Genomic DNA, 115343 nt, shown 5'->3' with positions numbered 1-115343 from the left:
CTGACCATATTGGGTAAATACTTTTTGCACAAGGCATCACTACCATACTCACCGATCATCCAGCTCGCCATGTTATGGATACTCATATAAGCAGCCACTGCCGTATCACCCCATGCCAGCTCTTCAAACACCATGGCAGAGTCTAAGCGTGGTAGCCCTAAACCATCATATTCTGGATTGGTATATAGCCCCAAAAAGCCAAGCTCGCCTGATTTCTTAATCACATCAATTGGAAAGTGCGAGGTGCGATCCCATTCAGCCGCATTGGGCTTTAGCTCTTTTTGAGCGAATTGCCGAGCGGTTTGGCGAAAGGCAATTTGGTCTTCGGTCAATGAGAAATCCATAGGGTCATCCTTGTGCTTGCATAGCAAATATGGTGGAGAAAAGGTTATAAGCCGTCAGTCTACTGTGGTTTAAACCGTGTTGGTTATACAGTATAGCAGCGCTATAACGACAATCATAAATCATGCTTTGTTAAAAACATACTGAGTAAGATTGTCGCTATGTTGTTGAGATGCTGCAAATATATTGGATTAACGATTACATTGAAATAGTGGTATTGACACCGCGGCTTGCCTCATCATCGAACCAGCGGGCAGTGACCGTTTTGGTTTGAGTATAAAATTGCACCGCTTGCTTACCATAAGGACCGAGATCACCCAGCTTACTAGCACGTGAGCCTGAGAACGAGAACATTGGTAGTGGCACAGGAATTGGCAAGTTAATACCGATTTGACCCACCTGCACATCCTGCTGGAATTTATGCGCAGCCGCTCCTGACTGAGTAAAGATCGCCGTACCATTACCATGTGGATTGGCATTTAGCAGCTCAATCGCTTCATCAAGGTCGGCTGCACGCATGATACACAGAACAGGGCCAAAGATTTCTTGCTGATAAATTTGCATATCAGCGGTAACGTTATCAAAGATAGTCGGCCCCACAAAGTTGCCTTTTTCAAACCCTTCCACCGTGATACCGCGACCATCAAGAAGTAGACTGGCGCCCTCTTCTACCCCCGTACCAATCAGATGCTCAACACGGGCTTTTGCGGCAGGTGAAATGAGCGGACCTAAGTCTTTATCATGCTTACCTGCTGAGACCACTAAGCCTTCTGCTTTGGCTTTGATATCGTCAATCCATTCCCCTGCTGCGCCGACTAACACCACGACTGACAATGCCATACAGCGTTGACCGGCGGCACCAAATGCTGCACCCGCTAGCTGATTGAGTGTTTGCTCTTTATTAGCATCAGGTAGGATAACGCCATGGTTTTTCGCACCCATCATACACTGGGCGCGCTTACCAGATTTACTAGCGCGCTCATAGACATGCTTGCCAACGTTGGTTGAGCCAACAAATGAAACCGCTTTAATATCTGGATGATCACAAATGGCATCAACCGTCGCCTTGCCGCCATGTACGACGTTTAACACACCTTCAGGTACGCCCGCTTCAACGGCAAGCTCAACCAGACGCATAGTCACCATCGGATCTTGTTCAGAAGGCTTTAGAATGAATGTATTACCCGTAGCAATCGCCATTGGGAACATCCATAGTGGAATCATCGCTGGGAAGTTAAACGGGGTGATACCAGCACAGACGCCAAGTGGCTGCCAGATACTATAGGTATCAACGCCTGAGGCGACGTTTTCAACGAAGTCGCCGATTTGCAGATTGGCAATACCTGCGGCATGTTCGACGACTTCTAGACCACGGAACACATCCCCGCGAGCGTCAGCAATGGTTTTACCCTGCTCGGCTGTCAGGATTTCTGCCAGCTCATCCATATGCTCACGAATGAGTGCTTGATACTTTAAAAAGATACGCGCACGCGTGGTGATTGGCGTTTTGCGCCATGTCTGAAAGGCTTTCTGAGCGGCAGCGACGGCTTGATTAATTTCATCGTCAGTGGTTTGCGGAACTTTAGCAATAACTTCTTGGGTGGCGGGATCGGTGATATCAATCCATTCGCTGGTATTAGAATCAACAAATTGACCATTGATGAGCTGTTTAACGTGGTGCATAAGATATCCTTATCTTGTTTGCGAGACTACCCTTTTATGGTGTCCTAGTATTCAAAAAAGAGATAAAAACGATAAGTTTTTATCAATCACACTTAATTTTTAAAATGATTTATTTCGTATCGTTATTGACTATAGCAATAAATCAATTTTAGGGTCAAGTGCTTTATCAAACTTTTATCTAAGAATTTGTGACTCTTTAAATTCTCTAACGTTTAAAAACGAAAAAGCCCATGATTGTACATGAGCTTTTCCCGATATTAAGATGACTGAATTTTTTCAATTAATACGCCATTAGATTAATAGTCTTTCATCGACTGCTTAATCGCATCAATCGCGGTTGGGTTATCAAGCGTTGACATATCACCTGTCTCATTACCTTCTGCTAAAGCACGAATAGCGCGGCGTAAGATTTTGCCAGAGCGCGTTTTGGGTAATGCTTGCGGAAAATAAATCGCGGCTGGACGAGCGATACCGCCAAGGGATTTTACCACGGCACCGATGACTTGCTGCTCAATACGGAAACGGTTTTCGGTCGTCGCCACTTGCTCATGATCTTTTAACACACAAAAAGCGATGGGCAACTCGCCTTTTAATTCGTCCTGAATACCCACGACTGCACATTCTGCCATCTCTGAATGGGTGCTTATCGCCTCTTCAATCTCTTGGGTGCCGATACGGTGGCCGGCGACGTTAATCACATCATCGGTACGTCCTAAGATATAAAAATAACCATCTTCATCCGTCACTGCATAGTCCGAAGTTGAGTATTGCTTGCCATCAAACAGACCAAAATAGCTGCTGATAAAGCGCTCGTCATTACGCCATACGGTGGTGAGACAACCGGGTGGCAGTGGTGCGCGAATGGCGAGCAAGCCCTTTTCGCCAGCTTTACAAAGCTCGCCGGTTTCTTCGTTTATCACGTGGGCATCATAACCATACATGGGATGACCGGGTGAGCCTTGTTTGTGCGGTTTATGATTAAATTTGGGCGTATTACTTAGAATTGGCCAGCCTGACTCTGTCTGCCAATAATGATCTAAAATCGGCACCCCTAAATGCTTGGTCAGCCAATTGGCCGTTGACTCATCAAGTGGCTCACCTGCTAAAAAGAATGACTTAAGGCTTGAGACGTCGTAGCGGGTCATCCACGTTTCATCTTGTTTTTTCAGCATACGCACACCCGTCGGTGCGGTAAATAAAATATTCACTTTATTTGCTTCGACAATCCGCCACCAGATGCCAGGGTTTGGACGATGTGGCAAGCCTTCATACATCACACTAGTCATGCCAGCGAGCAATGGCGCATAAATGGTATAAGAATGCCCAACCGCCCAGCCGATATCAGATATCGCCCAAAAGGTCTCGCCCGCCTTGCCATCGTAGATATAATCTATCGATGTCGTTAGCGCCACTGCATGACCGCCGGTATCACGCTGCACACCTTTTGGCGTACCAGTAGTGCCTGAGGTATAAAGCAAATAAGATGGCGTATTGGACTCTAACCATACTGGCTCAACAATCGCATTGGCTTCACAACTGATACGGCGCTGGGTTGCATAATCGACATCGATAGCTTTTTTCTCAAACGGCAACACACCACGATTGACGACTAGTACATGCTCGGGCTTGACCGTTGCTTGCTCAACGCCTTGATTGACCAAGCTCTTGTAGTTAACGACTTTTCCACCGCGTAAACCTGCATCCACCGTGATGACCATTTTTGCTTCGGCATCATCCATACGAATGGCCAAGTTATGGGCAGCAAAGCCACCAAATACCACCGAATGTACGGCACCAATACGAGCGCAGGCTAGCATGGCATAAGCCGATTCTAAAATCATCGGCATATAAATGATGACGCGATCACCCTTGCCGATACCGTGACGCTGTAGCACATCGGCAAAGTAATTGACTTCTTTATAAAGGTCATTATAAGTCAGGCGACGCTTGGTATAGTCGGTATAAAGCTCAACGTTATTGCCCAAATCTTTAAAGGCATCGACGACGGTAGGAAAGGTTTCGATTAATTCTTGGTTAATCTCAGAGGATAGCCAGATAAAGGCATCTTGCTCGGCGCGCTCTGCAAGATGGCGATCGACACAGTTATAACAAAGGTTGGTCTCACCGCCGACGAACCACTTAGCAAACGGCAGATTGCTGTCTTCAAGGATTTGCTCAGGCTCTTTATGCCAATAAATGCGCTTAGCTTGCTCAGCCCAAAACTGCTCGCGATTATCAATGGAGGACTGATAAATATCTGCAAAGGTTTGCTTGCTATCAAATGACGCTTGAGAATTTTGGCTAGAGGATTGATTGAAGCTTTGATTATTATTGTGATTCATAGCTTGATTGCTGGTTTGAGAGTTAGCTTGCTCGTTCATAATGGCTGTCCTTAGCGTAAACGATGGGTAATGCTGTAAGTTTTTATAAAAAGCAATGTTATAAGAAGCAATGTTGTAAGAAGCAATGTTGTAAGAAGCAATGTTATAAGATATAACTTCATAATATGATGCTTTATAAGATACGCTCTTATTAAATAATATCATAATATAAAACTGGCTATCCCTGCCATAACTGAAAAACCGATACGTTATGTATCGGTTTAAAATGTAGCAGAGCTATTGATAAAGGTCAACTATTAAGCGTGTCAGCTACTTGATATTTTGCTAGCCATAATCGCATTAAAAGTTAACCACTCTAAGCGATTACACCTCTGTTTGATTGGCATACATCTCGCGCATGACTTTTTTGTCATGTTTCCCTACCGAGGTTTTTGGTAGCTCATCAACGAATTTAAACTGACTTGGCACGCCATACTTAGGAATAATACCGCGCTCAACAGCTTGCTCGGCAATCGCTTTGATGTCATCGGCGCTGGTATCTTGGCAAGCAGGTTTGAGCACAATCAAGGCTAGCGGACGCTCTCCCCACTGCTTATCACGCACACCAATCACTGACACGTCAGCCACCGCTGGATGTAACGATAAAATCGTCTCAATCTCTAATGACGATATCCACTCACCGCCTGATTTGATCACGTCTTTTAGACGATCGGTAATTTTAATATAACCATCAGGCTGGATGTAGGCGATATCTTGCGTATGCATATAGCCATTTTCCCACAGCTCTTTACCCGCATCGTCATTCTTCAGATAGCTTTGCGTTAACCAAGGCGCACGCAGCACCAACTCGCCCGTATTGTCTTTACCCATACCGACAGATTCATTGTCAGTATTCCATACTTGAGCGTCTACCATCAGTACCGGCTTACCGGTCATACAACGGCGGGCGATATCTTCTTCTGCAGACATCTCAGGTTCATTGAGGCTAAATTCTGTCAAGCTAATAAGGGGGGCGGTCTCAGACATACCATAGCCAGTATAAACTTCAATACCTTGTGCCAATGCTGCTTTTGCTAAGCCTTCGGTCAGTTTAGAGCCACCGATAATCATTTTTAACCCATTAAAACTGGCATCACGATCTTGCGCTTCTTTGAGTACCATCTGCAAAATCGTTGGTACGCAATGGGTGATACTGACCTTTTCATTGATAATTAAATCCATCAATACATCGGGCGCATAGCGACCTGGATAGACTTGTTTTAGACCAACCATGGTGGCGGTAAACGGGAAACCCCACGCATGAACGTGGAACATCGGCGTCATCGGCATATACACATCACCGTAACTGACGCCTTGTTTGTTGGGCAGCATACCTAGTGTCGCCGCTTCCGTCAGCGTATGTAATACCAATTGACGATGGCTAAAGAACACCCCTTTTGGATCGCCGGTCGTGCCTGAAGTATAGAAGGTGGTGGCAATGGTGTTTTCATCAAAATCTGGGAATTCAAACTCGCTACTAGCGGCATCTAACAGCGCTTCATATTCACCGGTGACGCGATTTTGATTGCCGCCAAAGACGCCTTCATGTGACACCCCATTATCATCAAGCCAAATAATATGCTCAATACTGGAGTTTTCAAACTGATAATCTTTCACCAAGGGCGCAAACTCAGAATTGAGCAGCAATACTTTTGGTTTAGCATGGTTGATGGTATAAAGGATTTTTTCAGGTGACAAGCGGATATTGACGGTTTGCAAGATATATTCTGACATTGGTATGGCAAAGTACGATTCTAAGTAGCGATGACTGTCCCAATCCATGACTGCAATCACATCACCGGCAGCAAGCTTTAAATCTGCTAAAACATTGGCTAAGCGATTGATACGCTGAAACAATTCTTTATAAGTGAAGCGTTTTTTATCGGCATAAACGATTTCTTGCTCTAGCGATACCGTTTTGGCACGATTTAACAGTTGCTTGACGATTAACGGATAATCGTAGGCTGACGGCGCACTATGATAAATATTTGACATAAATTTGACTTCCTTGTGGATGGCGTTACGTATTTTAAAAGCACTTTTGATAGCTATTTTAATAGGTCAGGAAACATATAAAAACTTAGCATTTTTATTGTCTTTTTTACCATTATGAGTGGTATAAACGCGGTTATAAATGATTATGATGCCTATCATCATTCTTGATAGGGTTTATTGATAGTAAGAAAAAACCTAGGCTATGTAAAGCGTGCTTGCGTAAGTAGCATACGATGGCCAGTACGTTGATTGGCATTTAAATACTTGGGTTATTATGTTATGACAAGGCTATATTAAGTGAAAAGATATAGTGCTAAAAATTGCTATATTAAAATGTGCTGCACTAAAAGCCAGTTTATCAAAAGAATTGTTTTCTTAATAATAGGCGCTCAAAAAACGCTATCCGAAAAATCCTCTTAATTCGCGCGAGGATTTGTTTTGACCATCCCAATGCTAGCAACCAATAACGCCAGCACTTGTACAAACAATAATAACCAAACTGTCAGCGACCATTGCCCACGCGCATAAGCGATGCCGCAGAGCCACGCGCCCATCGTGCCGCCTGCGTAATAGCCCATATAATATAAGCCCGACGCCAATGAACGTCCTTTTTTAACATTGACCGCGATATAACTGATGGTGGCAGCTTGGGTAATAAAGACGCCAGTGGACATAACAGCAAGCCCTATCACGACTCCCCAAAGCGGTGTTAGCAATGTTAGCAGCACGCCAAGCATCGAGATAACCATCGCTACTCGAACCGTACGCGCTGAGCCAAATCGGCGTAGCAACGTCGTCGATAATGGGGTGATGATAACCCCGATTAAATACACGGCAAAAATATTGGCAAGCGCACCTGTGCTTAATTCATAAGGTGTATCCGCAAGATGCAAATTAATAAAGGTAAAACAGCCTACCAAAGAAAACAGGACACAAGCACCAAGTAAGCAGGACGTGACGACATAACGGTTGACTAAATGCTCACCAAGCGTCTGCATGGCTGAGCGAAAATTGGGATTGGCAATAAAGTGCCGTGACGATGGTAGCATTTTACCGACCCACAGCGCTCCGACAAGGGTCATACCTGCCATCACATAGTAGCCGGCGCGCCAACCGATAAGCTCATGCAAGTGCCCAAGTAAAAAACGCCCCATAAAGCCGCCAAGCACCGAGCCTGAGACATAAAACGACATCAGCTCAGTGACCGCGCGCCCCTCAAACTCTTCACCGATATAAGCAATCGTCACCACCGTAATACCGGGTACAGACAATCCCTGCATAAACCGCCACATGCCCATCCAACCGATATTGGGACTTTGGGCAATTAACGCAGTAGGTATCGCTAAAAACAAGAGCGCTCCAACGATAAATGATTTGCGCCCCACCGCATCAGAAAGCATGCCCAAAAATGGCGACATGATAGCAATCGCCAATATGGTGGCACCGACAATCATGCCTGCCTGCACCTCAGTTGCGGACATATCTACCATCAATACTGGCAAAATAGCCTGAATAGAATAGACCTGCAAAAAAGCAAACATCCCAATCAAGCCAATCGTCAGCTTCAATACCCATGAAGGCGCATCAAATGGAAGCGGTTGATTGGGTGGCTGAGTGGGTGTTTGAATATGGCGGCGGATAGCGCTGCTATCTTTGCCACTACCATCAACATTGACATTGATGTCGCTATTTATACTGTTATTTATATTATTATTCAAAGTATTACTGACTATATTGGACGCCTTTTTTAGCTGGAAGCTAGACGGCATAGGTGAGAGAAATAAAGCGATAGCATGAAATCGTTATAATAATAAAACTTATGACTGACTATAAAACGATGCATGATTTGTGAGTTTATCACAGCAAATACCAGACTCAGGTTTCGGTGTGTTATTCGCGATGCTATTTATGAATGTTATTTATCATAAAGGATTTTTATTCAAGTGCTGTTAATGACAAATTTTTCAACCCTAAAATGCTAGGCTGATTTTAACACTGTAGAGGTGATTAATGTTTTTGACAGCTAATAGATTACTGTCTACTATTATTTTGCCCTGCTATTTATGATTGATATCACCACTTTAGCACTAGCCTGACAAAGTAATGCATAGAATAAAGTAACGCACAGAATAAACCTTACATACAAAAAGACCTCAAATAATAGACCCTTTATCATGTTAAGCAACGCTATTTATCCAAGATTGATTACCCTAACCGGCATACTGATTATTTCTGTGAATATGGCAGCAGTCGCAGCACAACCAATAGACTCACTTGAAACCCTTTCAATTAAAGAGCAATCAACCATTACCTTACCAACTACCTTAGCAACCAAAATACCTTTAACAGAAGTGCCCGCAACTAAAATACCTTTAACCACGACAACATCAACATCGCCTACCTCAAACTGTATTCCTGACAGTGTCATTACCGCGGCTGAGCTGTCAGCTACGCGCGATAATGGTCCTTTTACGGTGGCAACTAAATCTGTTCCTCGGCAACTAGCCAATGGCTTCGGCGGCGGAACCATTCATTATCCAACCAATGCTGGTGACTGCGGTCTGTTAGGCGGTATCGCGGTGATTCCCGGTTATGTGTCTTATGAAGCCTCTATTAAATGGTGGGGGCCACGTCTGGCATCTTGGGGATTTGTGGTGATTACTATCGATACCAACTCTATTTATGATGACCCCGATAGCCGTGCGACGCAGTTGAGCGCCGCCCTCGATCATATTCTTAGCGATAGTACGGTGGGTGCGCAAATAGATAGCACACGTTTGGGCGCTATCGGCTGGTCAATGGGCGGTGGTGGCGCGCTGCAATTAGCGACCAAGCGCAGTGACATTCGGGTCATTATTCCGCAAACGCCCTATCATGATAAAGACTACGGCAACATGGACACGCCTGCTTTATTTATTACCTGTCAAAATGACCGCATTGCCTCTAATAAAAAGTACAGCAGTCCGTTTTATAATAATGCTGCTGGCGCAAAAATGAAGATTGAGATAAAAAATGGCAGCCACTTTTGTCCAAGCTATCGCTTTAACGAGATATTACTCAGTAAACCAGGTATTGCTTGGATGCATCGCTACATCAATGGTGATACTCGCTTCGATAAATTTTTATGCAACAATGAAAATTATGGCAACAGCCCCCGTATATCGGCTTACGATTATAAAGATTGTGGATAAGCGATGCTCTTAAATCGCCTTGCATTTAATACTTTTTCTGCTTTATCTTTTTCAAACTTACATATTTATAGTGCTGATATCCTTTTGCTTACAGACTTTGCATGCTCAAAAAATCATAATCAAAAACTATGCATAATTCATTGCTATTACTAATAATTAAAAAACTCATAAAATAACGATTAAGGAAAAGTATCAATGACCGATAAAATACATGATTTGGGTGCAGGATTTTGGAATATTCGTGGCACGTTTCGCTTAGGCGGGGTGCTAAATATAGGCACTCAGTGCTCGCTTGTAAAATTAGCCTCAGGTCGCTTTATATTTTTAGACAGCTATGAGCTCACCGGCGACGTACGCGATGAGGTAATGGCCTTAACCAATAATGGGCAAGATGTCGAAGCGGTCCTCAATGTCCACCCCTTTCATACTGTCCACTGCGCACAAATGGCAAAGGATTTCCCGCAAGCAACTTTTTATGGCAGTAGCCGTCATCATAAAAAAATCCCTGCCGTACAATGGGCAGACGATTTGGTCGAAAGTGATGCGGTCGCCAAGCGCTACCCTGAGCTGAAGTTTTCTATGTCAGAAGGTATTCATTATATCTCGCCCAATGAGATGATTCATGCAGGCTCGCTGTTGGTATTCCATCCTGCCAGTAAAAGCTTGCACGTCGATGACACCTTTATGAGTCCACCAACCAAATTACTAGAAGCGGTGCTACCGGAACTGTTATTGCACCCCACCACCAAAAAAGCACTAAAAGATGAGCCTAATGCTGGCCAGCAGTATTGCGACTGGGCGACCAATCTGGCGCACGAATGGCGCGAGGTACGTAACTTCTGTGCCGCGCATTCTTATTTAGTGAAGTTTAAAGAGGGTGAGTTTGAAAAAGCCTTATTAAAAGCCATTGATAAAGCCCGTCCTAAGCTTAAAAATGCTTAAACGCTTAGATTGCTTAGATGCTTTAAAAATTGATAATAAAAAAGGCTGCCCATACTATTACTAGCGGGGCAGCCTTTTTTTGTGGCGATTTTATATATAGTAGAATCACTTTAAAATTGATACAGTGCGACTGGGATGAATTTTTCGAAGCCTCTGGAGTGCAAGGCGCACGGCAAGCAAGGAAAAATTATACCAGTCGCACATAGCTATAACGTAGCGCTTTTATTTTGAACTGACTATATAAAGCTTCTATTTTACAAAGTTAGTTAGGCCATTTCTATAAAACAATAACTCCGCAAGCTCTGCCTCATTACTGATAATATCTGCCAATGTATAACGCTCAAGGACGTTAATAAAAGCGGTCAATGCTTCAAAGAATACCTGTTTTAGCTGACAGACAGGACTAATAATACAACCTGACTTGACCCCCGCACTTGCTTCCTCATCAATCAGCGTCAAAGACAAATCTTTGGCAACCGCATTATCATCATTACCATTAAAAGAGCTATCAGGCTTAGGATTAATTAATAAATCGGTCGAAAAACATTCAACCAAATTAAAATCAGGCTCAATCTGTTTGATTAACACACCCAAATTGATGTCTTTTGGCGCACACGCCAAGCGAATCCCACCGTTTTTACCGCGCACGCTATCTATGTAGCCAAGTTGCCCGAGCTGATGAATAATCTTGGTCAAATGACTTCTAGAAATGTGATAACTGTTGGCAATATCACTGATATTTGCCAATAGGTGCGGTTCAGGCTTGGTCGCCAAATATATTAATGAGCGCAGCGCATAATCACTATAGTTGGTCAGTCGCATTTTTTGCACTCCAATGTTTGTTATAACTATTAACTTTATAATTTGAAATAATGGTATGTTTTAAAATGCTATTTTTTAAGTCGCTTTAGCTTTTAAACTGTTTAACGTTTAAAGGACTTAAATTTTAAATCAATTGCATTTTAACCATTTCAACACCTTATTAGCCAAATAAACCATCTGGTCGCGGGCGTGCCAGTATCGGCAAATAACTGATACAAAACAAGGCAAAACAAGCTATCCAAGCGCTTTGTGCCAGCATAATCCATAATAAGTAATGACTCATATCGATTAATGGCAAAAATACCCGACTGACAAACGCCACTGCCATAAGCGCGAACATCGCATTGACGATTTTGGGTGGCTGATGGATACTGCGCCCCGTATGACCGAGCGACACCCGCGCCATCATCGCCACCGTCATCATGCCAATACCGGAAATCGATAATCCATGTACCGCAATGCTGTGATTATAGCCTAACCATGGCTGCAGTGCGTACAATACGAAGCTCACACACATCCCTAAAAAGGCGATATATAACGACCATAGTAACGGTTTTTGCCAAATACCACGATGATACCAGCCAACTAAGCGTACGATGTTGACCACCGCCACCCCAAGTGCACTGATGGTCAGCAAGTATTTATTGGGATAAAACATATCAGTGATAAAAAAGGCAAAGAAGAACAATAAGCTTGCGATATCCTGCGCTTTATTATTACGTACCGTTACTGCTTCAGTTTCACCTTGAGCATTTGGCACACTTAGACCACGCTCAATAAAGAACGGCACTACGCGGCGACCGATGGTCAATACCAAGCCGATAATCAAATAAAAACCTAAATAAACACCAACCTTGGTCAGATTCATATTGGCGCTGATAATGCCCCAATAGCACAAAGCATTGCCCACTGTTAATAATGCAAGCTTGGCTAAAATCCCCATTTGCTTATATTGCTTAACTTGCAATACTGCACGGAAAATCACAAACGCCATCGTGCCGATGAACAATAAATCAAATACCGCCGCCGCATATAGTAACGCCGCGCTGCTACCAGCAATCGTGATGCCTAAGCCAAATCCTACCCAACCCAAACGCGCCAGCAACCAACAAACAAAAATACCGAGCAGCTTGTAGCCATGCGGCATCATAACGCCCGTCCAAGTCTTAACTGCGGTCAATAAAAATCCCGCCACAATGGCCAGCGCATAACCATAAATCATTTCATGACCATGCCAATACAGCGGATTCAACGTTTGCGCATCGATATCTGTATGGCCGGTAAACACAAATGCCCACAACGCCATGGTTATAATGGCAAATAGTGCCCCTGCGCTAAAAAATATCCGAAAGCTCAAGTTGAGTATGGGATGCGGCGAGCTTGGTGGCTTGCTAGGTAGATTAATTGATTGCATAGCAGACTTCTTATAATAAAAGTTAGAAGGTATGTCTTAAAGATTCATTTTATATGAATGTTAATTATAATGCCACCTAAACTATATGACTGCTATGGTTTATTCAAGTAGTGATTCATTCAAGTAGTGACTCATTAAAGCAGTTATCATATACAGCTATAATTGATATAAAGCGCTAGACTGGATAGTCTTATCTTAGCCCAATCTGTATCTAATAACTGATATTAGATAGCTTATACTCGATAACAGATGTTCGATAACTTACCTTCTATAATTTACAGCCGCATAAAACTCTAAAGTCACACATAGCTTGATATTTGCCCTCACCATTACCATCATAGGTAATGAGCACAGTTAATTTGACTGCATAAATGGTTCACTTTTAGGAGATTGTCATGACAGAAGCGCATGCACCGATTGAAAAACGTAAAATCGTTAATAGATTTTTGACCCTGCTGACCAAAGAACAGCCGCAAATGTATTATGCAACGACATCTGAGATCTCTCGTAGCATCCATACAATGATAAAAGAACATACCAACCGTCTGACAGTAGAAGAGCAAGCATTGGTTCGACATATGACTATCGAAGAGATTGAAGCATTACTAGGCTTTCATTCTAAATAACATTAGAACTATAAAACTTTAGAATCATTGCGTGTAAATAAGAAAAAAAGACCACCATTCAGGCGGTCTTTTTTTATATCGAAATATTTATCTAACTATATCTAAGTACGTTTATCCATAATGCGTTGATTAGCATGCACTGATTAAAACGGATATTGACGCGGTTCGTTTTGCATTGATATCCAATGCGTTCTGGTAAATTCTTCTAGTATCCACTCACCATTAAAGCGACCAATACCTGAGTTTTTCTCACCGCCAAATGGCATGTTGCTTTCATCGTTGACTGAGATATCATTAATATGGGTCATGCCCGCTCTGATACCGCGAGCAAAGCGCAGACCTTTTTGCATATCTGCTGTAAATACCGCACTAGATAGACCATACATGGAGTCATTGGCTATCGATAACGCATCCTCTTCATCTTTGGCACGAATAATCCCGACCAATGGTCCGAACACCTCATTACGTGACAAATCCATCTCACGAGTGACTTCAGTAAAGATATGCGGTGGTACTACCTGACCTTCAATCTCACCACTCAAAATCATTTTTGCACCTTCTTCCTGTGCTTTAGCAATTTTTTCTTTCAGTGACTTGACTTGTTTTTCATTAATGATTGGACCGACTGCCGTATCTTGCTTGTTCGGATCACCGACGTTTAAGGTTTTAACATGAGCTAAGAAGCGCTCAACAAAATCATCATAAATCTCGTCTTCAACGATAATACGGTTGATAGCGAGACAGATTTGACCTTGATGCAGGAACTTACCAAAGGCGGCGGCTTTTACCGCTTGCTCAATATCGGCGTCCTTTAATACCACAAATGGGCTATTACCGCCGAGCTCAAGCGCAACTTGCTTGATGTAGTCGCCACCATTGGCCAATTCGCCAATATGTTTGCCGACTGAGGTTGAACCGGTAAAGGAGACAAAGCTTGGGATATCATGAGTGACGATGGCATCACCAATCTCACTACCAGCACCGACGACGACGTTAAGCAGTCCTTTTGGCAGACCCGCTTCTTCGAATATTTTTGCTAACAATAAACCACCGGTAATCGGTGTATCACTTGCAGGCTTAAGCACGACCGCGTTACCAAGGGCTAATGCAGGCGCGATAGAACGTTGAGTAAGATGTAGCGGAAAGTTCCATGGGCTAATAACGGCTACGACACCGATTGGCTCACGGTAGACGAAATTTTCTTTACCGGGGGTGTTTGAGGCGCGAATTTCACCATGGACACGATTAGGGAAACTGGCCGCTTCAAGGGTAATTGCACGCGCACTACCGAACTCTACCATTGCTTTGATACGCGTACTGCCCGATTCCTTAATGAGCCAATCGACAATTTCGTCTTGACGCTGATCTAAGACATTAACGACGTTATACATTAAACTGGCACGCTCAGCTGGCGTCTTTTGTGCCCATTGTTTTTGTGCCGCATTTGCTGCTTTGTAAGCTTCATCAAGCTGTTCTTTCGTCGCCTGTTTAATCTCGACCAGCGTGTCACCATTATATGGATTGACATCAGTATTGACGCTATCGTCTTTGCCCTGTTGCCATGAGCCTGCTATATACTGCAAATGAAAATCGCTATATACGCTCTGCTGAGTATTCTTAGTATCGGTTGACATAATAATCCTTATTTATTTTATGTTTGTTATTTAAAACGTTTGGTTCATTAAAACGCTTAGTTAATTAAAGCATCGAGCTGCTACATTTGGAATAGGGACACTGCAAAACAGTTATGTGCAATGGTTATGTTGGGAAATGATGGTTTTATGAAACGATAGTGTAAAATAACCATTTGCCGTTAACCATCGATAACAAACGTAACTTGCTAGACGACTGGTCTAATGCTAACATAGTCAGCATAAAAATAAGAATCATTTATCACTAAGTATTGTTGAAAAAACGTAACACTCAAAATTATTATTTTTCTTTCGATTAAAAAAGTACCTTTGAAGCCCTGCTTTATCTCACTTAATTTAACGACATCACCATTTAATGACGTAACCACATAAAGATCTAAGGAGAACATCCTCTTCATGTCCGCTATTACAACCACTGCTCCATCAGATACCAGAGCGCACCTGTTAGCCATCGGCTATCAACTCATTGCGCAAAAAGGTTTTACCGCAGTCGGTATCAAACAAATACTTGACACCGCTGGTGTGCCAAAAGGCTCCTTTTATCATTACTTTGCATCAAAAGAAGCCTTTGGTGAAGCCATCATCGAGCACTATTTTGACAACTATAAAAATCGCCTCGAGGCGATTACTGCTGAAAAAATCAGTGCACAACAAAAGATTTATAACTATTTTCAAAACTGGTATGACACCCAGCAAAAGGGCTGTGACCATGAGAAATGCTTGGTAGTAAAGCTCAGCGCAGAAGTGGCTGATATCTCAGAGACCATGCGTAAAGCCCTGTATGCCGGTTATCAACAAACCATCAACTGGATTGCTGTGCAAATAAAAGCAGGTTGGGCAGATGGTTCTATACCTCACCCTGACAATATCGCCGCCGAAAGTATGGCCAAGCGTTGGTACTTTGCGTGGTTGGGTGCCAGTTTAGTCGCTAAGATCAGTCAAACCGATACGCCATTAGCAGAAGTTTGGCTGATGACCACCTCGCAGCTTGGTCGATAAACGCTGTGTAAATAAAATTAATGCTAATAAAATCAGTACCCTAAAACCGATATCAATAAACTTGATATCGCTACCATCTATCTAGGTTGTTAATGCTGAGCTAGTAGCTACCGCCTTAGCTTATTAACTACTCCCTTAACCCTAGCAACCTAGCCATTAATACCTTCTCGTTAATACCTTCTCATTAATACTCAACTGTTAGCACTAACGTATAACGCTGATTGAGGGTTTTCAATCGCCAATAAGCAATTATCAATAAAATACCGATAACTTTCAGTTATACGATAGTTTTGTAAAATTAATAAAAATAACTAGACGACCGGTCTAATTCATGTACAATGCGCACAGATGGCAATAATCGCTATGACGCATATCCGATATAACAGACGTCATTCATTAGCACTTACATCACAACTTATCTCTTTATCATTAGAAACTAGGAATATTATGAATAACTTTCAATATTACAATCCCGTCCGTATCGTCTTTGGCGAAGGTCAAATCAAACAACTATCAGAGCTCGTGCCAACAGAGGCACGCGTGCTAATCACTTATGGTGGCGGTTCAGCGCAGCGTACTGGTACGTTAGATGAAGTAAAGAATGCGCTAGCAGCAAATGGCAAACGTGAAGTATTTGAGTTTGGTGGTATTGAAGCCAACCCAGAATTCACCACCTTGCTAAAAGCCGCTGATATGGTGAACGAGCATAATATTGATTTCTTACTAGCAGTTGGTGGCGGTTCAGTCATTGATGGCAGTAAATTTATCGCGCTTATCTCTTCATTAACTGAAGATGGCAGCACCGATGGTACAGTTTCTCGCGAAAAAGCATGGGAGGCGCTGACCAGTTATTGCAAAAATATCGATTCAGCCATTGATTTGGGCGCGGTTCTGACCATTCCAGCGACAGGTTCTGAGATGAACTCAGGCGGCGTGATTAACTATAGCGAACGCCAAGCAAAACTACCGTTTGGTAACCCACTTGCCTTCCCTAAATTCTCAATTTTAGACCCTGCTAAAACCTTAACCTTACCTGAGCGCCAAGTAATGAACGGTGTTGCGGATGCTTTTGTCCATGTGATGGAGCAGTACCTTACCTATCCGGTTAATGCGAAAGTTCAAGACACCTTTTCTGAGAGCTTGCTTAAAATTCTGATTGAAGAAGGCGCAGCAGTCAAAGCAGATCCAGAGAATTTAGAAACGCGTAAAAACATCATGTGGACAGCAACCATGGCGTTGAATGGTCTGATTGGTACCGGTGTACCGCAAGATTGGACGACGCATATGATTGGTCATGAACTGACCTCACTGCATGCAATTGACCATGCCCGTACGCTAACGATTGTACTGCCATCAGTATTGCGCGAGCTTAAAGACAGCAAAAAAGACAAACTGCTTCAGTATGCGCGTAACGTTTGGGGTATCAATAATAACGATACCGGTACACAACTAGACGATGACACCATCATCGAAACTGCTATTGTGCATACTGAGAACTTCTTCCGCGAGCTTGGACTGCCAGTGAGCTTAGAAGATGCAGAGTTAGATAAGTCGGCGATTAACCCTATCATCAAGCAACTTGAAGCGCACAAAATGGTGAAACTGGGTGAACATGGCAAAAATGACTTAGCTGTATCACGCCGCATTTTAGAACGCGCCGTTACCAGTAAAGCTTAATCGTCAAAAAACTTATAATTTTTTATTGTCACAACAATCGGTAGCCCTCCACATCGGTATGGCTACTGACTTTAAAATCTTAAAACGAAAATGAATAACTACAACCAATAACTAGAATAAGGAGCTTTAATATGAGCTTTGATAATAATTTTAATGCCCAACAAAACCAAAAACAAAACCGTCAAATCAAACTTGCCAGCCGTCCTAATGGCGCGCCAACCAGCGATAATTTCGAGCTAACTACTAGCGACATTCCTACTCCTAACGACAAGCAAATGCTACTACGCACGGTATATATGTCACTTGACCCGTATATGCGCGGACGTATGAGTGCTTCTAAAAGCTATGCTGACCCATTAGAAGTTGGCGATGTCATGCTAGGTGGCACGGTTGCACAAGTTGTCGAGTCTAATATCGATAAATTCGCCGTTGGTGATTTGGTCGTATCAAACTCAGGTTGGCAGGATTATAGCGTCAGTGATGGCGAAGGCGTGCTAAAACTTGATAAAAATATGTCCAATCCTTCTTATGGTCTTGGTGTCCTCGGTATGCCAGGTTTCACCGGTTATATGGGTTTAACCGATATCGGTAAACCAAAAAAAGGCGAAACCTTAGTCGTCGCAGCAGCAACTGGTCCTGTAGGCGCAACGGTTGGACAAGTCGGTAATCATTTAGGCTTACGTACGGTCGGTGTTGCAGGCGGTGCTGAAAAATGCGCCTATGCGGTCGAAGAACTAGGCTTTGATGTCTGTATTGACCATAAAGCGGACGACTTTGCCGAACAGCTTAAAAACGCTTGCCCAGATGGTATTGATATCTATTATGAAAACGTCGGTGGTAAGGTATTCGATGGCGTATTGCCACTATTAAATGCCCATGCGCGTATTCCAGTGTGCGGCTTGGTGTCGCAATACAACGCCACCGAGCTTCCTGATGGCAAAGACCGCCTAGGTATGTTGATGGGTCATATTCTCAGTCAGCGCCTGACCATCAAAGGCTTTATCATCTTTGAAGAATACGGCGACCATTTCCCAGAATTCTTAAAAACCATGGGCGAATGGGTTGAATCAGGTAAAGTCAAAACCAAAGAGCATATCGTGGATGGCTTAGCACAAGCACCACAAACTTTCTTTGATATGCTAGAGGGTAAAAACTTCGGTAAAACCGTGGTTAAAGTTGCTGACGTTCAGTAGTTCATATCAAGCGACTTATATAAAGGTATAAAGTAGCCAGTTTTAAATAACTTTCAGATAACCACTTAACAACATAATACGTTAAGACAGCTACTGAAAATAATGCTTAAAACATTAATACTGTTAGCAGCCAGTTTTTAGCAAAGATAGCTTTATCATAGTCTTTGCATAGTTATAGTCTTTGCATAGCTTTAGCAAAGCTGGCTGCGACATATCTGAACTTGGTATTAAATTAGTATTAAAACCTAGCAAACAATACAAATAATAAATAAGGACAATTATGAATATTTTAATGGTACTAACCTCACACGATAAATTGGGTGATACAGGCAAAAAAACTGGCTTTTGGCTAGAAGAATTTGCCGCCCCTTACTATGCCTTTTTGGATGCTGGCGTCAATGTTACTCTAGCCTCTCCTGCTGGCGGTCAACCACCTCTTGACCCTAGTAGTGATACACCAGATGCACAAACCAAAGATACCAAACGTTTTAAAGAAGACTCTGAAGCTCAAGAGCGTCTTGCCAATACCAAAAAACTTGCTGAAGTAAAAGCTGAAGACTTTGACTCCGTCTTTTATCCAGGTGGTCATGGTCCATTGTGGGATTTGGCAGTTGATAAAAACTCTATCGAGTTAATTGAAACCTTTGTTAAGCAAGACAAGCCTGTTGCCTTTGTTTGCCACTCTCCTGCCGCGCTTAAAAACGTCAAAATCGATGGCGAGTATTTGGTCAAAGGTAAAAAGGTCACTGGCTTTACCAATACTGAAGAAGAAGGTGTTGGCCTGACTGACGTCGTACCTTTCTTATTGGAAGACGTATTAAAAGCCAATGGCGGTCACTATGAAAAAGGCGCGGATTGGGAATCGTATGTCGTTGAAGACGGCCTATTGATTACCGGTCAAAACCCAGCGTCATCAGAAGAAGCCGCTAAACGTTTACTTGCTAAGCTGCAAGCATAATATAAAAATATCGTAAAAAGGCTAATATCATGATTCGCTTACATCATCTTAATCAATCGCGCTCACTGCGTACGCTATGGCTATTAGAAGAATTGGGGCAACCTTATGAGCTGATTAGCCATCAGCGTGATACCAAAACGCATCTAGCACCAGACAGTCTAAAAGCAATCCATCCCCTCGGTAAGTCTCCGGTTATTGAGATGGATGGCGAGCTTTATGCTGAATCAGGGGCGATTATCGAGATGTTGATTGAGCGTTTTGCCCCCGAGCGCCTGCGCCCTGCTACCGATAGTGCAGAGTATGGTCATTACTTGCAGTGGATTCACTTTGCTGAAAGCTCGCTTATGTTACCGCTACTGCTTGAGCTGTTTACCACTAAGGCAGGCGTTGGCGATAATGAATTCTTGGCGGGTTATATCAGCGCAGAAAAGCACAAAGTACTGAGCTATTTAAATTATGAAGTCAAAGACAAAGCATTTATCATCGGCAACAAATTAAGCGGTGCTGACTTTATGCTGGCATTTGACTTAATCATGCTCGCGCATCGTGGGGCGTTACAAGACTATATGCATATCAAGCAATATGCGCTACAACTGGCGAGTATAGATAGCTATCAGCGTGCGATGCGTTTGGAAGCCAATTACGATGACTCGATTAAGCGTTAAGCCAAATAATTTTTATTGTTTAATATGAAAAAACAGCTCTTTAAGAGCTGTTTTTTTTAGGCCTGATGGAAACTTGAGTTATTTATGAATACTTTAAATACAAAATTTTTGCTCAAGCCAGCTATTCATAAAGACATTATCAGGGTCAAACTCTCGGCGAATCTCTAAAAAGCGATTGAGCTTTGGATACAGATTTTGTAGCTCCACATGGTTCAATTTATTTACTTTACCCCAATGCGGTCGACCCTGCCATTTTTTCATATAATCATATAGCCATTTAAATAACGGCTCACAGTCCATGCCTTTATAGACATGGAATGACAATACCGCGCAATCCTCTCCCTGTGTGGGACTGAGCATACCAGTCTCGCCTTTATGCGTGCGCACTTCGATGGGAAAGTGCGAGCCTTTATTGTCTTTTAATAAAATATGATTGACCTCCGAGATACATTCATCAAAATCAGATAGCTTAATAAAGTACTCAGACTCATTGAACTTGACGCCACGCGGTGTCGGAAACACCTCATAGCTATAACCTTCACGCTTGGTATTAGGGATAGAGTTTGCGGAGATTTCACTCACCTTTTGGGTTAGCGACGGCTTCATACGAGCCAGCTCACACAGCACATAAAAAGCGCCGTTAAGGGTAACAACGCTATCAAAATGGTCTTTAAGCTTTTGCGTACCCGTCATGGCTTTGGGTGCTATCACCGACAGCGTCTTTTGCTGAATTTTATTGGTACCGGGAAATAAAAACCATTCTAAATGACGATGGCTATGCGCCGTTTCATGAAAGCGCGCCAATCCTTCTTCAAAACCTAACACCTCATTGGCTTCTTTAAGCCCGTATAGGTCGACTACTCTAAGGGTTAATTTGGTAAAAATACCAAGCATACCAAGGCTCGCATGCAAGGCATTACCCAACTCATCGGTTTTTGGATCGCCGCGATGATGGGTATGTACTTCTCCTTTGCCATCGACCCACTCCCATGTCACTACTTGATTGGCAATGGAGCCTAAAGTAATTCCTGTGCCATGGGTCGCCGTACTGGCAGCACCAGCGATAGTTTGCGCTTGCACATCGCCCATATTTTCTAACGCTAAACCATGTTCTTTAAGGGCGGCGCCAATTTCATATAAATAGGTGCCAGCATGTAAAGTAGCAAGCTTCGCTTCTTTATCCACCGAGATAAGACCGCGCATATTATGCAAACTGACGGCAATTTCTTCAGGTTTCGCGCAACCACTAAACGAATGCGCCGCACCCGTGACTCTAACACGCTTTTTATTTGCCCGGGCGTTTTTTACAATATCTTGCAGTTCTGCAACCGATGAGGGAGTAAGTTTTTGCTCAGGTGTAGCACGTTCATAACCGACCCAATTTTGCCATTCATTGCTTCCTTGCCACAGCCTTAATGAAAACATTTGCCCTCTCCTCGGTAGGTTGTCATTACTTGGTTTTTGGTTTTTGTATTTATTATTGGACGCGTTCCTTCGCTTCTTGCAAAACCATCTGTTGTAGATTGAGCAGACTGTCGATAACAAATAAGCTCATTAAAATGCTCACACAGCTCGCCTGCCTTTGCATGGCGGCACCAAACCACATCACCGATACTAAGACGAGGTGTGTTGCCATCTTTTTTAGCTTTAGAGATGGCCATCGGCGTTTGTACTTCGCCAAAGCCTTCATCGTTTAATAAGGATAGATATTCGGGATAATGTATCACAGGCGCTTTGTCCGCGCCTGCCGCACCTGAGGCAATAAATCCACCGCTATGACAAGTAATGACATTTTTTTCAGGTTGACGCGTCACGGGCAGCACAAATCCAGCGGCTGGCTGAAACTCATGCATGCTATCCATATAATCGAAATAAGCCGGTTTATAATACGCAGAACCCACGGTTATCTCGCTCACTTCAGGCTGGCTTGAAGTAAAATCCATACTGCCGCTACCGCCGCCGTTGACGAGCTTCAAGGTATAACCTTGTTTATTGAGATATTCAACGATTGAGCAGCGACGTTTACTAACTTGTTTTTGTGAGCGAATTTTTAATAAGCGGATGGCTGGCGACAATAAGGCTTTACCCGGTAAATGCTCAGGCAAACCAGCGATTTGTGCCTCATAACCCATTGCCGCACTGACATTAATATGGCGGCATTTTTTGATATGCTTTAGGAGTTTTTTAACGCCTTTTATGCTCATCAATGCCGAGCGCTTAGTACCAAAATATAGCTTTGGCAGCGGCATCGACATATTGATATCGAGACAAATATTAATAACAACATCATGAATTTTGCCGACTTCATTAAGTACATCAACATGCTCAGGGCGATCAACCATCCAAATCATGGTCGCGCCCTGTTTGGTATAGTCAAACGTTGCCGCGACGCTCGCCATATCAAGAGTTGGATAAGCGCAGAGAATATTATCAAAGCCATTTTCTAACAAATACAGTGACTCATCGGCAGCATAGGACATCAGACCGATAAAGTGAGGAGAATTGTCTTTGATATAGCGCAGAACATCGAGAGAACGAATAGACTTAGTCGCCAAGCGCAATTTAACGGCTTGGGTTTTTTGGTTGACGAGCGCAATATTATGATCAAGCGCGTCCATATCAAGCCACGCACTCGGGGTTTTTGGCGCAATAATGTGGGCAAAATCCATTTTACTTTCCTTGTAACGACGATTAAACACAGCCCTGTGTCTTTTATTATTCTGTCATTATGACTCTATAAAAGAGCATAAATCAGCACCATAGTTTGAACTGAGAGCATAAGACAGTCAAGCACCATATCTATAAAAATAGAACAATTGTTAGGATTATAAGATAAACTATACTTATGAGCGCATAAAAAAGCCCCTCTAAATACCTATAACATTAGGTTTAGAGGGGGTTTTTCTTTATCGTTAAAACAGTACATTATAACCATTGGCTATAAATGCATACGCATTATGGTAATAAGCGTTTGGTTGTCCAGTTCGCTGCGCCGTCTGAGCCAGTCTTATCTAAGCTATATACAATACGGTCATGCATACGATTGGCACGACCTTGCCAAAACTCAATCTCATTAACTGTAATCTCATAGCCACCCCAAAACTCTGGGGTCGGTACCGGACTGTCCGCTGGATAATCAGCCTGCAATTGCTCAAAGGTTTGCTCCATCACAGTGCGATTGACAACTTCACCACTTTGCGGCTGGCTAACCCATGCGCCCACTTGACTGTCGTGCGGACGTTTTTGAAAGTAAGCGGCCGATTTATTAGCATCTATTTTAGCAATACTGCCACTGATACGAATCTGACGCTCAAGCTGATGCCAAAAAAACAACGCTTCAGCATTGGGGTTTTCAGCGATATCTTGACCCTTGGCGCTTTCGTAATTGGTATAAAACACGATACCGGTATCGGTAATCTCACGCAGCAAGACAATACGTACGCTAGGCTTATTGTCCGCCCCGCACGTCGCTAAACTCATCGCATACGGTTCTGGTACTTGCGCTGCTATAGCCTCATTCATCCAAGCGTTTAATAGCTCAAATGGCGATGCAGGCACTGACTGCTGGTCAAGCTGACCTTTCTCATAGGATAGGCGCTGATCGGTAAAATCCATACTCATGCTGGTTTCTCGCTATACTTTTAAATACAAACTATACCCGTAAATACTATCAATCTAGAATTTTTAATCCAAGATTCTAGCCCAAAACTGTTTTTATTTTATCAGCCAAATCATTGGCCATCACATCGCATTCTATCTCATCATCTGACTCAACCATGACTCGAATCATAGGCTCTGTACCTGATTGACGAATAAGCAAGCGACCACGACCTTCTAAAGTGGCGCGGGCTTTATCAAAAGCGTTGACAAGCTCTTCATGTTCAAACGGATCTTGCATTTGCGATAAGCGCACATTGACCAGTTTTTGCGGTAATACTTCAAAACCTTCGGTCAAATCACTAAGCGCTTTACCGCGCGCTTGCATGACTGCGAGTATTTGTAAGCCTGCGATAATGGCATCACCGGTACGGCTTTTATCCAAGCATAAAATATGACCAGATGGCTCACCGCCCAATATCCAACCATTGGCTTCAAGGTCTTGCATTACATAACGATCGCCCACTTTTGCACGGGTAAATTCAATATCAGCGTCTTTTAATGCCAATTCTAAGCCCATGTTACTCATCAATGTCCCAACGACGCCTTTGGCTTTGGTTTGACCTTGGGTAGCAAGCACGTACAAAATACCATCGCCATCGACCAACTCGCCGGCTTCATCGACCATCACGATACGGTCACCATCGCCATCTAAGGCAATACCGACATCGGCTTCATGCTCGAGTACGGCTTTTTGCAAACTTTCAGGATGCGTTGAGCCGCACTTCGCATTGATATTAATACCATCGGGTTTGTTGTTAATCGCAATGACATTGGCGCCAAGCTCGCGCATGACGCGCGGGGCGACACTGTAGCCTGCGCCATTGGCACAGTCGACGACGACGGTTAAATGGTCCAAGTCATATTGATAAGGAAAGCTGCCTTTGCAAAACTCAATATAGCGCCCTTTAGCATCATTAATGCGATTATTTTTACCCAGTTTTGCTGGATCTAAAATAGGCATCAGAGCATCGTTATTGCCCGAGGCAGCCATAATGGCGGTCAATTTATCGTTAATGGCATTTTGCAGCTCATCGGTGAGTTTTTTGCCATCACCTGAAAAGAATTTAATACCGTTATCAAAATAAGGATTGTGCGAGGCTGAAATCACTACGCCAGCATCAGCATTAAAGCTACGCGTCAGATGCGCAATAGCAGGCGTTGGTAGCGGCCCTAGCATATGGACGTCGACACCGGCGGCATTAAAACCCGCTTGCAGCGCCCCTTCAATCACATAACCTGATAGACGCGTGTCTTTACCAATGACCACACTGGGTTTACGAGCAGGATTATTATTATTTTCTATCAGCACCAACCCCGTGACATAACCTAACTTTAAAATAAAATCAGGGGTAATGGGTAACTCACCAAATTTTCCGCGAATACCATCAGTGCCAAAGTAGCTCATTATTATTATTCCTCAATGTTAAAAAGTAAAAACCAGACGTGCGCATAGCCCATAGCCCATAGCCCATAGCCGTAGATACAGATACAGATACAGATACGCTTAATCCAATCTTGTATTTTACAAAAAAAACAGCCAACAATAACAAGGCATTGTTGGCTGTTTGTATCTCAACGTCACGACAACGCTACTAAGCCAGAAATTTGCACTTAGGCAGCGTTAAAAATGCTATTAGTTGACACGGTAGTTAGGCGCTTCTTTGGTAATCTGCACATCATGGACGTGTGATTCTTTCATACCCGCTGAAGTGACTTTGACAAACTGTGGCTTAGTACGCATCTCTTCGATGGTTGCACAGCCGGTATAACCCATTGATGAACGCAGACCACCCATCATCTGATTGACAATGCCAGAAACTGGGCCTTTATAAGGGACACGGCCTTCGATACCCTCTGGTACCAATTTTTCCACACCATCTTTGGCATCTTGGAAATAGCGATCTGACGAGCCGTTTTGACCTGACATCGCACCCAAGCTACCCATACCGCGATAGGCTTTATAATAGCGACCTTGGAACAGCTCAACTTCACCTGGCGCTTCTTCGGTGCCCGCCATCAATGAACCAACCATGATACATGACGCGCCAGCAGCAATGGCTTTTGCCATATCGCCTGAATAGCGAATGCCACCATCAGCAATCAGTGGAATACTGTCTTGTAGCGCGTTTGCTACGCTATCAATCGCAGAGATTTGTGGCATACCAACACCAGCGATAATGCGCGTGGTACAGATAGATCCTGGACCGATACCTACTTTTACCGCATCTGCACCAGCATCACGTAACGCCAAAGCGGCATCACCAGTGGCAATATTACCGCCGATAACTTGAACGTTTGGAAAGTTCTTTTTAATCCAAGAAACTTTATCAATCACGCCTTTTGAATGACCATGCGCCGTATCAACAACGATGATATCGACGTCAGCTGCAATCAAGGCTTCAACACGTGCTTGGGTATCAGCGCCCGTACCAACAGCCGCACCAACGCGCAGACGACCGTGCTCATCTTTACAAGCATTAGGATTGTTTTCTGCTTTGGTAAAATCATTAACCGTAATCAGGCCACGCAAACGAAAATCATCATTAATCACAATGACTTTTTCGATACGGTGCTCATGAAGGAGTTTTTTGATATTCTCATTGCTTTCACCTTCTTTGACGGTGACCAGCTGATCTTTTGGCGTCATGATATGACTGACTGGCAATGACAAATTGGTCTCAAAACGCCAGTCGCGGTGGGTGACGATACCGATTACTTTATCAGTGCCCTTCTCAACCACAGGCACACCTGAGATATTGTTATCTTGGGTCAATCTTAGTAGCTCACCAATCGTCATCTCTGGATGAACTGTGATAGGGTCAACCACCGTACCTGCTTCGAATTTTTTGACACGGCGTACTTGCATGGCCTGCTTATCAATATCCATGCTCTTATGCAAGATACCCAGTCCACCAAGCTGTGCCATGGTAATGGCCATGTCAGACTCAGTGACGGTATCCATCGCAGCAGAAATCATTGGTAAGTTTAGCGTAATATTTTTGGTTAGGCGGGTCGTTAAATCAGCAGCTTTTGGTAGGATTTCAGAATAAGCTGGCAATAATAAAACGTCATCAAAGGTTAAGGCTTCATCGACAATTCGCAACATACAGACCCCTAGTGGTGGTTATTTTGATGGGTGGACAATGCAGTATCAAGTCGATAAACGAATATTTTGTCAAAACCAGCCGGCTAAAATGCAAATGAAGATAAAGCCATCGGATTGTGATAAAACCATGAGGAACAAACACTAAATACCAACATTCGCTCGGCACGTTATCTATTTATCAGCGCTAATAAAACGATTGGGTAAGTAGATTTGCCAATACAGCGCCTCTAAACATCCTAAAGTCTGATTAACGATGCTTAATAACTGAATTATCCCTTAAAAATAACGCCATATTATAACAAATAAGGCAAGCCTTCGCATAACATATTTGTCAGCTTATTTTGCTAGAGACGCAATCCTGACCAATCCTCCCTGCTTATTTATAAAACCACTCTTTAAGAAGCTTAAAATACAATCGAATAGCATTGTTATAGACCAAAATATTAGATTTAAATCTTTAACAAAAAACTTAACCATCACCTGCTTTGACAATCAAACGCTCAGCCGGTAAATACTCTTTTTGTTCGTTATATAAATAGCCTAGCATCTGCTCACGTACTTCACACTCAAGCGTCCATGCATCAATAGGGCTATTAGCCGCTTGGCTACAGCGTAGCTTAATAGTGGTTTCTGATACCGAGACGGTAAACAGCTCAGGCTCAGTTTCACCGTCCCATAGCGCATTGTCTTTTACCAGCTCGATGTATTTTTGTCGAATGGCGTCAATATCAGCGCCATAATCGACATACAAATAAATCACTGAGGTTTGATGCGATTCGGTATGCGACCAGTTTTCGACAATCTCAGTGATAAAATGCCGCATAGGTACTATCAAGCGGCGCTCATCCCACGTTTTTAGTACCGCATAGGTGTAGCCTAAATCCTCAATCGTGCACCATTCACCCTCCATCATCACCGTATCGCCGATACGCACCGGCTGGGTAATGGCGACCTGCATCCCTGCGATGATATTGCCTAAAATGGGCTGGGCGGCAATACCTATCACCGCGCCGGCAATCCCCGCTGAAGTGAGTAAGGTCTTACCCAAACCATCGATATTGGTAAATTCACTCAGCCCTATCCAAATTCCGCCTAAAATCATCACAAAGATAAAAACGCGGCGAAAGATAGACACATAAGTACGACGGCTGCGGCCTTTATCAAACTGCTCTTCGCTTAAATTTTCGATTTGCAAATCTTTATAACGATTGGCAAAGAAATTAATAGCGCGAATGCCAAGCCACATGGCACTAAATACCAAGCCAATCCAAATAATGGGTCGTGTCGATGAGGCTAAGGCATCCAAATAAGGAAAGCCGCCTGATACCAACGTATAAACAGATGAAAAACTGATGGTAAAAGTCAAAGGCACGGTCAGTTTATTGACCAAGTCCTCCACCCCGTTGTGATGAACAGTACCAAGTCGGTTGCCTTCTTTATCCAAAACATACCAATTCAGCAGTTTACCGGCCGCTTTACTTAATAGCCAACCAGCACCCATGGTAAAAGAAAAGAACATGGATAGTGCTATAAATTCCCAAATCGCAATACCAAAGACTTTTAACTTGGTCCAGTCGGGCAAATAACGCTCAAACTTTGCCGGCTGATATTGCTCGTATAGCTTATCGATATTGGCCACCGTCTGCGCAGAAAACACCCAAAAAGGCGCGCTATCATCGAGGCGAACGCGTTCGAGATGTATCGGTATGCGGCGCTCGCGATAGTCGATATAGCCTAATTGAATCGAACGCCTAGGAATGCCTTGAATACTATTCGTGCTACCAAGCGGCGGCTCTATCAAACCATCTGGGCGATCTGGCAGCTTGTCAAATACATAAAGCTTTTTTTCTACCAATAAAAAATCAAGCTGTTTGACTAGATCCATTGCTTGGCTGCTTTGTTGCTTTTTATCAATCAAGTTCATATTGAGCGCATAAGCGGCCAAGTCATACTGCTGCTTTATAACCGCTGATTGAAAGAACTCTAACGTTGCCAGTGGTGTCGATAAATTCGGTGGCTCAGATAAGGGCGGCAAGCCTGCATTGAGAGTACTTAATGCATAATAGCCTTCGTTATAATCACCCGTCAGACCAGAATCGCCTTGTAGCACGCCTGCTTGCTGCACGGTTTTTTTCTCAAGCGGACTAATCATCTCTTCCGCAATAGCAGAGGCGCTAACCCCTTCTCTTTTCAGCTTATCAAGCTGTTGCTCGGCATAATCAACGATGTTTTCTGGCGCAGTATTATCGGTACTAGCGGCATTAGCAGGCAGATAAATAATGCTTAGGATAATAACGGCCATGCTGAGAATAAAATGACGGATACTTAAATGCTTATTAAATCTTTTTCCATTAGCCATAATAATATTCACACTCTCAAGTTTTTTGAAAGCCTCAACTTTTTCATAATTAACAACATCAGCATCACCAATATTACCAGTATTACCAGTATTGCCAGTCTTTAGAATTTGGAGGTTTTGAACAATCAAAGACCAATGAGAGTGTTTCATACGATAAGGCTCTGCTGCATTAAGTATAGGATTAAGCTAATGCACTGGGCAAAAAAAAGCCAGCGCTAAGCTGACTTAATTTATGGGCAAACTGTTAATCAATACAATTGGTTATATAGAGAATATGATTTAAGCGCGGCGCCAAGTCGTACCCGCGCGGCTGTCTTCAAGCTCAATACCAGCATTCTTTAACTGCTCACGTATCTCATCAGCACGGGCGAAGTTTTTATTGGTTTTGGCATCTGCGCGCTCGATGATTAATCCATCAATAGCTGCACCGCTTAAACCGTCAGCTTGCGCCTCACCGATGACCGCTTGTAGAAACTGCTGTACTGGCAACTGCAATATATTTAGCGTCTGCGCCAAGGCTTTAAGCTGCTGCGCCAATTGCCATGCACCCTCTACGTCTTCCGCCTTAAGTGCTTTATTGATATCACGTGCCAACCCAAACAATACACTAATAGCCGTTGAGCTATTAAAATCATCGTTCATGGCTTTGATAAAGTCTTGTCCCGCCGCACTTTCATAAGCAGCTGTTATCAGCTCATCATTGATAACAAGCGCTTGCCCTTTTTGTTGTTCGGCAGCTTTTAACGCTTGATATAGCCTGCTTAGGCTATTATGTGCTTCATTTAAAGCGCTATCGGAGAAGTTTACTTGGCTGCGGTAATGGCTTGATAATAAGAAAAAGCGCAGCGTTTCAGGGTGGAAATGCTTGATGACGTCACGAATGGTGGCAAAGTTACCCAAAGATTTGGACATTTTTTCGCCATCGACATTAATAAAGCCAACGTGCATCCAATTACGCGCGTACTCGCAGCCCGTCGCCGCTTCCGATTGTGCTATCTCATTTTCATGATGTGGAAACTGTAAATCATGACCACCGCCATGAATATCAAAAGTATTGCCAAGGCATTTGGTCGACATCGCTGAACACTCAATATGCCAGCCCGGACGTCCTTGACCCCATGGCGATGCCCATTGTGGCTCACCAGGTTTTGCCGCTTTCCATAGGACAAAGTCAAACGGATTGCGCTTGTCATTTTCGACATCAACGCGCGAGCCCGCTTGCATATCGTCCAAATTGCGCTTGGATAATTTGCCATAATCAGGGAAGCTATCGACCGCATAATAGACATCGCCATTATCGCCAGCGTAAGCGTAATCATTACTGACCAAATTGCCAATCATCTGCTGCATCTCATCGATATGGTCGGTCGCACGCGGCTCGGCATCAGGCGATAAGCAACCAAGTGCCGCAAAGTCTTCGTGCATCGCTGCAATAAAACGCTGGGTTAATGCGCCAATCTCTTCGCCGTTTTCGGCAGCACGGGTGATGATTTTGTCATCAATATCGGTGATATTACGCACATAATTAACGTCATAACCCAATTGTTTCAGCCAGCGTACCGCCATATCAAAGGCAACCATCATCCGCGCATGACCGATATGACAATAATCATAGACCGTCATCCCGCACACATACATGCCGACTTTGCCCGCAACAAGCGGTTTGAATGACTGCTTGCGCCCAGTAAGTGAGTCGTAAATGGCAAGCTGAGACATAGCGTCTGCAAGAGGTGTGGTCATAGTAGAAAAGCCTTTTGATTAAAAGTATAAGAAATAAACGAGCATATTAGTACGGCACATTTAAGTAATAAAAACGCTTATTTATAACAGTATCTAGCGTCATTATTATTTTTGAAAGAGCAGTAATATAAAACTTAACCCATTATCTTAGCGAAAATGCTCGTAAAATACTACAATGAGCTTATAAGTAAGACTCGCAATGATAAAAAACACCGACCGCTAAGGATGCAAACATGGGCAATCGTTTAAGCAAAATATATACACGTACCGGAGATGACGGCACCACCGGCATGGCAGATGGCAGCCGCGTGAGTAAAGCAAACAATCTATTTAGTGTCATGGGTGATGTCGATGAGCTCAACTCACACATAGGTTTAATCCGCGCGCAATTGACGCAAACTTCAACTGACGTAAATAAAGAAGCCGATTTTGCGCAAGCGTTAGTGATTATTCAGCATTTGCTATTTAATATCGGTGGCGAGCTTGCCATGCCAGAATATGAAGGCGTGAGCGCCGTCCATATCGACTGGTTAGAGCAGCAAATTGATGCGATGAATAGCACCTTACCAGCGTTGAAGGATTTTATCTTACCGACAGGCTCAGTGCTTGTCAGTCAACTGCATGTGGCACGTACCGTCTGTCGCCGCGCTGAGCGTCAAGCAGTATTATTGCAACAGCAGCGTCCAGAAGCGATTCGTCCTACGGCAGTCAGCTTTATCAATCGCTTATCTGATTGGCTATTTGTTGCCGCCCGCTTCTGTACGGACCCTGAGCAAGTCTCTGAAGTATTATGGGACAGTCAAGTACTACAGAAATTCGCTGATAATAAATAGCGTAAGCTTAACCATTACATTATTAGCCAAAGACTAAATCTAGCAAGCAAAACGCCCGCAACTTATGATGGTTGCGGGCGTTTTTATTTCAAACTATAGGCTTAAACAGTAACTACTGACATTTTATTAATAAGTGGCATTTTTATCTTCAATAATCACCATGTCGATACTTTCATCTTTAGGTACTGACTTAGGCGTGGCTGGAGTCGCAGGCGCTGACGTACTAGGCGTTGCGGCCGCTTGGTTACTGCTTTGACTGTTCTGACTATTGCTACTCTGACTACTATTGCTTTGACTGCTGCTATCTTGATTACTTTGCTTTACAGTCGGTGGCGTAGCAGGTTGAGTTGGACGCACAGGAGTTACTGGCGTGACTTGTCTTGGCTGACGCGGTTGACTGTCGTTGTTATTTTGCGCAGCTTGACGGCGACGTTCAGCTTGCTGGGCAGCGCGCTGAGCACGCTGCTCTTCTAACGCCGACTGAAAGACTGAGCCTGCCACCACTTCTGATACGACTGTAATCAACGCTGGCTGCCCTGCGATACGCGTACGTACTTGACCACCTTGCGTACCAACGACATAAGTAAAGGCATCATCAACTAGCATATTGTTATTAATACGGATATTGTCATTGGCTAAACGAGACTGTAAGCTTGGCTGATTATTGGCCGCTTGCAGCTGGCTGGCTTGATATAAATCTTCACTTGGCAAGGTCATGCTGACGCTCGCCTGACACGTGGTCATGCCATTGGCATTGGCTGCTTGTAAAACTGCGGCATTTTGGACATCGATGACGATACCATTAGTTTTCTCAGTGACAGCGCCGCCGTTTAGACCAATCTCAGCATCGTTGGCGTAGCTTGCAGCCAGCGTTTGTCCTTGTTGATTGAGCGTATTTTTTAAAGCGGATTTGAGGCGATCTTGTACCATCGGGTCATCACAGCTAACCGCAGTAGCAGCAGCGTTTTCGCTAGCAGTGGTGTTTTCGGTTAGCTCTGCTGTCTCCGTCGTCTCTTCTTTTTCTGAGCGGTCACAGCCAGCCAGCGCCAAACTGCATGCGATGCCAATACCAGCAACCTTATACCATTTGCTCAAACTCTTATTTGCTACGCTCATCTTTACTTTGCTCCAATTTACTGATTCGTACCGCCACTGATGGACATTGTTTAACATTCAAACACTCACACTGAAACCATCACGCTAAAATCGTAACTAACAATTAGCAATCGTAACAATTAACAGTCATCGTGCAAGTTTTGAAAACCACATTATTATACGGTGTTTGAATTAAATGGTCATCAGTGTAGCCTATCGATATACAAATAACGCCTAACATTAGGGCTAAAATCGAGGTTTGGTTGCAAAAACGCAACAAATACCTAGGGAAATAATGGCGTAAGTTATTGGCGCATCTCATATAAGCGATGAATCTGCTATCCGGCAAATATTTTATTAGACCCAGTTTTCTAGAGGCGATATGATGGCGGTAAAATACTTGATAGTTATTGATAATGATAAATTTTAAAAACACGCTTTTATTGGGCCATCGCGGCGCGCGCGGTGAAGCAGTAGAAAATACCGTAGCAGGTTTTAAGCTTGCGCAAAATCTGCAAACGGCGGGCTTAGCCGGTGTGGAATTCGATGTGCAGTTGACTGCGGATGGTCACTTAATGGTCTTTCACGATGACAATTTACAACGTATGTGCGCGCAGCAATCACGTATCGATCAGTTAAGCCTGGCTGAAATTGAGCGCTACACGCAATTAGATGATAAGCAATCTGGCCATAAGATTACGCCGTTAGCGCATATAGCAGCTGCATTAGAAGGATTTAGTTATATCGAGCTTGAGATTAAGACTCATGAGCGCACAGATTATCGCAAGCTAATTAACGCTTTGATGACCGAGCTAATCGATAGTGCGCTTGCCAATCTACCTATCGTGTTGACCAGCTTTGATGTCGAGCTACACGCCAGACTGCAACGCAATAAGCTATTGCAGCATATACCGCGTGGTTTATTGATTCGGACGCCTGAAACCTTGATCACGGCATCTAATACTGCGCTGCAACTTGGCTGTGGGCAACTCGGTATTCACTATCCGCTGCTGAATCAAGCAGTCATTGCCCACTGTCATCGCTATAACTTGCCTATCAGTGCGTGGACAGTCAACGATAGCAACACGATTGAACAATTGATCGCGTGGCAAGTCGATGTCATTATCACTGACTATCCAACCTATTTGCTTACATAACCTATTTGCTCACATCACCTACCTATTCATAGATAGAAGGGGTTATTTATGCTCATGCAACCTTTTGCTACCTATATATAACCCACGCCTCTTTTAATGATTGCCTGTTTTTAATGAACACCTCTTTTAACGACTACCATAGTTTAATACCCTACATATCTACCTTCGTACTTACACTTTCACTAAATTGCTGATAAGTCTTGGGTTATTTACGATAATACATTCCATAACTCATACAAGTTATTGTTATTTAGCAATATTTTTCTAGTGTATAACTGTTCACTTTGTCTTTCTTTTCAGGTAATATGGAGTTTAAAATTAATACCGTTAGGAATATTACATGATTGCTAAAAAAGTAATAGGCTTACCACTTAAGGGCTTACGTTTGGCCATAAAGTCGGGTGATACGCTTATACAGCACGCTGGCACTCAAGCACTACGCGTAAAGACGTGGCTTGATACTAGCAAAAGCAAAACTGACGACGCTGCCGATACGCAGTTTGCGACCACCAGCGGCTATAAAAATGCCAATGCAGCGAGCAACGATGAAGGCATCGATCCTCTGGAGCTAGAATTCCAAAAATCGCCGATTAACTTGGTACCAGCGATTTTCCTTATTACAACGCCTATTGCTGCGGCAGTCATTACGCCATGGTACTTACTGACCCATCAGGTTAGTGCGCCTGTTTGGGGTGTGTTTGGTGCCTTTATGGTCTGGACAGGTATTAGTATTACCGCAGGCTATCATCGCCTACTGTCGCACCGTGCGTATAAAGCCCATCCTTTGGTAAAAAACTTCCTATTGCTAGGCTCAACCCTTGCGGTTCAAGGCTCAGCCTTTGACTGGGTCTCAGGTCACCGTACCCATCACCGTCATGTTGATGATCGCATGGATGACCCTTATTCGGCACAGCGTGGGTTTTTCTTTAGCCACATTGGCTGGATGCTACGTAATTACCCTAGCGGGCGCTTTGATTATAAAAACATTCCTGACTTAACCAAAGATAAAGTGCTGCAGATTCAGCACAAATATTATGGTTTATGGGTATTGGCAACCAACGTTGCGATGGTCGCTGCGGTTGGTTGGTTAATCGGTGATGTTTGGGGTACGTTAATCTTGGCAGGTCTACTGCGCTTGGTATTGACCCATCACTTTACCTTTTTTATTAACTCGCTATGCCATATGTTTGGTACGCGTCCTTATACCGACACCAATAGTGCGCGTGATAACTTCTTCCTTGCTATCTTTACTTGGGGTGAGGGTTATCATAACTATCATCACTTCTTCCAATACGACTATCGTAATGGTGTGAAATGGTGGCAATATGACCCAACTAAATGGTTGATTGTTGGCTTATCTAAACTTGGTTTAACGAGTGAATTGCGTACGGTTGACGACACCACCATCAAGCATGCTGAAGTTCAAATGCAGTTCAAAAAAGCCCAACAGCAGATTGATAATGCCACCGCAAACGGACTTGATATTCCTCATGCGATGAAGAGTTTCCAAGATCGTATTAAGTTTGAATACGATGCCTTTACGCAGACGGTCGAAGAATGGCAAGCGCTAAAAGCCAAAACCATTGAGCTGAAAAAGACTGAATTTGCTGATCGCTTGCATGAAGTTGAAGAAACGCTAAAACAGGATTATGCCAAGGTTGAACAAAAAATACTGGCGCATAATAGCAATCTAAAAAATGCGTTTCGCTCTATCGGTCAAAGCCCAAAAGCCGCTTAAGTATTTATAAAGATTACTGATTTAATTGCTTTATTGTCAGTCTCTATTGTTAGTCTCTCCTGCCCTCTATCTGTAAAGATAGGGGGTTTTTTTATGGTAATGATTTGCGTGCCAATTACTTATGGACTAATTACAAGAGATGGACAGAGTGAAACGCGGCATTATTAAGGCTATGGTATAGTGAGTTCATGAATATCAGCACTCACTATTTGCATCTATATTTATAGAGCGACCAATCGATATCTACCACCTTATTAATCTACTCCCCTATATTGGAACGGCAGCTATGCGCTATCAAAATACTTATGTCAAATTAGACACCCGCCTTTATCATGAGCAGCCACCGACACCGCTCGACAATCCGCGCGCTGGTCATTTTAACACCGAAGTTGCCAAACAATTAGGCTGGCTCGATGACGATGAGCTGATGGCGCGTTGGGTTGAGATATTGGGTGGTCAATACGTGCCAGCTCAGTTTCAGCCGCTATCGATGGCCTATGCTGGTCATCAGTTTGGACAATGGGCGGGACAATTGGGCGATGGCCGTGGTTTACTCATGGCACAAGTACTCGATAATAACGACCAATTGCAAGATTTACATCTAAAGGGCGCTGGTCTAACCCCTTACTCACGGATGGGCGATGGGCGCGCGGTACTGCGTAGTACCATCCGCGAATATTTATGCGGTCATGCGCTGACCCAACTTGGCATCCCCTCGTCCAATGCCTTGGGCTTTGTGGTTTCTGATACCAAAGTGCGCCGCGAACGACTGGAAGCTGGAGCAGCATTGATGCGCGTTGCTGACAGTCACATTCGCTTCGGTCATGTTGAGTGGATTGCCAGCTTTGCACCTGACCTGCTCGGCGAGTTTACCGACTATATGATTGATACTTACTATCCAGAATGCCGTGATAGCGAGACGCCAGTCTTGGCATTTTTACAAGCCGTAGTTGAGCGTACCGCACGTATGATTGCGGACTGGCAGCTGATTGGCTTTGCACATGGGGTGATGAATACCGATAACTTATCGATTACTGGCAGCACCTTAGACTTTGGTCCGTTTGGTTTTATGGAGCGTTTTAATCCTGCTTGGATTAACAATCACTCCGACCATACCGGACGCTATGCTTATCAAAATCAGCCTGCCATTGGGCATTGGAACTTAAATATTTGGCTACCGCACTTTATGCGCCTAGAGGGTGTCACACGCGATACCTTGGCTGATTGCCTAGCGCCGTATGAAGCGACTTTTATGCAGCATTATCAACAAGGGCTGTGCCGTAAGCTGGGATTGCCACACGCCAAAGAGAGCTTAACCCTTGCCTTTGAATGGCTGACATTGCTAGAAGATAACTTACTCGACTATAGCAATAGTTTCCGCGCGCTATTGGGTTTGGTCGCACCAAACGAGCATCCTCATGAACAGCAGCTGCTCACAATAATGACTGCTGAGTTTAATAATGAGGCGCAGCAAGTCTGGCAAGATTGGTCAACACGGTATTTGGCAGCGCTACAGCCGTTATCTAGCGAGGCATCTATTGAGGAGATGCGCAGCAATAATCCGGTTTATGTGTTACGTAATAGTATGGCGCAGCGCGTTATCACGGCGGCGGAACAAGGACAGTTTGATGAGTTAAATCGAGTCTTTGAATTGCTTGCTACCCCTTATAGCGTACAAGACATCGCCACCGAACTTGATACCTTACCACCTGCTCCGCATGCGCCGCAGATGCCGATCAGTTGCTCTTCTTAATAAAATACGAGTAAGCGGCTATTCTGTAATATTTTGAAACATGATGCAATTAGGGTTGATATTTCGCCCTATTATTTGTCATCATCAACCAGCGAAATAATGAATATCATTTTATTATATTGCTCGCACTATTCAGTCGAGCTGACTAGGCAGTTAAATGCCAATAATGCTAGAATAGCTGTTTTTGTACGATTGTTGTTTTTACCCTGATGTCTAGTCGCCAATCATGACCTTTTTAGTATAAAAGCACCCTCATTGTCATCTTTCATGGTTTTGAGGTTTAGACGTTAGTTTTTTATCCCATTTACTTTATTCCAATTATCCCAACCATGGCAATTATTATGAATGACGATATCACTTTGAATACGGATGCTCCTACCACGGAAAAAGAGCAGTTTGAACAAGCTGCCCTACATTACCATGAGTTCCCACGCCCGGGTAAAATCTCAGTAACACCTATCAAGCAATTGGCCAACCAACGTGATCTGGCGCTCGCCTACTCACCAGGGGTTGCGATACCTTGTCTTGAGATTCAAAGAGATCCAGCTTTAGCAGCTAAATATACTGCTCGTAGCAACTTGGTCGGTGTGATTACCAACGGTACTGCGGTACTTGGTTTAGGGAATATTGGTCCATTGGCATCAAAGCCTGTGATGGAAGGTAAAGGGGTTCTATTCAAAAAATTCGCTGGTATTGACGTTTTTGATATTGAAATTGCTCAAAACGATCCAGACAAGTTCATCGAAGCGGTTGCCTCTTTAGAGCCTACTTTTGGTGGTATTAACTTAGAAGACATCAAAGCACCAGAATGTTTCAAAATCGAGCGCGAATTACGTAAACGTATGAACATTCCAGTATTCCACGATGACCAACATGGTACGTCAATCATTGTTGCCGCAGCGATGCTAAACGCTTTGCTCATCACTGGCAAAAAAATTGAAGAAATTAAAGTCGTTTGTTCAGGCGCTGGTGCAGCCGCTATATCTTGTTTGGATATCATTTGTGCGCTTGGTGTTGATAAAAACAACATCTTGGTATCAGACTCACGCGGTATCATCACCACTAGCCGTGAAAACCTTGATGAGACTAAGCAGCGTTATGCCCGTGATACCACCGCCTCTACCATCGAAGAAGTGATGGATGATGTCGATATGTTCTTAGGCTTGTCTATGCCTGGTACATTGACCGAAGACATGGTTCGCCGTATGGCAAAAGACCCTATCGTCTTTGCCCTTGCCAATCCAACGCCTGAGATTATGCCAGAATTGGCCCATGCGGTACGTCCAGACGTCATCATGGCAACAGGTCGCTCAGATTATCCCAACCAAGTAAACAACGCTTTATGCTTCCCTTATATCTTCCGCGGTGCGTTAGACGTTGGGGCAACGACCGTTAATGAAGAGATGAAAATTGCTTGCGTAAAAGCAATCGCCGCCATGGCGCATGTTGAAGCCACGCCAATGAGCAACGTGAAAAACGTTGAAAGCACGCCAAGCTTTGGACGCGAATATTTGATTCCAGGACCTTTGGAGCCGAACTTAATCATCGAAATTGCTTCTGCTGTTGCTAAAGCGGCGATGGATTCTGGGGTTGCGACGCTACCTATCACGGATATGAAAGCCTACCGTCAACGCTTGTCTGAGTTTGTTTATAACTCAGCGTTTGTCATGAAGCCTATCTTTGCCCGCGCGAAAGCTGACCCTAAACGTATTGTTTACTGTGAAGGCGAAGACAGCAACGTCTTGCTAGCGGTACAAGTGGTGGTCGATGAGCAGTTGGCATATCCAATCTTGGTTGGTCGTCCTGCCGTCATCGAAAAGAACATCGAGAAACTTGCACTACGCCTAAAAGATGGTGAAAACATCACGATTATCAATCAAGATGATGATCCACGCTATAAAGACTACTGGCAGGGCTACTACGAGAAAAACAAACGTAATGGCGTCAGCATCGAACTTGCTCGCCGTGATGTTCGTCGTAAGACCTCTTTAATCGGGGCGTTACTGGTTGAAAATGGCGATGCCGATGGTATGATTTGTGGCACATTCAGCTACTATCAGCTCCATCTAAAATACGTCAGCAGAGTCATCGGTAAAAAAGAAGGCGTCAGTGATTTTTATGCGATGAATGCTGTCTTGATGCAAGATCGCAATATTTTTATTGCCGATACTTATATCCATGAAGACCCAACGGCTGAGCAATTGGCTGAAATGACGGTACTGGCAGCTGATCAGTTACGTCGCTTTAGCATCACGCCACGTGTAGCGTTGGTTTCGCATTCAAACTTCGGTACATCAGACCGTGCCAGCGCGGTAAAAATGCGCAAAGTACATCAGCTGCTGACAGAAATGAATGTCGACTTTGACTTCGATGGTGAAATGCAAGGTGATGCGGCACTTGATGAACATATCCGTGCCAATGACTTGCCATCAAGCAACCTAAAAGGCTCAGCAAACTTACTTATCTTGCCAACGCTTGATGCAGCAAACATTGCTTTCAACCTACTAAAAACGGCGACCAGCAGTGCCTCTATCGGTCCTATTTTGCTAGGCGCTAACAAGCCTGTGCATATCCTAACCCCATCAGCAACGGCACGCCGTGTGGTGAATATGACAGCGCTTGCGGTCACTGAAGCTCAAGATTTAGAAAGTGAACAGCAGTAGTCATTTATACAGCGTATAAACGACTTACTAAGACGGTCTTCTGTTAGTTAATTATAGAAGCCGTCTGCTATACTAAAACCAGTTAATACTCCTAAGCGAGTGTTGACTGGTTTTTTTTGGCAAAACGACTTAGTAAATACTGGATAAAAAAAGAGACTATTATGCAAGTGTATCTCGTCGGCGGCGCTGTCCGTGACCAACTGTTAGGTCGTCCTATCAAAGACAAAGATTTTGTCGTCGTCGGCGCGACTGTCGCAGATATGCTGGCGGCAGGTTTCCAACAAGTGGGCGCAGACTTTCCGGTATTTTTGCACCCTGTTAGCCGTGAAGAATATGCCCTAGCACGTACGGAGCGCAAACAAGGTCTGGGCTATCAAGGCTTTAGCGTGCATGCCAGCCCTGATGTCACCTTACGTGAAGACTTGCAACGTCGTGATTTGACTGTCAATGCCATGGCAATCGAAGTCAAGAGTCTTACCGATGACACGCCCATCACTGGTAAAGTCGTTGATTACTACGGTGGATTGCAGGACATTAAAAGCAAAACCCTACGCCATGTCTCAAGCGCTTTTAGCGAAGACCCATTACGAGTACTGCGAACTGCTCGCTTTTATGGACGCTACTATGATTTGGGCTTTGGTATCGCCGATGAAACCTTGCTATTGATGCGTCAATTGGTACGCTCAGGCGAGCTTGCGCATTTAAGTAGTGAACGCATTTGGCAAGAATCGAGCCGTGCCATGATGCAAGTGTCGCCGCAAGTATATTGGCAGCAGCTGTTTGAGATTGGGGCGCTAACAGAGTATTTTACCCCGCTACATCAAGTTTGGAGCCATGCTCAATACGGTCAAATACGAGAGATTGTACAAACCGCATTGTATTTCGCCGGTCAAATGCAATTAAACTTATCGCAGCGCTGGGCATTATTAATGGCCAGTCTCAACACAGATTCATTTGCTCTGAAACCTACAGACTCAAATTCAGATAACATAGAATCAGATAATACAGCATCAAATGACACAGCATCAAATAACATAGCAACTGCGGTTAAAGGCATTAATGAGATTGGAAACAGCGCAAAAGTGCCAAAAGCGCAAACCCAATTTGCCACCTTATTTGTGCAGCAAGCACAAAAGCTTAGCATTATAGACCAACTGCGCGCCGCCGAGAAAATCGATCTTATTCAAGCTTGTAGCGCTCATAAAGCGCCGGACAAACTCTCGCAGCTCTTGGTCACAAGCCATGTTTTAAAACTGGCCATACAGCACCGCCAAATGATGCTGGCATTGGGCAGCTTTCACGCAATCGGCATGGACGACATCGACCAAAGCCTCAAAGGTCCAGCGATTGGCGAAGCATTACGACAACGTAGAATTGAGCATTTACAAGCACAACCTGTCTTGTAAACCAGCGCTTTCAACCAGCAATTTAGATAATAAAAATACCTTTAATATGAACCAAGAATTTAGCTTAAGCCAACCAAAAGATTCTAATACCTCAGCGCCAGTCATGCTAGTAACTGGTGGCGCTAAGCGCATCGGTGCGTCTATTGTTTGTGCCGCCCATGAGCAAGGCTACCGTGTCATTATCCATTGTCATCATAGTGAGCAAGAAGCCAATGCCCTAGCCGATGCGCTGAATAACAGTCGTCCTGATAGCGCGGTCGTCGTTCTTGCAGATTTGGCGGTTGTTAATAATAGCGAGACGCTACAGCAATTTACTCAAAATATCATGCAAGCATTTGGGCAACTCAATATCCTAGTACACAACGCCTCACGCTTTTATCCAAGTCTGCTTGGTCATATCAATCTTGAGCAATGGGATGAGTTATTTTTAACCAACGCCAAAGCGCCTTTATTATTAAGCCAAGCGTTATATCCTTATCTACGGACACAGCAGGGCTGTATTATCAGCCTGCTTGATATCCATGCGCATAACAGACCTTTTAAAAATTATGCCGTCTACAATATGGCAAAGGCGGCGCATCGCATGATGGTACAGTCTCTGGCGCTTGATATGGCACCTGATGTACGCGTCAATGGCGTCGCTCCTGGCGTGAACATCTTACCAGAAGCAGATGGCGACCAAGCGCTTGACCCGCAACAGCAAAAAAACATCATCAACTCTATTCCTATGCAGCGGATAGGCAGACCTTACGAGATTGCGCATAGTGTGCTTTATCTAGCGCACGCCAGTTACGTCACTGGTGAGATAATTACCGTAGATGGCGGTCGCAGCCTGACATTGGCTGGTGGTCATATTTGATAGAAAATGGCATTCCTTAAAAATATCTGTATTAGTTCCTATCTTTTACTTGAAAATCTAGAAAAATCAGGTATCATTGTGCGTCTAACGTTAGGGCCCATAGCTCAGTTGGTTAGAGCAGAGGACTCATAATCCTTTGGTCGTAGGTTCAAGTCCTACTGGGCCCACCAAATAAAAGCTATACCATTAAAGACTTTCAAGAGATTGGAGGTCTTTTTTATTGCCTGCTATTTTCTGTCAGGTAGCAAAAAGTAATAAGATAGTAATCGCTATTGAGATATTTAGAGCAACTACCGAGGAATCCTTGATAGTTGGATTTTAGACATTGAGGTGTAATTTAGACATTGCTAGTCATTCAATAAAAGCGTATTAATTAGAGTATGACCACCGGTACCAAATTTTTGGCAAAAAAAAAGCTGATGGAATTAGATTTGAGCTTACTGTAATCCAATCGTAATATTCATTACTTATAAGGATGATGCTAGCTACAGTACAGTGAAGCCCAACTACTGGGTCTGTCTTTACAGATAAGTAGTCAGCGCCAGCCATCGGTGTGCTGCATAAAAAAACAATGGCAATTAACGCATGGCTCATCTTAAGGTTATAATCCACCATGTGAGTTAATCGAATAACGCACGAGACGCATAGAAATTAGCCGCTATAAGATAATTGATAGCGGCTTTTTCATGTCAAATTTTAGGCATAAAAAAACAGCCCATTCGTTAATGCGAGTGGGCTTTTCTTTATTTCGGGTATTTTGACCACGGCAACTGATAATGCGGACCGTCTTTGAACTTAGACCAATCACCGCCCCATTCAATGCTAACGCCAACGTCTTCTGCTGCTTTTTTCACTGCTGCAGCAAGCGGATAATAATACTTCCAATCCCACGTGACCTTGCCATCTTCATCAAGTGCAAATAGGTCCACAGCATGACCGGTTAAGTGGCGGCTGTTCATGGTCTTGGTGGCGCCTTGCTTAAATAGCTCTTTTTGCCGAGTGATTGAGCGCAAACCTTCGCCGACTGAAAAATCAGAACCGGTTATTTCAATTGCTCGCTTAACGACTTTTACAATATCAGGGTGCAAACCTTTTAACCGGTCAAGTGATTTTGCAGATAACTTAAAGTTACCTGTCGACTCAACGGGCTTGCTTTCATCGCTCACTACGTCTTTATCGCTATGCGCTTTGCAATGTATCGCAGCCTCAGCCATCGCGTAAAATCCAGCATGAGCTTGATTGCCCCAATTACTATCTACCTCACCACCATAAAAGCCGTGTAGCTTCATTGTGGCCTGTAGATTTTTAATAGTGGATTCTTGCATTTATTTAGCTCCAAAAAAAGCCCCTAAAAAGGGGCGGTATTTAATACTGATTGAATTTTTTGCGCTTTGGTCGCAGCGCCTCGATGATATACAAGGTATTAACCGCTAACATACATAGCCTGACCACCATGATTGAGACTGCCTTTAGCGCATCATAGGGATAATCGTGGAAAAGCACGATTGTCCATATCGCCATCCACAAGCACATCTTGCTCACCCTGATTGAGCATTTAGTATCAATCTTGCGAGTAAAGATAGTGACAAGGCATATAATCAAACCAAGAAACGGTATAATGTAGCTAATAACATTAATCATCCGACACCTCTGCTACCTGAGCTTGTGGCGATTCATTATTAATCCTGTCATTGATGCTTGGCACAATGACAAACGATGCAACGATAGTGGTTAGTAAAATAGTCACAAATTTTGAAGTATGCTCAACCGCCAATTCGACCACGGTTTTTGCAAGTTTAATGCTATTACTCACAATTAGATCAACGAGTGCTTCTTGCAAGTCTTGACGATTTAGGATATTGATAGCTACTCGCAAAAGAATTGTGCCGCATAATCCTGATATAAACGCCGCAATCTGCATCAAACCAACGCCCGACGTTGGACTAATAGTCGGTATCACAATAAACGATAGAATAAGACCGACAATAACGGCGGTAAAAAAGTTACTTATCGCACTGCCGTTTGCTTGTATATAATCGATTTTAAGTGCAAAAAATGCACCGACGAAGTTTAGTAACACCATCGACAATAGGAAAACCCAATACGGTAATTGTAGGTTGAGATAAACGTGTGGCACGTTTAATTGTTGGCCAATACTTGCCGCTGCCGCTATCGTTCCTGAGCCTGATAGAGCTAGATTTTTTAGTGTTGCAATCGCCATGTCCTGTTGCATACACCCTCCGCGCCTTGTGTTTGTTTAATTTGCATCACCTTTCCTCAAATTTTGAATATAAAAAAACCACTCAATGAGTGGCTAGTTTTTGACGGCTATAGCAATGAGACACGCCCACCATAGCCGCGCTATTTTAATTTTTAGCATTGTCTCTCCTAAATTTTGGTAATAAAAAAACCACTCATTGAGTGTAGTGGCATAATAAACTTGGACAGCGCATAAGAGGTTTATACTAACCCAAAGAAGGAAAATAGTATGACCACCAAACGCAATCAATATACCCGAGAATTCAAATTAGAAGCCATTAGCTTAGTCACTGATCACAACCGCACCATACCTGACGTGGCCGATTCCTTAGGGATAGGTAAATCCACCTTGCAGAAATGACTGAGTCAGTACCGTCAAGAAATAAATGGCGAAGCACCTAAGGTTGGCAACGCTTTAACGGATGAACAGCGCGAGCTTCAAGAATTGCGCAAACAAGTTAAGCGGCTGACTATGGAACGTGACATTCTAAAAAAGGCTTCCGCTCTGCTAGCCTTGGACAGCCTGAACGGCTATCGCTAATCAGTCAGCTTGCAGAGCAAGACAAACAGGTCAATAAAAGCCTTAATACGCCAAATATTTAACGACTCGAAGCAATCAGCAGGCGCTCGCAGCATTGCCGCCATACTAATGAATGAGCATAACATTAAGCTGTCACGTTATGTGGTAGGTAAGCTTATGGCGCAGATGAGGCTTAAAAGCTGTCAATTGAAGACGCACAAATACAAGCACGCTGACGAGGCACATAAAACACATAAAAATATTTTAAATAGAGACTTTAGCCCATCAGCGCCCAATCAAGTCTGGACGGGTGATGTCACTTATATTCGCATTAAAGGTGGCTGGTGCTATTTAGCTGTCGTTTTAGATTTATATGCTCGGCGTGTGGTGGGATTTGCTGTATCAGATTCGCCTGACAGTATGCTGACAACCAAAGCGCTGCAGATGGCATATGAGACGCGCCTAAAACCAAGTAATGTGCTGTTTCACTCTGATCAGGGAACCCATTACACCAGTAAGAAGTTTGCTGAATCCTTAGCAAGTTGTAATGGTATGACGCAAAGTATGAGCCGTCGCGGAAACTGTTGGGATAATGCCCCAACCGAACGATTCTTTAGAAGCTTTAAAACAGAATGGATGCCAAAAGGTGGTTATGAGAATATCGATGAGGTTAAAAGCGCCATTGCTGATTATATCTGGGGCTATTATCAAACCGTGAGACCGCATACTTTCAACAATTATTTAACACCGCTAGAAAAAGAGAAACGCTACTTTAATAAAAACCTCTTATCAGGTGTCCTAAATTAGTTGACCACTACAGGATAAGCCTATCGTCGGTATTGGACATTCTCAAGGTGCTACCGCCACTGCCATCGCCGCAGCCAAACGTCCAGAGCTGTTCTCAGAGATTTACTTGATAGAGCCTGTGACTTTTACCAAATCGCAAACCCTCATGATGAACGCTGCGCCTGACGACTTAAAGATTGGTCAAGAACCGTTCAAAAGCACGTTAGCCAAGCAGACGAACTGGGAGAGTATTGAGTTATACTACGACTATCTACGGGCGCATCGCGCATTCAAGCGTATCAATGACGATCATCTTTATACTTTTGCAAAAAACAGTCTTGTCCAAAATGAGCAAGAGCAATACACCTTACTGTTCGCCCCTAAGCAAGAGTTGGCAAGCTACTTTGACACTCCTTTTGTCAATGACGCTTTAAAAGAGCTCAATGACTTTGATGTACCCTACACCATTATCATTGGCAAACCTTCCATATTCATTAGCAATGAGGTTCGTAAATTTTGGGAAGATCTCGTCCCTGTTGAACGCATCATTGAGTTATCAGACAATGGACATCTTCTGCCAATGGAAGCACCTGAACAGTGTGCGACTATCATTATAAAAAGGTTCAGCAGTAATACACCCAGTTCTTAATAGCTACAAAGTGAAAAATATGTCTAGTTATAATCAATATATATGAACTACTGAGCCTCTTTAGGCTCAGACTTACTACTGGCATAAATAAAATAAAGTGCAATAGCTAAGCAAGCCAATGCCGCCATTCTACTGATTGAAAGGCTAATCGCCTCGTTACCCAACCAGCCAAAATTATCGATCAGTACACTCATACTCAGCTGACCAAAAATAACCGCTACCGTTGCCACAGCAGTACCAATACGTTGGACCGCAACCACCATAATGACGATATAAGGAACGCCGCATAAAGCACCAAGCAGCTGCCACTTAGGCACATCCATCAAAGTCACAGTATGACTTGGTTCAAAAAAGAAAATAAGCAAAGCGGTCACAACCGCACCCACAGAAAAGGTTAAAAAAGCACTTTTAAACACCCCGACGTTGCCGCCAAGGCGACCATTTAATGCCGCTTGAACACTTAAAGCTGCGCCGCCAATCATCGATAATACAATCATTAAAATAAGCATTATTTTTTACCCCTGTGCCATAAAGATAAGTGCAGCAATAATAAAAAATAAAGCGATAATGCGTTTGCTGTCTATTTTTCGCTCCATAGTTTCGAACAAACCATAATGATCTATGAGTAAACTCTGAAAAACTTGCCCAGCCAATACCCCAATCATCGTCAGCGCAATGCCAATGACAGGCGTGACCACGGTTAATACCACAACATAAACAGGCCCTAAAATACCACCAACCAGCAGTAAAGGCGGCTGTGAGAAAAAGGAAGGGCTGTCTCGCGGACTAAAAAACAACATCAAAAAGAATGTCAGAGCAGCGCCAACGCCAAAAATACTCAACGTTGCCCACAGCTCGCCTACCTCATTTCCTAAAGGTCCAAGTAATCCCGCTTCAACAGATAACCCCATGCCCCCTAAAACAACAATAAGTATTAATAAAATTTGCATGTAATAATCCTCAATGAGCAATGCGGCGTAGTGTACCGCAGCCTATACCCATTAAAAAACGCTATAATATAGAAATAACCTTTGCATAAGTTGCACAAATGAATACAGTGGATAGCATCAACATAAAAACTCTATTATTTTTTATAGAGGTTTTTGACGCTCAGAGTTTTTCTGTAGTGGCGCGAAAAGAAGGTGTGTCAGCTTCTAAAGTGTCTCGTATTATCAAACAGCTAGAAGACTCTTTAGGGCAACAGCTTTTTCATCGCAATACACGTGCCGTCATTCCGACTGAAGCGGGACATGTGTTTATGCGCTATGCAAAATCCATGACTGAAAGCATGAATGCGGCACAACAGGAACTTCAAGACAGGACTTTAGAACCAGGTGGTTTAATCAGAATCAACGCCCCTATTTTTTTTGGACAACGCCATATCGCACCTTGGCTGCCGCAGCTTAGTGCTCAATATCCTAGATTACAGATAGATTTGACGTTAACGGATGACTTTATTGATCCTCATCATTACGCAACAGACGTTATTTTTAGAATCGGTACTTTAAATGACTCAGCCTTTCATGCGCGTATTTTTGGTGAGCAAACCTATCATCTTGCCGCTTCTCCGGCGTATATAAGCACACATGGTAAATTGCAAGTGCCAGCAGATCTGACGCATCATAAATGCCTAGTGTATAAGGGCTCAACAGGACCCAATCGTTGGCTTTTTAAAACAGGAAATGAAGATTGGACGCCATTCTTAGCGCCTGCTTTATTGATGTCTAATAATGCAGAATCTTTATTGGTATCTGCACTCAAAGGAATGGGAATCGTGCTTTTTCCAGATTGGCTTATCGGTGAGTACTTGAAGAGTGGTGAGCTTATTAAGCTATTGCCTAATTATAGTACGGCAGTCAAAACCACACCTCAGCATGTCGCTGCTCTCTATCCTCATACTCGTCACATTTCTCTAAATGTAAGAACGCTAATTGATTATTTTGCCAAGGTTTATGGCACGCCTCTTTATTGGAAGCTCAATTAAAAAGTGATAATTTAAAGGTAATAAGCATCTATGAATTTTATGACAAAAAGGTGAAATACAAAGATGTCATTACACCCATTCAGAAGTATTTCTAATCAGATTATTCAGTGTGGAAAAATCGGGATGTTTTTTGGATTACCAGACTAGATTATAATCTGATTTGGCAAGGCAATAGCTATGCGCGCGTACGTTTGAATAAAATAAACTATCCTGATGACTCAGTGGTAACTGCGACTTCATGGGAATTTAAAATAAACATTTAGACCGCTCCTTAACCTCCCAATCTCTGACTTTAACTCGGCTAAACACGCTTTTAAAGATTCGTATTATTTCAGAAATAATCATCACCATCGCTTATCATTGAAAGAAAAATGTCAATAATCCTATGACAATAGCCCGCTTATGATTATAAATACGTTGACATACAATCAAATTAACGTAATAATAATCTAGATGTTAATGATTATCAGTAACATCCTTATATTTTCAGATGCTATCTATTTGACGGTTATATGAAGTAACCGTTATATGATTTTTTGGCTTGGATGACCCTTTATGGCTGAAACGCTTACTCGTTATGATACCGATAAAACACCATTAGCCATTGCTGATAAAGCCATGTTCATTCATCATCTCAATGAAGAGCATCAAGATGAACTTGCGATGTTTATCAATGCCTTTACCTCTGCCTCAGTCGGCGAGTACGATATAGTATCAATAACAGAACTGTATCCTGACGGTCTTCTGTTAGATGTTATGACGATGAATCGCTATCAAAATAACTCTAATGCGTTAAAAGATAGCAGTTCTACAGATAACAGCCTCGCTGAAAACATTTCTAGTATTAATCATCAATACTTTATCAACTTTTTTGTGCCTATTAGCGACGCTGAGACACTACATGAACAATATATAGCGTTATTGCAGTCATCCGCTACTAAGCTTGGTAAGCGTACAATCAAACTTCAAGAACAATACTTTAGCGTGATTGATAGTTATTATGTCAGTTCTAATATGTATCGACTGATGGTCACAGCACCCGATAGTACGCCACTCAATCATCCCGGGTATGCTTATTTATTTGAGTTAAACTCTGACGTTTTCTCCACCCTAAATGATGAATCAAGTAATAACGATAAGCCTTTACAGCGCTACTACACCCTGCGAAAAGCATGGCAAGATCCAATCAGCTTGTCTGTTCAAGCTTGGATAGATGTTTATATCCATGGCGACACACCAGGTGGCAATTGGGCACGTTCTCTCGCTTGCGGTATGCCAATAAAAACGGTGCGCGACTATCCTGAGAAAACAGAACACCTCAATGAGGGTCAATGCTTATTAATATGTGATGAAACCTCTCTACCTACAGTCGCCAATCTATTAGAGAACTGGCAAAATCCGTTACCACCCCTTGTCATTGCTATTACTGAAGATCCAAAAGACATCAGTTATTTACATACTCTAAACCTTTGGCCGTGCTTAGGTCATGATGAGTGTTTTCTACAAGACAATCTACTTCATATCATTAAGACGCCAACAACCGAAATTCCTGAACAAATCATGAGCTTACTAAATGCAAGATTAATGACATTGCCTCTTAAGATTGGCAAGGTATGGGGTGCGCTTGAAGCGGCGGACATCAAGTCATTAAGAAAACAATTAAAAGCAACCCTTGGTCTATCTCGTCAAGATATGGTCATAAAAGTCTATTGGCGCGCTCAATAACTGCCGTATATTCATAAATAAAATGAAAATCATTTGCATTAACTAGCTACTTTTCTTTAAAATGCCCCATTTACTTTCGACTGCTCACTATGATGCACATCAATAATTTAAGCTTAATACGTCAAAAAAAAGTTTTGCTTCACCCGACTTCTTTTATCATCGAACCAAATAAACTTTATGCCCTCATTGGGCATAATGGTTCCGGTAAATCCAGCCTTATAAAGGCTATGGCAGGAGAGATGACGCCCACGCAAGGTGGTATTGAAATAGAACGTCAAGATTTGCGTAGTTTTTCCGCTAAAAGACTGGCCACGCATCTTGCCTATTTACCGCAAAATCTACCTGATGCGGGTGCTTTTACGGTCTATGAGCTTGTGATGTTGGGCAGATACCCTCATCAAAAATGGCTGCAAAAGCCGACTGCCAACGACCGACAACAAGTAGAAAAAGCCATCGCCCTCACTCAAGTTGACGCCTTTAGAGATCGCCAAGTATCGACGTTGTCAGGTGGTGAGCGTGCGCGCGTCTGGCTGGCGATGTGCCTTGCCCAGCAAACAAAGTATCTTCTATTGGATGAGCCACTAGCAGCGCTGGATGTGGTCTATCAAATAGAAGTGTTAAAACTGATTCGTCAATTGGTCGATGAGCAAGGCTTAGGTGTTGTGATTATCCTGCACGACCTAAATCTAGCAGCAAGGTTTTGTGATGAATTTATCGCCCTAAAACAAGGCAAGCTGTGCCATATGAATGATGTCAAACACACCATGGAAAAGGATGTACTGCGCTCGATATTTGGTGTCGACTTTACCCTACTAACCCATCCTACCACTACTCATAAAGTCGCAGTTATATGAAAGCGCGCACCTTTTCGTTCGGGCTATGTGTGGCATTATGCTCAAGTTTATTGTTAAGCAGTTGCCAGTCGTCTGACGCCACCTCACAAGCGCCACAAGCTCTGTCGCCTAAAAACAGTCAAAAAACGCCTAAAGTCATGACGCCCGATTGGGGTATTGCGGCGACGCTGACTGCCATGGGATACCCACCAGTTGCTATGGGCGATAAACCTTTCTATAGAGAATGGGTCGGTAAGCCTCTTATACCTGATACAACTCTCGACGTAGGAACACGCTATCAGCCCAACCCTGAAATGTTCTCTCAGTTAGATTTGGATTTGGTCATAGACAACGATTTTTATGCGCACCTGCGTCCTATGTACGGCGATTTGCCTATCCACTCTATTGAATTGACCAGTCCTAACAAAATTGCAAAGTGGGAGGACTTTATAGAACCCACGTTAGAATTGGGCCGATCTATCAATAAACCGCAAGCCGCGCAAGATTATTTAGACACCAGTAAGAAACAAATCTTACAAGCGGGACAGACTTTTCATGCGCGTTATCCTCATGTCAAAAAATTGGCTGTCGTGCAATTTGCCGACACCAATAATTTGCGTATGTTTTCGTATAATAGCTTGTTTCAACCTGCTTTAGAGACGATGGGACTACAGCTAGTGGCATTGGCAGATGGCAATCAATGGGGGTTTACGCCCATTATGCTAGGAGACTTAGCGCAGCTTGATGCCGATACTTGCCTTGTGGTCGTTGAACCTCTTAGTGACCTTCTCAAACTTGAATTAGAAGACAGCTTAGTGTGGCAGCGCTTGGGTTATTCCTTTGATCAAGAGCATGCATCTAGCAAAAAAGGCCGTTGTATCACCTTACTGCCTGCGACATGGAACAATAGTGGCGTGGCTTCTATGAATGTTTTAGCCGATCGCTTAACGAATGTCACTTTTGTAGGCAATACCGATTTATGATGAATAAAAATAATTTTTTGTCTGCTAACCGTATTTATATGATAGTCGTTTTCTTAATGCTGCTAGCAGTAGTGAGCAGTTATGCAGTCGTACATCAACTTTGGCACCTGCCTTTTTTAGAATTATTCATACCCTCATTTGAGCTATCGCTTTCGGACATGAGTATCCAGCTACAAATCCTACCGACCATGTTGGTAGCATTAACCGCTGGTGGTCTTTTAGGATTGGTCAGTATTTTATTACAACAGCTGGTAAAAAATACTCTGGCCTCAGACACAACATTGGCAGTCGGTAGCGGTGCAAACATGGCACTACTCATTGTCACGTTATTCCTGCCTAGTTTGGCGTTAGGGGGAAGTTTCTGGGTCGCCTTTGTTGGCGCACTTGGTAGTATGGCGATTGTTTTTCTTCTAGCTGCGCCTAGTCGCATGAATCCTTTGGTATTGGTACTAGGTGGACTGGTGACCAATATTTTATTGGGCGCTATTACTGCTTTATTATTGATTTATTATGCTGAAGAAACCTTAAACGTCATGGTGTGGGCGGCGGGCAGTCTCACGCAGAATAACTGGCAAGTATCTGCCGTATTAAGCACCGCTAGTGTGGTCGCCTTTATTAGCTTAATGCCTTTATTAAAACCATTAGAAATAATGAGCTTAGATGATAGGCAAGCCAAAAGCTTGGGCGTTCCTATCAATCTCATTCGTGGTTTGGTAGTAGGATTGGTGGCAATACTGACCGCCCTTGTCGTCAGTCGCGTGGGGCCTATTGGTTTTATTGGCTTAGGGGCTGCTACACTGGTGAATGTGTTTTCAGTAAGGCGTATTGGTTACCGTTTGCTATTAGGTTATGTATTTGGAGCATTGTTGTTATGGATCACCAGTAATGCTACGACGCTGTTACAACATTATTTAAGCCTAAATATCCCCGCTGATGCAATGACGGCCATTCTTGGTGCGCCATTGGTGATATGGTTAATCGTGAGCCAAAGTCGTCAACATACCGATGAGGTTATTCCGACTTTGGTTTCAGAACGCCGTGACACTCACTTAATGGGTTGGAGTATCGCCTTAATACTGTTGCTCATAGGCGTACTTATCTTTACGGCTACTTCAAATGGCTGGCAGCTTAGTACGCTAGGACATTTAATTGTTGATATTAGATTGCCTCGTACGTTAAGCGCAGCCGCCACTGGCATAATGCTAGCAACTGCTGGCGTGCTGCTACAAACCTTGACACGTAACCCGATGGCCAGCCCTGAAGTACTCGGTATTAGCTCAGGCTCAGCGATAGGAGTGGTACTGGCCTTTGTTTTCCTGCCCAGTTTTGGCTATACAGGTATTATATTATCAGGATTATTGGGTGCTTTTATCGTGCTCAGTTTGATCTTATGGCTTGCCCGTCGTATCAATCCGGCTTATTTATTATTAGTTGGTGTGGCCATTGCCGCATTGATGGGCGGATTATTAAGCCTTGTAAAAATATCTGGCGATCAACGGTTACAAGCGGTTTTAAGCTGGCTATCAGGTTCTACATATCTTGCCAGTCCAGAAACGGCATGGATTTTAGTAGGATTGGCTTTTATACTTTTCCTATTAAGCTTTATGGTCATAAAACCATTAGAGATATTGAGCCTAGGTAGTGGGATCGCCCGTGAGCTTGGGGTATCTTTGAGATTGTATCAAAGCTTGGTACTCATTCTTGTAGCATTACTGAGTACGATATCAACGTTAGCAGTGGGTCCGCTCAGTTTTGTGGGTCTGATGATTCCTCACCTCGCCAGCACATTAGGCGCGGTGAAGCTCAAACGTCAAATTCAATTGTCCGCTATCTTAGGCGCGGGCTTAATGGTCATAGCAGACTGGATTGGACGCTATCTTATATTCCCCTATGAGATACCTGCTGGCACCATCGCTGCCATTATTGGCGGGGCATATTTCCTATATTTGATGCGGCGTATTAAGGCTTAATCCGCCTAGATTGGTAAAAACACTAGCTAACTCTCAAACAATATTATATGACTGAGATTCATTAATACTATCACAAGCACTTTAAGGTTGATGGACAACCCTTTGTAGTCTCACAAATATATTTAGTATTAATGCAGCAATATATTGCAATGAAAATGATTATCATTATAATAAGCATTTAACTTATGCGCTGGAAATATTGATGCAACTGTCTCGCTTATACTCCGCTTTATTTCGCCTTAACCCATCAAATTTGTCTCATCCTCTGTTATTAAAATCCGTATGTTACTCTTGTTTGTCTACCTCAGCCATCATACTGGGTGCAAGCCAAGCAGCATTGGCACAAACGGATTTAATGGTCGACACCCAATCTGATACTCCAAGCGTGGTGCTTGATACGATTGTGGTGACCAGTAGTGCTGACGCGTCAGCGGATGGATTGCCAGATGCTTATGAAGGTGGTCAAGTTGCGACGGGAAGCCGTGTAGGAATTTTAGGCAATCAAGATATTATGGATACGCCATTTTCTACCACATCATATACCAACGAATACATTGCCAACCAACAAGCCCAAAGTGTTGGCGACCTGCTTAAAAAAGACCCCACTGTTCGCGTTGCAAGGGGCTTTGGCAACTTTCAAGAAGCTTACTTTATGCGCGGTTTCATCACCACATCAGATGATACGATGTTTAACGGTCTATACGGTATATTGCCTAGACAGTATATCGCCACCGAACTATTCGAGCGTGTTGAAGTTCAACGCGGCGCATCTGCTATGCTAAACGGTGCAGCACCCAGTGGCGGAAATGCTGGTGGTACGATTAACCTACTACCAAAGCGTGCTAGTAATGCTCCCCTACGCCAATTAACGCTTGGTTATGGTCAAGGTGACCAAGGTAAAATTGCCGTCGACGTGAGTGACCGTTTTGGCACTGAGGACGCTTTTGGCGTGCGCTTTAACGCCGCTTATCAAGATGGCGATAGTGCCATCGATGATGAATCTTCAACATTGGGATTGGCAGCGCTTGGGCTAGATTATAAGGGTGAGCAATACCGATTATCAGCAGATTTAGGCTGGCAGGACAACAAACTCAAAGAGACTCGCCCTAGTGTCAATCTTGGCGGTGTTTCTCGTGTACCAAAAGCGCCAGACGGCTCAAAAAATTGGGCGCAGCCTTGGACCTACTCAGATGAAAAAGATATCTTTGGTACCATCAGAGGTGAATATGATTTTAATGACAATCTCACCGCTTATGGTGCTTACGGCATACGACGTGGTGATGAAGACAATTCTTTATCAGACCTCACAGTAACTAATAATGATGGCAGTGGCACTACCTCTCGATTTGATAATATTCGAGAAGATAAAGTCCAAAGCGCTGAAATTGGTCTGCGTGGTAAATTGCAAACGGGTAAAATTGGTCATGATTGGGTGTTAGCAGCTGATATATACGATCAAGAAGAAAAAGGTGCTTATGCTTTTTATAGCGCACGCCCTACTAACTTATATAATCCCACTAAGTATCGGGATAATACCGGGTCGAATAAGGCAGGTTCTGGCGGCAACTTAGACAATCCAAAACTAACCAATGAAAAGCAACTCCAAAGCTTTGCGCTAGCAGACACCATATCGCTGTTCGATGACAAACTGAAAACCACCTTGGGTGTACGTCATCAGAATATAAAAACCACCAGCTATCATGCCAACACGCAGGCAGAAACGGCTCATTATGATAAGAGTGAGTGGACCCCAAGTATCGGTATTGTCTATCAACCAAACATGGATTGGTCGTTCTACGGTAACTATATCGAAAGCTTAGCGCCAGGAAAAACAGCCCCTCAGACAAATAACAATGCTCCTGTTACCAATGCTGGTCAAGCTTTGGACCCTTACGTGAGCGAACAAACTGAAATTGGCGTGAAGTATGACAACGGGCTTATTGGCAGTAGTTTGGCGATATATCGCACTGATGCCGCACGTGATTATATCGATGCTTCAAACACCTTTATATCTGCTGGTAAAAACCGTCACCAAGGCGTAGAACTGACCGTATTTGGTAGCCCTAGCGAAAATATGCGCCTAAATGCGGGCGTCAGTTATTTAAGTGCCAAACAAAAAGACACCGGTGATGCGGCGCTAGATGGTAATAAAGTCATCGGTCTGCCTACCTTACAAAGCAATGTCAATCTAGAATATGATGTTGCGGCACTCGAAGGACTAACCTTAACAGGTGATATCATTCATACAGGCCCTCGTTATGCCGATAATGCCAATACCTTAAAAGTTGACGGTTATACGACGTTAGATCTTGGTGCTCGCTATAAAACCGTGCTAGCCGGACAAGATGTTACCTTAAAAGGCATGGTAACCAATGTCACGGGCGAAGATTATTGGCAGTCAGTCGGTGGTTATACAGATGCTGGTTATTTAAATGCGGGCGAACCCACTGCGTTAAAAGTTTCAGCGACGTTTGACTTTTAAATTTTAACGCTAAGCTTCGCCAATGAAACGACTATACTGAATAAACTGTCGTTATAGAATCATTATCGGGTTTGAATAAAAGGGATTAGGCGCCACCTACTCCCTTTTGTGCTATCTAAAAATATGCAAAATTCATTTTATTATTGAGTCCTTATGTCCTCTCGCGCTACAGCCTCTCTATATCATATGATCTGGTCGCATTATCGCCTGCCTTTTCTCAAAGTTATCTTATTAAATTTAGTCAATGCGGCGGTCAGTGTGGGTATTATTGCTTATATTAATCACACTTTTATCAGTCAGCCTGTTTTTAATACCTTGTCATGGCAAAGTTTAGGTTATTTTTCAGCGTTAGTCGTTCTCCTATTAGTCACGACTTTTTTATCACAATATGCCCTAACCCGCTTGGGTCATAGATTTGTGTATGAGCTCAGAACCAAGCTGGTAAAACAAATTATCGATACCAACGTTCCGCAGATTGACAAGTTAGGGAACGCCCAACTACTCGCCAGCTTGTCTACCGATATCCAATCGATTACCGTCGCTTTTGTCCGTATGCCAGAGTTGGTTCAGGGGATTATTTTATCTAGCGGAGTCGCCTTATACTTGAGTTGGTTGTCATTGCCATTATTACTGATCATCATGGTTTGGATTGTAATGACGATTTGGATAAGTACCATTTTGGTGAAGCACGTTTATAAGCATTTAACAGAATTAAGGGAGATTAATGATCTTTTGTATCAAGATTATCAATCTATTATCGAAGGGCGAAAAGAGCTTGCACTTAATCAGCACCGCGCGCAAAAGCTGTATACCAATGATTTTTTAAGTCACGCCCAGTCTTATAAAGAGCGCGTTATTAAAGCAGATACCTTCCACTTATCAGCAGTGAATTGGTCGAACATTATGATGTTTGCAGCGATTGGTGTCGTCTTTGCGGTCTCAAACTATCTTAATATTCCCATGAGCGTTGCCACCACTTTTTCTTTAACCATTCTATTTATGCAATCGCCGCTGCTACAAGCCGTTGGCGCTTATCCAACTTTACAAACGGCGCAAGTCGCGTTAGATAAAATACAGACGTTGGCGCTTGCTGATTATCAACCAGCATTTTTAACCAATATAGCAGCAAATGACTGGCAGACCATCTCACTGAACAATGTGAGTTATCGCTATCAAGGTATAAACCACAATACACAAGAAACTGTGACTGAAAATAAGTCGCTTACTGATGACATTTTAAAAAATGTCAATCTCACCTTGAGGCGTGGCGAAGTGGTGTTTTTGATAGGCTCTAATGGTAGCGGTAAGTCTACCCTTGCAAAAATAATTACTGGTATTTTTACACCTACGACAGGCGCTGTAAAAGTAGACAAACAGGTGATTGATTCGGACAATAATAGCCATTATCGGCAGCTATTTTCTGCCATTTTTAGCGATCAACATCTTTTTAAACAATTAATCGGCAGTCAAGACAATGACCCTGATATGTCTTTAGTGACCGAGTGGCTGCATAAATTAAACCTGCAAGATAAAGTGACGGTAACTGACCATCGACTGTCTACCGACAAGCTGTCACAAGGACAACGCAAACGCTTGGCTATGCTGCTCGCTGTCGCCGAACAAAAAGACTTTCTGCTGCTCGATGAATGGGCCGCTGACCAAGACCCTGCTTTTCGCCGAGTATTTTATCAAGCGCTGATTCCTGAATTAAGAGCTATGGGCAAAACGCTGTTTATTATCAGTCATGACGACGGTTATTTTGAGCATGCTGACCGCTTGCTGATGATGAAAGAAGGAAAACTGACGGAGTTAAATGCAGAAGAACGCCAGCGTGCCAGTGCGGACGCCATTGCTATGCTAGAGTAACTGATGATAAGTCATATCACTAAAATATCTGATACCAAAGCATAACCATTGCCAGGTAACACCTATATCAAGCAGGAGAAATTTAAGCATATCGTTTATTTGAATAGCTTCTGTACAAAGTGCGCCCGAGAAATTACCAAAAAATCCAACAACGCAATAGCCATAATCACAATGATTGCTGCTGGGAATATAATAGCCACAACAAGCAATGGAATGGCAAACGGCCACCATATGGAAAAATCTTGTCCACGTGCTGGCGGATTTAGTCCAATGATTTCGTTGGCATTACGAGGACGACGTTGCCACCATATGACATAACCGCACACACAAATTGCAATCACTGATAAGCAAAACAGTCCATTGGCTAACACGCTCCATAATCCCAGCGTTCCCATGTGAATAGCCGCACCCGCTGCCATAAACTTGCCAAAAGCATTGTAATCCTCAAAGCGGATATCAGCCAATATTTTCCCCGAATAGCGGTCGATATGTACTGTACGGTCAGCGGTTGGACTTTTCATATCGTAGCTCATAGAATCTTGGCTAATCGTCCACACTCCTGTCGCGCCTTGTGGTAGATTCAGCTGATAACGCCCCTCAAAGCCAATCTCACGAGCAAACCTATCCACCGTATCAATCATAATGGGAATATTAGGCGCGATACCGTTCTCACCTTTGGTTGACCCTGACAGCGGCATCGGTGTCAGTTCTAGCACCCAAGGTACCTCCTTAGTGCTGCCCGTATTTAATACACGACCATGTGTTGCTGCAGGCGTTGATGCTGCTCCATGAACGTGCAGCGCGGCATTGGCGTTATCCATACCCGCATGATGCTGACCATGGTCAATCGAAAGTGGCATGGGCGCCACGCCCCATTTACCGGCCGGAAACTGACTCCAAGCTTGTATGATTCGCTCGCCCCAAATACCTGCCCAAGCCATGCCTGAAATGCAAAAAAATAACAAGACAATGGATATCCAAGTGCCTAAGGTGGCGTGAATAGTACGGAAAAATGAACGCTTTTTCTTTAGGTTACTATCATCCGGAATCAACATAGCTTTGACAGATTTGCGTTTTTGCCACCACAAGTACCAACCCGTTAAAATCATCAAAATAGTTAATGAAGCGGTGGCTTCTTGAATAAAGTCACCAACCTTCCCTAATAACAAATCGCTATGAATACTATCAAAAGTATTGTACAAGCCCGTATTAGTGGGCGTAGTTTTAACAATATCAGCGGTGTACGGATTCACCGCCACCATATTGTCATGCCCATCTGATATCACTTGAAACAAGGCCACCGTCTCGTTATCACGAGGTGCGATATATTTAATCAGCGTGCTATCTGGTAAGGTTTGAAGGGCGTTTTTTGCTTGATTGGCGATTGGTGCTTGAACCATAGACTGTAGAGGGGTAACGGTTAAACGATCACTATCTCGGCCTGTTGTATTGGACATAAGCAGCATGCCAAGTCCTGTAAACGCTAAAATAATCAAAAAAGGGGCAATAAACATGCCTGCATAAAAATGCCATCTCCATACTGTAAAATAGCGTTGATTGTTAGGGGGTTGACGTGTATCTCTACTCATAAATATGACCTTTAACCATCTTTAGCTGCTCAATTAACGTCATGAACGCATTGATAATAATAATATAAAATAGCTGATTGTTAGATTCGACCCAAAATACTTCCAAGCCAATAACGTGTTTTAAAGATGGCAGCATCATACAAGAAAACTCATCAAAACACTGCGATTTATAGGAAATAATTGGCCTTATATGAGGTGCTTTTTAACTTTTTATAATTTTAATCAGTAATGATTTTTCCTCACTTACACCTTATGTATTCTGTATAAGTGCTGACAATAAATACCTCCAATGCTTCTATAAAACTCTTATTGTAATTTTTTAATGATAACAATAATCATTAGTGTTATCATTATCTCCGTATTTATATACTTATCTTTTAATTTAAAACCGTCAACTACTTCTATCTGAAAGGAAATACGATGCCGTCTCTTTTACGTTGCGAATCTGCCCGAAAAAAACAATTAAAAATGGCAGTCAGGATTGGCTTATTAATGAGTATTAGCCATGCTGCATATGCTGAAGAAACGGCAAATCATATTGAAGATGTCCAAAACGAAGATGAGAATATTACTACTGTTAATCCGACACCAGCGACGACCTTAGATACTATTACTGTTTATGCCGATAGCTACCGTAGTACGGGCACCAAAACCGCATTAGATCCTAACGATGCTCCAATGAGCTATAGCAGAATCAATCAAGAACTATTACAAAAACGTCAAGCAGATAGCGTTAATGCAGCGTTGCGTTATGAGCCCGGCGTGAGTACTGAGAGCCGCGGTACGGTATCTATTTTTGATGAATACAATATTCGCGGTTTTAAGACTTATTCCAATTTTTATGATGGATTGCGCCTCCCCTATGACGGCGCTTGGAACCTGATGCCGCAAGTAGACATTTATGCGACTGAAGCGGTAGAAATCTTAAAAGGACCAGCATCCTCACTTTACGGCTACACGGCTCCAGGTGGCATGGTCAATCAGGTCGCCAAAACACCAAAAAGCACTCAAGCATCTGAAGTGCAGTTACGACTTGGCAATCAAAATCTCAAAGAAATGGCAGTCGATACGACAGGCCCTATTTCAGATACGCTCAATTATCGCTTGGTGGCATTAAAACGTAAAAAAGATGGACAGATGCATACCACAGAAGAAGAGCGCACTTTAATTAATCCGTCACTTGAATGGCGACCGACAGAAGATGTCTCCGTTCTTGCCAATCTTTTTTATCAAGACGATCCAGAGATGGTGCCTTCTACTCCGCTTCCTGCTGTTGGGACAGTCTACAATGCCAGCTATGGCAAGCTAGATAGTGATGCCTACGCAGGTGACGAGTGGAATCATTTTAGCAAAGAAGTAATAATGCCAAGTGTGACTGTCAACTGGGCTATCAATGACAAATTAACCTTTAAGCATATCCTACGCTATACCGATGCCGAAGCAGAGCAACGTAATATCTATAATAGAGGGTTCATTGATGGTAGTGATAAGGTTTTGAAGCGTAGCGCCTACACCACTGATGAGGCGATGACCAACTGGACCACCGACAACCAGTTAGCTTATCAATTCGATACGGCTAATACTTCACATAACTTACTATTCGGTATTGAATATCAAGAAACTGATAGCACAGCGACTTATCGAGATACGCTCGCCAGCGAAGATTTACCTATTGATCTATCTAAACCTAGATTTACTCAAGTTAGTACTGACATGCTACCATTGGATACCTATTATCAGAAAGATGATATTGAACAAAGCCAGCTGGGGTTTTATATACAAGATGAGATGCAGTGGCAAGATTTGACAGTGGTGGCAGGCTTACGTCACGACAACTTTGACAGCACTACCGAGCAAACCGAAGCCTCTAAAGGTGCTGTTTATAGTAACAAAACGATTGATAACAGCGCATCAAAAACCAGTGGTCGCCTTGCTGCCATTTATGACTTTGATAATGGCTTCTCTCCTTATGCCAGCTATTCACAGTCGTTTCAGCCTGTTGTCGGTAGCAACTTCGTTACTAATAAGGCATTTGAGCCAACCACCGCTGACCAGTTAGAAGCTGGTATCAAATATCTGTCCCCAGATCGCGCCACACAAGGAACGTTGGCGGTGTTTGATATCACGCAAAAGAACGTCGTAGTAACAAACCCCGCTAATTCTCAACAGAAAGTTCAAACGGGTGAAATTACCTCTAAAGGCTTCGAGGTTTCAGGTAGCCACATGCTAAGTGATTGGGTAGATATTGCTGCAAGCTACAGCTATACCGATGCTGAGATTACCGAAGATGAATTCAACCCTGACGTGGTCGGCAATACGCCAGCACAAACCGCTAAACATAAAGCGACACTGTGGGCAGACTATTACGCCACAGATAAATTGACCCTCAATGCAGGCGTTCGCTATGAAGACGGCATGCAACTTGATAAGCAAAATTCAGACGAGCTGCCGAGTGTGACATTGGTAGATATTGGTGGCAGCTATCAAATCAATCCGATGCTCGCTGTCGGCGCTAGTATCAATAATTTGTTTGATAAAACCTATGTCGGTACTTGCTACGATAGTAATAACTGCTGGATGGGACCCGAGCGCCAGATGTCCGTCAGTCTAAAGGCCAACTTTTAAACAATATAGAGCTTATCATTACTAGAGAATGTCAATTTTATATACTGGCGTTATCTAAACTTATAACTTAAAAAATGAAACACTTAAATTAAGAAAGGCATTAAAATGGCAAAACCCGCTCCAAGAACATTGAATGTTGTTCGTACCAAATACATCACGCCACATATGTGCCGCGTCACGCTTGGCGGTGCTGGCTTGATTGACTTTCCAACAGATCAAGAAAGCGCTTATATCAAACTCATATTTCCTCAAGGCCATGGGACTCGACCACTAATGCGCACCTATACCATCAGTGGTCAACGTGAGGGTGAAATAGATATTGATTTTGCCTTGCACGACGCTGAAGGGCCTGCTTCAATGTGGGCACGTAACGCCCAAGTGGGTGAGCAAATATTGGTAGGCGGACCAGGACCAAAGAAGCTGATTAATAATGAGGCAGATTGGTTTTTATTGGTTGGTGATATGACAGCGCTACCAGCCATTACCGTCAATCTTGCCCAACTACCTGCTGATGCCTGCGGCTATGCAGTCCTTGAGGTCACCAGTGAAGCGGATAAGCAACTACTCAAAAAACCAGACAACGTTGACATTCACTGGGTGATCAACTCACATCCAAATACCGAAAGCAGCCCATTACTGGAAAGGGTTAAAACGCTTACGTGGCTAGCAGGCCAGCCTGCTGTTTGGGCTGCTTGTGAATTCCATAGTATGCGTGTACTGCGCCATCACTTTAAAACATATTTTTCAATACCAAAAACGCATTTATACATATCCAGCTATTGGAAAGTCGATAGCACAGAAGACCAGCATAAAGTTGAGAAGCAGAAAGATGCAAAAAATCTAGCATAATATGCTATTTATACTCAAAAATTGAAGGTTGTACTAACAACAATTTGTGAGCTATGAGTATTAAGTTTCTGACGTGGTCATCAACTCATTCGCAGGCCAGATTATAATATCCTAGACGACGATTACTTTATTAACACGGGAATATAAATATAAATTTAGCCTCTAAATATTATTAGCAACTCAATTTTAATACTGGTGCAAAAGATTGCCAAAGGTATACATAATATAGTCTTCACAACCTTTTTTGTATTCTGTGCTTTACTCAGGTGAGGTTGTCAAAATTGAGGTCTGAACTAACGACCCTTGAATGGATAGATTGGTTTAAAAAACTTGTTTTCATAGTACAATTGGTTATGTGTTACCTTTTGAATTTGAGAAGCGGTATTATGATAATTTAACCCTGTCGGGCATTGCTGCATGATTTAAATAAACAGTCTCGTATATAGTCGGGGCGGTTCAATAGCGACTATTGCCTGCCGCAAAGTCTGGGCGCAAGAACTACAGGCGCAGTATGGTGTCAGTATTGCGGTTAGTTGTCAGGTCGTCTGTATCAGTAGAACGGCTTACTACTATAAACCTAAGCTACCTGATGACCATGAAATTATTGATGTCTTAAATGAGCTAACCGACAAGCACAACCGTTGGGGTTTTCCAAAGTGTTTTAAGCGCATACGTAAGCTTGGCTATTCATGGAATCACAAGCGGGTTCATCGTGTCTATACAGATTTGAACCTAAACCTAGGCCGTAAGACAAGAAGACGTCTACCAGCACGCAATCCACAGCCATTAAGTGTACCAAATGCATTAGGTCATACGTGGTCAATGGATTTTATGAGTGACAAGCTGCATAACAATATTCGCTTTCGCACTTTTAATGTGATTGATGACTACAACCGTGAGGTATTAGGCATTGATATTGGTACCAGCATCCCATCCTTGAGAGTGATTCGGTATCTCGAACAGTTGGCCCAGTGGCACGGTTATCCTAAGCAAATCCGTGTAGATAATGGCAGTAAGTTCACATCCAGTGTGTGTGCTGATTGGGCAGCGGCTCTAATATCTTTATAGACTACGTCGAGCCTGGCTGTCCTTATCAGAATGCTTATATTGAACGGTTTGATCGCAGTTATCGTAACGAGGTTTTAGATTGCTACCTTTTTAATAATTTGAATGAGGTCAGTCAACTGACTGAGGATTGGATCAAGGTATATAACACTGAAAGACCACATGATTCACTTAATGATATGACACCTGCTGAGTATAGACAGGTGGCTTAATTATTCTATGATAGTGTTGTGTTAAAAATGGGGTATTTACAATAGCATTTGCCAAAGATCATGGCCACGAAATTGCTGCTTTCTATGGTGCAAATGAATCAGGGGCTATCTTGGTGCGACCTAAGCTTGCTTATGCAGCTGATTGAAGATGCTGATAAGGGCGATGTTAACTTAGTTGAGCAGATTAATCGCTGGTCAAAGACTGGCTTATGGGAGGATGCTTTTTTAGCTTTTGAGCAGAAATTGATACGGAATGGGTATTCATAGACGGAAGCTATGTTCGCTGTCATCAGCATGCAAGTGGAGCTAGGCTTGGTGAAGATCGAGCAATTGGACAAGGCTATGACTCAGAGGCTATCAGAGACAAAGCTCGAAGCCACAATATGATACTCGTCGTTCCTAAAAGAAAGAATGCCAAACAGCCTAATCCAGAGTTTGATAGCTATTTGTACAAGTTACGCCACTTAGTAGAGAATATGTTCGCTAGACTTAAGCATTTCCGCAGCATAGCTACTCGCTATGAGAAGTTGGCTCGTAACTTTAAGTCAATGCTTTATTTGGCTTGCACTATCATTCATTGCAAGGTGAATTGAGGACACGCCCTAGTAGGGTGTTAAAAAGTAAGCTAAAAATAATGTAAATAAGAGCTATTTTCGAATGAGATCATAAGATATAGTCACCAAACCCTCTAGAATAGCCTGTACTAGTGTTGAAATAAACCAAGTGTTACAGTAAGGCATTGATAACAAGTATGCAAAGGAAACCAAAATGAAACTCGCAGAAGCCCTACTTATTCGTAGCGATATGCAAAAAAAACTTGCTCAAATTAAAGGACGTATTCGTAGTAATGCTAAAGTTCAAGAAGGCGATACGCCAAATGAAGATCCAAGTCAGCTAATGATTGAGGCCAGTCAAGTCATTACTGAGTTATCTGCTTTGATTGAGCGTATTCACCGTACCAATGCAGTTGCTAAGACGGATAAAGATCAATCAATGCTGACGCTATTGGTTGAACGCGAGGCGTTGGAGATGCGCCACAAACTATTAATTGAAGCAATTGAAGCGACCGACACTGAGGCAGATCGTTATAGTCATCGTGAAATTAAATGGAATATTATGGTCTCAGTAGCTGGCCTACAAAAGCAAGCCGATGACCTGGCGATGAAACTACGCAAAATTAATATTGTCATTCAAGCCAATAACTGGCAAATTAACCTTGTTGAATAAGATTTGTAGACTACTAAATTTATAATTCTCTATTCTTATAGTCATAAATGAATAGAACCACCTATTGGAACCGATTGGGCGAGTGTCAGACCCCTTACCTACACAACAGGGGGTTGAAAACATACTGTAGTGTTTGTCATGCGTTGCGGGTAGACGCTTTTTTTACTACTTATGCCCCGAACACGTCACAGCTCACAAGGTACTACTTAGACCTTACTACCAGATACTGACAGTCGGTTTCAACTTTACGTTTAATGCCTCTTGATACGCCGATTATCAAGAGCGTCATCTACGAGTACTACGCATTTACCCAACTCAATATTCCCTGTTAAACTTATCTGATCCACGATTGACCTTTACTGTCAAATCCGTAGATATTAACTTGCGTGATTATCCTTTTTGATACACCACCCAATATCCTAGTGAGCTTGCCATAGAGGTTAGAAAGTGCCTAATCTACTCAAAATGTAGGCTGTGAGTTCATCGCCGTTATTATAATAAATCAAATTATTGACACCACTAGCATACGAGACCATCCCAGATTCTGTGTAACTGCCATTTAGATTAAATGCTTACTGATACGGTCATCAAACATAATCATAATGCGATTAAGAGCAAACGTCCAGTTACGGATCGGCATCGACCATTTTTTGGATGCCTGCTGGGTTGCTAGATAGACTACCTTGAATGCCGCCTGACCAGACGGGAACACCTTACGCTTATTCACTGCCGTACGAATCACGCTGTTTAGCGACTCAATAGCGTTGGTGGTATAAATCGCTTTTCTGATGTCTTTAGGGTAGTTAAAGAAAACCGTTAAGCTCTCCCAATTACTGCGCCAAGACTTGACCACATGCGGATACTTATCACCCCACTCTTCATCGAAATGCTCGAAATTGGCCTCTGCTATCTCGATGGTGTCCGCACCGTAGATGGCCGTTAAATCAGCCGCTATTGCCTTTTTATCCGTCCACGGTACGGCGGCACAAACTTCATCGAATAGCGAGGCCCACCACATATTAAATCAGGCTTGTCCGCAGCGATGCGGCAAGCCTTTTTTTATGGGGTTTTTAGAACTTTCAGAACATATAGGTAGATGGCGGACCATATAGAAATAGGGGATGTTGTCAATACTGCGGTTTTAATGGTAGTTTTTATTTATAGACAGTAGGTATCCTTACTCTATAATAAAATGAAAGCCAATGCTAATTCTGATTGAATAAGGGGATTTATGAAAATATTGCCGACATCATCCCTAAATGCATTGCTGACAAAAGCAGTAAAGATAGTAGAAACTACTGCGCTTAAACGTACCAATCAGCGCCATGTGCTGCATTATTTCTTAAAGGGATTGGGTAACCTACCAACGCCATTAATTGAGCAAATCAATCATTACCTAAAGGCTTCTACCGCTGAGCAGTACCCTCATGCTGATGCACATATGAGACTTATTATCGGTTTGAACCACAAGCTCAAGCCGCCTACACAAACCACGTAATTAATACAGTTACGGAAAAAATTTGCAACCGAGATGGTCGCAATTCAATCTCCAAGCGTATGGCAGCAAATAAATACTGATAACAACGCTAAAAATAAAAACCATAACAATAAAGAAAACGGCAGTGCGGTGAGCTGGCAAGATAAGGTTATTGCCAACGCTGATGGTGCTGATATGGTTATTCGCTGTTATCAAGCAGAGTCTAGCACCATTCAAAGCCCTGAACGAAATGGCGATAACCCTGAAAAAAACTGTGATAATGTGGTGATGCTGTTTTTTCATGGGGGCGGATTCTGTGTCGGTGATGTCAATACAGATCATGGATTTTGCCATGTCGTTTGTGCACAAACCAGCTGCGCAGTTGTCAGCGTTGACTACCGTCTAGCACCGGAATACCCTGCTCCCACCGCTATTAAAGACTGTCTTGAGACTTATACTTGGTTAACTAAGCATGCTCATACCCTTGGCGCATCGTCATCCCGCATTGTGTTAACGGGTGATAGCTCAGGCGGTGGTCTTGCGGCAGTGGTCGCGCAACAAGTGAGCAACGCCACTGTTGCACCATCCGCTGATAAACAGCAATATATGAATGCGCTTGATCACTTCACAATTGATATTTTTCAGCAATTGCAACATTTACCGCGCCCACTCGCACAACTATTGTTATATCCGATCACAGATATCGGAACCGACTATCCAAGCTGGAAGTTGTATGGTCAAGGCTTAATGTTAACTTATAATGATGTTGAAGTGTTTCATGCGGCTTATTTACAAAATTGCGCCTTAACACAACCGCACGCACTTCTCTCGCCCATGGATGGTGATAACACAAAAATGTGTCCAAGCTATATCGTGGCTGCTGAATTGGATATTTTACATGACGAAGCACTGGTTTATGCCGCGCAGCTACAGGATTATGGTATCAACGTGCAGACTCACACCGTCCTTGGCGCACCCCATGGTTTTACGCATTTAATGAGTGTGCATCAAGGTCTTGGACACAAAACGAATCATGTTATCAGTGAGTTTGCCATTTTTGTAGAGCAGATAATTGGCACAGAAACCAATACCATGAGGTTGGCATAAAACTAATACGAAATAATAAAAAGCTGCCTAAGAAACTAAAAAGCCCTCTACGTTATATAAAATAGCGAAGAGGGCTTTTACAATTTTAATGAATGAATTATTGATAACTATAAAAAAACGCCGTTATGCTTGCTGATCTAACAGCTTTTTTTATGTTAAATTAATTCAGCGGCAACTGGTCAACCGTATTTATCAAATTCTGGCTAACGACCAATCAAGGTTACCTTGGTTAGTCTAAAGCCAGCCAGCCAGCTATCTATCATTTATCTATATACTTTCTAAAAACTAGAAAGAAGTACGGCGATAATTGCGATATTCAGGCAGCCAGAAATTCGCTTTTAAGCGGCGCTGTAGGTTCTCCGCCGTGATAGGTAGTGCCAGCTTATCTTGAACCGCCTGCAGTGCCACTTCATAAGCTATTTTTTCACTGATCTCTTTAATAACTTTAATAGGCGGTAATATGGCACCGGGCGCTTTTTCGTACTCCATTGATATATCTGCAAGCGCTTGGCTTGCTGCCATTAGCATATTATCGCTGATACCTGTCGCTCGCGCTGCTAGAACACCGAGACCGATACCAGGAAATATATAGCTGTTATTACATTGAGAGACCTCAAAAGACTGACCGTTAAAAGTGGTATTAGCAAAAGGGCTACCCGTTGCGATAATGGCGCGACCACGGCTCCAATTCATGACTTCTTGCGGGGTAGCTTCCACACGAGACGTCGGGTTTGAAAGCGGTAGTACAATTGGGTTTTCAGTATTAGCACATAAGGATTCGATTACTTCTTGAGTAAACAGACCTTTTTGTCCGCTAACACCAAATAATACCGTTATTTTTGCTTGTTTAACCACTTGCGCTAAACCGAGCTTCTGACTTTTATCCCAATGTTCAATAGCCGATTGTTTTTGCACAAGTGGTTCTTGGAATTTTTGTAGTTCTGTCATGTTATCAGTGAGCAAGCCATAACGGTCAACCATAAATACTTGGCTGCGCGCCTGCTCCTCCGTTAAGCCTTCGCGCTGCATTTGGCGAATGATATGCTCAGCAATACCGCAACCTGCCGATCCTGCACCTAAAAATGCTATTTTTTGCTGACTTAGTTTCTGACCCTTGTTTAGGCACGCTGCAATCAAGGCACCGACCGAAACCGCAGCAGTCCCTTGAATATCATCATTGAAACAGCATAACTGGTCACGATATCTGTTTAATAACGGGGTGGCGTTTCCCTGTGCAAAATCTTCAAATTGTAATAACACCTCTGGCCAACGACGCTTAACGGCTTGAATAAATAAATCGACAAATTCATTATATTCATCGCCAGAGATGCGTGGATTCCTCCAACCCATGTACATAGGATCGTCAAGTAGCTGTTGGTTATTGGTACCAACATCTAGCAAAATAGGCAAACAATAAGCCGGGCTGATGCCACCACAAGCCGTGTACAAAGCCAATTTACCAATGGGAATGCCCATACCGCCAATACCTTGATCTCCTAGACCCAATATACGTTCGCCGTCAGTAACAACGATCACTTTGACATTTTGTTTGGTGGCATTTTGCAGCATATCATCAATTTTATGGCGCTCAGGATATGAGATAAACAAACCACGTTTACGGCGATAAATTTGCGAGAATTTTTCACACGCTTGACCAACCGTTGGGGTATAGATGAGCGGCATGACTTCCTCTATATGCTGCTCAATCAAATGATGAAATAGGGTTTCATTGGTATCTTGTATGTTGCGCAAGTAAATGTGCTTATCCATGTCACTAGTAAAGGAGCGCAGTTGATGATAAGCCCGCAGAGACTGCTCCTCAATCGTCTCAATGTTGTGAGGTAATAGCCCTGTTAAATTAAAGCTATCACGTTCTTCTGATGAAAAAGCACTGCCTTTATTCAGTAAAGCGGTTTCTAATAGAGCGGGTCCGGCAATGGGAATATATAAGGGACGCTTGTTTGACATAATAAAATCTTCTTATTGACGTATGAGTGAAAACGATGCTAGTGCTGCATTATACATAGCATCAGCCCATACTTAACAATAGATAACAAATCATTTTGGGTGAGCATGGCTCTAAACTTGATTACTTATACATTTGCCTAGATACGATGCGCAGATGAAGTTAGGGGTTAACCCTATCTTTGATCCTAGAAAGGCTGGCGTGGATAATGCAGACTTCTGGATAGGCTACAGTGATGAGCATGGTCATAAATAATGGTCTTACCTATTGTTTTAAACAATAGACTGCGATATAAATTAGCCTATCAGGACTATTTCACCCACTAATTTAACGAGAAGGTTAAGGATGACTATCGATAACGACGTATTACGTGAGCGCATCAGCTTATTAGGCTCATTCCTAGGAGATGCGATTTCTCGCCAGACGGGCGAAGAAACGCTTAATACGATTGAAACCCTGCGTAAAGGTTTTATTCAACAACGCCGTGAGCCTAACGAAGCGAATAAGCGACAACTTATCGACTTCATCGCCTCGTTAGATAATCAAACCTTAAAAAACGTCATCCGCAGCTTTTCTATCTATTTCTTTTTAGCAAATCTAAGTGAGGAAAATTACTTACGCGAGCAGCGTCAAGCCTTGCGTATGCAATCCGATCAAAGCTGGGAAGGCTCGTTTCGCCGCACCTTGCTTGAATGTCGCGAACGCAATATTGAACCTGCCCAAATGCAAGAGCTGATTGAGCAGCTGAAATTTATACCCGTATTTACCGCGCATCCTACTGAAGCGCGCCGCCGTACGACCATGAATCTATTGCAGAGTCTATTTACTCATAGCGACGCCTTAAACAATCTTGCAGAAGACAGCTTTGCCTACGAACAAGCAAAAGAAAAAACGGCGCAGACGATTGATTTATTATGGTCATCGGATGAAGTGCGTACGCGTAAGCCTTTAGTTTATGACGAGATAAATAATGGCCTGCATTATTTTAATGCCAGTTTATTTAATGCCATTCCAAAGGTTTATCGCAATATTAAAGACGCCATTGTTGATATCTATCCAGAGCTAACAGACTACCCATTACCTGCTTTCATGAGCTTCGGCTCTTGGATCGGTGGCGATAGAGATGGCAATCCCTTTGTCACTCATGACACCACAGAGATGGCGGTATTGATGCATGCTGATACCGTGCTGCGTCATTATCAAGTACTGCTAAAAAAACTGCGCCGTGAACTCATTCACAGCGATACGATTATCAAGATTGCGCCAGACGTTTATGCTCGTATAAAAGCGTACGCCACTCTCGATCAAAAAGTGTTTTATTATAATCCTGACGATTACAACAATGAGCCGTACCGCAGATTGTTGTCGATTATTCTTGCCAAAATAAAAGCGACCAATCGCCACATTCAAAGCAAAGGTACAGACCTCGACGCCGCACACGATGCTTACGCCAACCCGCAAGAGTTGTTAGAAGATTTACGCATCATTCGAAAAAGTGTCAATACTCATGACAAGGCTCATGGCGAAGGGCTATTACTCGATACGATTCGTCTGGTCAAAACCTGCGGCTTTCATCTAGCAGCGCTCGATATCCGCCAAGAATCGTCTTATCATAGTGAAGTGATCGCCGATATTTTCGCCAATGCCTCAAACTTACCAGACTATCAGACGCTGGGTGAAACCGAGCGCCAAGAGTGGTTGACGCGTTTACTTGCAAAGCCGGGTACACCGCTCATTTATACCGATAACTTGACTGATAAAACACGCGAACAATTGGCATTGATGAACTCTGTGGCGACATTACGTAAACTGGTCGGGCAAGATACTTTTGGTAGTTATGTGATTTCGATGACCAATAACGCCAGTCAATTATTAGAAGTGTTGCTACTGATGCGTTTTGCAGGCTTGTGCAGGGTTGATGGTGCAGGTCAGCTGTCTGCTGACTTACCCGTTGCGCCCTTGTTTGAAACCATCGAAGATCTTAAAAATATCGATAAGATCTTACCTGCCGTGTTGGACAATCCGCTGTATCGAGGGTTGCTTGCGCACTCAGATAATACCCAAGAAATCATGCTCGGCTATTCAGACTCATCAAAAGATGGCGGCATCATTACGTCTGCATGGCAGCTTTATAGCGCGCAGCAAACCATTAACCGTATTGCTGCTGAATATGGCATCAAAACACGCCTGTTTCATGGTCGTGGTGGCTCTGTCAGTCGTGGCGGTGGCTCAACGCATAATGCAATTGCCGCTCAGCCCGCAGGGACACTGCATGGAGAAATTAAAGTCACTGAGCAGGGTGAAGTCCTTTATGCCAAATATGCCAACACCGATACTGCTGTGTTTGAGCTTACCATGGGCATCACTGGTACGCTTAAAGCGTGCTCAACAAGGTTTGTGGTGCAACCGCCTGAACTACCAAATTATGAAGCACTCTTTGCACGTTTAGCCGATGCGGGTGAACAAAGTTATCGTACGCTTACGGACCATACCGAAGGGTTTTATCAGTTCTATTCACAAGTGACGCCAGTGCAGGAAATCTCTTTATTAAATATCGGCTCGCGCCCAGCGCACCGTAACAAAGGCCTGCCAAGTAAAACAACCTTGCGGGCGATTCCTTGGGTATTTGGTTGGTCTTTAGCGCGCTTTACCCTACCAGCTTGGTACGGCGTAGGTAGTGCTCTTCATAGCGTTAAAGAAGACGAAGCTTTAATGAGAGAGATGAACAGTTGCTGGCCATTTTTTAACGTATTTATTAGCAATATTGAAATGGCTTTTACTAAGTCTGAGATGAGCATTGCTCAGGCTTATAGTCAGTTATGTGAAGATGAGGGATTACGTGAAAAGATTATGCAAGCGGTAATCGATGAGCATCATCTAACCTTCTCAGGTTTGAACTCTTTGCTTAATCAGACATCGTTATTGGCGCATCAGCAAAGCCTTGCCGCGTCACTACAATGGCGAGACGCTTATTTAGATCCGATTAATTACATCCAAATCGAGTTGTTAAAACGTGCCAGACAAAAAGACGCTACAGATAATGACGATGATCTTGCTGTTGAAGATCCATTAATCCGTAGTATCAATGCTTTGGCAGCGGGTCTACGCAATACGGGTTAATGACTGACGTGGTTGAATAATTGCTGAGAGAGTATGCATGGGTAATTACTTATGTGTACAGCTCAGCAAAGTCGTTGTCAGCGAGATGTCTTACTTTATATAAGTGCAGTTCATTTGGTTGTTAGTGGACTTGGCAATTTGTTAGCGAATAATATTGTCACAGCAACCTGCTTGTTTGATATGTGCTCTCTGATAATTTCGAGGCAGTTTAACCTTAAAATCTACAGATTTATAATGATATTTAAGCAGGCGGTAAACCTTTATAAGCTCTTTGTAATAAGCCTTCTAGTTCATCGTAATTGTATTCACGAGGATTATAATAAGGGCTGTCACAAACGATTCTTGCTACCTCAAAAGGGCCTTCTTTGGGCAAGCCAATATCTTTTAAAGCCAATTCAATACCTAAAGACTCATTTAGACGATAAATTGCCAAACCAACTTCTTCTCGATTACTGACATCCAAAGCCTCTGCCAGTCTATCCATCGCTTCAATATCAGCGTTACGATTGTAGTGTACTGAATACGCAAGCGTAATGGCATGTGCTTGCGCATGCGGTAGGTTAAAAGTGCCACCTAGGGTATGGCAGATTTTATGATGAATGGCCATACCAACCGAACCAAGACAAATACCCGCAAGCCATGCACCATAGCTTGCTTTTTGGCGGGCTGAAATATTGGTGAGCTCTTTGACAAGCACAGGCAAGGAAGACTTTAATGCTTTGATAGATTCAATCGCCATCAGGCTGATGATTGGGTTTTTGTCCTTAGCATATAACGCTTCTACAGCGTGTGCCATAGCATTCATACCTGAGCAAGCTGAGATTTTAGCGGGTAATGCTTGGTTTAACTTCGGATCATAAATCACTACCTTAGGTAGGACATGACTGTCTTTGCCAGTGGTTTTTAGATTGTTTTTGGTCAAACCATAAATAGTTGTCATCTCGCTACCAGCATAGGTAGTCGGTATGGCAACGATAGGTAAATGTGTTTTCAAAGCAATTATTTTGGCAAGTCCAATTGTAGAGCCGCCGCCCAAAGTCAGACAACAATCAATATCACTCTCTTTGGCAAATTCTACTGCTTTATTCGCCACGTCAACTGGCACATGCATGACAGCATGCGGATACAGGCCTGCACAGATTTCTTGTAGTTCTTTTGCCAATTTACGACCCGCTTCTTCTTGACCCGGTGTCGTAATCACTAATACCTTATGATAACCATGCTGAAGTAATATATCTTTGGTTTCAGCTGACTTTCCCACGCCAAAATGAACGTCAACTGGTAAGGCTTTATAATGAAATTCTTGCATAAAATTATCCTTTTATGAGTTCATATTGGGATTCTTAATGAGTGCAGAGTCTCTCAAATTTGCTCAGGCTTATAATCAAACCCTTCTATATCATAAAACTGATAAGTTACTTCTAACAAGGTTTTTAGCAATTCTGATTTATCAAAGTGTCTAACACTCATAATGATAGGTGACGTTAATAGATCGTTTTCAAATGGAATATAAATCACTTCCTGACTACGCAAATGCTCTAAGGTCTTAGGCACGATCGTCAAACCTTCTCCTGCTGCGACTAATCCTAAAGCGACATGCAGCTCTCGCACCTCAGTAAAATAGTTAGCTTTTAGGTTACGAAATTCAAATAGCTCCAAGACATAGTCAATAAAACTGGGACGAGGTCCGGTGGGATAGAGTATCAATTTCTCATTGGTTAAATCCATGAGACTTACTACTCTACTTTGCTCTTTTGCTAAGTCATGGTCTTTGGGAACCGCGACTACTAAGCTTTCTTCTCTTAATAATATACGCCTAATAGAAGCGTCCTCAAATAACATCCGTCCAAAACCCACATCTATTTTACCCTCTGTAAGGGCTTGTGTTTGCTCCCATGAGTTAAGCTCTTGCAGCTTAATCTCTATATTTGGATAGCATGCGCGAAAGCGGGCAATAATTTTCGGTAAGATGCCATAGAGTATCGAGGACACAAAACCTATAGATATTGAGTTATCAAAATTAGCCTTACGCATTGTCATAGATTTTAATTTGTCAGACTTTGCGAGTATCTGAACAGCATGATCATAAAAAAACTCGCCAGCCTCAGTAAGTTTCAAAGGTCTATTATCTCTATCAATCAGCATCACCCCGACTTCTTCTTCCAACTGCTTTATTTGCCGGCTCAGTGGCGGTTGTGAAATATACAAACGCTCTGCTGCCTTATTAAAGCTCTTTTCCTCTGCTACTGCTACAAAGTAGCGTAAATGTCTCAATTCCATTGAATGTTATTCCTTGAGTGACCTTACAGGGTTGTCGATACCTAAAGAACATAACATAGTGCAATCTAGTTATCAAAATACCTAAAAGGTATTAATAATAGACTAAATAGGTCTTAGACATGTCGTTATCTAGCATCTATAGTTCTTATTAAGCATAAGGAAGCACCATTTACTTAATAGGGACTGTCATGATTCGTTCAATCAATACTTTATTGGTACCGATACCTACTATAAGAGCTCATAAGCTCGCTTGTACCGTTATGAACGAACAAGTTTTGGTGTTGGTGCACATTCAAACAGAAGATGGCTATGAAGGTTGGGGCGAAGCGACCACCATTGGCGGTCTAAGCTATGCAGAAGAAAGCCCTCATAGCATCAAGACTAATATAGACACCTACTTTACGCCTCTTTTATTAAAAGAACAGCCTACTAGCACAGCGAAAGCCATGCAGCTGCTAAGTCTTCATATTAATGGCAACCGCTTTGCAAAGTGCGCGATTGAAACTGCCCTACTCGACATTGAAGGCAAACGCCTAAACCTACCAGTAAGTGAGCTGATTGGTGGTCGTGTTCGTGACCGTATCGAAGTGGCATGGACGCTTGCCAGCGGCAATACAGCGACCGATATCGCCGAAGCTGAGCGCATGATTGAGCAAAAGCGCCATCGCATTTTTAAATTAAAAATCGGTAGCAATCCGATTATTGATGATGTTGCCCACGTATTGGCTATCAAAAAAGCGCTGCCTGATTGCCGCATTACGGTTGATGTTAACCAAGCATGGACAGAGCTTGAGGCAATGCAAGGTATTAGCCTATTGCAAGCTGGCGGCGTTGATTTAATCGAACAACCTGTCTCAATGCGTAATAAAGCCGCACTAAAACGCTTAACCGAACATTTCGATGTGGCCATTATGGCGGATGAAATTGTCCAAGATCCTCAGAATGCTTTTACCTTAGCAGCAGATCATTGTGCTGACGTCTTTGCCGTGAAAATCAATCAAGCAGGCGGATTAAAAGCGGCATGCTTAATCGGACAAATGGCACATCTAGCAGGTATCGAGCTCTATGGTGGCACCATGTTAGAAGGTCCTATCGGTACAGCCGCATCCGCCCATGTGTTCTCAACATACCCCAGTTTAAATTTCGATACAGAGCTATTTGGTCCTTTGCTATTAACCGAAGACGTTTTAGTACAGCCTCTTGATTATCAAGATTTTGGTTTAAATGTACCTACGGGCGCAGGTCTTGGTATCGAAGTAGATAGCGATAAAGTCTATCATTACGCCAAACAAGCAATCACTAATTCACTTAAATCATCGAAGCCGCAATTTGCCACTAATGCTCAAACTGAAATACTGTAACAGCTAAAAAATTATCCGTCATCAAATATAAGGAAATGATTATGTTATACCACGTCAGAATGGATGTCTTAATCCCAACAGATATGGACGCCGACAAGGTCAACGAGCTTAAAGCCACCGAAAAAGCATTATCACAAAAGCTCCAAGAGCAAGGTAAATGGCGTCATATTTGGCGCATAGCCGGTCAGTACTCTAACTTCAGCATCTTTGATGTTGAGAGTAATGAAGAACTACACGACATTATGATGTCGCTTCCGCTGTACCCGTATATGAATGTTGAAGTAACCCCATTGTTACGTCATCCATCATCTGTTCGTAGTGATGACAGCTAAAGCAAGCCAGTACAGCTGATATCAGAATCTATAAAAACTGAGTAAGAATACTCAATGTAGTTACCTTTTAATAAAACAGTCCTCAACAAGGAGAGAGACATGGAACGCAGCCAAATTGAAGCATTAGCCACGCAATTCATCAAAGGCAAAATTGACTTCCCAGAACAAGTCAATCCACGCGTACAAGAGATTGTATTACGTATCGTCACCGACCTAATGCAAACGATTAATGACTTAAAAATCACCGCCGATGAATATTGGTCTGGCGTTGAGTTTATCGGTGATTTGGGCAAAGAAGCTGGTTTATTATCACCCGGTCTTGGTTTTGATCACTTCATGGATTTAATGATTGAAGAGGATTTGAAAGCAGCGGGTCTTGATGGCGGCACTATACGTACGATCGAGGGGCCACTCTATGTCGCTGGTGCGCCAGAAGCAAAAGGCTTTGCGCGTCTAGACGATGGTACAGACCTTGATAATGGTACCGTGCTGTTTATGCAAGGCACTGTTTATGATAACGATGGCAAGCCACTACCAAATGCTAAAGTTGAAGTCTGGCATGCCAACAGCTTAGGCAACTACTCTTTCTTTGATGAGTCACAGTCAGAATTTAACCTACGTCGCAGCATCATCACCGACGAAAACGGCAATTATGCCTTCCGCAGTATTGTACCGCTAGGTTACTCAGTGCCACCAGACGGCATGACGCAAAAAGTATTGGGTCCATTAGGACGTCATGGTAATCGCCCTGCTCACATTCACTTTTTTGCCAGTGCGGATGGTCATCGTAAATTGACCACGCAAATTAACATCGATGGCGATGAGTATCTATGGGATGACTTTGCTTTTGCCAGTCGTGAAGGCTTGGTGCCAGAAGTGACCATGGTTGAAGATGCGGACAAGTTAAAAGAAAAAGCACTGGATAAGCCTTATGCCAGTATCGACTTTGACTTTCATTTAGTAAAAGACCTAGACCCAGCGGTGCAAGGCAGTGAAGTAGAACGCCGCCGTGCCCAAGGTTAATTTACATTTATATGAAATAGCACTCATTAATCATTACTAGCGACTTGCGTTTGATACGTCATCAACTGACGTATCAAACCATAATGACTACTCTTATTTATCTCCGTTATTATCCAAGGAAGGCAGCCATGAGCGAACGTATCAATCTAGTACCTGAGAAATCAGACATCTCTATCGATGGTTTTTTAGAGGAAAACAGTGAAAAGGGGATTTATCGCCTGCATCGTAGCGCCTTCACTAACGAAGAGTTGTTCGAGCTTGAGATGAAGTACATCTTTGAAAACAATTGGGTGTATTTGGCTCATGAGTCTCAAGTTCCTGATAACAACGACTACTACACCTCATACATTGGCCGTCAGCCCGTCATTCTTGCCCGCAATAAAAAAGGCGATTTGCACTGCATGATTAATTCATGCTCACACCGCGGCGCACAGCTCTGCCGTCATAAGAAAGGCAATAAAGCCACTTATACCTGCCCATTCCACGGTTGGACCTTTAACAACTCAGGCAAGCTGCTTAAAGTTAAAGACCCAAGACATGCAGGCTATCCAGAATGCTTCAATAAAGAAGGCTCACACGACTTAAAACAAGTGAAGATGGCTAATTATAAAGGCTTTATCTTTGCCAGCTTAAATGATGATGTTCAGCCAATCGGAGACTGGCTTGGTGGCTCTACCAAAATTCTTGACATGATTGTCAATCAATCGCCAGAAGGTCTAGAAGTGTTACGCGGCACCTCAACCTATACCTTTGATGGTAACTGGAAGCTGCAAGCTGAAAACGGTGCCGACGGCTATCACGTATCAGCCGTCCATTGGAACTACGCTGCGACAACTGCGCGCCGTAAAGAAGCTGAAGCTGTCAAAGAAGACAATATCAAAGCCATGAACGCTGGCAAATGGGGTCGACAAGGCGGTGGGTTTTATTCTTTTGAAAACGGTCACATGCTGTTATGGACACAGTGGGAAAACCCACAAGACCGTCCAAACTACGCTTATCGCGATGAGTATGTCGCCAGCTACGGTGAAGCCATGGCGGACTGGATGATTGAACGCTCACGTAACTTATGCCTATATCCAAACGTCTACATCATGGATCAGTTCGGCTCACAAATTCGTATGCTCCGCCCTATCGCGGTTGACAAAACTGAAGTTAGCATTTGGTGTATCGCACCAAAAGGCGAAAGCGATGAGTCACGTGCACGCCGTATCCGTCAGTATGAAGATTTCTTTAACGTTACTGGTATGGCAACCCCTGATGACTTAGAAGAGTTCCGCTCATGCCAAGAAGGTTATAACGGTATCAAGCTTGAATGGAATGATATGTGCCGAGGCTCCGAGCACTGGATTCAAGGTGCAGATGAAGGCGCGGCCGCTATTGACCTCAAACCTTTAATGAGTGGTGTTAAGACTGAAGATGAAGGACTATATACCGTCCAACATCGCTACTGGCATGAAGAGATGAAAAAAGCTCTAGAGCAAGAGCAGCAGCTACACGGTGCTAATAGCGACTGATACATTTTTATTATTACTCTGCTATTTATTGTAGAACTGACAAAAAATAAGGATATCAATCATGAAAAATGCAACGGTTAACATTGAAGACATTAGACAGTTTCTATACCGTGAAGCGCGTTTATTGGATGAGAAAAAATGGGAAGAATGGCTTACTTATTACGATGAAGACTGCCCTTTCTGGATGCCAAGTTGGGATGATGATGGTCAGCTCATCAGCGACCCACAACGAGAAATCTCGCTGATTTATTATCCGGATCGCCGTGGTCTTGAAGATCGTATCTTCCGCATTGAGACTGAACGTTCATCAGCGACCATTCCTGATACGCGTACCACGCACAATTTATCGAATATTGAACTACTCGAAGACAATGACGGTATTGTGACGGTGCGTTTCAACTGGATCAACAAGTCCTTTCGCTATCACGAGACCAATACCTATTGGGGTTACTCTCAGTACAAAATAGACATGACTCAAGACCAACCAAAAATTTTGGATAAGTATGTGGTCTTAAAAGACGACTATGTGCATCAAATCATGGATGTCTATCACGTCTAATCATTATTCACTCATTATTTAGCCACTAGCTTTTAATTAATACGTGTTGAAAAGGGATATTTCTCATGGAATATAATATTGCTCTACAGTTCGAAGACGGCGTCACAGGCTTCATCAAATGTGAAGCCGACGAAACCGTCGCCGAAGCCGCTTATCGTCAAAAATTCAATATCCCTGTGGATTGCCTTGATGGCGCTTGCGGTACTTGCCGTTGCCATTGTGAATCTGGCAGCTACGACATGCACCCTGATATGTATATCGAAGATGCACTGACAGAAGCTGAAGCTGCTGAAGGTTATGTACTCACCTGTCAGATGATTCCAGAAAGCGACTGCGTGATCAAAGTACCAACCTCCTCTGAAGCCTGCAAAGTCGGCAAGTCTGTATTCAAAGGCAAACTACAACAGCTGAATGTACTGTCAGAATCTACCATTCACTTTGGCGTCGAAGTCGACAATCCAGATGCGCTAGTATTTTTGCCAGGCCAGTATGTCAATGTCAGTATTCCTGATTCTAACGAGACACGCTCCTATTCGTTTAGCTCTATACCTAGTGCCAAGCAGGCTGAGTTCGTCGTTCGTAATATTCCTAACGGTAAGATGAGTACTTTTTTATCTGACATCGCTGAAATTGGCCAAGATATGGATTTCGAAGGCCCATTTGGTAGCTTTTACCTGCGTCCTCTTGTTCGTCCGACATTATTCCTAGCAGGTGGTACCGGTATCGCGCCTTTCTTATCGATGCTAAAAAGTTTAGAAGTGTCTGGTGCTCATCATCCTGTCAGAATGGTCTACGGCGTCACCAACGACTTTGATCTGATAGAAGTTGAGAAACTGGAAGAGGTAAAACAAAACCACCCTTGGTTTGACTACCGCACCTGTGTTGCCAATGAAGACAGCCAGCATGAGCGTAAAGGCTATGTTACCGGTCATGTTGATAATGAGTGGCTGAACGATGGTGACGTCGATGTCTACTTGTGTGGTCCGTTAGGGATGGTGGATGCGGTGAGTAACTGGTTAGACAGCAGCAATCTAAAACCGAGTAATTTTTACTATGAAAAATTCACGCCCAGTGAACAATAACGTAGCCTAGCCGTATTACTCTACTAGCAAAGCATGAGCAAGATTTTTAGGAGACTGTCATGAGTAAAAGATTTGATAATAAAGTATGTATCGTTACGGGTGCCGCCCAAGGCATCGGGCGCGGAGTCGCATTACGCCTAGCAAGTGAGGGCGGAAAAATCGTCATGGCAGACTTTTCTCCATTAGTAGAAGAGGTGCTGGCTGAAATCATCGCTAATGGTGGAGAAGCCGTTACCATTCAAGCTGACCTTGAAACCCATCAAGGTGCTAAAGAGGCTATTGATAAGGCACTTGATAGCTATGGGCGTATCGATATATTAGTCAACAATGTCGGCGGCGCAATATGGATGAAACCTTTTACCAGCTTCTCTGAAGCAGAAATCCAAAAGGAAATCAGCCGCTCATTATTTCCAACATTATGGTGTTGTCATGCTGTTTTACCAACCATGGTCAAACAGCAATCAGGCACTATTGTTAATGTGTCCTCTATCGCTACTCGCGGTATCAACCGCATACCCTATTCGACAGCGAAAGGCGGCGTGAACGCCATGACCGCATCGCTCGCTTTTGAGTATGCAAACGATGGTATCCGTGTGAATGCTGTGGCAACTGGCGGTACTGAAGCGCCACCCAGAAAGATTCCACGTAACGCCAAACCATTAACTGATGATGAAAAATCATGGATGAATGCGGTGGTTGATCAGACCATTGATCGCACCTTTATGAAACGCTACGGCACGATTGATGAGCAAGTCAATGCCATCTTGTTTTTAGCATCCGATGAGTCTTCTTATATTACTGGAAGTACCATTCCTGTGGGCGGTGGCGACGAAGGCTAATAATAAATCTGCCAATCAGTAGCATGCATCTTAATTTGCAACCCCGTAACGAATGCTAATTTGCAAGGAAGCAATATGGCCTCTGTAATCCAAACCTTAAAAAGCGACTGGTCGCTCTCCGCATCGGTTGCAGGGTTCTTAGCGGTTCTTATTTCTTATGCGGGGCCTTTAATTATTTTTTTTCAGGCCGCACAAGCCGCACAAGTATCAGATGCCATGATGGCGTCTTGGATTTGGGGTATCTCCATCGGTGCTGCCATTCCTGGTATATATTTATCCATTAAATATAAAACACCGGTTATTACAGCATGGTCCGCCCCTGGTACCGCTTTACTGGTTACCCTATTTCCACAGATGAGTATTAATGAAGCTGTTGCCGGTTATATCATCTCAGCGATTGTCATATTTATCGTGGGGGCAACAGGTTACTTCGACAAAATATTAAAATGGATTCCTAACGGTATCGCCGCTGGCATGATGGCAGGGATTCTATTTCAATTCGGCTTAGAATTATTTAAAGCCACTGATAGCATGCCATTTATCGTCTTTAGCATGCTCGGTTGCTATTTATTAGCCAAACGCTTTTCGCCGCGCTATACGATGATTTGGGTACTACTGTGCGGTGTTATCTTAAGCGTCTTACTTGGCAAAATGAACCCTGTCAATTTCGATTTAGCTATCACTATACCTACTTTTATTGCCCCTGAATGGTCGTGGAACTCAACGTTTAACCTCGCTATACCACTCATCCTTGTGAGCTTAACTGGTCAATTCTTACCCGGTATGGCTATTTTAAATCTTAGCGGTTACGACACGCCAGCCAAGCCTATTGTAAGTGTTACAAGCCTCGCCTCGTTAGCAGTTGCATGTGTTGGTGGTATCACTATCGTACTTGCCGCTATCACAGCCGCGCTTTGTACTGGCAAAGATGCGCATGAACTTAAGGAAAAGCGCTATATCGCAGGTGTCGCTAATGGCATCTTCTATTTATTTGGCGGTTTATTTGCTAGCAGTATCGTGATGGTATTTAGCTTACTTCCAAAAGAGCTTGTCGCGGCACTGGCCGGCCTTGCATTAATCGGTGCCATTTCTGCCAATATCACCATTGCTATGAAAAATGATGAGCAAAGAGATGCAGCGTTAATTACCTTTTTGGCGACAGCATCGGGTATGAGCTTTTTGGGATTAAGCTCTGTTTTTTGGGGCATTCTTATTGGCATGATTGCTCACTATATTCTGACCAAAAAACGCCTACTACCAACATCATCTATCTCATTAACGACCTCTAATAATGAAGCCAATTAAGAGCAAGTCTCTTACGAAAAAAATTAAGTAGTGTCAGAGCAATGAGTCCAACCCATGTACCACTTATTAATTTTAAAGACACTACCTCATATGACTTTTTATAGGATATAAACATGATTAACAAAGCAGAGAAAAATATCACTGACGTACTGAGTCAAATCAAAGATGGCGCTACCATCATGATTGGTGGCTTTGGCACAGCGGGTCAACCCGCTGAACTCATTGATGGACTTATTAATTTAGGTGTAAAGGATTTGGTCATCATTAATAATAATGCCGGTAATGGCGATCACGGCCTTGCCAAGCTCTTAAAAACAGGTGCTGTGCGTAAGATAATTTGCTCTTTCCCGCGTCAATCGGATTCTTGGGTATTTGATGAGCTTTATCATGCTGGCAAGATTGAGCTGGAGCTAGTACCACAAGGGAATTTGGCTTGCCGCATTCAAGCAGCTGGTATGGGACTCGGTGCGGTATATACGCCCACAGGCTTTGGTACTTTACTGGCAGAAGGTAAAGAGACTCGAGAAATCGATGGTAAACACTATGTTCTTGAATATCCCATTAAGGCTGATTTTGCTTTAATCAAAGCTTCTAGAGGCGATCGCTGGGGAAACTTGGTGTACCGCAAGTCTGCCCGTAACTTTGGTCCAATTATGGCAATGGCAGCTGACGTGACTATCGCCCAAGTCTCCGAAACGGTTGAGCTTGGCGCGCTTGATCCTGAACACATTATTACGCCGGGTATTTTTGTGCAGCATGTGGTGCAAATTCAGCCTGCTAGCACTGAATCTGCTAGCGCTGAACTTTCTAACACAGCTACTACAGCCACCGCTTAATACTGCTAATTATAAGGAGCATCATCATGAGCCATACTTCCTACACCGTTTTGACCCGCGATCAAATCGCTGAGCGCGCTGCACAAGATATTCCAGATGGTGCCTATGTCAATTTAGGCATCGGACTACCAACCAAAATTGCCCAATACTTACCGGATGATAAAGATGTCTTTTTGCATTCAGAAAACGGTTTATTAGCTTTTGGACCCCCACCTGCTAAAGGTGAAGAAGATCCCGAGCTGATTAATGCCGGAAAAGAGTACGTCACCATGCTCGATGGCGGTAGCTTCTTTCATCATGGCGACTCCTTTGCCATGATGCGCGGTGGTCATATCGATATTTGCGTATTGGGTGCGTTTCAAGTGGCTGCCAATGGCGACTTAGCCAACTGGAGCACGGGTGCGCCAGATGCAATACCTGCGGTTGGCGGCGCTATGGACTTAGCCGTCGGTGCCAAAAAAGTCTTTGTGATGACCAATCACACCACCAAAACTGGCGACCCTAAAATCGTTAGCAAGCTTACCTACCCCGTGACTGGCAAAAACTGTGTTGATCGTATTTATACTGACTTATGTGTCATTGATGTCACTGATAAAGGTTTGGCCGTCACTGAAATGGTCGATGGCTTAAGCTTTGCGGACTTACAAGCATTGACGGGTGCGACGCTAATTGACGCTACAAATTCAAAATAATAAAAAGGACAAGGATGATGACTGATTCAATCACTGGTTTAAATAATGCTTATATTATTGATGCCATTCGCACCCCTTTTGGTCGCTACGGCGGCGGTCTAGCACCAGTACGTGCCGATGATTTAGGGGCTATACCTATCAAGGCGCTAATCAAACGTAATGCCAATGTCGATTGGGTAAAAGTAGATGACGTTATTTACGGCTGTGCTAATCAGAGCGGTGAAGACAATCGCAACGTCGGGCGTATGTCGTCGTTACTAGCTGGCCTACCTTATCAAGTGCCTGCCACTACGGTGAATCGCTTATGCGGCTCGTCAATGGATGCGTTAGCGATAGCGGCTCGTGCGATTAAAGCGGGTGAAGCCAACCTTATTATTGCAGGTGGTGTTGAGAGCATGAGCCGTGCGCCATTGGTAATGGGCAAGTCAGATCAAGCGTTTGGTCGTAGTCAAAAGCTCGAAGATACCACTATGGGCTGGCGCTTTATCAATCCAAAGCTTGATGAGCTATATGGTACGGAGACCATGCCACAAACCGCCGAAAACGTCGCAGAGCAATTCAATATCAATCGCGCTGACCAAGATGCATTTTCATTACGTAGCCAACAACGTACCGCAGTGGCGCAAGAAGCAGGATTCTTCAAAGATGAGATTACTCCAGTCAGCATCCCGCAGCGTAAAGGTGATCCTGTCACTGTCGATACCGATGAGCATCCTCGCGCTGACACCACCCTTGAAAAGTTGACCAAACTGCGTCCTATCGTCACCGCAGATGGTACGGTGACTGCTGGTAATGCCTCTGGGATCAATGATGGTGCAGCAGCCTTCCTAGTAGCGTCAGAGCAAGCGGTTAAAGAATTTAATCTAAAGCCGCGTGCACGTATTGTGGCCTCAACTACGGTAGGCGTTGAACCGCGTATTATGGGCTTTGCTCCAGCACCGGCGATGAAAAAGCTGCTTAAGCAAACTGGACTGTCAATCGATGAGATGGATGTCATTGAATTAAACGAAGCCTTTGCCGCCCAAGCTCTCGCTTGTACGCGTGACTTAGGGTTAGCTGATGATAGCACGCGCGTCAACCCTAATGGCGGTGCCATTGCCCTTGGTCATCCACTCGGTGCCTCAGGAGCACGTTTGATTTTAACTGCACTTAATCAACTTGAGAAAACTGATAAGCGTTATGCCATCTGCTCGATGTGTATTGGCGTTGGACAAGGTATCGCAATGATTATTGAGCGGGTTAATGACCAAGCGTAATACTCATCCCTACATATGCCTTCAACATTTTAATCCTAAATAAGGATGCTTAGTATGCCCATATTTAATAACCAAGAAATTGCCTTAAACTATGCCACTTTTGGCGATAAAAGCAACCCTGCTCTACTATTATCCAACTCCTTAGGTACCAGCTATCATATGTGGCAGCCGCAAATCGATGCCTTACAAAACGATTATTTTATTATCTGCTACGACACCCGTGGCCATGGTAAGTCTTCTGCACCAAAAGGTCCTTATAGTTTGGAGCAGCTTGGACAAGATGTGATTGATTTTCTTGATCATTTAAACATTGATAAAGCATTTTTTTGTGGCATCTCTATGGGCGGCATGACTGGTCAATGGTTAGCTATCAATCATCCTGAGCGCTTTCACCACTTGATGCTATGCAATACCGCCGCAAAGATTGGTAATGAAGCGGCTTGGGTAGATCGCGCGCAATTGGTACGTGAGCAAGGACTAAAACCTATCGCCGCTACCGCTGCCTCGCGTTGGTTCACAGCGGGTTTTATCGATAATTATCCTGATGTCGTTAAAGCATTATCTGATGCTCTCGTAGCTGGCAGTAGCGAGGGTTATGCCAGCTGCTGTGAGGCATTATCTGTCGCTGATACTCGCGAGCAGTTAAAGAACATCCGCGTGCCTGTCACAGTGCTTGCAGGTTCTGAAGATCCAGTGACAACGGTTGCCGATGGTCAATATATGGTCGATCATATCCCTAACGCTACGCTCGCTACTATCGATGCCTCGCATATCTCAAATATTGAGCAACCTGAAGTATTTAATCAACTTGTGCGACAGTATTTGAAACATTAACGGTGCTATAACCTTTGTCCAACTACACTCACTGCCATTTGCAATGTTGGCGGTGTTTGTATGACGGCTATTCTTTACATTTAGATTGCTCATATATCTTTTAGATATATGAGCAATCTTTTTTTACCTATCTTTTAATAGATATTAGCTATTAATAAACACATATTTTTCTCATCAAAAAGAAATATAACGGATATCCGTAGCCTGATTGGTTATTAAGGCGTTTGCTTAAAGAAAACATCTTTTTCATTTTTCACTTCTTTTATCAAAGCTATCTATACATTCTTACACTCCCATCTCTTAATAAAAAATCCATACCTTCTAGGTATAAACTAATACTTAGATAGTTTTTGACTTGATCATTAGAAAACAATAACTTGTTAGACACTTATAAGGATATTACCCATGGAGAAATACGAATGGAATCACCAACCTTAAACATCAATAAAGTTATTGATGAAGCCAAATTTGCTCCTTTTCATTGGAAGGTACTGTTTTGGTGTCTACTGATCATTATCTTTGATGGTTATGATCTTATTATTTATGGCGTGGCTCTACCGTTACTCATGGAGGAGTGGTCATTGACCGCGGTACAAGCAGGCTTTCTGGCCAGCGCCGCACTCTTTGGCATGATGTTTGGCGCCATGATTTTTGGAACACTCTCAGACAAGATTGGACGCAAAAAAACCATTATGATTTGCGTTGGCTTGTTCAGTAGCTTTACTTTTCTTGGTGCTTTTGCTGGTGGTCCAATACAGTTCGCCACTTTGCGCTTTATTGCAGGCCTAGGTATCGGTGGTGTTATGCCTATCTGCGTGGCTTTAACCTCCGAATATGCACCAAAACGTATTCGCAGTACTTTAGTTGCTATAATGTTTAGTGGTTATGCCATTGGTGGCATGGTATCGGCATTATTAGGCTCGTTTTTGGTAGTAGATTTTGGCTGGGAGATTATGTTTTATATCGCTGGCATTCCAATGCTACTTTTACCAATTATTTGGAAAATGTTGCCTGAATCTTTGATGTATTTGGTAAAAGAGAAGCGAGATAAAGAAGCCAAAATTATTGTTAAAAAATTGGCACCGCAGGAAACGATTACAACTTCTACCAGTTTGCTATTGGACGAGCCGACCAAAGGCGATGATGCGCCAATTAAAGCCTTATTTCTGAAAAACCGTGGTTTCACTACTATCATGTTTTGGCTCGCTTTCTTTATGTGCTTACTGATGGTGTATGCCCTTGCTAGTTGGTTGCCAAAACTAATGATTCAGGCAGGTTACTCACTAGGTGCAAGCATGCTGTTCTTATTTGCACTCAATATTGGTGGCATGGTGGGAGCTATCGGCGGCGGCATACTGGCTGATAAATTTCATCTTAAACCTGTCTTAGCCATCATGTTTGCCCTAGGCGCTGCGGCGTTGATACTGCTTGGCTATAACAGCCCTCAGCTAGTACTATATACTCTGATCGCGATTGCAGGCGCTACGACTATCGGCTCACAGATACTACTCTACACCTTTGTCGCACAGTATTATCCGACGAGTGTACGGACAACAGCTATGGGCTGGGCATCAGGTATTGGTCGTATTGGTGCTATCGTAGGTCCTATCTTAACTGGAGCCCTACTCACCCTTGAGCTAAGCCATCAAACAAACTTCTTGTTTATCGCGATACCAGGATTAATTGCAGCCACTGCTATTTTCCTTGTGAATTTAAGCGCAGCAGTGGATGGCAAAACAAGCAAGGTACAACCAGTAACTTTAGATACGCCTATAGCAACCTAAATTTGACTAAACTCTATTTTTATTCAAGTATTTTTATATTACACCGATATAATTTTTAGCGTACTCACGATGTGGGTACGTCTTTTTGACAATTTGAATAAAAGCTTAGCTCTTTAACTTTAAACCTTATGTGAGAGATATTATGTATAGTCAAAATATCCTAAAAACGCTACGGTATTGCTGATATCAATTTTTTGTAGCCTCTGTCTGCGCAGGCACAGCAAGCAAGAAAAATTGATATCAGCAGTGTGTGATGTATCGATATTACTTTTCACTGACTATAAGATGAATTTATAGCTTAAATTCATCTTAGATTCACCATACTTATTGAATATATGAGGTTTTCAAGAAACTGGTAACCTTTTTTATTGACCAAAAATTGGTTTAATAAAACCGATTCTAAACACTGATTCTAGCTTTCGCTAAATTTATACTATTACTCATCAGAGTTCTACGTCAAATAATTAATAGCCCGCTCAATGTGATGACATGTCTGGGCAAAATTTGTTACCATGACTTTTTAAATGCTACGATTTAGGTAATTTCAGATTTAGGCAATTTCACTTAGGTAATACAGACATGGCCAAAAACGCCCTACAAGAACAACTCTTAAAAGCTGGATTGGTGGATAGCAAAAAAGCCAAAAAAATCAGCAAACAGTCGCAGCATGCCAAGCGCACAGGTGACGCATCAAACCTTGAAGCCAAAAAAGCCTTGGCAGAAGCCCAAGCCAAAAAAATAGAAAAAGACCAAAAGCTCAATCAGGAAAAACAGCAACTTTTAGAAGAAAAAATGCTAAGAGCCAACGTTATTCAGATGATTAAGCAACACCAAATTACAGAGACACAAGGCGATGTCACCTATCAGTTTGTTGACGACGCTAAAATTAAAAAGATTTATATTACCCAAAAGCTCTATGACCAGATAGTAGCAGGTCATGTGGTGATTGCGCGCTTAGAAGACGATTACGCCCTGCTCCCGCGCCCCTTGGCTGACCGCATCAACTCCAAGCTAGAAGGCTTTATGGTGGTATCGAATGACAAATCAGAGGTTGAGCTGGCAGAAGATGACCCTTACGCCGCTTATGTCATTCCAGATGATTTAATGTGGTAGGTAGTAGTTATTCATCATATTGCTGATGGCTAAGCATTAACCAAAATCCCCTGTATAGAATATCTATAACAGGGGGTTTTTATTAGCGAAATAGAAAATCACTCTATGCACAGAAAAGTCTAGCGATTTAAATTATAATGATTCAAATGATAGGGCGCTAAAATCAGCAATTAAGATGGTAGCAAAACGTGCTTACTCTTGTGATAAGCAGACAAACCATCAATACCCAACTCGCGACCAATGCCACTTTGTTTAAACCCGCCCCAACCCGCTTCAGGCAGTACGATTTGCTGCTCATTAACCCAAATATGACCAGCTTGAATTTGTAGCGCCATCTCTAATGCTGCAGTATCATCAGCACTAACGATGGTTGCTGCCAAGGCATATTTGCTATCATTGGCAAGTTCAATCGCCTGTGCATCATCTGCAAAGGTAGTACTGACCAATACCGGTCCAAATACTTCTTCTATCCATAACTGGCTGCTCACTGGCACATCTGTATAAACGGTCGGCGTTGCAAAATATCCTTGGCGGTCCAGTATCTCGCCACCTGTTAGGCAATTAAGATTTTCAGCAGTAGCGATATCGATATATTTTTTGACTTGCGCAAGTTGCTGCGCACTGACCAATGGACCCATTTGCGTGTCAGCAGCAAAACCATCGCCAATTTTCAAAGTTTCTGTTTTTGTTTTCAGTGTTTCAAATAACAACTGGGCAATGTCTTGATGGACGAGCAGCCTTGAGGTCGCTGAACAAATCTGACCGGCATTGGTAAATATACCGCCCATGATTAAATCACAGGCATAATCAATATTAGCATCTGCGCACACCACGATGGCGGACTTACCACCAAGCTCTAGACTGATATCCTTGATACCTTTTGCTGCTTGGCTCATTACCTTTTCGCCGACGATATTACTACCGGTAAAAGAAACTTTGTCAATGAGTGGGTGACTGGTCATCGCTGCGCCTACTTCAGCCGCACCCGGTAGGATATTGACCACCCCTTTTGGCAGCTCAATAGCGGACAATATGTTGCCCAGCATCAATTCTGGTAATAGTGTTACCTCTGACGGTTTTAACAGTACGGTGCAACCTGCCGCGAGCGCTGGTGCTAATTTCCAAGCAGTAGTGACCATCGGGAAGTTCCAAGGCACGATAAGTGCGCAAATACCAACGGGTGCATAGGTTTTTAATAAGCGTATACCTGTCTCGTTTGTGGTGACCTCAGGCCAAGTCGTCTGCGCATTGATAAGATTGGCATAATAGCGATAACAGGCAATGGCGTCACTAACGTCTATTTTCGCCTCTACAATCGGCTTTCCGTTATTCAATACAGACAGCCCAACCAGCTTATCAAACTGCTGCTCCATCGTATCTGCAATAGCCTGTAAATAACGCGCCCGCTCATTGACGCTGGTTTGCGACCAAGACGGATAAGTACGAGCCGCCGCATTAACTGCGCTTTCTACCTGTGCGCTATTACACAAACGAGTTATTGCAATGACCTCGCCTGAGCTTGGGTCATATAAAGCATGCTCATCTACTGAATCAGATGCTTCAATAGTGACCCAATCCCCATCGATATAGGCGGCATTTAACCTAACTTCATTTTGCATCGTTTGTATGGCGATATCTCTTGTGAAAGACGTAGAATTATTCATTTCCATAATTTTCGCTGACCTTTTAATCTCTTTGTTAGTAATGTCATTTTTATTAGATGGTGCTTATTGATAAGCTCATTTATTATTTATATTGCCAATTAAACAGTCGATTTCACCTTATCAAGGTAAAACCGACTGAGGGTGTAGTATCGTTGTATATCACAATCAATAGCCGTTAGCGTCATATAGCAGCAGGTTTTAATACAGTAGATGCGCCACCGACGTAATGACCACCAAGCTAATCAGCGTACGTAAGATAAAAATCAAAAACAGCTCTAACACGTTAAGCTTGATGTTTGATTTCAAAATCAGCGCGCCCACCTCAGACATATAGATAATCTGAGTAATAGAAGCAGCACCAACGATAAAGCGCGTCATTTCACTCTCGATACTTTTACCGACCAACGCAGGCAGATACATATCGGCAAAGCCCATAATCATCGCTGGAGCCGCCTCTGCCGCCTCTGGAATCTGCAATAATTCAAGCAATGGCACGAGCGGCGCCGACAGCCAATTAAATACCGGCGTGTATTCTGCTAAACCAAGACCAATGGTACCGATAGCAAAAATTACAGGAATAAGGCCAAGGTAGATATCAAACAAATTCTTTAAGCTATGTTTGAATACGTTACCCAAACTTGGCATAGAATGCGCGCGCGTAACGGCACGATTGACCGCCCATTGGTAGGTAGAGTACTCAGCAGGGATACCTTCATCCAGCATGCTTTTGCCCGAATGATAAGTATCAGGTTTTAGCGATAGCGGCGGTATACGCGGCATAATAATAGCGGCAATAAAGCCAGTTAAAGCGATGGTTAGATAAAAGAAAACAAAGTTATTATCGACGCCGATGGTTTTGGCAACGACATAGGTAAAGGCAATGGACGTTACCGAAAAGGTGGTGGCAATAATCGCCGCCTCACGCAGACTATAATAGCTTTTATTGTACTCTTGCATGGTGACCAGCAAGCCAATGGAAGCGGCACCAAACCAAGAAGACATCGCATCGACCGCAGAGCGACCGGGTAACTTAAACAATTTAACAAATACTTTGCTGGATAAAGTACCCAAGAATTCCATCAAACCAAAATCCGTCAGAAACGGTAAAGATAAAATGGCAAAAAAGAACAAAGGAATCAAAATAGGAATCAGGTCTTCAAAAATCACGCCGCCGGTATTACGGTTAATAATAAACTCAGGGCCAACTTGTAGGTAAATCATCCATGCAAACAGGGCGCCCAAAAAGCGCGCGCCAAGCCAAAACCAGTCCACATCAAAAAGCTTTGCCCACATAGAGCCTTCATGCAAATTGGGTCTTAATACCTTAACTGCCAGCGCCCCAATAAAGGAGGTCGTCACAATTGCCAATACCGCGTAAACAACATAACCTCCCAGCACTGCTTGCAGAGTATCGGTTAATACGCCTAGTAAAATGGTGATTTTGCCATCCCACTGAAAAGGTATGATAAATAACGCCATACCTAGTGCTGAAAATAGTAAAAACTTCCACATGGATGCTTGCCACTGCGCTCCTTGCGGCGTTTCTAGATCGACAGGGTCATTTCCCAAAATCGGCTGCTGCGACTTATCGATATAATTCGTCATTTAATCCTCCTTGATAGGCGACGATCGCCAAATTTCTTCCTTTCGCTGTCTGACCTATCCCTAGTTTTAGCGAATTGAGCAAATAGTTGAATGCCGTTTTATTAGTTATTTTTCGTGTAAATGATGCTTGAATCAGCTAAAACAGGCAAAGGTCTTGCCCATTTCAAGAAGAAATTCGTCGGCCTCATCAACCTCATAAATAATCGGTTGCTTGCCTTTGATGTCCTTTTGTAATGCGTCTAGCAGCTGCTGCTTATCCGTGATTCGACGATAACCTGCGCCAAATCCTGCGGCTAATGGCTCAAAGTTCGGGGTTTTAATATTGACCCCAATCAGTGGCAGGCCACCCTCTTCCATATAGCGGCGAATCTCACCATAACCTTGGTTGTTCCATAACAGCACAATCAATGGCAGCTCAAGCTCGGCGGCGCAGATGAGTTCTGCGATGGTAAACTGAATGCCGCCATCGCCAATCAGGCTAATAACTGGCGCTTTTGAGCCAATCATGGCACCAATCGCGGCAGGCAAACCATAACCCAAAGTGCCAAAACCAGTCGATGAGTTAAACCATCGACGCGTGGCTAAAGCCTCGAAACCAAGGTTGCCACTATAAACAGGCTGGGTTGAATCGCCAACGAAAATGACGTCTTTTACTTCATCTCGAATCAGCTGTAGCAGTGCGTTTTGACCAGCAAAATCTGGCGTCATTTCTTCTATCAACGCTTGCTTTACCTTTGCTACTAGCGGTGCTGCTTGATGATTCAGCGGTTGATTCTCTAAGCGCGTACATAAACCGCTGATAGCCATTTGCGCATCTGACAATAGCGCAATATCTGCTCTAAACGGACGCTGTAATTGCTGAGCATCGCAGTCGATACGAATCAGCGTGCCATTGATTTGGAACCCACCGTTAAAGAAAACATCATAATCAGTCTCGCCAAGCTCAGTACCAATCGCCAATACCAAATCAGCTTCGCTAATCACGGCGCGACCGGCGTCCAATGACTGATTGCTACCCAAACTCAGCGGATGAGCAGGTGGCAACAAACCTTTGGCATTAATGGTCAAAAACGTCGGTGCATCGATAAGTTCTGCCAATTTTTGTGCGTCATGATTAACATCAACGCAGCCGCCGCCGTAAAGTAAGACTGGATTTTTTGCGCTTTTAAGCTGCTCAACAATCAAATCTAATTGCGCAGGATGAGGTAGCGGTTTGTTTGCTTGTAATTGCGCCAAAATATTATTAGTAGATTGGCTGTTTAGAGAAGCATCTAGCTTATTTAGCTTAGGCGGCTTGGCGACATGACTGGCATCGGCGGTAATCACATCAATGGGCAGCTGGATATGCACCGGCCCTGGACGCGCGCCATTAAATAACGCAAAAGCTTCAGCAATGACTTTGGGTAATGACTCAGGCTGCCAAATCGTTTTACTCATAAGCGCCACTTTACTGACCATACCTTGCTGATCGTGCAATTCATGCAAGTGCCCTTCACCGCTGCCGGTATGCTGCACTTTATTGACACTAGATATCACCAGCATCGGGATAGAATCTGCCAATGCTTGCGCCATCGCCGTCATGATGTTGGTCATGCCGGGACCGGTGATAATAAAGCACACTCCGACTTTACCAGAAGCGCGGTAATAACCATCGGCCATAAAGCCTGCACCTTGCTCATGACGCGGTGTCACGTGGCGAATATCGGTATTGGGCAGGCCACGATATAGCTCGACCGTATGTACGCCCGGAATACCAAATACCGTCTCCACCCCGTAATATTCTAGCCACTGTACGAGTAGCTCACCACAAGTTAGAGATGGGGCAGTTGGCGCGGAATTTGGCAATGAAGAAGGCGTTTGTAGAGAATGCGTCATGAGTTAATCATCCTAAAAAAATTCAATAGCAATTAAATAAGTCGTTCAGTATCAAATCCAAGCTAAACCCAAACTGACCTTTAATTCCTTATAAAGGACGGTTTGGGTTTATAAATTATTTTCAATAAATGGCTTTAACCTTATCGTCATAGCGCACGCCCGGTAGGATACATAGCATCTCAAATAGCAGGTTCGCGGCTAGTACCGAGGTGTTACCAAACGGGTCATACGGCGGTGACACTTCTACTAAATCGCCACCGACCACATCAAGTCCACGCATACCGCGAATGATTTCGATACCTTGCGTTGACGTCAAGCCACCGATTTCAGCGGTTCCCGTACCCGGTGCAAATGCCGGATCGATGCCATCAATATCAAAACTTAAATAAACAGGGCCAGCGCCTAATTTTTCGCGCACTTCTGCCATCAAAGGTGTCAGTGATTTATACCAACATTCTTCAGCAGGCACTACGCGAAAACCTTGCTCGGTTGACCAATCAAACTCTTCAGCGCTATAACCCGTACCACGTAAGCCAATCTGCACTACGCGATTGCCATCGATGAGGTTTTCTTCGACAGCACGGCGGAACGGGGTGCCATGGGCGATTTTTTCACCAAACATCTCATCATTGATATCGGCATGCGCATCGATATGTACCATACCAACAGGGCCATGTTTTTTGGCGAGCGCACGCAAAATAGGCAGTGCAATGGTATGGTCACCGCCTAACGTTAAAGGAATAGCGCCATGACTGACGATTTTATCGGTATAGAATTTTTCGATAATATCGACGCTTTTTAGCAGGTTAAAGGTATTGATAGGCACGTCGCCAATGTCAGCGACTTGTAAGGATTCAAAAGGCGCGGCGCGAGTGGCGACGTTATAAGGGCGAATCATGCGTGATTCATCGCGAATCTGTCTCGGACCCAATCTTGCACCGCTACGGTTTGAGGCGCCAATATCTAAAGGCACCCCAACGAATGCTACATCTAGCCCTTCAGCATCGGCTTGGGTTGGCAGGCGCATCATAGAAGCGAAGCCGCCAAATCTTGGCATATCGTTGCCGCTTAATGGTTGATTAAATTTCATCACTTACATCCTTGTATCGATTGGTCAAAACACACAATTTGTCTATATTACTTTTTGTCTATGTCACTTTTTGTCTATGCCACTTTTTCTATAGCTCTGACAATACCTAAATATCAGAGGCGAGACCATGGTAAAATTTAGAAGTAAACTTCTGATTTTTCTTAGTAACTTTGATTTATTCGTTATTTATAGAAGTTTTATAAAAAAATCGGTTAAGACAATAGATACGGGGACATGACTTTCGATGCTAGATGAATTAATAAAAATTGATATCAAAACCTTACGTAGCTTTATGGCCATCGTGGAGTGTCAAGGTGTGACCGCCGCGCAGTCACGCTTAAATGTCACGCCGTCTGTCATCAGCGGTCATTTAACCCATTTAGAAGATCGTTTGGGTATGACGCTTTGTCATCGTGGGCGCGCGGGTTTTAAGCTCACCGAGGACGGTGCAGCGGTTTACGAGGCTTGCTTAAGTTTTACCGAAGCGGTGGCCAGCTTTCAGCATCAACTGCATTATATTCGGCAATTAGATTCGGTACGCGGCGGTCATATTCGACTGTGTCTTATCGATCAAATGCCAACGGTTTTTTATGATGCGTTACGTCAGTGCTTGGCAGCAAGCTATCGTAATAATCCATTGATACATTTTTCTATCGATGTGCAAAGCCCTGAGAGTATGCTTGATAAGCTTTTAAGTAATGAAAGTGATATTGGCGTGGGCTATTTTGGCAGCTTCCCACCCTTATTGACCTTTCAGCCAGCATTTATCGAAAAGCAAGTCGTCTGCTGTGGACGCGAGCATCGGCTATTTTATGAGGCAGACGGTTTAACCTTTGAGGATTTGGAACAAAATTATCCTTGGATAAAACGAGGCTATATTACTGATTTGAGTATCAATCATGTCCGCCCAAAAACGTTAAGCGCCACCACTTACCATATGGAGGCGACCGCGCAGTTGATTTTGGCAGGTCATCATGTCGGCTACTTGCCCAATGACTTGGCAAAGCGTTATGAAGAGATGGGGATGATGAAAATACTGTTGCCCAATGAGGCAAGTTACGAGGTCAAGCATCATTGGGCTTATCGAGAAAACTTACATAAGCACGTCGCTGATTTTCTACAGCAAATGATGGGGCTTTTATAGAATCACGAGCTTTGTATAGACAATAACGATAAATAACAACGGCAAACAGCTACCCCGCTTTTGGTAGCTCTTCGCGTTTTAAGCCTATGGTTCTAAGCTTACCTTTATCATCGACTTCTTTGATAACCAGTGACCATTCATCATTAATCGCCACCGTGTCACCCGATACTGGCGCCATATCCAAGCTGTCTTTGACATATTCAGCAACCGTTTGCTCCCACATGCTTTTTTCGTGGTCTTCTGGTTTAGATTTTAGCTTATCGACCAAAGACTCAGAGGTCATGACACCAGTAAAAAATGGCAAATCGCCCAGTTTGACGCTCGGTGATAATAGCCAGTCGCCATAAAAGTCATCGATGGCTTTACGGTCTAAGGTTGTATCATTAAAAATCTTAGCTATCTGACTGGCATGATTGCCGCGCATGGCATACCAGACACTATCACCGAATTTGAGCTTGGTATTTTCATCGACAATGACAATCTGCTGCCCGCGTACCAAAGCAAACACACTAATCTCATCAGGGTTGACGCGGTTAGAGATGCCCATCGGATGGCGACCGATTGCAAACGCCCCTGACTTTACTTGGAACTGATATAACGTAATACTCGCTTTGTCCGATACCCAAACCTCATGCTTTTCTTCAGGGTCTTTATTATTGGGGATACGTACTTTAAATAAATCGGCCATAAAGGGAATGGTCGTACCTTGCAAAATTAAAGATAAAACCACCACGCCAAAGGCAATATCAAACAGCATAAAGGCGCCATCAATACCCGCCATCACCGGTAAAATCGCAAGGGTAATAGGCACTGCACCGCGCAAACCAACCCAAGAAATAAAGCCGATTTCTCTGTCTTTAAATTTAAAAGGTTTGACGCTACTATAAACGGCAATAGGACGAGCAATCAAAATCATAAAGGCGGCAATGGCGACCGAGTAATACCAAACATTGAGCACGTTTGATGGTGTGACCAATAGACCCAGCACCACAAACAAGACCGCTTGTGATAACCAAGCAAAGCTATCCATCACGCGCATGACATGCTCGGTTGAACGTACTTTATGGTTGCCTATCAGCACCCCAGTGAGATAAACGGCTAAAAACCCGCTACCGCCGATTAAATTGGTCGCTGCAAATACCGCCAAGCCAGCCGATAATATTAAGATGGCATACATGCCTTCTGCTAGATGGACCTTTGGCAATAACCTTGACAATAAATAGCCAAACAGCAAACCCATACCAAGGCCAAAGCTAAGCTGTTGTAACAGCAAGCCTAAAAATCCAAATGCTGTCTGTCCGGCAGGGTCAACATTTAAAGCAATCAATCCTGTCACCAATAAAATAGCTAACGGGTCATTGGCACCGGATTCTAGCTCTAACGTCGCTTGGACGCGGTCGTTAAGCTTAACCCCGCCATTACGCAGCAATGAAAATACCGCTGCCGCATCGGTTGAACCAACAATAGCCGCCATCAATAATCCAAAGCGCCAATCGACATCGAGTAGCCACGTGACAAACACACCCAGTATCATGACCGTCGCCAGTACGCCCCACGTAGCAAGCGTGATGGCTGGTCTTAGCCCGACTCGGAAAGATTTAAAAGAGGTGCGCAGTCCACCATCTAACAAAATACAAGCCAACGCCGCTTGCCCGACAAAGTTCGCAAGACCGTATTGAGAAAACTCAATACCTAACAGGCCTTCTTCACCCGCCAGCATCCCAACGACTAAAAACAATAGCAAAAGAGGAACGCCCAAACGCGCCGATAACGTACTTGCCATGATACTGGCAAAAATTAAAACTGCTCCTACGAGATACAGGATATTTAAGGTATCCATCTTTTTTTAAGCCCTATTTTATCAGTGATAACGAGTGGAATGATTGCGATAGTATTGATCTAAGTACTAACCTTGATATTGATATTGATATTGATATCGACCTTATTTTGCGGCGGATAGCATCGTGTTTGATATTCCAGACAAAATAATAAAACCGTCCTTAAGAATAACATCGTTGACCAAAGCTAGAGAACCTATATTCATAGCAATCGTCTTAAAATCATTTATTAATCGTTTCATTTGCTTTATCAGCTTCTAAAACATCAGTTTATAAAAAGCCACTTTTACTCTATTGTTCAAATAGTAGAAAATACTGCCGTTTTTTAACCACCATTAAGCTTGAATGTATTGCCATGCAATCACTAGGATAGCCGCTGCCACTGTCCAAGCGACCACGCCCAATAAAAGCGCCTTATATAAGCTGACATAACTGATGCTAAAAAACACCACCAAGGTATAAATAAGGTGCGGAATGACACCCAACATACTAAAAATCAACGCTACCTTTAAGTCAGCAGGGCTACGCTCAGTGCCGACAATAAAATGGCTAATCAAGGTAAATGTGGGAAACAGCGGTGCCAAGGCTGCCAAATAAAAGAAGCGCGTCTGGGCAAAAAGTTGAATCAGTAATACCATCAAAGCGCCAATAAGCATTTTTAGCCAAATCATGATGGCCCATCTCCTATCATGTGTTAATCGCATAATTTAGCATGATAACGAATACTCCACGCAAAATGGTCGATAATAAATCATTAGCGCTGTAGAACCTTAGCCACACGCATCATTAATGTTATAAAAATTGCCATGCTACAACATAAAAAATCCCTATTTAGCATGACGCCAAATAGGGATTTTTTTATAAGCTTTTTTAATGTATGGTTTTAATAAATAAAGTGATTAAAAAGTATTAATCTATTTTAATTTAAAACCTTTTATATTACTTAGGCTATTTAGGTTTAAGGGCGGCGCTGATATCAGCCAATAATGGTGGAATATCATGCTTATCTGCAATCACTTCTAACATCACCAGCTTATCTTTGGTGGCAGCCGCTTTTTTCAACGCCGCTTTTAATTCGCCAGCGGTTTCCACTTTCATAATTAAGCTATTTTCTTCCGTCGCCCCAAAAGCTTTTGGCATCATTTGCCAATCGCACTTAGGAATGTCATTATAGCGCTGATTTTCACCATGAATCGCTCGCTCAACGGTATAGCCATCGTTATTAATCAGGACAATAACCGGATTGATGCGCTCTTTAATCATTACCGCGATTTCTTGAATGGTTAATAAAGCCGAGCCATCACCAATCAATAAGATACTACGCTTATGCGGTGAGGCAATAGCGCCACCCAAACTCGCTGGCAAGGTATAGCCGATTGAGCCCCACATTGGTTGCCCATAAGACGTCACGCCTTCTGGCAGACGCACATCACTGATGCCAAAGTACGCCGTACCTTGGTCAGAGAACACGAGGTTTTTATCATCGAGAGAGTCAGCGATGATGTGCCATAAGTCATCTTGGCGAATCGGCTCATCATCCTTGCCGTTTTGCTCATGCGGCTTCATCTCTTTACAGAATTGCTTGGGCACAATCTCAATACCCGAGGTCATGACTTCATGCAGGGTTTGCAGGGCATCTTTTAGTGCAATCGGCGCAAAGTTTCGACCGCTGATAGACGCACGCTCATAATGCAAATCAACCACGACTTTTTCATCGATATCTTGGCTAAAACCTGCAGTAGTAGTATCGGTATATTGCACGCCGATTTTAATTAAGCATTCGCAATTTTCTACTGCGTCTTTAACCACAGGACGTGATGCCACGCCTGCATAAGTACCCGCCCAACGCTCACTGTTTTCATCAAGCAGGGTTTTACCCCATGACAGCGTGGTATAAGGAATGTCGGTATCAGCGATTAAGGCTTTTAGCTGATTTTGTAACCCCAAACGATGCACCATCAAATCTGCCATCAAAGTGGTGGTTTTGTTAGGTAAAAATTCTATTAATGCTTGTTTAAAATCGGCCAATGCTGCTTGGCTAGTAATATCTTCTTGGCTGTCATCAAGCTTGGTCGTTGGTGGATAAATCGGTATTTTCGCCACATCTGGTGATAATAATAAATAGCCGGGGCGATGCTTTTTAAGAATCAAGCGAATGACGCGATCAATCTCAGAGGCCGCGTTATCAGGCGTGATATGCGCGCGCGCGACGGTGACGGGTTCAACCATTTTGATAAAATGATTAAATACGCCATCACCCAATGTGTGGTGAATCCGGCGTTTTGAATCTTGTAACGCCGTGCTTGGAGCACCGACCACATGCAGTACCGGTGCATACTCGGCAAAAGAGCCTGCCGTGGCATTAATCGCCGACAGCTCGCCCACGCCAAAGGTCGTCACCATAGCGGCAAAGCCACGCTCGCGTGCGTAGCCATCAGCAGCATAACCAGCATTTAGCTCATTGGTGTTACCAACCCAGCGCAATTTATCAGAAGCAATCACGTTATCCAAAAACGTTAAATTAAAATCACCGGGCACGCCAAATATTTCTGTCGCACCCGCTTCAGCGATACGATCAAATAAGTAATCAGCGATTGTATATTGTTGACTCATTTTTTATCCTTATGACTTATCATTATAAGTATTGATAATGGTGTATATGATGGTTGTTCACTATAAACCGCATCCCAGCTTATTTATTCAATGCAAAGCTTTTGGAATGTAGAATACAACTATCTGTTATAACATACGATGAGGGGCGGATGACATAGCTAATGTGCTAACTTTTACTTTTTTTCGTGATAGGTATTGACACCTTCGAAAAACTGCGTATAATACGCCTTCATCAACTGACGATAGTTAATTGATAATTAGCGGGAATAGCTCAGTGGTAGAGCATAACCTTGCCAAGGTTGGGGTCGAGAGTTCGAATCTCTTTTCCCGCTCCAAATACTTAAAAAGCCTCACTTAACAGTGAGGCTTTTTTTTGTGCGTAAGTTATTGTTTATAATATAGTTTTCTTAAATTACCTGCTATATGGTAGCCAGTTTGGTAGCCATTTTCATAGTTACCTATGCTTACTGGTGGCCATAGGGCGGTGTGATTGTTTAGCTCTTTATTAGTAATGACCGCTGCCATATGCATATTTTTGCGCGCGCGTAATTAAAAGTTTAGCTATTGCTTTCTGCTTTAACTTTTCTTAACTTCTTAACCTGTCCGCTTTAACCAATTATAGACGCTAAGTTATACGCTATAAGGGTTCGGCTAGGTTTGCGGCTTTAACCTATTTTTAAAACGGCTTTTATTTTGCGCGTGGCAATAGGTGGGGTGTCCGTTGGTTCGAGCGTAAATATACCAAACAATACCCCCCTCTAACGTGTCCGAAAACTAACACACTCTATCAGGATTGCGAGCGTCTACAGTTTGAATAACTATCTTAACGGGCATTACCTCGCTGTCCTTATCACTATTACCTTTATCTAGCCCCAGTAGCTTTGCTTTGCTCATCGTAGCAGCAACCATAGCAGACGCTTGGCCATTATCCTTAGCGGTCAATCTCGCATCGTCTAGCTCTGTCATCAGGTCATCAATACTCATTTTTTGCATGGCTTATCCTTTGAGGTAGCAACTGGTCATCGTTTGCCAATTCATTCATCAGCTCGCTAATGGTCTGCACCGCATCGGCATTAACATCTCTAATCTGTGGCTTATCTAATCCTAGTAATTTAGCTTGGCTAATGGTTGCCATGATTAAGGCGTTTGGGTTTCTATCCTCAATCGCTATCTGTTTGGCTGTCTGCAAGTCTGCTATCAGGTCATTTAAATCAGGTATTTTCATTGCTTAGCCTCAACTGGTGCAACCTAGTTTATCGAGTGTTTGCTGCCATATCTTAGCCGTCACTCGCTCATGCTCATTCACTAGCCTTTCATACGTGCTGTGGTGCATTCCTTTAGGTCGTTCACCTATGCCATGAGCAACACCACTTTGCCACCCTAAACGCTGCCTGATTGCGTCTGCACGACTGAATAGACGGTCAATAGGTTGCTGTAGCTGACTACTATAATTTGCCCCTATGCAATGTCTGCAGACGTAAGCACCAGCGCAATATAATACTGATACTCGCTTGCTGCAGTTCGGGCATAGCCACCAGTAGCGGTAATTGCCATAATTGCATGCTGTCTTTGTTAGGCTAATGGAATAGCTGTAGGATTGATTGCGGTATTTATAGTTAAGGTCAATCTTGTTTGCTTTGCCTGCTTGCCTCAACTGGTCACGATAGTTAGTTATACTCAGTCTGGGGTAATTATTTAGGCTGTGAGTTGTGGCAAGTGCTGGCATGAATAAACTCACCTGTTATCTAAATCATTAGTCAATTTGTTATATTATAACACTTCAATAAATATTATTGATTTATAAAATGCTCTGAATACCACTTATTGAGATATATTACGAGATGTCCATAATAAAATTTTGTTTGTATAGTTATGACTTCGATTGTTAATTATTAAGGAATGAATTTATGAAAAAATTGATGGTAGTAATTTTTACACTAACATTTGCTTCTGCTGCGATTGCTCACAGTGGTGGAACTAACGCATCAGGTTGTCATAAAAACACTAAAACAGGTGATTACCACTGCCATTAAACAGCATTGGGTAAGATAGAGGCTTAATTAAATTTTAATTTTTGAATTGAGGTTTAGTTTTGTCATTAGCTTACCTAACTTAGATATAGGGAAAACGGGGAAAGTAGGAAAGTAAGTTATCAAAGTCTTGGTATATATGGCTTATAGTGTTTTCCCCTTATAAAGTTAAAAAGGCAAATAAGGAAAGTTAGCAGCTGGTTAGCCGTTCACTTTCCCCACTTGCCTAGTGAGTTGATAATTAGGAAAGCTGGCTAGTGCATGCATGGTAAGCGTTCTAGCTGTCGTTTTCCTATTTTCCTAGCTTTCCCTTATCTAGCCTCTAATAACTCAGGTCTTACCTGTATGGTTCTAGCTCTGCCATTGGTTATGATCTTGATATAGCCCTCGCTTTCTAATACCTCAGCTATCAACTCAAAGTTATGCTTTTGCCGTAAGTGCTTAGGGGTCACCTTGCTTTGAGCCGTTGAATAAGCCAGACATTTAACAGACTGTCTATTGCAGTAATTCACTAGCCAGCTGATTAGCTTTTGAGTGTCATTATCACCAGCTTGGGGCTTGTCAGTATATCGCATACGCTCGCTTATAGAATAGTCAGTCAATTTTGATGCTCTATGTATGTCATCAGCTGATATAAAGCGTCTGCCATTAAAGTAAGCGAGTATTGAGGCGATACGGCTGGTGTTCTCATGCAAGCGTCTGGCATAGCTGGCATATTTTTCTAACTTACCGCCTTTGCATAACTGGCTTTCTTTATCGGTTTGATAGTTGGCTAGTGCTTGCCTTGCCTGCCTATCCTTAAATGGCATATTAAAGCGGATAATATTACCCTCGTTATCTCTCTCTACACTATCAGCAATGGGGTCTAGCAGTGTTCGGCACCGCTGCCAGTAGGCTTGCAGTCTTGGGTCATTGTCTGGCTTAGCGTCTAGCCTTTCATCAGTGTTATAAACGATTTGACCGTTCATATTGTCAGGAAAGGCAAACAGAAAACGAGGTAGTAAACCTTGACCGTTCATAGCCTCATCATTTAACGCTGGGGCAATGACTGGTGGCTGTCCTTGCAAGTCTAAAGTAAACCTAACCCCATTCATGCTGTTTTGCTCTATGGTGTCATAGCGAGGCGATAATAGCCTATCAAACGAGCCGTCACTCCATATATCACATAGCTGGCTAATGTTACTTTTGGCGGTGTCACTGGTTAAGCTATGACCGCTTAGGAATAATGCTGCCTCAGCCGTTGACCATGCTATATCGGTGGTATTACCGATCAGCATATTATCTAAAAAGCCTTGAATAGTGCCAGACTTAACCAAAAGTATGGTTTGCTTAGGCTTGGGGTTTTCTAGTAACCATAGCTCTAAATCTTTCTTAGGCTTGCTGGCTTTTTGTGCAAGCCATTCATCTAGCAAGGTTCTATATTCTTTGCGCTTGTCGTTTTGATAATTGAATAGCTCTTTATGAGTAAAGCCTACCGTTCTACTTTTACCGCTGCCACTGTCGCCCTCAGTGAGTAAAAATAGCGATACTGGCATAAATTTATCACCTAACGCATAAGGGGCGTTTATGTATTGCTGAATAATAGTACCTAAAGCCCCTAGCATGCATTGCCCTGCCATTGCTGGCGTGACTTGTGCATGATAGGTGATAGCCGTTAAAGCATCTCTTAGTATTTCCCCCTCTTTGCCCCATGCCTCTACTGGGTAGGGGGTTGCTTTACTGGATTGGTCTGCAATATCGCCTAGCTGCCCCCATGCCTCAGCTATTAAGTCTATGATGATCGTGTCAGGCTCGCTCAAAACATCATTAAGCGTCTGGTGATTATCAAACGATAGCAGCAAGTCAAAAGTAGTAATAATAGCTTTGACGTTTACCCCTAGCAGTGGCTTTGTGATCTCATCTTTTTTATCAATGGTAGCAGTAACGATAACTTGCTTAACCTCTGCAAAATGCTTAACCATATTATTAAAGTGAAAGGGGTTAATACTCACTAAGATAGTCACGTTTAACCCTTGGCTGCCTAGCTGCCTGTATAGCTCTATACCCTCAGCAAGGCTCTTTACTGCATACCAGTCACTATCTAGGCTTAAATTGCCAATGATAAAAGCACATGGCCGGCTTGGGTCTGTTACTTCTATGGGTTTATCACTGTTAGGGGTGTAAATACCTATGTTTGCTGGCTGGTGCATATTGTCACTTAGTATCATAGCCACCTTGCCAGCGGTGTTAATAAATTCACCTGCTACACTAAAAGTATCATCAAACTGTCTTATTCTATCGCCTTGACCTAGTGCTATAAGACTGGTTAATACCTCATCATTTGCTATAATCTTATCTGTAGTTTGCTTTGTACTGCCTAGTAAAGTGTTAAGCCCCTTGTCATCAGCTTGGGGCTTTTCTTTGTCTGTATTACTCATCATTGCCCCCTTGCTGCTCTTTAATATCATCAATTATTTGTACAGTGCAAGCCAGCGGTGATAGCAATAAACCGATGACTATAACCCATGATATAAACTTCATAAATCTAAATAGTAAGCTAAGTTTGTGGGGCTGGCTGTCGCTGTGCTGCCCGTGGTTGGCTCTTAGGTTGGCTTTGTTATCTTTGCTCATCTCTTACCCCCTCAACGTTAAAAGCTATTTCTGCTATACGTGTGGATAGCCCTTTCAGTGAGTCCACTTGTCGGCTGCCTGTCGGTAACAAGCTGCCTAACATCTTGGTTTCTAATTCGGCTATTTGGGTCATGGTGTTAATGGTTGTCACATTGGCATGCAAGGTAATGATTAGCTGGTCGATAAAGTCATCAGGTATCATCAGCACGCCTTTATCTTTTAACCTGTCCATAACTTCATTTATAAAAGTGTCATCACTCATAGTCATTCACCTTTATTTCAGGTAGTAAGATAAGCCCGTCCACCTGCTCGCTTAATATGCTTGCTAGTTCACTATTAGCGAGTAAAGCAGACCTTACAGCCACTATCACGCCCTTGCTGGTATCATCATTGGTGCTGATCGCACTAAGTGCCATTGCTAGGCTCTCAGCATCGTTTGATAGGTCTTGTATGCGGTCATTAATGACAGACAGATAATAACTATCTACTGCCACTAGGCGCGGTTCTAATGTGTCGTTTGATTGGCTCATGACTGCACCCCATTAGCTAGATTATCGGTATCAATCCAATAGACGTTCCAATGCTTGCCGTCTTTATCTACTCGCTTGCGCTGTATGGTTAAGCCTGTATTTTCTAGCTGATTGATGCGAGTAGGTAGCGTGGCTATTCTATACAGTTCGATAGCTTGCCAGCGTGTGATTGATTGGCCAGTCAAAAGGTGATCTTTGATTATTTGGTTTTGGGTGCGTTTTTTCTTATCCATGATTAAGCCCCCTCATTAGTAGCGTTTAGATATTCCACAATGTCGCTACCTTTGAAGTAGTAAACGCCATTGATAGATAACGGCTTTGTGATCTTGTCCGTTTTAATCCAGCGTCTAATAGTTTCGGGGTGCTTATGGAATACATCGGCTATCTGCTTAACCTGATAAAGCTCTTTAGGGTTCGCTAATAGGTAAGCTAGGTTTAGCTTAGTGGTGGGTGCTGCGTGGGTAGTGTTAGGCATTGCCTTAACTCCTATTCAGTTGATGAAAGTTGTTAAGACATATGGTAGGGCGTGAAGTGTTATTAGTCGTTTCTATAGAAAAAACCAAAATTTCTATAGAAATATTTTAGGGCGTAACATTCTGTTTTAAATGACTTTTTGACAATGCAAATTTCTTTTTCAAAGTACTTTCCGATAAGCTTTTAGTGTTTGGGTGCTTATCGATAATTGCATCTATAAGGGTTTGCTGTGTGTAGTTTGGTTTGGTAAAGACCTTTATACAATCCATGACCGCTCCTAGTATCAACAAGGTATCGCCTTGTCCTTCGTCAATATCTGTACTCTTTTTGAGAATAGGTTCTTCTTGAAACTCAAATTTTTCCTTAATTAGTTCATTCTTAGATTCACTCAACTCTAAAATGTCTTGTTTTTTTATACTGTTCAATGCGCTTATTACGTCATGTATATAGAATCTCTCATAATCTCTTCTAATGAGTACCTCTTTGTCAGTGGTAATAGTTCTAAAGAAAGGTTCTTTACTTACAGTTATAGTAATACTATCGTCTTCATCGATAACGAAACTATACTTATAGGCATTTTGAAAGTTTATATCAAGATCACTAATAAAGTCCGTTTCTAACAGCTGTTCAATCTCAAAGTATGAATCGAAGAAGACTACATTGTCAGGGTCAAAAGTACTATAAAATCCATCTTTTTTAATATGGAATAGTACTGATTCAAAGATACAATCTGATTCATCTAAAGTAATTTCGATCTTACCTCTACCATCTAAAAACTTTGATTGTACTTTAGTGGAAAAATCATTAAGTATTAATAAATCAGCCAGTTCTTTGAATGTAATACCCTTCGAGTACGACACGTAGCAAAGGAAATCAGAAACACAAATATACAGTCTGTCATTACTTATCTTTTCAATATCCGCTTTATTCTCAATAGTCTCTTCTTTATTAGCTTTGAATATCCTATCAAGGTCAGACCTGCGATAGTATATATCGTAAAAGCCAACTGAATAATCAACATCTTTTAGCGTGAAAAAATAGTACTCTTCGTCTATCTCTGTAATAGGCTTATTGACAACATCTAAAGAGTTATTAATTTTTATGGTTTCGATACCTTGCTTTAGCAGCATATTTTTATCATTACGGCATAAGCGAATGTACCCGCTAAAAAGTATAGTGCTTTTTTCTGTGGAAATAACATCTTCCCATAAGTCACCGACCATTCTATAGGTTGTATGATGTCTTAATACATGGTCACTAAGATAATAGTAAATCCCTATGTCATGCTCTCTAACTATATCTTTAAGGTCTTCTTTCAATTTAATAGCATAGTATTTATCACTTAAATCATATTCGTAACCTATAGAGTTCAGATAATCGGCAACTTCATCAAAGCGTAAAAATATTTTAGGTAGTATCTTCCCCATAATCATGCCTTACTTGTCATTCATACCTTAATAAAAATAGGTGCAAGGCATGCCAGCCTAAGGCATGAAATGGCTGGCGTTCGGGTAATTAGTCCTAGCCTTGCATGGTCATTGTAGCAGCGTCTTAGCCCTGCTTTTGCGCTCGTTGTTTAAAGTCTGCATGAATAACATTGTCAAACTTACCTGCTTTAATATCGTCTAGGTAGTTCGCCCATGCTGTCATCATATTAGCTTTTTGATGTAGTAAATCCATACGGCTATAAGCAGTGCCATAAGCGTTAAGCATGCGGTGGCCTAGTGCCAGTTCGGTTATCAGTTCGTCATAACCTAGCCGCTCCATTAGCATAGTTTTTGCGCTACTTCTAAAACCGTGTGGGCTGTGAATATCTTTATAGCCTAGTCCGTTATTCATTAAGTCACTGTTTAATACTTTATTCACTTCTTGCGTATGGTGATAAGGCTCTTTTTTGCGTCTAGGGTTATGAAATACATACTCGCTATCACCTGTAAGCGGCTTCATCTGCTCTAATATAGCAATGGCTTGCGGTGCTAGTGGTATAACGATACTGGCCACCATATCCCCTCTATTGCCAGACTTTTGCGGTTTAAACTCCCATTGTTTTTTAAGCCAGTTAATATCACTCCATTTCATAGTACAAGCATCACCAATGCGAACAAACGTAAGCGATAATAGCTGTAATATTCTTTTATTATAAAGCTGGCTTGCATCGTCTAGCTGGTCAATATCTCTTAGCAGTTCGGCAAACTCTTTAGGGTCTGTTAATGATGGGCGGTGTTGTGTTTTGGGGCTTTTAAGCGTTCCTTGTAGGTCGCTTGCTGGGTTGTACTCAATAATCATATGAGCCTTAGCTATTTGTAAAATGCTTTTAAGTATGATCTTAGCCCTTAACCCTTTGTTGAGATGCGTTTTTTGTATATCTTGAATAAACCTTATAACGATACTTGGCGTTATATCTGTTACTTTCATATGCCCTAGTTTTTGTTTGATAGGCTTAATTAGTAGCTGATTGTTATATATTGTTTTTGCGCTCAGGTTCTTACTATCCTGTAATGCTTGCCACTCATTAATGAAATGATTAAGTATGTTTTGACGATCGGTTATTTCTTGCCGTTTCTGTGTTTCTTTGTTCTCTAAAGGGTCTATATCTTTGGCTAGTAGTTGCATATTGTCGCTGTGATATTGACGGGCATCAGCAAGGCTTAACGCTGGGTATTGTCCTAGCGTCATATAAGGGCGTTTGCCAGTAATTGGGTGGGTATAGCGATGTCTAAAGTCGGCTGTAGCGTCTGGGCTATCTTTATGCGGTCTAACTCTTAGCTCTAAGCCCTTATAGCCAGCAATAGGGTAAATAGTTGTCTTGCCAGCTTGAGTAGCTTCTCTTATGGCCTTTGGTATTTGTGAGTCTAGTTTTATCTCTTGCTTTGCCATTACCTTAACCCTTTTTGATAGCCATTCTGGTAGCCACTTTGGTAGCCATTTAGAATGCTTTATATTATAGAATAATGTTGTACGTTGTAGTACATGATATATCTATAAATGCTCAATATCAATAAAATAAAGGCTTTAAAGGATTATTTTGTTATTCCTTAAGTTATGAAGTTGTATGATGCAAATTGAAAAAAGCCTCTTAACAGTGAGGCTTTTTTTTGTTTAATTTTCGGGGGTTGTAGAGAAATTCTCGAGATATATTTTTGAATATAGTTAAGCTTATCTACTCAGTCAAAAAGCTCATTTTCGGTGCGGTGCCCATTTGGTGCCCAAACCGTGCCCTGCCCTAAAACTGCGTATACGTATCTGACCACAACCTAGCTATTTTTGGTTCAAAAACCATCATGACACCTAACCTAGTGAATTTGGCACTATGCTGATTTTTGAACCCAACCTCAATTCAGCAAAAAACGTGTTTTTAAATGCCTCATTTACTGGAAATGTATTTAAGATCCATACTATTCAAAGCTAATTGTCATTTAAAAAATGATGAATCCAACCTAACAATAGAAATTATTAAGCCTTGCAAGCATGCTTTAGCCTTAATAAGTCTTTAGCTAGTATTTTCCTATCGAAGGTTATCGGGATAGTCAATCTACTCCTCTTCTGAACAACTCCCTTCATTAACTTCTTCTGGAACATACTTCAAAATATCCCCTGGCGTTACTTCTAATACATTACATAGCTTACTCAAAGTATCGAACTCAATTCTAGTCGTCTCGTCATTATATATTCTATGCAGCGTCGATTTACTGATGTCCGTCATTCTCACTAAATCTGCTACACGTAACCTTCTTTCTGCTAAAAGAACAGGTAAGTTACATGAAATCACAATAAAATCCTTATTGGTAAGTAAAAAGTGCTTGCCAATGACTACTTTTCTGATAATATAGTACTCGTTGGCAACAACAAAGTATTTATTAAAAACTATTTAATACTGACTGGAGAACTATTATGTCACAGACTTATCTCACTACTCAAGAATTAGCTGAACGTATCAAATACGATGCTCGTACTATCCGTAACCAGCTTAAGGATACTGTCTTGATTGAAAATATTCACTACATTCGTCCTTTTGGCGGTCGGAAGATTTTATATGTATGGGAGCGTATCGAAGAGGATATGTGCAAACCTGTTATGAGTGCGATCAATGGTATGGCTTTACAGTAAGTTTTATTTAAACAAGGAGATTAACAATGGCATCAGTAAGAGCAAGGCGTGGCAAGCTATTCATAGATTTCACATATATGAATATTCGTTGCCGTGAGACAACAATCTTCCTTGATACTCCCGCAAACGTTAAAAAATTGACTTTAGTGGCAAAAGAGATAGATGCAAAAATAACCCTAGGCATCTTTGACTATGGCGCCTACTTTCCGAAGAGTACGCGTTTAAAAGAGATGACGGCACTGGCTGATAGAGCGGAAGCTTGTATCAGTCGTAATCCAACCTTTATGCAGTTTTCAGAGATTTGGTATGAGGAGAAGAAGATTGAATGGCGGCCGAGTTATCGGCAAAAGACGCAGATCATTTTGAACAAGTACTTGTTACCTGAGTTTGGTGGTAAAGCAGTACATGCCATAAAAAAACCAGACTTGCTGACCTTCCGTAGCTCCCTCGCCAAAGTTCGTTACGGTAAAGATGGTCAGTCAAGTCTGTCAGTAGCACGAATCAATCAGATCATGATACCTCTTCGTATGATACTAGAAGAAGCGTCTGATCGCCATGAGTTTGAGATGCCTTATAAAAATATTAAGAATCTTAAACAAGCTCGTCCTGATGTGAATCCTTTTACACTTTCTGAGGTATGGCTGATTTTAAAGCATGTACGCGCGGACTATAAGCCTTACTACACCATTCGCTTCTTTACAGGGATGCGTACCAGTGAGATCGATGGGCTTAAGTGGGACTGCATTAACTTTGATCGGCGTGAGATCAGTATCCGTGGTGCATTAGTAAACGGTGAGATGGGTCCAACGAAGACGTTAGGCTCACAGCGCGATATTGCGATGTCGCAGCTGGTATATGACGCACTTCAAGAGCAGAAGGCACGTACCTATGGTAAGTCAGAGTTTGTATTTTGCAACTCACAAGGCAATCCGATGGAATACCGCAATGTGAATAGACGGGTATGGAAGCCTACACTTGCCCTGCTCGGCCTGAAACATCGGCGTGCTTATCAGACTCGGCACACGGCAGCGACGCTTTGGCTCGCTGCTGGTGAGAATCCTGAGTGGATAGCCCGGCAGATGGGTCACAGTAGTACTGAGATGCTGTTTCGGGTGTATAGCCGCTATGTGCCTGATATCACCCGTCAGGATGGCTCAGCGATGGATAACTTGCTCTTAGCGAGTAAGGAGAAGTTAACAGGTGCATCGAATAGCTCTAATGCACAAACTGACAAGGAGACGTCACTATGACAATTATCAATTATGAAAAGCTGTTTGCTGAGTTTAAACCTGATGGCGCAATCAGTGCAGATGCGAATGAGATTGCTAATGCATTGATGCGTGAGTTGTATATTTCATCGGGTCATAACCTCGCACGCTTCTTAGGAGTAAAGCCCTGCTTTACTAACGATATGGCGATGCGTGTGTGGGTGCAGAAGCACTTGGATGCGAGTCTTGACTATGTGATTGACGATATGCGTTGTCAGCTTCAGAGCGAGCTTTACGAGCTATTACCGGAGTCTGGCTATGGCGGTTACTAAGGAGAATGTGATGAGTGTAAAGCTTCAGCCGAATATGACGCAGAACGCACGAGATCTAAAGATCTGTGAGGATTACTGGTCATATGATAACGAAAGTGATTATATCGCACATGTAGAAACCATCTGTGAGAAGTATAAGATAAGCCCTCAATTACTGTTCGCGACAATCGGTGAGTGTTTTGCTTATTTAGATGATGTGCGATGCGAGTACTGTGGTTATGTGTGCCCTTTACAGATACCAGCAGACATCCCTTATATGCGCGCAAAAGAGAGTTGGTGCTGTGAGGTATGTGAGCATGCTGTATGGCGGAAACATAATAATAGATAAGTCGTTGTTCAAAATTTTAAAGCCAGACAGCTTAGGTTGTTTTGCTTTTTCGTATGCAATATATCTTCTCTTAAATACAGCCTAAATTTAGTGTGCCACTACAAGACACAAGCACTGGGTCTAGATGAGCTACAGGCAACAATATCATTATTGCCTGTAGCTCATAGCCATTGATAGTATTAACTGTCCCCGGATATAGACGATACTTATCTTTTAGCTTTTTAAAATCAACATTGCCGTATTCAACTTTCATCTTATTTAGACAAGCTGCGGTTGGATTCTTTTCACAACCTTCAATCTCTTTAAAGTTATCTGAAGCCATTTTCGCTGCTAAGGTTCTAATCCTTCTCATTTCTGCATCAAGAGCAGGACCGTCTAATCTTCTCTCAGCGATAGCTATCTGCTGTAGTAAGCTGTTAACCTGTATGCCTTTTAAGCTGTTATCCTCAACCGCCACCTTAGCAGTCTCACCTGCATTCACCGCATCAGTTATATTGAGCCTTGCAATCCACAGCAGAATGCTTATGTTGAGCGCTATAACAGAACGATGCGCTATGATTGGTTGAACCAAGAGTTGTTTAAAGATTTAGACTAAGTCCGTCAGCAAACAGAGGACTAGTTATATCGCTACAATCACGAGCGCCCGAACATGGGCAATGGAGGTTTTACGCCAATGCAGAAATTAAACCATGCAGCTTAATTCTATTTGATAAGTGTCTTATGGTTAGGAGGGTTACGATTGGAGAAAATACCAGATTGTTCATTGACCCCTGCCGTCAAATCCGTACAGTTAAACTTGGGAGATTTTAATTACGCAGCTTGACGATAATAGTCAAACCACACCTGTCTTGGCGATCTATAGCCTAAACTCTTTTGAATCCT

Annotated in this window: 95 protein-coding genes, 2 tRNA genes and 4 pseudogenes (1 of these 101 running past the window's edge); 56 read left to right on the top strand and 45 right to left on the bottom strand. The window is 43.0% G+C overall.

Annotation, left to right across the window (positions count from 1 at the left end; all coding sequences use genetic code 11):
- From ACP7AA_RS03730 to ACP7AA_RS03710, 5 genes are all read right to left on the bottom strand, one after another.
- Positions 1-344, bottom strand: the 5' portion of a protein-coding gene (locus ACP7AA_RS03730; RefSeq protein WP_426222706.1) for an acyl-CoA dehydrogenase family protein. 817 nt of this gene lie to the left of the window's left edge; only the first 344 of its 1161 coding nucleotides appear in the window; the start codon lies at positions 342-344; its stop codon lies off the left edge, out of view.
- Between the two features lie 196 nt (positions 345-540).
- On the bottom strand, positions 541-2025 hold the full coding sequence (locus tag ACP7AA_RS03725; protein WP_426222705.1) for a CoA-acylating methylmalonate-semialdehyde dehydrogenase: 1485 nt from the start codon (positions 2023-2025) through the stop codon (positions 541-543).
- Between the two features lie 296 nt (positions 2026-2321).
- Positions 2322-4406, bottom strand: a complete 2085-nt coding sequence (locus tag ACP7AA_RS03720) for a propionate--CoA ligase (protein WP_426222704.1) — start codon at positions 4404-4406, stop codon at positions 2322-2324.
- A 324-nt stretch (positions 4407-4730) separates the two neighbouring features.
- Positions 4731-6401: a fatty acid--CoA ligase gene (locus ACP7AA_RS03715; protein ID WP_201625609.1), complete on the bottom strand. Its 1671-nt coding sequence runs from the start codon at positions 6399-6401 to the stop codon at positions 4731-4733.
- A gap of 416 nt (positions 6402-6817) precedes the next feature.
- Positions 6818-7963, bottom strand: coding sequence for an MFS transporter (locus ACP7AA_RS03710; RefSeq protein ID WP_201625620.1), 1146 nt, complete (start codon positions 7961-7963; stop codon positions 6818-6820).
- Positions 7964-8575: 612 nt separating this feature from the next.
- On the opposite strand from ACP7AA_RS03710, the gene ACP7AA_RS03705 reads away from it, so the two are divergent.
- Both ACP7AA_RS03705 and ACP7AA_RS03700 read left to right on the top strand, forming a co-directional pair.
- Complete coding sequence (locus ACP7AA_RS03705; protein ID WP_426222703.1) at positions 8576-9592, top strand: dienelactone hydrolase family protein; 1017 nt, start codon at positions 8576-8578, stop codon at positions 9590-9592.
- 195 nt (positions 9593-9787) lie between these two features.
- Positions 9788-10534: a hypothetical protein gene (locus ACP7AA_RS03700; protein ID WP_426222702.1), complete on the top strand. Its 747-nt coding sequence runs from the start codon at positions 9788-9790 to the stop codon at positions 10532-10534.
- Positions 10535-10783: 249 nt separating this feature from the next.
- Here the strand turns inward: ACP7AA_RS03700 and ACP7AA_RS03695 are convergent, their stop codons facing one another.
- Together ACP7AA_RS03695 and ACP7AA_RS03690 are read right to left on the bottom strand one after the other, a co-directional pair.
- Entirely contained in the window at positions 10784-11356 is a 573-nt protein-coding gene (locus ACP7AA_RS03695; RefSeq protein WP_426222701.1) for an Rrf2 family transcriptional regulator, read from the bottom strand.
- A 160-nt stretch (positions 11357-11516) separates the two neighbouring features.
- Positions 11517-12770, bottom strand: a complete 1254-nt coding sequence (locus ACP7AA_RS03690; protein ID WP_426222700.1) for an NnrS family protein — start codon at positions 12768-12770, stop codon at positions 11517-11519.
- A gap of 395 nt (positions 12771-13165) precedes the next feature.
- Here ACP7AA_RS03690 and ACP7AA_RS03685 point away from each other — a divergent pair, with 395 nt between their 5' ends.
- Complete coding sequence (locus ACP7AA_RS03685) at positions 13166-13396, top strand: hypothetical protein (protein WP_201565831.1); 231 nt, start codon at positions 13166-13168, stop codon at positions 13394-13396.
- Positions 13397-13539: 143 nt separating this feature from the next.
- Here ACP7AA_RS03685 and ACP7AA_RS03680 read toward each other — a convergent pair whose 3' ends face one another.
- On the bottom strand, positions 13540-15030 hold the full coding sequence (locus ACP7AA_RS03680; protein ID WP_426222699.1) for an aldehyde dehydrogenase family protein: 1491 nt from the start codon (positions 15028-15030) through the stop codon (positions 13540-13542).
- A gap of 414 nt (positions 15031-15444) precedes the next feature.
- Here ACP7AA_RS03680 and ACP7AA_RS03675 point away from each other — a divergent pair, with 414 nt between their 5' ends.
- The 5 genes from ACP7AA_RS03675 (at position 15445) to ACP7AA_RS03655 (ending at position 20540) form a co-directional block, all read left to right on the top strand.
- Positions 15445-16047 (top strand): TetR/AcrR family transcriptional regulator, encoded by a 603-nt coding sequence (locus ACP7AA_RS03675; RefSeq protein WP_201565827.1) that lies wholly within the window; start codon positions 15445-15447, stop codon positions 16045-16047.
- Positions 16048-16494: 447 nt separating this feature from the next.
- A complete protein-coding gene (locus tag ACP7AA_RS03670) occupies positions 16495-17724 on the top strand; it encodes an iron-containing alcohol dehydrogenase (protein WP_426222698.1) in 1230 nt (409 codons plus the stop codon).
- Positions 17725-17855: 131 nt separating this feature from the next.
- Positions 17856-18917, top strand: a complete 1062-nt coding sequence (locus tag ACP7AA_RS03665; RefSeq protein ID WP_426222697.1) for an NADP-dependent oxidoreductase — start codon at positions 17856-17858, stop codon at positions 18915-18917.
- 280 nt (positions 18918-19197) lie between these two features.
- Positions 19198-19875: a type 1 glutamine amidotransferase domain-containing protein gene (locus ACP7AA_RS03660; protein WP_201565821.1), complete on the top strand. Its 678-nt coding sequence runs from the start codon at positions 19198-19200 to the stop codon at positions 19873-19875.
- A 29-nt stretch (positions 19876-19904) separates the two neighbouring features.
- On the top strand, positions 19905-20540 hold the full coding sequence (locus ACP7AA_RS03655) for a glutathione S-transferase family protein (protein WP_426222696.1): 636 nt from the start codon (positions 19905-19907) through the stop codon (positions 20538-20540).
- A 93-nt stretch (positions 20541-20633) separates the two neighbouring features.
- Here the strand turns inward: ACP7AA_RS03655 and ACP7AA_RS03650 are convergent, their stop codons facing one another.
- The 7 genes from ACP7AA_RS03650 to cysS all read right to left on the bottom strand — a co-directional run bounded on the left by ACP7AA_RS03650 (position 20634) and on the right by cysS (position 31405).
- Entirely contained in the window at positions 20634-21965 is a 1332-nt protein-coding gene (locus ACP7AA_RS03650; RefSeq protein ID WP_426222695.1) for a D-arabinono-1,4-lactone oxidase, read from the bottom strand.
- Positions 21953-23209 (bottom strand): alanine racemase, encoded by a 1257-nt coding sequence (locus ACP7AA_RS03645; RefSeq protein WP_426222694.1) that lies wholly within the window; start codon positions 23207-23209, stop codon positions 21953-21955. Before ACP7AA_RS03645 ends, ACP7AA_RS03650 begins: the two co-directional genes overlap by 13 nt.
- A 286-nt stretch (positions 23210-23495) precedes the next feature.
- Positions 23496-24155, bottom strand: coding sequence for a pyridoxamine 5'-phosphate oxidase (gene pdxH, locus ACP7AA_RS03640; protein ID WP_426222969.1), 660 nt, complete (start codon positions 24153-24155; stop codon positions 23496-23498).
- A gap of 82 nt (positions 24156-24237) precedes the next feature.
- Positions 24238-25605, bottom strand: a complete 1368-nt coding sequence (glmM, locus tag ACP7AA_RS03635; protein WP_201625827.1) for a phosphoglucosamine mutase — start codon at positions 25603-25605, stop codon at positions 24238-24240.
- Between the two features lie 228 nt (positions 25606-25833).
- A complete protein-coding gene (gene guaB, locus ACP7AA_RS03630; RefSeq protein WP_201565811.1) occupies positions 25834-27306 on the bottom strand; it encodes an IMP dehydrogenase in 1473 nt (490 codons plus the stop codon).
- A 469-nt stretch (positions 27307-27775) separates the two neighbouring features.
- Positions 27776-29815: a mechanosensitive ion channel family protein gene (locus ACP7AA_RS03625; protein WP_426222693.1), complete on the bottom strand. Its 2040-nt coding sequence runs from the start codon at positions 29813-29815 to the stop codon at positions 27776-27778.
- A 129-nt stretch (positions 29816-29944) separates the two neighbouring features.
- The gene (cysS, locus tag ACP7AA_RS03620) at positions 29945-31405 is read right to left on the bottom strand and encodes a cysteine--tRNA ligase (protein WP_281489950.1); all 1461 of its coding nucleotides are present in this window, start codon (positions 31403-31405) and stop codon (positions 29945-29947) included.
- Between the two features lie 233 nt (positions 31406-31638).
- Between cysS and ACP7AA_RS03615 the strand changes: the two genes are divergently transcribed.
- The gene (locus ACP7AA_RS03615) at positions 31639-32238 is read left to right on the top strand and encodes a cob(I)yrinic acid a,c-diamide adenosyltransferase (protein WP_281489951.1); all 600 of its coding nucleotides are present in this window, start codon (positions 31639-31641) and stop codon (positions 32236-32238) included.
- A gap of 126 nt (positions 32239-32364) precedes the next feature.
- Here the strand turns inward: ACP7AA_RS03615 and ACP7AA_RS03610 are convergent, their stop codons facing one another.
- Positions 32365-33354, bottom strand: a complete 990-nt coding sequence (locus ACP7AA_RS03610; RefSeq protein ID WP_281489952.1) for a hypothetical protein — start codon at positions 33352-33354, stop codon at positions 32365-32367.
- A 395-nt stretch (positions 33355-33749) separates the two neighbouring features.
- Here ACP7AA_RS03610 and ACP7AA_RS03605 point away from each other — a divergent pair, with 395 nt between their 5' ends.
- From ACP7AA_RS03605 to ACP7AA_RS03575, 7 genes are all read left to right on the top strand, one after another.
- Positions 33750-34490, top strand: coding sequence for a glycerophosphodiester phosphodiesterase (locus ACP7AA_RS03605; protein ID WP_426222692.1), 741 nt, complete (start codon positions 33750-33752; stop codon positions 34488-34490).
- 562 nt (positions 34491-35052) lie between these two features.
- Positions 35053-36228: an acyl-CoA desaturase gene (locus ACP7AA_RS03600; RefSeq protein ID WP_406947528.1), complete on the top strand. Its 1176-nt coding sequence runs from the start codon at positions 35053-35055 to the stop codon at positions 36226-36228.
- 286 nt (positions 36229-36514) lie between these two features.
- Positions 36515-37981 carry a protein adenylyltransferase SelO gene (locus tag ACP7AA_RS03595; RefSeq protein WP_426222691.1) on the top strand — a complete coding sequence of 489 codons (1467 nt, stop codon included), beginning with the start codon at positions 36515-36517 and terminating at the stop codon, positions 37979-37981.
- Positions 37982-38322: 341 nt separating this feature from the next.
- Positions 38323-40644 carry an NADP-dependent malic enzyme gene (locus ACP7AA_RS03590; protein WP_296173726.1) on the top strand — a complete coding sequence of 774 codons (2322 nt, stop codon included), beginning with the start codon at positions 38323-38325 and terminating at the stop codon, positions 40642-40644.
- A gap of 161 nt (positions 40645-40805) precedes the next feature.
- The gene (locus ACP7AA_RS03585; protein ID WP_426222690.1) at positions 40806-42050 is read left to right on the top strand and encodes a tRNA nucleotidyltransferase; all 1245 of its coding nucleotides are present in this window, start codon (positions 40806-40808) and stop codon (positions 42048-42050) included.
- 46 nt (positions 42051-42096) lie between these two features.
- Positions 42097-42909, top strand: coding sequence for a pteridine reductase (locus tag ACP7AA_RS03580; RefSeq protein ID WP_426222689.1), 813 nt, complete (start codon positions 42097-42099; stop codon positions 42907-42909).
- Between the two features lie 93 nt (positions 42910-43002).
- Positions 43003-43079 (top strand) — tRNA-Ile (locus ACP7AA_RS03575).
- A gap of 573 nt (positions 43080-43652) precedes the next feature.
- Here the strand turns inward: ACP7AA_RS03575 and ACP7AA_RS03570 are convergent.
- Together ACP7AA_RS03570 and ACP7AA_RS03565 are read right to left on the bottom strand one after the other, a co-directional pair.
- The gene (locus ACP7AA_RS03570) at positions 43653-44234 is read right to left on the bottom strand and encodes a M15 family metallopeptidase (RefSeq protein WP_426222688.1); all 582 of its coding nucleotides are present in this window, start codon (positions 44232-44234) and stop codon (positions 43653-43655) included.
- Between the two features lie 308 nt (positions 44235-44542).
- Positions 44543-45142 (bottom strand): hypothetical protein, encoded by a 600-nt coding sequence (locus tag ACP7AA_RS03565; RefSeq protein ID WP_426222687.1) that lies wholly within the window; start codon positions 45140-45142, stop codon positions 44543-44545.
- Positions 45143-45397: 255 nt separating this feature from the next.
- Here ACP7AA_RS03565 and ACP7AA_RS03560 point away from each other — a divergent pair, with 255 nt between their 5' ends.
- The 3 genes and pseudogenes from ACP7AA_RS03560 to ACP7AA_RS03550 all read left to right on the top strand — a co-directional run.
- Entirely contained in the window at positions 45398-45529 is a 132-nt protein-coding gene (locus ACP7AA_RS03560) for a transposase (RefSeq protein ID WP_426222686.1), read from the top strand.
- Positions 45530-45718: 189 nt separating this feature from the next.
- Positions 45719-46495, top strand: coding sequence for an IS3 family transposase (locus ACP7AA_RS03555; RefSeq protein ID WP_426222685.1), 777 nt, complete (start codon positions 45719-45721; stop codon positions 46493-46495).
- 19 nt (positions 46496-46514) lie between these two features.
- A pseudogene (locus tag ACP7AA_RS03550) lies at positions 46515-47123 on the top strand (alpha/beta hydrolase); the annotation flags it as partial.
- Positions 47124-47170: 47 nt separating this feature from the next.
- On the opposite strand, the gene ACP7AA_RS03545 reads toward ACP7AA_RS03550, so the two are convergent.
- Positions 47171-47632 (bottom strand): DMT family transporter, encoded by a 462-nt coding sequence (locus ACP7AA_RS03545; RefSeq protein WP_426222684.1) that lies wholly within the window; start codon positions 47630-47632, stop codon positions 47171-47173.
- A 6-nt stretch (positions 47633-47638) separates the two neighbouring features.
- A complete protein-coding gene (locus ACP7AA_RS03540; protein WP_426222683.1) occupies positions 47639-48073 on the bottom strand; it encodes a DMT family transporter in 435 nt (144 codons plus the stop codon).
- 98 nt (positions 48074-48171) lie between these two features.
- Between ACP7AA_RS03540 and ACP7AA_RS03535 the strand changes: the two genes are divergently transcribed.
- From ACP7AA_RS03535 to ACP7AA_RS03505, 7 genes are all read left to right on the top strand, one after another.
- Positions 48172-49107 carry a LysR substrate-binding domain-containing protein gene (locus ACP7AA_RS03535; protein ID WP_426222682.1) on the top strand — a complete coding sequence of 312 codons (936 nt, stop codon included), beginning with the start codon at positions 48172-48174 and terminating at the stop codon, positions 49105-49107.
- A gap of 555 nt (positions 49108-49662) precedes the next feature.
- Positions 49663-50832: a siderophore-interacting protein gene (locus tag ACP7AA_RS03530; RefSeq protein WP_192529858.1), complete on the top strand. Its 1170-nt coding sequence runs from the start codon at positions 49663-49665 to the stop codon at positions 50830-50832.
- Positions 50833-50921: 89 nt separating this feature from the next.
- The gene (locus tag ACP7AA_RS03525; protein WP_426222681.1) at positions 50922-51686 is read left to right on the top strand and encodes an ABC transporter ATP-binding protein; all 765 of its coding nucleotides are present in this window, start codon (positions 50922-50924) and stop codon (positions 51684-51686) included.
- Entirely contained in the window at positions 51683-52648 is a 966-nt protein-coding gene (locus tag ACP7AA_RS03520) for an ABC transporter substrate-binding protein (protein ID WP_426222680.1), read from the top strand. The genes ACP7AA_RS03525 and ACP7AA_RS03520 overlap by 4 nt, the downstream gene beginning before the upstream one ends.
- The gene (fhuB, locus tag ACP7AA_RS03515; protein ID WP_426222679.1) at positions 52645-54618 is read left to right on the top strand and encodes a Fe(3+)-hydroxamate ABC transporter permease FhuB; all 1974 of its coding nucleotides are present in this window, start codon (positions 52645-52647) and stop codon (positions 54616-54618) included. The genes ACP7AA_RS03520 and fhuB overlap by 4 nt, the downstream gene beginning before the upstream one ends.
- Before the next feature lie 295 nt (positions 54619-54913).
- Positions 54914-57100 carry a TonB-dependent receptor gene (locus tag ACP7AA_RS03510; RefSeq protein ID WP_426222678.1) on the top strand — a complete coding sequence of 729 codons (2187 nt, stop codon included), beginning with the start codon at positions 54914-54916 and terminating at the stop codon, positions 57098-57100.
- A gap of 153 nt (positions 57101-57253) precedes the next feature.
- Entirely contained in the window at positions 57254-58966 is a 1713-nt protein-coding gene (locus tag ACP7AA_RS03505; RefSeq protein ID WP_426222677.1) for a multidrug ABC transporter permease/ATP-binding protein, read from the top strand.
- Positions 58967-59061: 95 nt separating this feature from the next.
- On the opposite strand, the gene ACP7AA_RS03500 is transcribed toward ACP7AA_RS03505, so the two are convergent.
- Both ACP7AA_RS03500 and ACP7AA_RS03495 read right to left on the bottom strand, forming a co-directional pair.
- Positions 59062-60555 (bottom strand): PepSY-associated TM helix domain-containing protein, encoded by a 1494-nt coding sequence (locus ACP7AA_RS03500; RefSeq protein ID WP_426222676.1) that lies wholly within the window; start codon positions 60553-60555, stop codon positions 59062-59064.
- Positions 60548-60694: a hypothetical protein gene (locus tag ACP7AA_RS03495; protein ID WP_426222675.1), complete on the bottom strand. Its 147-nt coding sequence runs from the start codon at positions 60692-60694 to the stop codon at positions 60548-60550. The genes ACP7AA_RS03500 and ACP7AA_RS03495 overlap by 8 nt, the downstream gene beginning before the upstream one ends.
- 281 nt (positions 60695-60975) lie before the next feature.
- Here ACP7AA_RS03495 and ACP7AA_RS03490 point away from each other — a divergent pair, with 281 nt between their 5' ends.
- The 6 genes and pseudogenes from ACP7AA_RS03490 (at position 60976) to ACP7AA_RS03465 (ending at position 66533) form a co-directional block, all read left to right on the top strand.
- Positions 60976-63180 (top strand): TonB-dependent siderophore receptor, encoded by a 2205-nt coding sequence (locus ACP7AA_RS03490; protein WP_426222674.1) that lies wholly within the window; start codon positions 60976-60978, stop codon positions 63178-63180.
- Positions 63181-63285: 105 nt separating this feature from the next.
- The gene (locus ACP7AA_RS03485) at positions 63286-64029 is read left to right on the top strand and encodes a siderophore-interacting protein (RefSeq protein ID WP_426222673.1); all 744 of its coding nucleotides are present in this window, start codon (positions 63286-63288) and stop codon (positions 64027-64029) included.
- 726 nt (positions 64030-64755) lie between these two features.
- Positions 64756-65097, top strand: coding sequence for a DDE-type integrase/transposase/recombinase (locus ACP7AA_RS03480; protein WP_426222672.1), 342 nt, complete (start codon positions 64756-64758; stop codon positions 65095-65097).
- Positions 65070-65306 (top strand): integrase core domain-containing protein, encoded by a 237-nt coding sequence (locus ACP7AA_RS03475; RefSeq protein WP_426222671.1) that lies wholly within the window; start codon positions 65070-65072, stop codon positions 65304-65306. Before ACP7AA_RS03480 ends, ACP7AA_RS03475 begins: the two co-directional genes overlap by 28 nt.
- A gap of 180 nt (positions 65307-65486) precedes the next feature.
- Positions 65487-65899: pseudogene (locus tag ACP7AA_RS03470) on the top strand (transposase); the annotation flags it as partial.
- 175 nt (positions 65900-66074) lie between these two features.
- Positions 66075-66533, top strand: coding sequence for a DIP1984 family protein (locus tag ACP7AA_RS03465; protein WP_102090564.1), 459 nt, complete (start codon positions 66075-66077; stop codon positions 66531-66533).
- A gap of 559 nt (positions 66534-67092) precedes the next feature.
- Here ACP7AA_RS03465 and ACP7AA_RS03460 read toward each other — a convergent pair.
- Positions 67093-67512 (bottom strand): annotated as a pseudogene (locus tag ACP7AA_RS03460) (transposase); the annotation flags it as partial.
- Positions 67513-67764: 252 nt separating this feature from the next.
- On the opposite strand from ACP7AA_RS03460, the gene ACP7AA_RS03455 reads away from it, so the two are divergent.
- Positions 67765-68031 (top strand): hypothetical protein, encoded by a 267-nt coding sequence (locus tag ACP7AA_RS03455; RefSeq protein WP_426222670.1) that lies wholly within the window; start codon positions 67765-67767, stop codon positions 68029-68031.
- A gap of 33 nt (positions 68032-68064) precedes the next feature.
- Positions 68065-69117: an alpha/beta hydrolase gene (locus ACP7AA_RS03450; RefSeq protein ID WP_426222669.1), complete on the top strand. Its 1053-nt coding sequence runs from the start codon at positions 68065-68067 to the stop codon at positions 69115-69117.
- A 285-nt stretch (positions 69118-69402) separates the two neighbouring features.
- Here ACP7AA_RS03450 and ACP7AA_RS03445 read toward each other — a convergent pair whose 3' ends face one another.
- Complete coding sequence (locus ACP7AA_RS03445) at positions 69403-71085, bottom strand: NAD-dependent malic enzyme (RefSeq protein ID WP_413500942.1); 1683 nt, start codon at positions 71083-71085, stop codon at positions 69403-69405.
- A gap of 343 nt (positions 71086-71428) precedes the next feature.
- Here ACP7AA_RS03445 and ppc point away from each other — a divergent pair, with 343 nt between their 5' ends.
- Positions 71429-74203 (top strand): phosphoenolpyruvate carboxylase, encoded by a 2775-nt coding sequence (gene ppc, locus ACP7AA_RS03440; protein ID WP_426222668.1) that lies wholly within the window; start codon positions 71429-71431, stop codon positions 74201-74203.
- Between the two features lie 241 nt (positions 74204-74444).
- Here ppc and ACP7AA_RS03435 read toward each other — a convergent pair whose 3' ends face one another.
- Together ACP7AA_RS03435 and ACP7AA_RS03430 are read right to left on the bottom strand one after the other, a co-directional pair.
- A complete protein-coding gene (locus tag ACP7AA_RS03435; RefSeq protein WP_426222667.1) occupies positions 74445-75512 on the bottom strand; it encodes a maleylacetate reductase in 1068 nt (355 codons plus the stop codon).
- A gap of 53 nt (positions 75513-75565) precedes the next feature.
- Complete coding sequence (locus ACP7AA_RS03430; protein ID WP_426222666.1) at positions 75566-76483, bottom strand: LysR family transcriptional regulator; 918 nt, start codon at positions 76481-76483, stop codon at positions 75566-75568.
- A 188-nt stretch (positions 76484-76671) separates the two neighbouring features.
- On the opposite strand from ACP7AA_RS03430, the gene ACP7AA_RS03425 reads away from it, so the two are divergent.
- From ACP7AA_RS03425 to ACP7AA_RS03360, 14 genes are all read left to right on the top strand, one after another.
- Positions 76672-77844: a muconate/chloromuconate family cycloisomerase gene (locus ACP7AA_RS03425; protein WP_426222665.1), complete on the top strand. Its 1173-nt coding sequence runs from the start codon at positions 76672-76674 to the stop codon at positions 77842-77844.
- A 41-nt stretch (positions 77845-77885) separates the two neighbouring features.
- Positions 77886-78176: a muconolactone Delta-isomerase gene (catC, locus tag ACP7AA_RS03420; RefSeq protein ID WP_426222664.1), complete on the top strand. Its 291-nt coding sequence runs from the start codon at positions 77886-77888 to the stop codon at positions 78174-78176.
- Positions 78177-78275: 99 nt separating this feature from the next.
- Positions 78276-79199 carry a catechol 1,2-dioxygenase gene (gene catA, locus ACP7AA_RS03415; protein WP_426222663.1) on the top strand — a complete coding sequence of 308 codons (924 nt, stop codon included), beginning with the start codon at positions 78276-78278 and terminating at the stop codon, positions 79197-79199.
- A 128-nt stretch (positions 79200-79327) separates the two neighbouring features.
- The gene (benA, locus tag ACP7AA_RS03410) at positions 79328-80713 is read left to right on the top strand and encodes a benzoate 1,2-dioxygenase large subunit (protein WP_426222662.1); all 1386 of its coding nucleotides are present in this window, start codon (positions 79328-79330) and stop codon (positions 80711-80713) included.
- A gap of 61 nt (positions 80714-80774) precedes the next feature.
- Positions 80775-81272, top strand: coding sequence for a benzoate 1,2-dioxygenase small subunit (benB, locus tag ACP7AA_RS03405; protein ID WP_020443471.1), 498 nt, complete (start codon positions 80775-80777; stop codon positions 81270-81272).
- A gap of 65 nt (positions 81273-81337) precedes the next feature.
- On the top strand, positions 81338-82354 hold the full coding sequence (benC, locus tag ACP7AA_RS03400) for a benzoate 1,2-dioxygenase electron transfer component BenC (protein ID WP_426222661.1): 1017 nt from the start codon (positions 81338-81340) through the stop codon (positions 82352-82354).
- 59 nt (positions 82355-82413) lie between these two features.
- Positions 82414-83193 (top strand): 1,6-dihydroxycyclohexa-2,4-diene-1-carboxylate dehydrogenase, encoded by a 780-nt coding sequence (locus tag ACP7AA_RS03395; protein ID WP_020443469.1) that lies wholly within the window; start codon positions 82414-82416, stop codon positions 83191-83193.
- 75 nt (positions 83194-83268) lie between these two features.
- Positions 83269-84498 (top strand): benzoate/H(+) symporter BenE, encoded by a 1230-nt coding sequence (gene benE, locus ACP7AA_RS03390; protein ID WP_426222660.1) that lies wholly within the window; start codon positions 83269-83271, stop codon positions 84496-84498.
- Positions 84499-84611: 113 nt separating this feature from the next.
- Positions 84612-85334 (top strand): 3-oxoacid CoA-transferase subunit A, encoded by a 723-nt coding sequence (locus ACP7AA_RS03385; RefSeq protein WP_426222659.1) that lies wholly within the window; start codon positions 84612-84614, stop codon positions 85332-85334.
- 26 nt (positions 85335-85360) lie between these two features.
- On the top strand, positions 85361-86026 hold the full coding sequence (locus ACP7AA_RS03380; protein WP_286797643.1) for a 3-oxoacid CoA-transferase subunit B: 666 nt from the start codon (positions 85361-85363) through the stop codon (positions 86024-86026).
- Between the two features lie 17 nt (positions 86027-86043).
- Positions 86044-87282, top strand: a complete 1239-nt coding sequence (gene pcaF, locus ACP7AA_RS03375) for a 3-oxoadipyl-CoA thiolase (RefSeq protein WP_426222968.1) — start codon at positions 86044-86046, stop codon at positions 87280-87282.
- Positions 87283-87336: 54 nt separating this feature from the next.
- On the top strand, positions 87337-88116 hold the full coding sequence (gene pcaD, locus ACP7AA_RS03370; RefSeq protein WP_426222658.1) for a 3-oxoadipate enol-lactonase: 780 nt from the start codon (positions 87337-87339) through the stop codon (positions 88114-88116).
- A 419-nt stretch (positions 88117-88535) separates the two neighbouring features.
- Positions 88536-89900: an MFS transporter gene (locus ACP7AA_RS03365; RefSeq protein ID WP_426222657.1), complete on the top strand. Its 1365-nt coding sequence runs from the start codon at positions 88536-88538 to the stop codon at positions 89898-89900.
- Positions 89901-90479: 579 nt separating this feature from the next.
- Complete coding sequence (locus tag ACP7AA_RS03360; protein ID WP_271134661.1) at positions 90480-91013, top strand: DUF2058 domain-containing protein; 534 nt, start codon at positions 90480-90482, stop codon at positions 91011-91013.
- Between the two features lie 170 nt (positions 91014-91183).
- Here the strand turns inward: ACP7AA_RS03360 and ACP7AA_RS03355 are convergent, their stop codons facing one another.
- The 4 genes from ACP7AA_RS03355 to speB form a co-directional block, all read right to left on the bottom strand.
- Positions 91184-92683 carry an aldehyde dehydrogenase family protein gene (locus ACP7AA_RS03355; RefSeq protein ID WP_426222656.1) on the bottom strand — a complete coding sequence of 500 codons (1500 nt, stop codon included), beginning with the start codon at positions 92681-92683 and terminating at the stop codon, positions 91184-91186.
- A gap of 192 nt (positions 92684-92875) precedes the next feature.
- The gene (locus ACP7AA_RS03350; protein WP_201624530.1) at positions 92876-94282 is read right to left on the bottom strand and encodes a YjiH family protein; all 1407 of its coding nucleotides are present in this window, start codon (positions 94280-94282) and stop codon (positions 92876-92878) included.
- Positions 94283-94414: 132 nt separating this feature from the next.
- Positions 94415-96157: a 5-guanidino-2-oxopentanoate decarboxylase gene (locus ACP7AA_RS03345; protein WP_426222655.1), complete on the bottom strand. Its 1743-nt coding sequence runs from the start codon at positions 96155-96157 to the stop codon at positions 94415-94417.
- A gap of 121 nt (positions 96158-96278) precedes the next feature.
- Positions 96279-97247 carry an agmatinase gene (speB, locus tag ACP7AA_RS03340; RefSeq protein WP_011513879.1) on the bottom strand — a complete coding sequence of 323 codons (969 nt, stop codon included), beginning with the start codon at positions 97245-97247 and terminating at the stop codon, positions 96279-96281.
- A gap of 244 nt (positions 97248-97491) precedes the next feature.
- Between speB and ACP7AA_RS03335 the strand changes: the two genes are divergently transcribed.
- The gene (locus ACP7AA_RS03335) at positions 97492-98391 is read left to right on the top strand and encodes a LysR family transcriptional regulator (protein WP_426222654.1); all 900 of its coding nucleotides are present in this window, start codon (positions 97492-97494) and stop codon (positions 98389-98391) included.
- 49 nt (positions 98392-98440) lie between these two features.
- On the opposite strand, the gene ACP7AA_RS03330 is transcribed toward ACP7AA_RS03335, so the two are convergent.
- The 3 genes from ACP7AA_RS03330 to ACP7AA_RS03320 form a co-directional block, all read right to left on the bottom strand.
- Positions 98441-100231: a potassium/proton antiporter gene (locus ACP7AA_RS03330; protein WP_426222653.1), complete on the bottom strand. Its 1791-nt coding sequence runs from the start codon at positions 100229-100231 to the stop codon at positions 98441-98443.
- 333 nt (positions 100232-100564) lie between these two features.
- Entirely contained in the window at positions 100565-100900 is a 336-nt protein-coding gene (locus tag ACP7AA_RS03325) for a GlpM family protein (RefSeq protein ID WP_201565299.1), read from the bottom strand.
- Positions 100901-101177: 277 nt separating this feature from the next.
- Positions 101178-102842, bottom strand: a complete 1665-nt coding sequence (locus ACP7AA_RS03320; RefSeq protein WP_426222652.1) for an alpha-keto acid decarboxylase family protein — start codon at positions 102840-102842, stop codon at positions 101178-101180.
- A 260-nt stretch (positions 102843-103102) separates the two neighbouring features.
- Here ACP7AA_RS03320 and ACP7AA_RS03315 point away from each other — a divergent pair.
- Positions 103103-103177 (top strand) — tRNA-Gly (locus ACP7AA_RS03315).
- 439 nt (positions 103178-103616) lie between these two features.
- Here ACP7AA_RS03315 and ACP7AA_RS03310 read toward each other — a convergent pair.
- Positions 103617-103835, bottom strand: a complete 219-nt coding sequence (locus ACP7AA_RS03310) for a hypothetical protein (protein WP_426222651.1) — start codon at positions 103833-103835, stop codon at positions 103617-103619.
- Complete coding sequence (locus tag ACP7AA_RS03305; RefSeq protein WP_426222650.1) at positions 103816-104067, bottom strand: hypothetical protein; 252 nt, start codon at positions 104065-104067, stop codon at positions 103816-103818. Before ACP7AA_RS03305 ends, ACP7AA_RS03310 begins: the two co-directional genes overlap by 20 nt.
- Before the next feature lie 682 nt (positions 104068-104749).
- Between ACP7AA_RS03305 and ACP7AA_RS03300 the strand changes: the two genes are divergently transcribed.
- A complete protein-coding gene (locus ACP7AA_RS03300; RefSeq protein WP_426222649.1) occupies positions 104750-104875 on the top strand; it encodes a YHYH domain-containing protein in 126 nt (41 codons plus the stop codon).
- A 308-nt stretch (positions 104876-105183) separates the two neighbouring features.
- Here the strand turns inward: ACP7AA_RS03300 and ACP7AA_RS03295 are convergent, their stop codons facing one another.
- The 9 genes from ACP7AA_RS03295 to ACP7AA_RS03255 form a co-directional block, all read right to left on the bottom strand.
- Positions 105184-107289: a DUF3987 domain-containing protein gene (locus ACP7AA_RS03295; protein ID WP_426222648.1), complete on the bottom strand. Its 2106-nt coding sequence runs from the start codon at positions 107287-107289 to the stop codon at positions 105184-105186.
- Positions 107282-107482, bottom strand: a complete 201-nt coding sequence (locus ACP7AA_RS03290) for a hypothetical protein (RefSeq protein WP_201579099.1) — start codon at positions 107480-107482, stop codon at positions 107282-107284. Before ACP7AA_RS03290 ends, ACP7AA_RS03295 begins: the two co-directional genes overlap by 8 nt.
- The gene (locus ACP7AA_RS03285) at positions 107469-107744 is read right to left on the bottom strand and encodes a hypothetical protein (RefSeq protein ID WP_426222647.1); all 276 of its coding nucleotides are present in this window, start codon (positions 107742-107744) and stop codon (positions 107469-107471) included. Before ACP7AA_RS03285 ends, ACP7AA_RS03290 begins: the two co-directional genes overlap by 14 nt.
- On the bottom strand, positions 107737-108012 hold the full coding sequence (locus tag ACP7AA_RS03280; RefSeq protein ID WP_426222646.1) for a hypothetical protein: 276 nt from the start codon (positions 108010-108012) through the stop codon (positions 107737-107739). The genes ACP7AA_RS03285 and ACP7AA_RS03280 overlap by 8 nt, the downstream gene beginning before the upstream one ends.
- Positions 108009-108245 (bottom strand): helix-turn-helix domain-containing protein, encoded by a 237-nt coding sequence (locus tag ACP7AA_RS03275; protein ID WP_426222645.1) that lies wholly within the window; start codon positions 108243-108245, stop codon positions 108009-108011. Before ACP7AA_RS03275 ends, ACP7AA_RS03280 begins: the two co-directional genes overlap by 4 nt.
- Positions 108246-108247: 2 nt before the next feature.
- Complete coding sequence (locus ACP7AA_RS03270; protein WP_426222644.1) at positions 108248-108487, bottom strand: helix-turn-helix domain-containing protein; 240 nt, start codon at positions 108485-108487, stop codon at positions 108248-108250.
- Positions 108488-108593: 106 nt separating this feature from the next.
- A complete protein-coding gene (locus ACP7AA_RS03265) occupies positions 108594-109913 on the bottom strand; it encodes a hypothetical protein (RefSeq protein WP_426222643.1) in 1320 nt (439 codons plus the stop codon).
- Between the two features lie 124 nt (positions 109914-110037).
- Positions 110038-111363, bottom strand: coding sequence for a tyrosine-type recombinase/integrase (locus ACP7AA_RS03260; protein ID WP_426222642.1), 1326 nt, complete (start codon positions 111361-111363; stop codon positions 110038-110040).
- 655 nt (positions 111364-112018) lie between these two features.
- Complete coding sequence (locus ACP7AA_RS03255; RefSeq protein ID WP_426222967.1) at positions 112019-112189, bottom strand: helix-turn-helix domain-containing protein; 171 nt, start codon at positions 112187-112189, stop codon at positions 112019-112021.
- 188 nt (positions 112190-112377) lie between these two features.
- Here ACP7AA_RS03255 and ACP7AA_RS03250 point away from each other — a divergent pair, with 188 nt between their 5' ends.
- The 3 genes from ACP7AA_RS03250 to ACP7AA_RS03240 are packed head-to-tail and all read left to right on the top strand — an operon-like array spanning position 112378 to position 114133.
- Positions 112378-112593, top strand: a complete 216-nt coding sequence (locus tag ACP7AA_RS03250; protein WP_045456309.1) for a hypothetical protein — start codon at positions 112378-112380, stop codon at positions 112591-112593.
- Positions 112594-112619: 26 nt separating this feature from the next.
- Entirely contained in the window at positions 112620-113843 is a 1224-nt protein-coding gene (locus ACP7AA_RS03245) for an Arm DNA-binding domain-containing protein (RefSeq protein WP_426222641.1), read from the top strand.
- On the top strand, positions 113840-114133 hold the full coding sequence (locus tag ACP7AA_RS03240; protein ID WP_426222640.1) for a hypothetical protein: 294 nt from the start codon (positions 113840-113842) through the stop codon (positions 114131-114133). Before ACP7AA_RS03245 ends, ACP7AA_RS03240 begins: the two co-directional genes overlap by 4 nt.
- Positions 114134-114531: 398 nt before the next feature.
- Here the strand turns inward: ACP7AA_RS03240 and ACP7AA_RS03235 are convergent, their stop codons facing one another.
- Complete coding sequence (locus ACP7AA_RS03235) at positions 114532-115032, bottom strand: hypothetical protein (RefSeq protein ID WP_426222639.1); 501 nt, start codon at positions 115030-115032, stop codon at positions 114532-114534.
- Here ACP7AA_RS03235 and ACP7AA_RS03230 point away from each other — a divergent pair.
- A pseudogene (locus ACP7AA_RS03230) lies at positions 114946-115161 on the top strand (integrase core domain-containing protein); the annotation flags it as partial. The gene ACP7AA_RS03235 and the pseudogene ACP7AA_RS03230 sit on opposite strands and share 87 nt — an antisense overlap.
- Positions 115162-115343 lie beyond the last annotated feature (182 nt).

Origin of the sequence: Psychrobacter sp. DWR1-2-3, assembly GCF_049896465.1 — a bacterium.
In the GTDB taxonomy this organism is placed as follows: Bacteria; Pseudomonadota; Gammaproteobacteria; order Pseudomonadales; family Moraxellaceae; genus Psychrobacter; species Psychrobacter maritimus.
Note: the sequence above shows the minus strand (reverse complement) of the source record. Positions and strands in the feature narration are given on the sequence as shown.

Coding starts and splice junctions, on each gene's coding strand:
- ACP7AA_RS03725 (WP_426222705.1), bottom strand. CDS start 2,025: ATGCACCACGTTAAACAGCTCATCAATGGTCAATTTGTTGATTCTAAT.
- ACP7AA_RS03720 (WP_426222704.1), bottom strand. CDS start 4,406: ATGAACGAGCAAGCTAACTCTCAAACCAGCAATCAAGCTATGAATCAC.
- ACP7AA_RS03715 (WP_201625609.1), bottom strand. CDS start 6,401: ATGTCAAATATTTATCATAGTGCGCCGTCAGCCTACGATTATCCGTTA.
- ACP7AA_RS03705 (WP_426222703.1), top strand. CDS start 8,576: ATGTTAAGCAACGCTATTTATCCAAGATTGATTACCCTAACCGGCATA.
- ACP7AA_RS03700 (WP_426222702.1), top strand. CDS start 9,788: ATGACCGATAAAATACATGATTTGGGTGCAGGATTTTGGAATATTCGT.
- ACP7AA_RS03695 (WP_426222701.1), bottom strand. CDS start 11,356: ATGCGACTGACCAACTATAGTGATTATGCGCTGCGCTCATTAATATAT.
- ACP7AA_RS03690 (WP_426222700.1), bottom strand. CDS start 12,770: ATGCAATCAATTAATCTACCTAGCAAGCCACCAAGCTCGCCGCATCCC.
- ACP7AA_RS03685 (WP_201565831.1), top strand. CDS start 13,166: ATGACAGAAGCGCATGCACCGATTGAAAAACGTAAAATCGTTAATAGA.
- ACP7AA_RS03680 (WP_426222699.1), bottom strand. CDS start 15,030: ATGTCAACCGATACTAAGAATACTCAGCAGAGCGTATATAGCGATTTT.
- ACP7AA_RS03675 (WP_201565827.1), top strand. CDS start 15,445: ATGTCCGCTATTACAACCACTGCTCCATCAGATACCAGAGCGCACCTG.
- ACP7AA_RS03670 (WP_426222698.1), top strand. CDS start 16,495: ATGAATAACTTTCAATATTACAATCCCGTCCGTATCGTCTTTGGCGAA.
- ACP7AA_RS03665 (WP_426222697.1), top strand. CDS start 17,856: ATGAGCTTTGATAATAATTTTAATGCCCAACAAAACCAAAAACAAAAC.
- ACP7AA_RS03660 (WP_201565821.1), top strand. CDS start 19,198: ATGAATATTTTAATGGTACTAACCTCACACGATAAATTGGGTGATACA.
- ACP7AA_RS03655 (WP_426222696.1), top strand. CDS start 19,905: ATGATTCGCTTACATCATCTTAATCAATCGCGCTCACTGCGTACGCTA.
- ACP7AA_RS03650 (WP_426222695.1), bottom strand. CDS start 21,965: ATGTTTTCATTAAGGCTGTGGCAAGGAAGCAATGAATGGCAAAATTGG.
- ACP7AA_RS03645 (WP_426222694.1), bottom strand. CDS start 23,209: ATGGATTTTGCCCACATTATTGCGCCAAAAACCCCGAGTGCGTGGCTT.
- pdxH (WP_426222969.1), bottom strand. CDS start 24,155: ATGGATTTTACCGATCAGCGCCTATCCTATGAGAAAGGTCAGCTTGAC.
- glmM (WP_201625827.1), bottom strand. CDS start 25,605: ATGAGCTACTTTGGCACTGATGGTATTCGCGGAAAATTTGGTGAGTTA.
- guaB (WP_201565811.1), bottom strand. CDS start 27,306: ATGTTGCGAATTGTCGATGAAGCCTTAACCTTTGATGACGTTTTATTA.
- ACP7AA_RS03625 (WP_426222693.1), bottom strand. CDS start 29,815: ATGAAACACTCTCATTGGTCTTTGATTGTTCAAAACCTCCAAATTCTA.
- cysS (WP_281489950.1), bottom strand. CDS start 31,405: ATGACCACACCTCTTGCAGACGCTATGTCTCAGCTTGCCATTTACGAC.
- ACP7AA_RS03615 (WP_281489951.1), top strand. CDS start 31,639: ATGGGCAATCGTTTAAGCAAAATATATACACGTACCGGAGATGACGGC.
- ACP7AA_RS03610 (WP_281489952.1), bottom strand. CDS start 33,354: ATGAGCGTAGCAAATAAGAGTTTGAGCAAATGGTATAAGGTTGCTGGT.
- ACP7AA_RS03605 (WP_426222692.1), top strand. CDS start 33,750: ATGATAAATTTTAAAAACACGCTTTTATTGGGCCATCGCGGCGCGCGC.
- ACP7AA_RS03595 (WP_426222691.1), top strand. CDS start 36,515: ATGCGCTATCAAAATACTTATGTCAAATTAGACACCCGCCTTTATCAT.
- ACP7AA_RS03590 (WP_296173726.1), top strand. CDS start 38,323: ATGAATGACGATATCACTTTGAATACGGATGCTCCTACCACGGAAAAA.
- ACP7AA_RS03585 (WP_426222690.1), top strand. CDS start 40,806: ATGCAAGTGTATCTCGTCGGCGGCGCTGTCCGTGACCAACTGTTAGGT.
- ACP7AA_RS03580 (WP_426222689.1), top strand. CDS start 42,097: ATGAACCAAGAATTTAGCTTAAGCCAACCAAAAGATTCTAATACCTCA.
- ACP7AA_RS03570 (WP_426222688.1), bottom strand. CDS start 44,234: ATGCAAGAATCCACTATTAAAAATCTACAGGCCACAATGAAGCTACAC.
- ACP7AA_RS03565 (WP_426222687.1), bottom strand. CDS start 45,142: ATGCAACAGGACATGGCGATTGCAACACTAAAAAATCTAGCTCTATCA.
- ACP7AA_RS03560 (WP_426222686.1), top strand. CDS start 45,398: ATGACCACCAAACGCAATCAATATACCCGAGAATTCAAATTAGAAGCC.
- ACP7AA_RS03545 (WP_426222684.1), bottom strand. CDS start 47,632: ATGCTTATTTTAATGATTGTATTATCGATGATTGGCGGCGCAGCTTTA.
- ACP7AA_RS03540 (WP_426222683.1), bottom strand. CDS start 48,073: ATGCAAATTTTATTAATACTTATTGTTGTTTTAGGGGGCATGGGGTTA.
- ACP7AA_RS03535 (WP_426222682.1), top strand. CDS start 48,172: ATGAATACAGTGGATAGCATCAACATAAAAACTCTATTATTTTTTATA.
- ACP7AA_RS03530 (WP_192529858.1), top strand. CDS start 49,663: ATGGCTGAAACGCTTACTCGTTATGATACCGATAAAACACCATTAGCC.
- ACP7AA_RS03525 (WP_426222681.1), top strand. CDS start 50,922: ATGATGCACATCAATAATTTAAGCTTAATACGTCAAAAAAAAGTTTTG.
- ACP7AA_RS03520 (WP_426222680.1), top strand. CDS start 51,683: ATGAAAGCGCGCACCTTTTCGTTCGGGCTATGTGTGGCATTATGCTCA.
- fhuB (WP_426222679.1), top strand. CDS start 52,645: ATGATGAATAAAAATAATTTTTTGTCTGCTAACCGTATTTATATGATA.
- ACP7AA_RS03505 (WP_426222677.1), top strand. CDS start 57,254: ATGTCCTCTCGCGCTACAGCCTCTCTATATCATATGATCTGGTCGCAT.
- ACP7AA_RS03500 (WP_426222676.1), bottom strand. CDS start 60,555: ATGAGTAGAGATACACGTCAACCCCCTAACAATCAACGCTATTTTACA.
- ACP7AA_RS03495 (WP_426222675.1), bottom strand. CDS start 60,694: ATGATGCTGCCATCTTTAAAACACGTTATTGGCTTGGAAGTATTTTGG.
- ACP7AA_RS03490 (WP_426222674.1), top strand. CDS start 60,976: ATGCCGTCTCTTTTACGTTGCGAATCTGCCCGAAAAAAACAATTAAAA.
- ACP7AA_RS03485 (WP_426222673.1), top strand. CDS start 63,286: ATGGCAAAACCCGCTCCAAGAACATTGAATGTTGTTCGTACCAAATAC.
- ACP7AA_RS03465 (WP_102090564.1), top strand. CDS start 66,075: ATGAAACTCGCAGAAGCCCTACTTATTCGTAGCGATATGCAAAAAAAA.
- ACP7AA_RS03455 (WP_426222670.1), top strand. CDS start 67,765: ATGAAAATATTGCCGACATCATCCCTAAATGCATTGCTGACAAAAGCA.
- ACP7AA_RS03450 (WP_426222669.1), top strand. CDS start 68,065: ATGGTCGCAATTCAATCTCCAAGCGTATGGCAGCAAATAAATACTGAT.
- ACP7AA_RS03445 (WP_413500942.1), bottom strand. CDS start 71,085: ATGTCAAACAAGCGTCCCTTATATATTCCCATTGCCGGACCCGCTCTA.
- ppc (WP_426222668.1), top strand. CDS start 71,429: ATGACTATCGATAACGACGTATTACGTGAGCGCATCAGCTTATTAGGC.
- ACP7AA_RS03435 (WP_426222667.1), bottom strand. CDS start 75,512: ATGCAAGAATTTCATTATAAAGCCTTACCAGTTGACGTTCATTTTGGC.
- ACP7AA_RS03430 (WP_426222666.1), bottom strand. CDS start 76,483: ATGGAATTGAGACATTTACGCTACTTTGTAGCAGTAGCAGAGGAAAAG.
- ACP7AA_RS03425 (WP_426222665.1), top strand. CDS start 76,672: ATGATTCGTTCAATCAATACTTTATTGGTACCGATACCTACTATAAGA.
- catC (WP_426222664.1), top strand. CDS start 77,886: ATGTTATACCACGTCAGAATGGATGTCTTAATCCCAACAGATATGGAC.
- catA (WP_426222663.1), top strand. CDS start 78,276: ATGGAACGCAGCCAAATTGAAGCATTAGCCACGCAATTCATCAAAGGC.
- benA (WP_426222662.1), top strand. CDS start 79,328: ATGAGCGAACGTATCAATCTAGTACCTGAGAAATCAGACATCTCTATC.
- benB (WP_020443471.1), top strand. CDS start 80,775: ATGAAAAATGCAACGGTTAACATTGAAGACATTAGACAGTTTCTATAC.
- benC (WP_426222661.1), top strand. CDS start 81,338: ATGGAATATAATATTGCTCTACAGTTCGAAGACGGCGTCACAGGCTTC.
- ACP7AA_RS03395 (WP_020443469.1), top strand. CDS start 82,414: ATGAGTAAAAGATTTGATAATAAAGTATGTATCGTTACGGGTGCCGCC.
- benE (WP_426222660.1), top strand. CDS start 83,269: ATGGCCTCTGTAATCCAAACCTTAAAAAGCGACTGGTCGCTCTCCGCA.
- ACP7AA_RS03385 (WP_426222659.1), top strand. CDS start 84,612: ATGATTAACAAAGCAGAGAAAAATATCACTGACGTACTGAGTCAAATC.
- ACP7AA_RS03380 (WP_286797643.1), top strand. CDS start 85,361: ATGAGCCATACTTCCTACACCGTTTTGACCCGCGATCAAATCGCTGAG.
- pcaF (WP_426222968.1), top strand. CDS start 86,044: ATGACTGATTCAATCACTGGTTTAAATAATGCTTATATTATTGATGCC.
- pcaD (WP_426222658.1), top strand. CDS start 87,337: ATGCCCATATTTAATAACCAAGAAATTGCCTTAAACTATGCCACTTTT.
- ACP7AA_RS03365 (WP_426222657.1), top strand. CDS start 88,536: ATGGAATCACCAACCTTAAACATCAATAAAGTTATTGATGAAGCCAAA.
- ACP7AA_RS03360 (WP_271134661.1), top strand. CDS start 90,480: ATGGCCAAAAACGCCCTACAAGAACAACTCTTAAAAGCTGGATTGGTG.
- ACP7AA_RS03355 (WP_426222656.1), bottom strand. CDS start 92,683: ATGGAAATGAATAATTCTACGTCTTTCACAAGAGATATCGCCATACAA.
- ACP7AA_RS03350 (WP_201624530.1), bottom strand. CDS start 94,282: ATGACGAATTATATCGATAAGTCGCAGCAGCCGATTTTGGGAAATGAC.
- ACP7AA_RS03345 (WP_426222655.1), bottom strand. CDS start 96,157: ATGACGCATTCTCTACAAACGCCTTCTTCATTGCCAAATTCCGCGCCA.
- speB (WP_011513879.1), bottom strand. CDS start 97,247: ATGAAATTTAATCAACCATTAAGCGGCAACGATATGCCAAGATTTGGC.
- ACP7AA_RS03335 (WP_426222654.1), top strand. CDS start 97,492: ATGCTAGATGAATTAATAAAAATTGATATCAAAACCTTACGTAGCTTT.
- ACP7AA_RS03330 (WP_426222653.1), bottom strand. CDS start 100,231: ATGGATACCTTAAATATCCTGTATCTCGTAGGAGCAGTTTTAATTTTT.
- ACP7AA_RS03325 (WP_201565299.1), bottom strand. CDS start 100,900: ATGATTTGGCTAAAAATGCTTATTGGCGCTTTGATGGTATTACTGATT.
- ACP7AA_RS03320 (WP_426222652.1), bottom strand. CDS start 102,842: ATGAGTCAACAATATACAATCGCTGATTACTTATTTGATCGTATCGCT.
- ACP7AA_RS03310 (WP_426222651.1), bottom strand. CDS start 103,835: ATGCAAAAAATGAGTATTGATGACCTGATGACAGAGCTAGACGATGCG.
- ACP7AA_RS03305 (WP_426222650.1), bottom strand. CDS start 104,067: ATGAAAATACCTGATTTAAATGACCTGATAGCAGACTTGCAGACAGCC.
- ACP7AA_RS03300 (WP_426222649.1), top strand. CDS start 104,750: ATGAAAAAATTGATGGTAGTAATTTTTACACTAACATTTGCTTCTGCT.
- ACP7AA_RS03295 (WP_426222648.1), bottom strand. CDS start 107,289: ATGAGTAATACAGACAAAGAAAAGCCCCAAGCTGATGACAAGGGGCTT.
- ACP7AA_RS03290 (WP_201579099.1), bottom strand. CDS start 107,482: ATGAGCAAAGATAACAAAGCCAACCTAAGAGCCAACCACGGGCAGCAC.
- ACP7AA_RS03285 (WP_426222647.1), bottom strand. CDS start 107,744: ATGAGTGATGACACTTTTATAAATGAAGTTATGGACAGGTTAAAAGAT.
- ACP7AA_RS03280 (WP_426222646.1), bottom strand. CDS start 108,012: ATGAGCCAATCAAACGACACATTAGAACCGCGCCTAGTGGCAGTAGAT.
- ACP7AA_RS03275 (WP_426222645.1), bottom strand. CDS start 108,245: ATGGATAAGAAAAAACGCACCCAAAACCAAATAATCAAAGATCACCTT.
- ACP7AA_RS03270 (WP_426222644.1), bottom strand. CDS start 108,487: ATGCCTAACACTACCCACGCAGCACCCACCACTAAGCTAAACCTAGCT.
- ACP7AA_RS03265 (WP_426222643.1), bottom strand. CDS start 109,913: ATGGGGAAGATACTACCTAAAATATTTTTACGCTTTGATGAAGTTGCC.
- ACP7AA_RS03260 (WP_426222642.1), bottom strand. CDS start 111,363: ATGGCAAAGCAAGAGATAAAACTAGACTCACAAATACCAAAGGCCATA.
- ACP7AA_RS03255 (WP_426222967.1), bottom strand. CDS start 112,189: ATGACGGACATCAGTAAATCGACGCTGCATAGAATATATAATGACGAG.
- ACP7AA_RS03250 (WP_045456309.1), top strand. CDS start 112,378: ATGTCACAGACTTATCTCACTACTCAAGAATTAGCTGAACGTATCAAA.
- ACP7AA_RS03245 (WP_426222641.1), top strand. CDS start 112,620: ATGGCATCAGTAAGAGCAAGGCGTGGCAAGCTATTCATAGATTTCACA.
- ACP7AA_RS03240 (WP_426222640.1), top strand. CDS start 113,840: ATGACAATTATCAATTATGAAAAGCTGTTTGCTGAGTTTAAACCTGAT.